Raw genomic sequence first — 99,421 nt, 5'->3', positions numbered from 1 at the left:
CGCGGTCGCCTCTCGTCGCTGGACTGCTTCTCGGCACTGTGGCACCGAGCCGGCAGTTGCACCGCCCGGGTGTGCCCGGCCCCGGCGGCCCCCGGCAACGGGCACGCGCCCGCGGCGGCGAGCCGGCAGGGTGGTTCTCGTCGCGGGGGCCCGCAGCAGTCCGGGTGGCGGCCGGGGGCAGGGTTCGGGCGGTCATGGGATGCTCAGGCCTGTTCATCCAGCACGGTGGTGATCAGGGTGCGCAGCGTGGAGGGCTCGGCGATTCCCAGGATCCGGGCCGAGACCCGCCCCAACCGGTCCAGCACGATGGTGGTGGGCACGGCCTGCGGCGGCACGTAGTCGGTCATCGCCAGCAGCACCTGCCCGCCCCGGTCCTCCACCGAGGGGTAGGTGATGCCGAAATTGCGCTCGAACGCCTCCGCGGTGGCCACCGTGTCCCGGACGTTGACGCCCAAGAACCGCACCCCCTCGGGGGCGAACTGCTCGTGCAGGGCCTGCAGGTCCGGGGCCTCCACCCGGCACGGGGCGCACGCGGCGTACCAGAAGTTCAGCACCGCCGGATCCCCGGCCAGGTCCTCGGCGCTGATCGGCTTCCCGGAGAACAGGGTGGCGCTGAACTGCACCGGTGCCCCACGCCGGTCCGGGGCGATCTCCAGGACGGACCCGTCCCCGGCGATGTAGTTCTTGCCATCGGCATTGCCGGCCTGGGCGGCCAACGGATCCTGCGCCCCGCACGCCGCCAACAGTGGCAGCGCCGCGATACCGGTCAGCCCGGCCAGAACCTGACGGCGTGCGGGGGTGGGCAACGGCGGACGGGAGGGCATATGTCGGGAACTTCTCTCAGAGCTCGGTACAGGAACCGTGACGGGGATCGGGGTATCCCGAATTCTACCGGTTGTAGAAAACCGGGCGGAACTCAGGGTTCCATCGCCAGCGAGACTGAGCGATGACAGCCCGACGCGGCCTTCCGGTCGGCGGATTGGCGGCACGGGCGCTCAGTCTCCTCAATGGTCAAAAGTCGTGCAACGCAATTTGCGGCACCGGGAAGGCGGGGCCGAGCCGCTCGGGGTGAATGCCCGGCCCCGCAGTTCAGAGCCCGAAGGCTCCGCCGCCGACCAGGATGAACACGCCCAGGCCGATCAGCACGATCGGGAACAGGATGTGCTCCCAGCGCTCCAGCACCTCGGCGACGGGCCGGCGGGTGGCGACGAACTTGGCCAGACCCACCAGCACCGCGACCAGCGCGAGGAACACGATGCAGTAGGCCACGACCGCGCCCGGGCCGACGCTGAGGAAGACCGGGACGTAGACGCCGATATTGTCCCCGCCGTTGGCAAAGGTCACCCCGGCCACCGTCCAGGCGGCAACCTTCTTGCCCTCGATCTTGGCCTCGTCATCGTCATCGTCGCCGCCCTGGCGCCAGGCCTTCCACGCGGCCCACAGTCCCAGAGCCAGCGGGATCAGCCCGAAGTACGGGATGACCTCCGGGGGCAGGAACGCCCCCGCGCCCAGCGAGACGAGCACGGCCGCGCCCAGGATGCCGATGAATCCCAGGTACTGCCCGGCCAGGATCCGGGCGGTGGTCCCGCGCTGGCCCGCACCGCGGCCGAAGAACAGGGAGAGCACGATGATGTCGTCGATGTTCGTGACCAGGAACAGGCCGATCGCCTGCAGGACTGAGGACAGGATCACGCGACCACCCCCGGGGAGCAGCAACCGGGCACCGAGCACGCCGGGTCCAGGCACGGGGCGCTCTCGTCCACCGCCAGAGTGACCTTGATCAGGGAACTCAGCGCCCGCGCCAGGTGCGCATCGGCGAGCTCATAGCGGGCCTGACGGCCCTCGGGCACGGCGACCGCGATCCCGCAGTCCCGCAGGCAGGCCAGGTGGTTGGACACGTTCGAGCGCGTCAGCTCCAGGTCTCGGGCCAGCTCGGCAGGGCAGGCCGGGCCCTGAAGCAGGGTGAGCAGAAATCGTGACCGTGTCGGGTCGGCCATCAACCGACCCAGCCGGTTCATCACGTCCAGACGAGAATCTAATGTCAGCACTCGCTGAACCATACACTGCTCAATGAACCGTCGCGGTCAAGAAGGCCGGCCGGAGACCGCGCTGCTCCAAGCTCGATGAACGTTGCGATGCCCTCTCGAAGATTGCGGCCGACAATGAACCAGCCAGCGCCTCGACTGAGGATCACCGGCCCAGTCCTGCCACTCACCACCGGCGGCCACGGCACAGGCGAACCCCCTGCGGTTGGACGCGGCCGGCCAGAAGTGCGGCCCGAGTCCGCGACGAACTGCGTCCCGAGGGCCTCGCCCGCCGTGGCCGGGTGATCATCAACCAGAACATCGTCCTGTCGCTGCTGATCATCGCCGTGCTGCTGCCCCTGGCCATCACCGGCGTCCTGGGCCTGGCCGCCCTGGTCCTGGTGCACGAGGTCGCCGAGGTCATCGTCATCGGCAACGGCCTGCGCGCCGCCACCACCCGGCGCGTTCCCCTGCAGGCCCTGGCCGGCAGGCCCAGCCCGCCCCGTGGGATGATCACTTCCCGGCACTGAGGGACCCCCAGGGCGCGGGGCCCCGGGGCGGGCGGGGCCGGCCCCGGGTGGACGGGCCGGCCCCGGGTGGACGGGCCGGCCCGGTGGTGTCACGGTGGGGGGCAAGCACCGGAAGGGAGTCGGCATGGAAGGTTTCGCCCTCGTCCTGGCCCTGGCCGCACTGCCCGCGGCCGGGAACTTCCTCGGCGGGCTCACCGCCGAGCTGCTCACGGTCTCCGCGCGGGCCCTGTCCCTGGCCCTGCACCTGGCCGCGGGCATCGTGATGGCCGTGGTCGGGCTGGAACTGATGCCCGCGGCCCTGGCCGCCTCAGCCCCTTGGGTGCCGATCCTGGCCTTCGTCGGCGGCGGGGCCCTGTTCATGGGCCTGGAACGGGCCATCGGCTCGATCCGGCAACGCCTGGGCGCCGGGGGGGAGGCCAGCGGGCCGCTGGCGATCTTCACCGGGGTGTCCCTGGACCTGTTCAGCGACGGGGTGATGATCGGCACCGCCACCGTCCTGAATCCCGCGCTGGGCCTGCTGCTGGCCCTGGGCCAGGTCCCGGCCGACCTGCCCGAGGGCTTCGCGGCGATCGCCACCCTGCGCCGGGCCGGCATCCGCCGCCGCACCCGCCTGCTCATGGCCGCCGGCTTCGCCGTCCCCATCTTCCTCGGGGCCGCCCTGGGCTACTTCGCCCTGCGCCAGGCCCCGGAGATCCTCACCCTGGCCGTGCTGGCCCTGACCGGCGGGGCGCTGACCACCGTGGTGTTCGAGGAGATGATCACCGAAGCCCACGAAGGCCCGGCCAGCGTGTGGGAACCGATCGCCCTCACCGGCGGCTTCGCCCTGTTCGCGGCGATCTCCGCCTACACCGGCCCCTAGGACCAGCACCGCGGCGCTCCGACCGGCCGCGGGCGGCGGCCCCGGCGCCCGGGCGCCCGGGCGCCCGGAGGGTCGGTGCCACCTCGGCGACCGGTGGGCACTCCTGCCGCCGCCAAAGTTCGTGTAGCTTAACTTTGCATGCGGATGCCTTCGAGGACGATGACCGGGACCGGGACGGGCGCGGACGCGGCGGCCGGGAAACGCTGGGTGCGCCGGCAGCCGGTGCCCTGGCTGCTGGGTCCGGCCTTCGTGGCGGCGGTGGCCTACGTGGACCCGGGCAACGTGGCGGCCAACCTCACCGCCGGGGCGCAGTACGGGTACCTGCTGGTGTGGGTGCTGGTGGCCGCGAACCTGATGGCCGTGCTGGTGCAGTACCTCTCGGCCAAGCTCGGGCTGGTCACCGGGTCCTCCCTGCCGGAGCTGCTGGGCAAGCGCCTGCCGCGGGGCCGGCGGCTGGCCTACTGGGTGCAGGCCGAACTGGTGGCCGCCGCCACCGACCTGGCCGAGGTCCTGGGCGGGGCGATCGCCCTGCACATCCTCTTCGGGATCCCCCTGCTGGCCGGCGGGCTGATCATCGGGTTCGTCTCGATGCTGCTGCTGGGTATCCAGTCCCGGCACGGGCAGCGGCCCTTCGAGTTCGTGGTGATCGGCCTGCTGGTGATCGTCACCGTCGGCTTCGTCACCGGACTGTTCTTCGGCCCGGTCTCCTGGGATGCGGCGGTGGCCGGGATCGTGCCGCGCTTCGAGGGCACCGCGACGGTGCTGCTGGCCGCGAGCATGCTCGGGGCCACCGTGATGCCGCACGCCATCTACGCCCATTCCTCCCTGGCCCGGGACCGCCACGGCAGCCCGCCGCCAACGGCGGCGTTGCCGCGGCTGCTCACCGCGACCCGCTGGGACGTGGTGCTGTCCCTGGTGGTGGCCGGGTCGGTGAACATCGCCATGCTGCTGCTGGCCGCCGGCAACCTGGCCGGGGTGCCCGGCACCGACAGCATCGAGGGGGCCCACGCGGCGATCACCACCGCCCTGGGCCCGGTGGTCGGCATCGCCTTCGGCCTGGGACTGCTGGCCTCCGGGCTGGCCTCGACCTCGGTGGGCTGCTACGCCGGCTCGACCATCATGGCCGGGCTGCTGCACCGGCGCATCCCGCAGGTGACCCGGCGGGCCGTGACCCTGATCCCGGCGCTGGTGATCATCGCCGCCGGGGTGGAGCCGACCTGGGCACTGGTGCTCTCCCAGGTGGTGTTGAGCCTGGGCATCCCCTTCGCCCTGATCCCCCTCGTGGCCCTGAGCGGCAACCGCACCCTGATGGGGCCCTTCGCCAACACCCGGCCGCTGAGGGTGGCGGCCTGGGTGGTGGTGGGCCTGATCGTGGCGCTGAACCTGGCCCTGATCGGGCTGATGGCCACCGGACAGGGCTGAGGATCCCCAGGCAGGGCTGAGGACCGGGGCGTTCGGTAGCGTAACCGGCATGGACCCGAGCGAGCTCACCCCGGTGGCCCAGGACTACCTCAAGGTCATCTGGTCGGCCACCGAATGGGGGGACCCTCCCATCACCACCAAGGCCCTGGCCGAGCGGATGGGCACCAGCGCCCCGAACGTCACCGACACCGTCAAGCGCCTGGCCGCCCAGGGGCTGGTGGAGCACCGCCCGTACAAACCGGTCACCCTCACCGCGGCCGGACGCGACTACGCCGTGGCCATGGTCCGCCGCCACCGCCTGCTCGAAGCCTTCCTGGTCACCACCCTGGACTACTCCTGGGAGGAGGTCCACGACGAGGCCGAACGTCTCGAGCACGCCGCCTCCGACACCATGATCGAGCGCATCGACACCGCACTCGGCCACCCCGACCACGACCCGCACGGGGACCCCATCCCCACCCGGGCCGGCCACACCCACCGGCCGGCCCACACCCTGCGCCTGGCCGAGGCCGCCCCCGGTAGCTACCGCATCGTGCGGATCTCCGACGCCGACCCGGCCCACCTGAACCGCTTCGCCGGCCACGACCTACTGCCCGGCCGACCCGTGCAGGTCACCGACCGGTCCGATGGCGGGACCAGCGTCATCATCCCGGCCACCGGTCGCGCCTCGGTGGCCCTGACCCGGAGGAGGCCAACGCCATCTGGGTCACGGCCCCGGGCCTGGATGCGTCCGGGAAGCCGTGCTCCTGAGCGGTGATCCCGGAACCCTCGTGATCGGAACCCAGTAGCCATCCCGGCGAACGGGGCGGTGACCACCCCGCGGGGCGCAACGGATGGTCAGGCGTGTTGCGTGGCGGCGGACTCCTGGCCGCGCAGGGCGGCGGTCTCCAGCTGAATGGTGGCGTGGTCCAAGGACACCGGGAAGTGCTCCTTCAGGCAGGCCTGAATTTCCTGCAGGATCCGCGGGGCATGTCCGGACTGGAAGCACTGGTCCTCAACCACGACGTGGGCGGAGAGCACCGGCAGGCCGGTGCCGATCATGGAGGCGTGCAGGTCGTGCACGCCCTGCACATGCTCCAACTCCAGAAGGTGCGCCCGGACCTCCTCCAGATCCACACCCGGAGGGGTGAACTCCATCAGCACACGCAGGGTTTGCCGCAACAACAGGACCGCGCGCGGGACGATCAACGCGGCGATGAACAGGGCAGCGATCGTATCGGCCCGCTGGAAACCGGTGGTGGTGATAACGATCGCCGCGACGATCACCCCCACTGAGCCCAGCGCGTCATTGAGCACCTCGAGGAACGCCGCGCGCATGTTGAAGTTCGCCCCCCGGCGCGAGGCCAGCACGACGATGGCCGCGACGTTGGCGACCAGCCCGATCACCCCGAAGACCAGCAGCTCACCGGCCGGCACGACCGGGGGCTCGAAGAGCCGACGCGCCCCCTCGACCGCCGCATACGTGCCGACCACCAGCAGCAGCACCGCTTGCCCCAGGGCGGCAATGACCTCGATCCGGGCAAATCCCCAGGTGCGCGTGCTGCTGGGCGGACGCAGCATCATGGTGGCCGCGACCAGGGCCACGGCCAAGCCGGAAGCATCGGCCAGCGCGTGGGCGGTATCGGTCAGCAATGCCAGGCTGCCGGTGAGCACACTGCCCACCGCCTGCGCCAGGACGATGACCGCGGTCAGACCGAAGGCGATGGCCAACCGCGTGCGCATCCCCCGATCCGGTCGCCCCGGGACGTGACCGTGACCGTGCCCCTGCCCGTGGTGGTGTCCGGCGCCCATCAGCCCTCCTCCGTGAACAGCGCATCGTGGTCATGGTGGTCCCGCAGCGACAGCGACACCCCCGAGGCACCCAACAGCTCCTGCGCGCTGTCGAGCAGGCCCGCCAACCGGGGAGGATCGGCCAGGGCAAACCACGAGGACCGCCCCTCGGCACGTACCGTGACCAGGCCACAGTCCCGCAGGCAGGCCAGATGCTTGCTCACCGTCGACTGAGCCAGATGCAGGTGATCCACCAGATCACGGACCCGGTGTTCACCGGCGGCCAGATGCTCCAGCAGGGAGAGCCGCGTCGGCTCGGCCAAGGCGTGGAACAATGCCGCGTAGACGCCGCGGTCCTCCAGCCCCGAGGACTCACCAGGTAGATTTGGAATCGTCATGCGGCGATAATAGCACTATATAACGATTATTGCGGCTTGCCCGAGGCATGCCCGAGCCGCCGGGCCGGCCTTCGCATCGCATTCCGCTCGAAGGACCCACGCCCGCGGGCCGACTGGCCGCGGACCTGCGGACCGATTTCCCTCGGCACGACTGGGCTGTCCCTGCGAACTGCAGTACCTGCGCACCATGGTGGAGGCGTGGGGGAGCGGAGCAATGCCACAGGTACGCCGCGGCCGCGGTGCAGCACGGCTGGTCGCGGAACGTGCTGGCGACCATGATCACCGGCCAAGCGATGAAACGCACCAGCCCGGCCCCGCCGAACGTCGCCGCCCTGCTGCCAACCCCGGGCTCGGAGCTGGCCCGCAGGCCGCCAAGGACCCGCGTAACATCGAGCTCCTCAGACTCACCGGGCGGGTCTCCGATCGGAGCCGCATCCACCAGGACATCCTCGAGGCGAGGAACAATGCCGGGCAAGAGTAGTCAGGAAGTCGACCAACTGGACACAGAGTCCTCTGAGTTGACGTAACGTTCGTTATCGGCGTTGATTACCTGTTGCTCAGATGTGGATTTAGGGTTGCTCTGCCATGCCACATCTGGCATTGTCAAGACATGGAATCTGCCACGCGAGACAGGGTCTTCCGCGACACCACGCGGATGAACATCCACGACCTGGTCCGGGAACTGAACGCCAATGTCGGCGCTACGGTGGTCCAGACCATGGCAGGAAGCAAAGATCGCACCTCACCGCACAAGTGGGCCAAACCGGACGGCCCGGAACCCAGGCCGGAAGTGGAAGCGAGACTGCGGCTGGGCTACCGGGTATGGAAAACCCTGGAAATGACTGAAGGCAGAAACGTGGCCCTGGCGTGGCTGCTGGGCGCCAACCCACAACTGGAGGAGAACCTCCCGGTCTTGTACATCCAGCAGCAGCGCACCCGCGAAGTCCTCGGCGCGGCCGAAGCGTTCGTGAACGACGTCCACGCCGCGTGACCGAAAGGACCTGCACCACAACCGGCCTCCACCTCGTCGCAGCCGGCGGGCAAACGGCCTACCGGGTCGCCAAGGACCGGTACGGGGCGCTATCCGCCCGGCGGAACGAGCACGTGGGACCGCCGCCGGTCGGTTCCGACCCGGGCGCCGGCGACTCCCGCGGCCGATACGACACCATCGGCTCCACCCTCTACCTGGCCGACTCCCGCCGGTGCGCATACGCAGAAGTCCTGAACGGGTTCCGGGCCGAACGCGCCCAGATCGCCCGCACCGCCCAATCCATCGGGATGGCCGTAGACGAATACATCGAGACGGTCAGCGCGGAGGCCAGGGCCAATGGCGTCGACGTGCCGTGGTCGGTCTCCGTGGATTGGCAACTGGAGCGCTCGATCTATGAGATCCGCTTGCCCCGCCAGGGCTGGTGGGTTCGGATCGACCACCCGGACACGCTCAACGCTCTGGAAAACCTGGCCTCCGCAACGGCCGGCGCCATGGGTGAGGTCACCATGCTCACCGCCACCGAGGTCACCGGCCCCAACCGCGATCTGACCACGCTACTGGCCCATGTCATCAGACAGCAGATGCTCGACGACGGTCACGAGCCGTTGGGCATCGTCTATCCATCACGGACCCTGACCGGGACCTGCTGGGCCTACTGGGACCGCCGGGCCGACGAGAACCTGCCGCCAGGGCGCAACGACCTCCTGCAAGTGACCTCTCAGAACGTCGGCCCTGACCCGGCCTTCGCCGACACAGCACAGTATTACCGACTCCCCATCCTGGGGGCGCGCTAGGCTCGCCCGACCATACCTCCGTCTGCGAAACCGTATGCCTCCACAGCCGACGACGGACACACCTCAGGGCGTGCTCATCGATCCAGTCCAGAGCGCTGCACCGTGGGGCCGCGCCCGGCTGCCTTACGCACCTTGGGTGCCGTGGTCTTTCCGGTTGCGGTGACGGCCTCGGTGGCCGGTCTGCCCTGACTGACGTCGGCGCGCAACCGGGTGGCCACCACTTCGCTGTCGATACCCCGGGCTTCGAGTTCGCGGGCGGTGCCCTCGCGCCGCTCGGAGCTGTCGTACATCGTGGCCCCGTCCGCGCTGGCCTGCACGGCGTGAGCTTCACTCTGCTCGGATACCGCGGCCGCGCGGATGCGCTCATCCGGGTCCGGCTCGTACTCGGCCGCACGGGCCTGGTCGGCGCGGCGATCCTCGTGGTCGGCCTGTGCCATCAACAGCTGTGCCTCGGTATTCTCCTGTTGCGCACGGCCCTGTTCGGTCGCGGCGTCGGCACGGTCCCGCTCGGCGCGCTCCAGCTCCACCTGCACGGCTTGGCCCACGGCTTCTGGGTCCGCTCCCGTGTTGTCCACGTCGATGCCGTAGCGGGTGCGGACCTCGTCGCGGATGCGGTGCTCGGCACGCACGGCCTCGGGGTCCTCGGCCGCCCAGGCGCAGGCGACCTGATAGCTGCGCCCGATCTGCTCGGGGGTGGCGTTGTCCCACCACTCCTTCCGGTGAACGGCACCCAGTTCGGTTCGAGCTGCCTGCCGTTCGGCCGCGAGCCGGGACGCCAGCTCGCGCGCTTCCTGCTCGCTGGTGGCCTGGGCCCGGCGCTGGGACTCTTCCAGGGCGCGGGCCATCCGTTCCCCGATCTGTCCGGCGGCGGTGATAGCCACCCGCAGCTGGCCCTCGAAGACCTCATCGATTCCGTCGTTTTCCTCGGCCATGATTGGTCCCCTCCTCTTATCGTTCCGGGCCGCGCTCTGCGCCCGGGGTCGTCGCCTGCCTGGTCTCAACTGGTTTGGGTCCGAGTGTGTTCGGCACTGGAGAGGCCGCCTCGGTGGCCGATCGCCCGTGGCCGGCATTCAGGCGGTCCAGCATCGCCTGAACCTCCGGGTCCAGCGTGGCCTCGGGCCGTTCCAGCGTGGCCGTGGCCGCACCGGGTGCTGCCACGGCCTGCCCGCCCTCGAGGGGCCGGGGCAGGCCCTCACGGACGCGCACGAGCCGGGCGCGGGTGTCCTCGGCCAGCAGCCGCGCCTGGCGTTCCTGCTGGCCGGCCGCGGCCGCCTCGTGGACGGCCTGGGTCAGCCGCAGTAGTTGGCGCACCATGGCCGCCTGCGCCACGGCTCCCTGGCCGGAGCGGGCCGCACTGGCCAGCAGCATGGCCGCCCCGGAGATGGCGACCGTGCCGGCCTGCTGGGGGCGCACCGTGCGCTGGTACGTCTGCGCGGATCGGGACAGGGCCTCGGAGGCCGCGGCCAGGTCCCCGGGGGTGTCCTCGATGGCGTTCGACCACGCCGCCAGGGCCCCGGCGGTCTGCCGTGCGACCGTCGCCCAAGTGTCCCGGTCATCGACCGGAACCGAGCGCAGCTTCTCCACCAGTTCCGCCAGCTCGGCGTTGCGCGCCTGCCACAGTTGCGGGTCCGGTTCGTGGGCTTCCCGGCCCGGGGCAACGATGCGCCGACCGCGCTTGGCGGCGGTCCATTCGGCGGCCGCCTCGGTGGCCCCGGTCGGGGTGTCGGGCCAGCCGTCGCGCAGCCGCGGCAACGTCAGATCGCGCCCCAGGTGGCCCCCGCCGTACCAGATGGGACGCTCCCCGGCCTGGGGGCGTTCGGCCACCGAGTAGCCGGTGACCACATCGGTGCGCCCGTCGGCAAAGCGTGGCCGGACCAGCAGTCCGGACCGGCGCATCCGGCGCACGAACTCGGCCTCCGATTCACTGGCCGTCGAAGCGGCCCGCACCTTCAAGGCCAGCAGATACCGCGGCTGATCGGTGCGCAGCTCGGCGGCCACCTTGCCCTGCCGGTCAGCACGGTCCAGCTGCTCCCAGGCCGGCGCTGTACCGCCTGCCGTGGACCGGTCGCGTTCGTACTTCGCCTTCGCGCGGGCGCGGGCTTGGGCCTGGCGTTCGGCCGGGTCGTAGCCACGCGTGGCCCGCTCGGCAGTGACGGACTCCAGCCGCTCCAGACCGTGCTCGACTTCCAGCGCGCGGGCGGCCGCCTGGGCACGAGGGTGGTCGTTGTAGATGGACGCCTTGGTGCCGTCCTCCCGAACCAGGTTCACCGCTAGGTGGATGTGGTCGTTGCCGTTCTTGGACAGTCCGTGACGGACCGCCACCCACCGGCACGGGGCCTTGGTTCCCTCGTGGTCATCGAAGCCCATGGCGGCCACGAAATCGTTGGCGATTCCGTTCCACTGCTCGTCCGTCAGCTGCCCCTCGTCGGCACGCAAGGACAGCGAACAATGCCAGACGTGGCCGCCCTTGACCTCGACCTCAAAGGCCGTGCGCGGCTTGTCCAAGTGACGGGCAATCGCGATCGCCGAGTCGTGCCCCAACTCGGCGTCGTCGTGCCACGCCATCAATGCCGGGTCCCCTGCGACCAGATGCGGATCCGTGTGCTCGTTCGCCCGGCCCGGACCGACCAAATAGGTCATCAGTCCGGTCATCCGATCACCGCGCACCACGTTGGGCATCATGACAAGGTCAGCCCGTCGATGGCCTCATCGATGCGCCCCGCCACCTGCCGCACCTTGGCCAGCGTCACGGACGTTTCCGCCTGCGCTTCCCCGGTGGCATTGGTGGCCCGCGCAATCTGGTTGACGTTGTTCGACACCGCCGCCAGGAGGCGGTGCAGGGCGAACAACTCCGCAATCGCTTGCTTACGTTGCGTGGGAGTCTCCGAGGACTCCGAGGCCAACGCCGACTCGACCAACAACCGCGGAATGGTGACCTGCTGCTCGGCCGCCAACCTGACCAGCACGGCCTCTTCCTCCGGTGACACCTTCACCTTGTGCTGATGCTGCCGACCGCCCTCCACATTGGCACGGCGACGACGGCCAAACAGGGGCCGTCCAGGCGTCTGCTCACTCACGGACGCTCCCCTCCCTCTCGGCCCAGCGCAGCGACCCCGCCCCGCGCGGGGACCACACGCTCAGTGTGCCCCACCCGCGACCGGAATGTCGAGGGGACGAGCCACTTAGGGGACCTAAGTGCATAGCTTGCTCCGGCGCAGCCGGTCACCGCTACCGTGCTGGAGGAGCGCGCTTCGCACGCCTGACTGGCTGAACGCGAGCGTTCCTTTCGGCCACTGAGGGTACTGGCCCGGCAGAACCCGGCAAGTCTCCGGGCCCGGCTTTCGCGGCATATCCTCACTCGCTCGTTCCTCGCTCGCTCCGGTATTCCACGACCGGCCCCTCCAACTTGCCTGAACCTGCCGACCCGAGTGTTTCGGTCTTCGCCGAAAAGAACGGCAGCGAGAGAAAGGCAAACCCCATGGAGACTCGGATGATCACCCCCCAGGACGTCGTGGCACGCTGGGGCATCAGCGCCGAGGCGCTGCACGACCTCAGGATCAGCGGCGCGGGTCCGGAGTGCTACGTCTTACCCGGCACCAGCACTCCGCGCTACCTGCTGCACGAAGTCGACGACTACTTCCTGCACCGCGACCCCGACCGCCGCTCCCAACCGCCGGCCTTTCTGGTCGATTCGTCCACGTCAGAGCTGTTAATCGTCTGAGCCGACCGATAGGTTGAGTACATGGCTACCGTGACCTCAGAACAGATCCTCGAAGAAGCACGCAAGCTCACCGAGAAGCGCATGCACTCGGTGAAGAAGATTGCCGACGCCATCAGCGCCCGCGTCGAGGCGGAAGAGACCCTCCGCAAGGCGCAGCTGGCCGAAAAGAAGGCCTTCACTGATGCCGAGAAGAACGGCTGGACGAAGGCCGAACTGAACAAGCTCCGCCCCGCGAAGCGACGCAGGAGCGCCACCACGGGAACACCCTCCGATGCCCAATCTTCCGATTCCGCGAACAGCACTACTGACCACGGTTAATTCAAAGCGAGGTGACGATATGTACGGACGTACTGAGCTGGAGTGGGAGCAACTGCGCGAGGCTGCCGAAGCCTTCCTTGTCGCCAAGGCACGTGAGCGGGGCATGACAACTTACACAGAGCTAAATCGAGAGCTGACCTCAGCGACGGGATTGCCCGGCTTCAACTACGCCCAGGAGTCGGAACGGGCGGCAGTCGGTCATTTACTCGGAGAGATCTCCCGTCGGAGTCATGCTGAGCACGGGGTCATGCTTTCTGCTCTGGTCACACACCAAGGCTCGAATAATGAGGGCGCTGGTTTCTACAAGCTCGCGGCCGCTTTGGGGGAAATGCCGGCCAAGCCCAACGCCGCGCAAAAGGACAAGGCATTCGTTCGCTTAGTCAATGCGGTCCATGACCACTACTCCCGCGTCCCTAGTAGGCGATGACGCTCCAGAGCAGTTCTCGACAAGCCCCCGCCTGCCTCACGGCTTCCGCTTTTGATTTGGGCCTTTGTAGCGACAAGCATGGTGGTCATGGACATTAATGACACGAGTCAGGTCGTAGAGCTTCTGGAAGACGCCTTGGACGGTGAGGCTTGGCGTGTGGAGACGTTCATCGTGCATCGAGAGAGTCCCACCCATGGCCATCAGGACGTCGAGGTGACCATCCTCGACCGTGGCTCACTCTTGTCACCGCGGTACCACGTCTCTGCCACCACGCCGGCAGGCCAAAGTTGCACAGGAAACTCAGGTGACGACCTTTCGGCCGTCATCCGGACGGTCCACTGGTACCAACTTGATCGGTAGTTCCTCAGGCATCCGGCAGAACTCTTGACGGTCCGGAAACCCCCGCGTTGCAGTCAGCTCCGGTCGATCCCTCCGGCTCGGTCGGCACCACGAACAGGGACCCGCGAAAGGCCCGTGGTTGCAGCCGAGACTGCCGCCCGGGCCGCCGTGGGCAGGGAAGGAAAAGCGGCGCCCCGCAGCTTCTGCAGCGCTTCTAGTTCCGGGTCCAAGGCGGGCTGCACCTCGTCATGCCCGGCCATTTGCTGGTTGATGCGCTCCACGTTCCGGCGTGCATCTGCGAGGGCTGCTTCGTGCTTGAAGGGCTGGCCCAGGGCAGCCGCCGCGTCCCGGTACTCCTGGCGGGCTTCCTCGATGCGCTGTTCGTGTTTCACCACTGCCTCGGGAAGGCGCCGGACCTGGTTCTCCAGGCGTTGGATCAGCCCAACGCTCGGGTTCCGGGCGGCCTCCCGGGCGACCTCCACATAGATCCCCGGGGCGTCGTCGATGCGGAACTCCACCGGTGAGGAGGACAGGTCCGAAGGATTCGCCTGGCCTTCCACCACCCGCACCTGGTGGCCGGCGATGATCCCCGCCACTCCTACTTCCCGGTCCCCACTGAAGGGCGGCCGGAAAGACGTGTTCTCCTGCATCCACGCGCCCAGGGCGGCAGCCGCCTCGGTGCGCTTGTCGTAGCGCTGTCCGGCGATGGTCATCGTGAAGGCTTCACCGCTAAGGTCGCCGGTGGTGCGCGCGGCCGCGGCCTGCAATCGGGGCAAACTCTCGACCAGGGCCCGACCCTTCTTCTCGGCCCGGTCCTTGCGATGCACCAGCGAAGACTGGTTGCGATGCCAGGCACGGCTGAGCCGTTCCAGCCGAGACAGCTCCTGATCCGCTTTGGACTTCTCCAGGATCAACGGGTTGCCACTGGAGATGGCCTTGACCTCAGCGAAGGACAGCGTGTTCTCCCCGACGTCCTCAATCTCCCGGACGTCGAGCTTGCCACGCATGACCTGATCGATGAACCGGGACTTGCGTTCCAGCGTCTGCCACATGAAGGTGTCGAACGACCCCTTGGTGACTACCTGCGAGATGGCCACCTCCGGGTTCTGATTCCCCTGCCGGATGATGCGCCCGTGCCGCTGGGAGACATCGGCGGGCCGCCAGGGGGCGTCCATGTCCACCAGATGCACGGCCCGAGCCTGGATGTTGGTGCCCACGCCCATCTTCTGCGTCGAACCGACCAGCACGGCGACGTCCCCGCTGCGACAGGCCGCGAACAGCCGGCCCTTCTCGGCATCGTTCTTCGCCTCGTGCATGAAGCGAACCTTCTCCCCCGGCACGCCCCGGGCGATCAGGTCGGCCTTGAGCTGGTCGTAGACGTTCCAGTTTTCCGAGGGGGTGCCCAGGTCGCAGAACACGATCTGCAGGGCTCCGGGCGTCCCGTGCGCCTCCCCGGTGGCCGGGTCGGTGTAGATCCGGTCCTTGTTCTCCTCGTACACCCCCGCGATGAGGTCCGCGGCGGCACTGACCTTGGTCTGCCCATCGAGGACCTCGAGCTCGGGGTCGACGAGCCGCATGTCCAGGGCCGCCTTGCGACCATCGGAAGAGATCTTGAGCATGTTGTCCTCGGTCGGGTCCACCAGACGCTGCTGGACCGCTTCGGCCCGTTCCCCGATGTCCCGGATGTACTCCTCCAGTTCGCCGCTGGGCTCGACGGTGACCATCCGCGGGGCCCGTTTGCCGTCCTCGCGTTCTGCCAGGGCAGGCACGGGCAGCTTCAGGTCCTCGGCGGTCTTGACGTCGGCGAAGGTGTGGAACATCTTCAGCAGCTCGGGGACGTTCTGGAACTTGGCGAAGCGTTCCTTCATCTTGAACTTGTCCCCGCCGGCCACCGACATCTCCATTTCGGAGACCACTTCCCCGAACGTGGCCGCCCAGGTGTCGAAGTCGGTGATGCCGGCTTCGGCCAGCAGGTCCGGACGCAGGTAGCGCTGCATCACGTACATCTCGGTGACGCTGTTGGCGATGGGTGTGGCCGTTGCCCCGGTGATCACCCGATCCCCGTGCTGGTGCCGTAGGTACTCGACCTTGGCGTGCAGATCCCCGGCGCGCTTGGAGCCGTCGATGGCCGCATCGGCGATGTTCGAGGGGTGTCGAGGTTCTTGAAGTCGTGCAACTCGTCCACGATCAGGTAGTCGATGCCGGTCTGCTCGAAGGTGATGCCCGGGTCCACGGGACGCTCGCGCATCTCCTTCAACTTCTCCTCGCGCGCCTGCAGGCGGGCTTCCATCTTCTTGATGGTCAGCGACGGTTGCCCCAGTTCGGCGGCCCGCGCCCCGGCCGCGGCCAACTCCTGGCGCATCCGGTCGTTCTCGCGGTCGAGGTAGGCCTGCTCGGACGCCGGGGAGAGCTTGATCCGCTCGAAGGCCGTGCGGGTCATGATCACCGCGTCCCAGTCGTTCGCGGCCGCCCGGGCCACAAACTCCCGCCTCTTGTCCCCCTGCAGATCAGCCGAGGACGCGGCCAGGATCTGCGCCTGGGGATAGAGCTGGAGCCACTCCCTCGAAAATTGGTCCAGCATGTGGTTGGGCACCACCACCGCCGGCTTGGTGGTCATGCCCAGCCGGCGCAATTCCATCGCTCCCATCACCATTTCGGCCGTCTTTCCCGCACCGACCTCGTGGAACAACCCCACGGAGGGCTCGCTCACCATGCGCGCCACCGCGGCCCGCTGGTGGGGTCGCGGGGAGAACGTCCGTACCAGCCCCGGCAGGGTCAGCCGCTCCCCTCGACGCTGTAATCGCGCAGCACCAGGGAGTTGAACCGCCTGTTGTACTCATCCGTCAGGGCCACGGTGCGCTCCGGGTCCTCCCACACCCACTCGCGGAACCGGTCCTTGATCAGGTGTGCCTTCTCCTGCGCGGCAGTGGTCTCCGTCGGGTTCAGAATGCGCCGGTTGCTCTCCGGGTGATCCGGGTCGGGATCGGTGACCTGGACCCGGCGCTGCTCCAGCAGAGCCTTGAAGATGTCCGGCGCCGGCATCCGGTCGGTGCCCCAGTCGTTGCGGGCCTGAAAGGAATGCCGACTGGCCTTAACCTCCCAATTCGCTCCCGCTGCCCGGTCGACGTGGGCGCGCGGGTCGCGGATCAGCTCGCCCAGGAACTCGGCATGGATCTCCGGAGAGATCCACACCGAGCCGATCTTCGCCTCAATCTCGTCCGCGCCCAGCGGGCGCGGCAGCACTTGCTGCAAGGCAGCGACGTTGCGCTGATAGGACGGGTCCTCCGCGGCCGCCTCGGTGGCGGCGTCGAGTTTCTGGCGGATGTTGCCGCTGAGGTACTCGGCGCGGGTCTCCAGCACCCCCGGTTCGCCCGGCACGTCGTAGACCAAATCGCCCAAAGCCGTTCGGGCCTCGTCCGGGTCGGTGCCCAGCAGCAGAGCAATCTCTTCCAGGTCGACCTCACCGGTGGTGTCCAGGGTGACGGCCAACGCTTCCGCGGGGGTGTCCACGCCGCGCACCGGCTTGCGGGGCTGGACCTGCCGCTCGGTGAGCAGGGCCGCCGGGGTGGCACTCTGCGTGCCCTCGTCGAAGTGTTCCAGGGCCGGCACCAACGGCCCGTAGGGGTCCTTGCGCAGCAAAGCCATGACCCGCGGTTGGGTGCGGGCCATGATGTCCTGGCCAGCCTCATCGGTGCGGCCGGTGCGGCGTTCGCTGAACCGGTTGATCGGCCCGTACCGCTCGACGTATCCGGCATAGTCCGCGGCCAGCTGGGCGCGGGCGGTGGCCAGTTCCTCGGTGTCCTCGACGCTGGCCGCTTCCAGGGTCAGCACGGTGCGCGCCCCGTCGCGCAGGCCCAGCAGGGCGCGTAGCTCCGCTTGCTGGGTGCGGGGAACCTCCAAGGGCTCCACGGCACCGTCGAGGTTGACCTGGGTGAAGGTTCCATCGGGGGCAGCACTGATGTGCCCAACCTGTTCGGCGGCCGGGGTCTGCGGCACCCGGGCGACCGCCTGTTCCTCCACGGTGCGCGGGTCCGCGCCCATCCCCCGGCCGGCGGCCACGGCGGTGGCAGTGATGTCCTGCAGCTGCGTGCGCAGCTGTGCGGGCACCGCCTGCAGGTCCTCGGCTCGCACCGTCACGGTCGCCTCCGAGTACATGCCGTGGCCGACCTCGATGGTTCCCAGCACCCGTTCCGGGTGCTGGGTGAAGTAGGTATTGATGCGCACCTCGTTCCCGGCAGCGGCGCCCAGGGGGCGGGATTCCAGCCAGGACCGGTCTCCCGGCTCCTCCTCGGGCAGGCGGCGGCGAAAGAGCAGCACGTCGGTCAGCGCCTCGGTGCCGGCCGTTCGCCGGTGGGCACCGTTGGGCAGGCGGACCGCGCCGAGCAGGTCGGCGGTGTCGAAGATTTCTCGGCGGGCGGCCGGGTTCTGCGCGTCCATGGTGAAGGCCGTGGAAATGACCGCCACGACTCCCCCGGGCCGGGTCAGCGCGAGAGATTTGATGATGAAGTGGTTGTGCATCGAATGCCGCCCCTGGTTATGGGTCGGGTCGTGCAAGGTGGTGCGGGCGAAGGGCACGTTGCCCACGGTGGCGTCGAACTGCCCACCGGCGAACCGGGAGTCAGCGAAGGACTCCGCGCGGATCGTGGCCTGCGGGTAGAGGGCCTGGGAGATTCCCGCGCTCACGGGGTCCAGCTCGACACCGGTCATGGTGGCCCCCTCCGGGGCCAGGCCGATGAACGTCCCAGCACCGGAACCTGGTTCCAAGACCTGCCCACCCTCGAAACCGAGCCCTTGGAGGGCCTGCCAGATTTCGGCGGCGATGGCCGGGTCGGTGTAGTGGGCGTTGATGACCGTTCGGCTGGCTGCCCGGTACTCGTCATCGCTCAGCAGCCCGCGCAACTGGTCGCGGTCCGCAGCAAATTCGGAGCGGTTCTCGTCGAAGACCTCGGCCAGCCCAGCAGCACCCCAGCCGCCCCACCGTGCCAGGGTCTCGCGCTCAGCAGTGGTGGCGGCCCGGCCGGTCTCCTGGAGCTCGCGCAGCGTGCGCAGGGCCTCCAGGTTGGCCTGGAACCGCGCCCGCGCCCCCGAGGGAGCCTGGCCCACCGGCTGCGCGTCGGCCGGCTGCGGCGGCGCCCCGGCGTCGCCTACTGGTTCAGGTCGCGCTCCATTTCCTGACGGTTCAGCTCCTCCATCGCCTCCCGGTGCAGCACCTTCAACTCCTTCATGGCCTCCAGATGGACGGACATCAGGCTCGGCTCGTCCTCGCTCTCGTCCTCGTTCTGGTCCGAGCCCGTCAGATCCTCGGCCTGCGGCGTCAGCATCTCGGCGCGGACGATTTCCTCGGCCTGCATCCGCGCCGCGTTCAACCGGCCGACCTTCTCCAGGTACGTCTCCCCGGTCGGGTCCGGTCCGGCGATCTGCACCGTCAGCTCCCCCACGCTGCTCTCCGCTTCGTCCCCAGCGTCGTGAACCACGCCTCCGGGTCCGGGATCAGGGCGTACTGGGCTGGAGCCAGGGCCTTCCACGTGTCCTGCGCGAACTTGCCGTACTTGTTCATGGCGAACCTCCTCGGGCTCGGGAAAGAGGAAATCATCGAGGGATACCTGGCCGTCGATCTGGTGTCGTTTGCGCGCTCGGACCATCAAGGGGCTCCCGGGGTGAGGAATCAGGGTTTTCCTCAGCGTATCCAGCCCCGGAGAGCCCATCCTGGCGCAGGGCCCGAATCACCGTTGAGCGGCTGACCTTGAACTTTGCAGCGATCCGGTCCAGCGACCACGCCTCCGCTTCTCGGAGTCGTCGTGCTTCACGCACATCATGAGGTTGCAGGCGAGGAGGTCGACCGCCCTTGCCGGTCGCCGCCGCAAGGCCAGCCATGGTGCGTTCACGGATGAGCTCACGCTCCATCTCAGCCACCGAGGCGACGATGTTGAACATCAGCCGGCCCTGAGGCGTCGTGGTGTCGATGCCCTCCGATAGGGATCGGAAAGCCACCCCACGGTCTTTGAGAGAGTCCAGCAACTCCACTAGACCACGGACGGTCCGCCCCAGCCGGTCGAGCTTGGTCACCACCAAGGTGTTCCCCGGCTGCAAGGCGCGCAGGCACGCCTCCAGCTGCGGACGGGCCATCGTCGCCCCGGACTTCCCCTGGTCCGCATACACGTCGTAACAGCCAGCAGCCACAAGCTGTTGCCGCTGACTCTTCAAGCTCTGCTCCGCGGTGGGGACCCTGGCATAGCCCAGCGAGACTCCCTGAGGAACCAATATCGGCTCCTCCGCATTTTGCAGCCGTTCCGGCCTGTCCATGCCCTCCCCCAGTGGGTCAAAACCCGTCGCGAGTACCTGTGGCGAGCATACATGTTTCGTACTTGGTTTATGACAAGCAGTTTGCTGCCATCCATGCGTGTCAGTGTCAGTTTCAGAACCCGACTGCACTGAATTCAGAAGTGCACTGCACTAACCCTCAGGTGTAACCCCGGCACGGTCCGCAAGGGGATCCCCTTACGACGCAGCGTCGGCGCCCCGGGGGCTGGGTTAGGCGCAGCAGGACAGCTGGGAGGGGTCGGTGGTGAAGGCCTGGCAGGCGAGCTTGATGCCCTCGGCCATGGTCAGGTAGGGCGCCCACATTCCGGCGACGTGCTGGTAGGTCTGTCCGGCGTCGAGGAGGAAGACTCCGGCGGCGGCGAGTTCGCCGGCGTCCTGGGCCAGGGCGGTGAGGCCGAGGATGCGACCGGTGTCGTCGTCGATGACGACCTTGATAAACCCGCGGGTGTCGCGGTTGACCAGGGCCCGGGGCACGTACTGAAGGGGCAGCACCCGACAGTTACAGCGGTAGCCGGCCGCCACGGCCTGGTGCTCGGTGAGCCCGGCCGCGCCGATGGCCGGGCTGGTGAACGTCACCCGGGGCAGGTGGGAGTAGTCCACGGTGCGCCCGGCGCCGGTGAAGGCGTTCTCGACGGCCATCGCCCCGTGCTGAGCGGCGACGTAGACGAACTCGGGGTGGCCGGTGACGTCCCCGGCGGCCCAGATCCGCGGGGTGGACGTGGCCAGGAAGTCATCGACCAGGATCTGCCCACCGGCCCCGGTGGCGACCTGGACCGCGTCCAGGTTCAGGGTCTCGGTGACCGGGCGCCGGCCCAGGGCCACCAGCACCCGCTGGGCGCGGTACCGGGCGGTACCGCCGGCCACGGTCGCGGCGGCGGTGACCTCACCAGTGGCCTCGTCCTGGATGAGGGCGGTGATCTGGGCGCGGCGGATCACCGTGATGCCCTCCTCGGCGAGGACCTCGCCCAGGATCTGGTCGACCTCGGGTTCCTCGGCCGAGGCCAGGCGGGAGCGGACCAGCATGGTCACCGCCGAGCCGAGCCGGGCGAAGAGCTGGGCCAGCTCCAGAGCGACGTACCCGCCGCCGAGCACCAGCAGGGACTCGGGCACCTCGGGGAGGTCCATCGCGGTGGTGGAGGTCAGGTAGTCGACCCGGTCCAGCCCCGGGAGGTCGGGGACCCAGGGTTGGGCGCCGGTGGCGATCAGGTAGTGCTCGGCTTCGATCAGCGCGGTATCCCCGTCGGGGCCGGTGACCTGCAGCACCGGGGCGTCCGGGGTGCCGGCGAAGGAGGCCTCTCCGGGCCGGATGGGCCAGTCGTAGGAGGCAGCGAGGTCGACGTACTTGTCCGACCGCAGGCCCTCCACGAGGGACTGCTTCGCCTGGATCAGTGCCGGCATGTCCACCGGGCCAGCGGTGGTGCTGATGCCGGGGAACCGGCCGGGCGCGTCGGCGGCCCCGTGCCGGGCCGCGGCCGCGGCGATCAGCGCCTTGGACGGCACACAGCCGATGTTCACGCAGGTCCCCCCGACCGTGCTCCGTTCGATCATCACCACCGACTTGCCCAGGTTCCGGGCCCGGATCGCGGCCGAGAACGCCGCCCCACCGGAACCGATCACCGCCAGGTCCACCCGCTCACCTCTCACCGCTACCTCCATCACTTGGCGAAACATCATCCTGAGCACCAGAATGGACCTTCCAGTACAGGGGAAGGTCAAGACAGGCTTGCCAGTCACCCCGGGAAGTGAGGTGGCCATGAGGATCGGGGAACTCGCCGCCGCGGCGGGCACCAGCACCAAGACGCTGCGGTTCTACGAAGACCAGGGCCTGCTCCCGGCCCCAGACCGGACGCCGGCGGGCTACCGCGACTACCGCCCCGACGTGTTGTCCCGACTGGACTTCATCCGCCGGGGACAGGCCGCCGGGCTCACTCTGGCCCAGGTCAAGCAGGTCCTGGACATCCGCGATGACGGGCAGGCGCCCTGCGCGCACGTGCGTGACCTGCTCGATGAGCGCCTAGCGGAGATCGAGTACCAACTGCGCAGCCTGACCGTCCTGCGCGACACCCTCACCGAGCTACGCGAGGCGGCCATCCCCGTCCGGCCGGACACCTGCGGCCCGGACCAGGTCTGCCGCTACGTCTGAGCCGTGCCGCGACCACCGGTGCCGAGCCAGGAGCAGGTGGCGACCAGGCACAGTCCGGCGTGGTAGCTGCCGACGGTCTTGTCCGAGGGCATCGCGATCCGGCACCACTGCTTGAGGCGGTTGAATCACCGCTCCACGACATTGCGGCCGCGACAGCGAGCCTGCTGCCGCTCGCCGAAGTCGATCGGTCGGCCCGGCTTGCTCCGGCGGTGCGCGATCTGGTCGTCGCGTTCAGGGAACGTCTAATTGGACGCTGACGATGTGGTTCGCAACTCCCACATGCGCCATGCCTCATTGAGGAGGAACCAGGCCGTCGCCATTTGTTGGACGACCATGTCTTTCGCGGTGCCGAAAAATGCCACGCGTCCCTCATCACCTCGGCTATGCCCTTGGGGGCGGTGCATGTTCATCAACAGGCGGCCATGAGCGGAGCCACTACCGAGCCTCCATTCCATCTCCGTAGCCAGCTGGAGCAGGGCAGCATCCTCGCCGCTATGGACGACTTTCGCAGCTTCTTTGATGAGGTCAGTGTCTTTCAACTTCAGGTTCGACCTGGACACGCCACGCGCTTTGAGTAGCGTCTCCACGCGCTCAATTCCTTCCTGAGGCCAATCCAAGAAGTCACTGTCCGGAGTCACGATGCCCTCCATCTCAGCCACAGCCGGGTGACCGGCCGTGGCGCCTCGAAAGTAGAGCGCCTGCAGGTATTCCTCCCGAGCAATGCGCAACCCGTAGTTGATGCGCTGCTCGCGTTTACGGGTACATAGCAGCAACGCCGCCTGCGACGATCCGATCAAGGCCCCCCGCAGCACGGTGAAGGTGGCCGCTGGCAGAATCGGTCGGTCGTGTTCCAACTGGTGATCCACCAGCGCTACGCATCCGTCTAAGTGCTCCACGCCGACGGTCAATCCCCACCAGGCGAGCTGGCTGCACGGCATTTCAGGGTGCACCTGATCATCCGCCGATAGAGACGAGCCGGGTGCGACATTGTCAGGAAACTTCACCCGTTCGCGCCAGTGTCCCAATGCCTTCCGGATCTTGGCTAGGCGTTCTTCCCACTCTTCGCTTGATGGTCTGTCGCTCACTTAAGCCAACCTAGCGGGGCGCCCACGTCCGTTTGGCGTAAGGGGATCCCCAACCGGCACAGGCTTCGGCGCGCCTGGCTGTCTCTTCGCGCGTGCGAGTCCTGACATGCGCTTGGGTGGTGCCATGACGGCCCCCGGGAACGCTGCTGCTCAAAAGAATCGGCGCGTGCGTGTCAGGATCGGTGGTTTTCCCAAACAAGATGGATGAAGGGTGGGCAGCGGGTCCGCCTGAATCGAGGGGGCACGTGGCGTTGGACATCCGGGCGTGGGGGCGGCGGCAGTGAGATCGTGTGAGGGTCAAGCCGCCCGAGCGCCATCGTCTGGATCCGACCGGGCCGCCTTTACCCGGTTCTACCGGCAGACGTATTGGCAGGCTTATGCCTTCACGCGTCGTCGTATCGACAGTGACGACGCCGCCCGGGATGTGGTGGCCGAGGCCTTCCGGATCGTGTGGCAGAAGCGGGAAGTGGCCCTGGAGCGCGGCCTGGCGTTCGTCTATGCCACCTGCCGGAACCTGCTGGGCAATGAGTATCAACGCCATGCACGGGAGGCCGCCCTGCTGGACCGGCTGGCCTTGGACTGGGCCCGGTCCGGGCACCACGAGCAGATGGACCTGATCCAGGTGCTGCGCCAACTCCCGGCGGACCATCGGGAGGTGCTGTACCTGACCTATTGGGAAGACCTGCCCGCCGGGGACATCGCCCAGGTTCTGGACTGCAGCGTCCAGGCCGTCTGGAAGCGACTTTCCCGGGCCCGGTCCCTGCTGCGCGACCTCCTCACCCGGGACGACACCATGTCCGCTGAACCCGCGCCAACGTCGACAACCCAAGGACTGTCATGAACCTGGACGACCGCCTCCGGATGCTCAACCCCGCCCCGGCGCCCCTGGCCGAGCGCCCTTTGGATGAGCGGGCCGAGGCAGACCTGGCCGCCCTGCTGGCCGATGACGACACCGTCGGGTCCGATTCCCAGCACGTGGAAGTCCGCCCCGACGGCAAACCCCGCCAGCCCCGCCGACCATCGTCTCTCCGGTCCCGGCCAGGACGGCCCCGTTGGGTGCTTCCGGCGGCCGCTGCGGTGATAGCCGTGGTGATCGGCCTCGGCGGCGGGGTCTTCGCCCACCACCAGGCCTACGAGAAGGCTGTGCTGGTCGCGACCCAGAGCGTGGCCCGTCCCTTGGAGATTGACGCCCCAGGCCGCGGCCGCGAAGCGCCGACGGGATCGGCCGATATCGCCCCGAGGTCGGACGCCCCCGAGACCAAGGCGGACGTGATTTCCCTGGCCCGAAAAGCCGGACAGTCCGCCGCGCAGCCGCGGTCGCCGCGTGATCTGGAGGTGACGCACTGGGAGCTGGGAACGATGTGGGATGCCTCCGAACGGGAGATCACCCCGGACATCACCTTGCCGAAGACCTACCGGCTCAGCGCCGAGCGCGGGGACATCGTCCGCCAAGTCATCACCGCCGGCATGCCGCTTGATGCCGACGGCCGACCCCTGAACCCTGAGACGCGAAACCTCAAGGGGGAGGATCTGAAGCCTGGCGAGACCGTGACTCACGAGTACACCGATGCGGACTTCTCCGGGATGTTCCCCGAGCCGCCGCCAGCCACCGGCGACGCCATGGAGATGTATCTTGCCAACCTGCGGGACAACAACCTGGCCGCCGTCGCCGATGGGGACCGGGGCCTGCTCCAGATCACCGGAATGATGCTCATGCACTGGAGCCTCACCCCGGAAGCCAACGACGCCCTGCTGCAAAACCTCGGTGCCGACCCCGGCATCGACTACCTCGGCCAGACCACAGACCGATACGGCAACCCTGCCTACGCGCTGGGACTTAAGACCGAGGACGACGGCACCTACCGCGCCAGCCTGCTCGTGAACGCCAACACCGGCCAGATCACCGGCTACGAAGAGGCCTACCTCGCCGGCCCTCAGACTGGCGAACCTGACTTCCCGATTCCCTCAGTGCTCCGCTATATCCAACTCCACGATCGCTGAACCTCAGCCACCTGCAAGCGTCCACTGACTCTCTCTTAGTTCGAGTCAGGATTTGTGCTTCGCTGAGGGATCCCCCTCCGGTGCAGGAGGACGGCGGCATGATGGGACGACGACCGGAATGGAGTGACCATGAATGATGCCGCCACGAGCCTGTCGGCTCTCATCACGTCCAAGCGGAGGCTCTGCGCTCCCGAACAGATCGAGGCCACGGTCCATGCCACCGACGGACGCTCCACCCGCATCTTCCACGTGGTCGCCCGTTCTCCCACCGGCGAATACCGCTGTGCCACCGACGACGAGACGGTGAGCTTCAACCCCCGCAGCGGGGAGTTGGTTCTGGAGCCGGTGAACGATCCGCCGCTGCGGACGCACCGACACGAGTTCCCGATGTCACACCCGGTGCTGACCATGTTCAGCCCCCTGGATCTCCCCATCTGGGACGCCTCCGACAACTACGAGGTCGTGGACGCCTGGCGCAACGGGGACAGCGTCCGGCTGGAGTTCGCCGGCCCAGTCCGGCGCGGCCACGCAATCGTGGACCTGGAGAACCACGTCGCTGTGGAGCTGCGGTACCTGGACTGGCTGTACACGGTGCGCGATCTGTCCACCACGCTCCACGGCGATGTTGGACGGGCAGTCTAGAGCTGACCTCACGACGTAGGACGGCGGTCGACTCTCGGGGCCGGATTCATTCCCACTGACCGATCCTTCTGCGGGCTCAGTGCGGCTCCGGGGGAGGGCTAGCGTGTAGTAGCGCTTGACGTCCCCGCGCCCCCAGAGTGACGGTAAGGACACGGCGGCTATGTACGGCCGCGAAAGTTCTGCGGCCCTGGGCGTTCTCGCCCGTCTCCTTGTCGATCGGATGCGCACGATGGACCTGCGACTGCTGGCGAACGTGTTGTGGCGCCGCCGTGCGTGGCGGCGCCGGGACCGGTGGGCCCCGGACCGGATCGCCGCCGAGCAGGCCGCCGCCCTGGACAGGCTGCGCCGGGTGGCCTATGCACGCTCGGGGTTCTACCGCGCGCACCACGCCGGGCTGCTCGGGGCCCCGCTGGCCGAGCTGCCGCCCGTGACCAAGGCCCAGCTGATGGAGCACTTCGACGACGTGGTCACCGTCCCGGGGCTGGGCCGCCACGACCTGGAGGCGCACCTGGCGGAGCTGGTCCGGTCCGGGGCGGACCCGGGCGTGCCGTGGCGGGGCCGCTGGTGGGCCGCGGCCACCGCGGGCACCACCGGCCGGCCCGGCGTCTTCGTGTGGGACCGGGCCGAGTGGGCGACCGTGCTGGCCTCCTACGCGCGGGCCAACGACTGGGCCGGGATCCCGGCCGGGCTCACCCGTCCGCTGCGGGTGGCGGTGGTCAGCTCGAAGGTGCCCACGCACCAGTCGGCCGTCGTGGGGGCCAGCCTGCAGTCCCGCGTGGTGCCCACCCTGCGCCTGGACGCCACCGACGACCTGGCCGAAGCCGTCGCCCGGCTCAACGCCTTCGGGCCCCGGCTGCTGGTGGGCTACCCCTCTGCGCTGCTGCCCCTGGCGGGAGAACAACGGGACGGCCGGCTGTCGATCGCCCCGGCCTCCGTGGTCTCGGCCTCGGAGGTGCTCACCGCCCACGCCGCGGCCCGGCTCCGCGCGGCGTGGGGCAGGGAGCCGTTCGACGTGTACGCGGCCACCGAGACGGCCGGGATCGCCTCCCCCTGCCGGTACCGGACCCGCCACGTCTACGAGGACCTCGTGATCGTGGAGCCGGTCGACGAGGCCGGTGCTCCCGTGCCGCCGGGGACCGTGGGGGCGCGGCTGTGGGTGACCGTGCTGTTCTCCCGGACCGTGCCCCTGATCCGCTACGAGATGAGCGACCGGATCGCGCTGGGACCAGGCGGCTGCCCCTGCGGCCGCTCCTTCGTCCGCCTCGCCTCGGTGGAGGGCCGGCAGGAGGACGTGCTGGAGCTGCCCGGGGCCACCGGCCGCGTCCGGGTCCACCCCAACGTCTTCCACGCGGTGCTCGACGACGCCTCGCGGGACGGGTGGCAGGTCGTCCAGCGCCCCGGGGGCCTGCTGGTGCGGTTGGTGGGCCTAGCCCCGGGCAGGACCGCCGGGCAGGTCCGCACCGCGGTCGGGGCCGCCCTCATCACCGCCGGGGCGCCGGGCGTGCCGGTGCAGGCGGAGGTGGTCGGGCGCCTGCAGCGCACCGCGCTGGGCAAGGCCCCCCTGGTGGTCTCCATCGACCGGGACCGCGCCGGGGGCCCGTGATGGAGCGATCCAGCCCGGGCCCCCAACCACCCCGTCGGGGTCACCGGGAAGGCAACCCCCCGGTGACGACACCACAGGAAGGACGATGATGGCCATGGCCGACCCTGATCCGGACATCACGGCACCTCCGCCTCTCGGGGCCGAGGACGTTAAGGCCCTGGACGCCTGGTGGCGTGCGGCGAACTACCTGTCGGTGGGACAGATCTACCTGATGGATAACCCCCTGCTGCGCGAGCCGCTGCGCCCCGAGCACGTCAAGCCGCGGCTGCTGGGGCACTGGGGGACCACGCCGGGGTTGAACTTCATCTATGCCCACCTCAACCGGGCGATCCGGACCCGGGACCTGGAGATGATGTACGTCATGGGCCCGGGCCACGGCGGCCCCGGCCCGGTGGCCGCGGCCTGGCTGGAGGGCACCTACAGCGAGGTCTACCCGGACGTGTCCCAGGACGAGACTGGCATGGGCCGGCTGTTCCGCCAGTTCTCCTTCCCCGGCGGGATCCCCAGCCACGTCGCCCCGGAGACCCCCGGGTCCATCCACGAGGGCGGGGAACTGGGGTATGTGCTGTCGCATGCCTACGGGGCAGCCTTCGACAATCCGGATCTGATCGTCGCCGCGGTCGTCGGTGACGGCGAGGCCGAGACCGGACCGCTGGCGGCCAGCTGGCACTCCACCAAGTTCCTCGACCCGGTCCGGGACGGCACCGTCCTGCCCATCCTGCACCTGAACGGCTACAAGATCGCCAGCCCCACCGTGCTGGCCCGCATTGACGACGACGAACTCGACGGGCTGCTGCGCGGCTACGGGCACACCCCCCATTACGTCAGCGGTCAGGACCCGGCCCGCATGCACCAGGACTTCGCCCGAGCCCTGGACGCGTGCCTGGACCAGATCCAGGAGATCAAGGCCCGCGCTCAGGACGGGGACACCACCCGGCCGCGCTGGCCGATGATCGTGCTGCGCTCCCCCAAGGGCTGGACGGGCCCGGAGCAGGTGGACGGCCGGCAGGTGGAGGGATCCTGGCGGTCCCACCAGGTGCCCTTCGCCGCCGCCCGGGAGGACCCCGCGCACCGGCGGGTGCTCGAGGACTGGTTGCGCAGCTACCGGCCCGAGGAACTCTTCGACGCCACCGGGGCGCCGGCACCGGCCGTCCGAGACCTGCACCCGGGCGGGGACCGGCGGATGAGCGCGTCCGCCCACGCCAACGGTGGCGTGCTGCTGCGCCCGTTGAGGATGCCCGACTTCCGGGACTATGCGGTGCCGGTGCCCACACCGGGTGCGGGCACCGCCGAGGCCACGCGCGTACTGGGAGGACTGCTGCGAGACGTGGTGGCTGCCAACCCGGAGTCGTTCCGGTTGTTCTCCCCGGACGAGAACAACTCCAACCGCCTCGGCGACGTGCTCCAGGTGACCAGCCGGGCCTGGAACGCGAAGACCCTGGACGGGGACGAGGGCCTGGGCCCGGAGGGTCGACTGATGGAGATCCTGTCCGAGCACACCTGCCAGGGCTGGCTGGAGGGCTACCTCCTCACCGGACGGCACGGGCTGTTCTCCTGCTACGAGGCGTTCGTGCACGTGGTGGACTCGATGTTCAACCAGCACGCCAAATGGCTGCACACCACCAACCGAATTCCCTGGCGCCGCCCGGTCGCCTCACTGAACTACCTGCTCACCTCGCACGTGTGGCGCCAGGACCACAACGGGTTCTCCCATCAGGACCCCGGATTCATCGACCACGTGCTGACCAAGAAACCCGAGGTCGTCCGGGTGTACCTGCCCCCGGACGCCAACACCCTGCTCTCGGTGGCCGACCACTGCCTGCGCAGCCGCCAGTACGTCAACGTGATCGTCGCCGGCAAGCAACCGGCGCTGCAGTACCTGGACATGGACGCCGCCATCGCCCACTGCACCAAGGGCATCGGCATCTGGGACTGGGCCAGCACCGACGCCGGCACCACCCCCGACGTGGTGATGGCCTGCGCCGGGGACATCCCCACCATGGAGACCCTGGCCGCGGTGGAGATCCTGCGCACCCACTTCCCCGACCTGGCCATCCGGGTGGTCAACGTCGTGGACCTGCTACGCCTGCAGGATGCCGCGGAGAGCCCGCACGGGCTGCCCGATCGGGACTTCGACGCCCTGTTCACCACCGACAAGCCGGTGATCTTCGCCTACCACGGCTACCCATGGCTGATCCACCGGCTGACCTACCGGCGCACCAACCACGCCAACCTGCACGTGCGCGGCTACAAGGAGGAAGGCACCACCACCACCCCCTTCGACATGTGCGTGCTCAACCAGATCGACCGGTACAACCTGGCCATCGACGTCATCGACCGGGTGCCCCGACTCAAGGACCGCTCCGCCCACCTGCGCGAACACCTGCGCAACCGGCTCATCACCCACCGCCAGTACATCCGCACCCACGGCGAAGACCTGCCCGAGATCCGCCACTGGCAATGGACCCCGCCCTCCTCCCCGCAGACTGTGCCGGCGACCGGGCCGGCCACCGGACCGGAAGGCCCGGGTTAGGCCATGCCCTCGTCCTCACCCCCCAGCCACGCGGCCAGCCACCCCGGGCCCCACGTGAGCCTCCCGCCCCGTGGCCGGGGCCCCGGGGTGAGGCCGGGCGCGGAGAAGGCACCAGGCCGGTCGTGGTGCGGTGGGGCCCGGGAAGCCCCCACGGACGGGTGGCAGCTGGTCTACGACCACTTCGACCCGGCCCAGGAGGGCACCCGGGAGGCCCTGTGCACGCTGGGCAACGGCTACTGGGCCACCCGCGGGGCCTTGCCCGGTACCACCGCCGACGGGATCCACTACCCCGGCACCTACCTGGCCGGGATCTACAACCGGCTCACCGGAGAACGCGAGGGCCGGCAGGTCGAGACCGAGCATCTGGTCAATGCCCCGGACTGGACTTGGCTGACGCTCCAGCCCGTGGGCGGGCCGGTCCTGGTGCCCGGCACCGCGCAAATGCTCGAACACCACCAGGTCCTGGACCTGCGCCGCGGGGTGCTCACCCGCACCAATCGCTACCGCGATGCCACCGGGCGCACCACGCGCGTGAGCTGCCGGCAACTGCAGTTACTGGCCGAACCGCACCTGGCCGCCCTGGAGGTCACGGTCGTGGCCGAGGACTGGTCCGGGGAACTGGTGATCGAGTCCGCGGTGCACGGCACGGTGGCCAACCGCAACGTCGCCGCCGATCGCTCCCTGCCCGGCGAGCACCTGGTCCCGGTGGCCGCCGCCGAGCTGGATGCGCAGAGCGTCCTCTACGAGGCCGTCACCAGCCAGTCCCAGGTCCACCTGGCCACCGCTGCCCGCACCCGGGTCCACCCCGACCCCCGGGTGCGGCACCGCCGGCCGAGTCACCACGACGGCGGCCCTGGGCACCGGATCACCGTCCTGCTCGAACCGGGACAGCCGGTGGTGATCGAGAAGGTCGCCGCCGTGGCCACCTCCCGGGACCGTGCCGTGTCCACCGCGGCCCTCGAGGCCACCCAGCGGATCCACGCCGCCCCGGACTTCCCCGCCCTGCTGGCCGGCCACGAGCAAGCATGGGATGAACTGTGGGCACGGTTCGGCATCACCCTGGGCGCCGGGCCCAGCCAGCGCCAGGCCCTGAACCTGCACCTGTTCCACGTGCTCCAGACCGTCGCCGGCGCCACTCCGGACCTGGATGCCGGGGTGCCGGCCCGGGGACTGCACGGCGAGGGGTACCGTGGCCACGTCTTCTGGGACGAACTGTTCGTCTACCCGATCCTGACCCTGCACCGCCCCGAACTGACCCGCGCCTACCTGCTCTACCGGCACCGGCGCCTGCCCGCCGCCCGCCGGGCCGCCCGGGACGCCGGGCTGGCCGGGGCGATGTTCCCCTGGCAGTCCGGCAGCGACGGGCGGGAGGAGACCCCCGACCACCTGTTCAACCTGCGCAGCGGGCAGTGGATGCCCGACAACTCCCACCGGCAACGCCATGTCGGGCTGGCCATCGCCTACAGCGTCTGGCAGTACTACCAGGCCACCGGCGACCTGGGCTTCCTCGCCGACCACGGTGCCGAACTGATCATCGAGGTGGCCCGCTTCTTCAGCGCCCTGGCCCAGTACGACCCGGCCGAGGACCGCTTCGACATCACCGGGGTGATGGGCCCGGACGAGTACCACGACGGCTACCCCGACGCCCCCGGGCAGGGACTGCGCAACAACGCCTACACCAACGTGCTCACCGCCTGGGTACTGGCCCGGGCCCTGGACACCGTCCAGCTGCTGGCCGGCCATGACTGCGACCCGCTGTGGCGCCAGCTGGACCTGGACCGGGCCGAACTCACCCGCTGGGACCACCAGAGCCGACGACTGCGCGTCCCCTTCCACGCCGACGGGATCATCAGCCAGTTCGAGGGCTACGAGGCCCTGCAGGAGTTCGACTGGGAAAGCTACCACCAGCGCTACGGCAACATCGGACGCCTGGACCTGATCCTGCAGGCCGAAGGCGACAGCACCAACCGCTACAGACTCTCCAAACAAGCCGACGTGCTGATGCTGTTCTACCTGTTCTCCGCCGAGGAGCTGCGCGAAGTCTTCACCCACCTGGGTTACGAACTGCCCGCCGAAATCATCCCGCGCACCGTCCACTACTACCTGGCCCGCACCAGCCACGGCTCCACCCTGAGCCGCCTGGTCCACGCCTGGGTCCTGGCCCGCACCAACCGCTCGGCGTCCTGGTCCCTGTTCGAACAGGCCCTGGAGGCAGACCTGGCCGACACCCAGGGCGGCACCACCCGCGAGGGCGTCCACCTCGGGGCCATGGCCGGCACCGCCGACATGGTGATCCGCTGCTACGCCGGCGTCGAGACCCGCCACGAGGCGCTCTGGCTACACCCGGCCCTGCCCGCGGAACTGGCGGCGGCCTCCTTCCAGCTGCGCTACCGCGGCCAACCCCTCACCATCGAGCTCACCGGAGACCACCTGCGCATCCGGCTGCACCGCTGCTCGGCAGCACCCGTACGCATCCACGCCGAAGGCCAGTACAGGACGCTCGCCCCCGGCCAGAGATGGGACCTGGAGCTCGCCCGCCCCGACCCGGGCGGACCGGCCACCGGGACAGTGCCCAGTCGGCCCTAGGCCTAGAACTGACAGAGGTGATTGACACTCGGGTCGCCCGGTTCTCGGAAAATCACCAAGATTCGACGGGACCTCGAACGACAACGCCAGGCCGGGCACCGGCTGGTCGTGATCCACCATGCCCAGGAACCAGCAGCAACGTCTCGGCCACATGCCGCTACTGCGGCATCAGCAGGAACTGCTACCACGAGTGGCTGCGCGGCTGTGACGAGGAAGGACGGAACGGGCTCCAGGACCGCTCCGGGTAGGTGCTCCGTAACTGTTGGTGCACGGGCTCGACACCCGGAGTCACAAGGTCTCCGGCCGGATCGAAGGCGCTGAGGTGGGCCGCTTCCATCAGGCCAGGGCCTGCGCCGGTGATTACCGCGAAACCGGGGAGAGGTGAGCTCAGGGTCTGTGCTAGCGGGGAATTGTCCGAGCCTGGGCGTCCCGACCCGCAAACGGTCGCTGCTTTGCCGAGCCGGCCCGAGAGCCCAGGAAATCGACACGGGGCCCGGCGGTCATCAGTTGCCTCCGGGGCGGATCTTCGACCGGGTCACCACATACCCCTCTAATGGGTAGTGGCGAGCCTGAGGCTGGCTGCCAGACTTGGTTCCCTCGGACCGGGCGTGACTCCCTGCATACTCGACCTGCTCGGGCAGTGTCCTGTAGACGACATGTCCACCCGGCCCGTGGGGCCGGTCTGGTCCGCACCGGTGGCCTGATAGAAGGTTGTCCGTCCCGCAGTCATTTGCAGGATGTGACTCGTTAGAGATGTGCCTCGGCGTGATCCCCTCCCTGGCTGGCCATTCGGCGTCCTGGCCTGGGAAGGAACCCATCATGAGCACCGTCCGCGATGAGTACACGAACGTCGTCGGGGTGGATACCCACGCCCGCACCAACACCTACGCCGTCCTGGCGGCCGCGACTGGGCTCGTCATGGATACGGCCACGTTCCCCACGAGCCCGCCGGGATTGACCCGCGCCATTGCCTGGATCGACCGACGCAGCGAGCCGGGACGGACTCTGGTGGCTATCGAGGGCACCAATTCCTACGGCTCCACGCTGACCCGGGCGCTGCGCACCACCGCACTGGAGGTCTGCGAGGTACGTCCACCGCGCCGGACCTCGCGTGCCGGCCGGGGGAAGTCCGATGACATCGACGCGGTGGCGGCCGACCGCACGGTGCTCGCCGAGGAGGTCTCGGCCCTGTTGGAACCCCGAGCGGAAGGTCACCGTGACGCCCTGAGGGTCCTGCTCAACGCCCGTGATGCGATGGAACACCAGGGCACGGCCAACCGGCTCATGCTCACCGCGCTATTGCGCACCCTCGATCTGGGCGTCGATGCCCGCAAGGCCCTCACCGATTCCCAGATCACGCAGATCAGTCGGTGGAGGGTCCGCTCCGGCGATGATCTGCCTGCCCGAATCGCTCGTGGTGAGGCCAAGAGGCTGGCCAGCGCCATCCACGACTTCCAGGCCCTCCTGACACAGAACAGGGAACAGCTCGCGGAGGTCGTGGACACGATGGCCCCGGGCCTCATGGACCTGCCAGGGCTCGGACCGGTGACCGCCGCGCAGGTGATCGTGTCCTACTCACACCATGGGCGCATCCGCTCGGAGGCTGCCTTCGCCGCGCTGGCCGGGGTGAATCCGATCCCGGCTTCCTCCGGCAACAACGTCCGGCACCGGCTCAACCGACACGGCGATCGGCAACTGAACCGGGCGCTGCACACGATCGCCAGGACGCGGATGATGTTCGACCCGCAGACCCAGGATTACGTTCAGCGGCGCACCGCCGAGGGCAAGACTCGCAGGGAAGTCCGCCGCTGCCTCAAACGATTCATCGCCCGTCAACTGTTCAGGAAGCTGCAGACCCTCTTGACCTGAACAATAGAAGGGTCGTCTAGACGTCCACCCTCCGGCAAGAAGGCGAAGGTAGCTCCGGCTTCCGAATTCCTCGCCTGACGGGAAGGTCAGTGTCCAGGGCCGGTGTGGTCATCGGTATGGTCCACGGTGGGCGCGGGACCAGGGTCGACCTCTGCTCCGGAGCCACTGATGGCCGGCCCAATGACGAACGCGGACAGGGAGAACATCACGGCGAAGACCAACAGTCCAAGGGCCGGCGCCACCCAGCTGCCGAACCGTCGGTAGAGCCGGACCAGCATCGGGATGGAGGCCAAGAGTCCCAGCGCACCGAACAATGCGGTGCCACCCGACCCAGCGACCAGCGCGGTCCCAGCGAGCAACCCAATGTGGTGCAGGACGTGCGGCAGGAGCCCCATGATCAGACCGACCGCCCCGGCCAGCGCATGCCACAACGCTTGGAGTCTGCCCCGGAGGCCGTGTCCTGAAGAGCCCAGCCGGTCACCGGGAGCCTGACTATGGTGGGAAGAGTGGTCAGCCGTCACGGACTCTGCTTCCGGGTAGTTTGCGTGTGGGAGAACTGACGAGACGGCTCATTCCCTCGTGCCGCGCCGTGTTTGGACGACCAAGACCGCGCAGGGAGAACGATGAACCCACGGTGTGGACACCGATTCGAGCAACAACCCGGTGAATCCGCCCAGGCCGCCCGAGCCAACAAGGAGCAGGTCAGTCTCCGCTCCCGCCCGAGGAACACGGCGGCCGCGCCGTCCTGGGCAAGTTCGCTGGTTACGGCTACCTGAACACATCGTTCCCGCTCATGGACACCGCCCTGGCGGCTCTCCCACCGCCGCTGCCCCTAGTGTTTCCCCGCCTGTGTTTCTTCGCAAGGGCCAGAACTTCCCTGCCCGGACCAACATCCAGGGCTTGCGGTGGGAACGGAGCTCGCCCCAACTCGTTGGAACGCCAAGTCCTGGCGCCAGGGTGGTGGCTTACCGCACCCGTGGACAGGAGCGGAGGGCCCCCATCGGATGGGCCCTCCGCCCTCGGCCGGGGAGTCCAGGTCAGGAGGCGGGCAGGTCCTGGAGCATCGTGCCCATCTCCTCGATCTCTGCCTTCTGGGCGTCGACGACCTGCTGGGCCAGCTGCTTGGCCTGCGGGTTCTGGCCGGCGTCGAGCTGCTCCTGGGCCATCTCGACGGCGCCCTCGTGGTGGGCTGTCATCTGCTCCAGGTAGAGGCGGGCGGCCTCGGTGCCCTTGGCCTTATCCAGGGCCATCATGTCCTCCTCGGACATCATCCCGCTCATGCCCTGTCCGGAACCGTCGTCCATGCTGCCCATGTCCTCCATGCCCACGGCTTCTTCGCCCCAGGCGGCGAGCATCGCGTCCATGCGCTCGATCTCCGGACCCTGGGCGTCGATGACCTCCTGCGCGAAGTCCGCCACGTCGGCCGGGATGTCCTCCTTGGCCAGCAGCATCTCGCTCATCTGAACGGCCTGCTGGTGGTGGGGGATCATCATCTGGGCGAACATGATGTCCTTGTCGTTGTGCTCGGCGGAGATCTCCTCAGTGGTGCCGATGGCGGTGTCCGTGGCGGTGGGTGAGGCCTCCGCCGTCGTGGCGGCCGGGGTCGAGGTGGTGGCGGCCGGCGCGGGCGGGGTCTCGGTGCCGCCGTCACCGCCGCCCTCGGTGTTGCCACAGGCGGTCAGGGCCAGTGCTGCGGCCAGGGCCAGGGCGCTCAGGGTGGTGGTGTGCTTCATGCAGTTGCCTTTCCTTGGGGTGTCGGTTTTCGGTTCAGTGGGTGGCCACCGGCGCGGCGCGTCTCGCCGGGCGCCGGTCCTCGGGGGTGGTGGGCGCCAGATGGGCCGGATCCAGGTCGGTCCGGCGCAGTAGCTGGGCGTTGAGGGCGACCACGATGGTGGAGGCGGACATGAGGATCGCCCCGACCGCCGGGGAGAGCACGAACCCGATGGGGGCGAGCACCCCGGCGGCCAGCGGGACGGAGAGGATGTTGTAACCGGCGGCCCAGACCAGGTTCTGGATCATCTTGCGGTAGCTGGCGTGGGAGAGCTCGATCATGGACAGGACGGCCCGCGGGTCATTGCCGGCCAGCACCACGCCGGCGGACTCCATGGCCACGTCGGTGCCGGCGCCGATGGCGATGCCGACCTCGGCGCGGGCCAGGGCGGGCGCGTCGTTGACGCCGTCGCCGACCATGGCCACGCTCAGCCCGCGGGACTGCAGGTCATTGACCTTGGTGTCCTTGTCCTGCGGGAGCACCTCGGCGAAGACCTCGTCGATGCCCAGGTCCGCGCCCACGGCCTCGGCGACCTGGCGGGCGTCCCCGGTGATCATCGCGACCTTCACCCCGCGGGCGTGCAGGGCGGCCACGGCGGCCCGGGACTCCGGGCGGACCTTGTCCTCCACGGCCACCGCGCCGATGACGGAGCCGTCCCGGACCACGTGCAGCACCCCGGCCCCGCGGTCGACCCAGGCCCGGGTGGTCCCGATGATCTGCTCCGGGGTGTCCAGGGCGAGCTCGCGCAGCATGTTCGGCCCGCCAACGAGGACCTCGGCCCCGTCCACGGTGGCGCGCACCCCCCGGCCCATGGCGGCGCTGAAGTCCGTCCCGTGCTTGGGCATCCGGGCGGCCTCCGGGTGCTCGGCGGCGGCGGTGACGATGGCTCGGGCCACGGGGTGCTCGCTGTCGGCCTCGGCCGCAGCCGCGTAGGCCAGCAGCTCGGCCTCGGAGACGTCGGGCATGGTCGTGACCGCGGTGACGGCGTGGGCGCCCTCGGTCAGGGTGCCGGTCTTGTCGAAGAGCACGACGTCGATGGTGCGCATCCGCTCCAGGGCCAACCGGTCCTTGATCAGCACCCCGGCCTTCGCCGCGCGCTCGGTGGACAGGGCGATGACCAGCGGGATCGCCAGGCCCAGCGCGTGGGGGCAGGCGATGACCAGCACGGTCACCGTCCGGGTCACCGCATCGTCCGGGCTGCCCAGCCACGTCCAGGCGATCGCGGTGAGGATGCCGGCGACCAGGGCGAACCAGAACAGCAGGGCCGCGGCCCGGTCCGCCAGCGCCTGGGCCCGGGAGGAGGACTCCTGGGCGTCGGCCACCATCCGCTGGATGCCGGCCAGGGTCGTGTCGGCGCCGATGGCGGCCACTTCCACCCGCACGGTGTTGTCGGTGGCGACCGTGCCGGCCACCACCGTGTCCCCGGCCTGGCGCAGCACCGGCTGGGACTCCCCGGTGATCATCGCCTCGTCGAACTCCGCGGTCCCGGCCAGGATGGTCCCGTCGGCCGGGACCCGCGCCCCGGCCCGCACCAGCACCACATCGCCCACGGCCAACTCGGCGATCGGCACGGTGACGGTATCCCCGTCCACGACCTTCTCGGCCTCGTCCGGCAGCAGCGCGGCCAAGGCGTCCAAAGCCGAGGACGCCGCCCCCAGGGCGCGCATCTCCAGCCAGTGCCCCAGCAGCATGATGGTCACCAGCAGGGCCAGTTCCCACCAGAAGTCCAGGTTGAACCCGCCCAGACCTAAGGTGGTGACCCAGGACGCGACGAAGGCCACGGTGATGGCCAGGGCGATCAGCAGCATCATCCCCGGCTGGCGGGAGCGCAGCTCGGTCAAGCCGCCCTTCAGGAACGGGGCCCCGCCGTAGACGAAGATCACCGTGCCCAGCACCGGGGCGATCCACGCCGACCCGGGGAACTCGGGCAGGTGGTAGCCCAACAGGTGGGCGGCCATCGGGCTGAAGACCACCACCGGGACTGACAGCACCAGCGAGGCCCAGAAGCGGTGCTTGAACATGGCCGTGCTGTGCCCGGCGTGCTGGCCATGGCTGTGGACCTGGTGGTCCTCATCCACGGCCGAATGCACGTGGCCCGTCGGCATGGCCTGGCCATGGGTATCGGCGTCCGGATGAGCGGGCTCGGCGGAATGGCCGACCGGATGATCGTGGTGGTGCGAGGCGTTCATGGCATTCCTTCTCCTTGGCGGCACGGCGCCGACGTCGATGGGACTGGTCAGGACGGCAGGACGCGGTACCCGGCCGCCTCGATGGCCGCCTGCACGGCAGCCGCCGGGGCCGGACCGGTGACGGCCACCATGGAGGCGCCGCCGGCGACGAGGTCAACCCGGACGTCCTCGACTCCGTCCACGCCGCTCACCGCATCGGCGACCGTGCCCACGCAGTGCCCGCAGGTCATGCCCTCGACCTGATACGTCGTGGCGCCCTGGGGCGACCGGGCCATACCAGTGGTCTCCTGCCCGAGAGGAGCCGCGGCCTCGCCGGCCGGGGAGCAGCACGAGCAACCACTGGTGGCCATCGGCAGGGGGGCGCGGGTGGGTTCGATCATGGCGGTCTCCTTGAGCTGAAACAGGCGATGCAGGACAACATCTCCACCCCCGGTATATACCCCCCCGGGGTACCTTGCAAGTATTCGGGCGCAGGCGTTCGCTACCGATGAACCGGCATCGCCCCCTCGGCGCGCTGCCCGATCCGGGACTCCACGCGCCGCCCCCGGCGGCGGGGTGCTCCACGGGGCGTTGCGCGAGGGCCTTGACGAACCACAGGGGCCAGCCCGGTGACGGGCAGCTGGGGCACTCCATGCCTGCAGTCTCGCCCCCTTCGGGCCCACGGCCGCCATCCCCGGCCGCGTGGGAGGGAAGCTTCATCGAATCTTCAAAGCACACCGCGAGGAGTCCGTGGCCGGGGGGCCGATAATGGCAGGTGGCCCTGAGGCGTTCGCCGGGGCGGAAAGGATCCATGATCTCGTTGAACCGCAGAGCCGTGCTGACTGGCGCACTGACGCTCCTGGGCGCTGGCGCCCTGAGCTCCTGCGCCTCCCCGAGCTCCACCACCGCCTCCCCGGCGGCCGGCACTGGCTCCCCCAGCGCCGGGACGGCCATTACCCATGTCCACGCCATCACCCGGGACTCCCGGTCAGGACACGTGCTGCTGGCCACCCACCAGGGACTGTTCCGCCTCCAGGATCAGCAGCTGACCCAGGTCGGCCCGGTCGTGGACCTCATGGGCTTCTCCCAGACCCCCGAGGGCCGCTACCTCGCCTCCGGGCACCCAGCGCCCGGCACGGACCTGCCCGAACCGCTCGGCCTGGCCGAGTCCACCGACGGCGGGCAGAACTGGACGGTCCTGTCCCGAGGAGGATCATCGGACTTCCACGCGCTGGCCGCCGGCCCCCACGGCATCCTGGGCTTCGACGGCCAACTGCGCTTCAGCGCGGACGGCCGCACCTGGCAGGACCGGGCGATCCCCGCCGCCCCGGCAGCCCTGGCGATCTCCCCGCAGACCGGGACCGTGCTGGCCACCACGGAAGCCGGAATGCTGCGCTCCACCGACCACGGCGCCACCTGGACCACCCTGGAGACCCCTCACCTAGTGCAACTGGTCGCCTGGGCCGACGACACCACTGTCGTGGGCGCCAGCACCAACGGGTACCTGCTGACCAGCCCCGACGCGGGGGACACGTGGACGTCCAGCGAACAGCCCGTCGGCACGGTGTCCGCACTGGGAGCAGGGCCCGCCGACGGCAGCCAGGTTGAAGCGCTGATGGTCATCGGCTCGGGCGTGCTCCGTACCACCGACGGCGGGAAGACCACTGAACCGCTCCTATGAGGCGCAGGCAACCCTCTCGCCAGCCATGCCGTGGCGCGCTCTGAACCGCACGACTCAGTGGATGGTCAGATCCACCTAACGGCTGTACTCCAATAGGAGGAACCCCCACCGAACACCCCCGTCTTTGGCCTGGGTACGCTCAAGCACGCCTCGGGCATGATCCCGTAGGACCCGTCCGGTGGCCCGTCCCGCGACGGTGCGCCATACGGAACACCCTTGGGCAGGCTTCCCGGCGTCAAAGTCCGCGGGCGACTCCTGACTTCCGTGCCGCCGACTTTTGATCGGCAGCGACCGTCCCAGTTCATTGGAACTGGAACGCTCCCCAAGGCAGGGACCTAGGACGACGACACGCCATGGAATTTCGTTCCAGAACTAAACCCGAAACGTCATCCCACCAGACTCGTACAGAGCCGACTTTCGATACGTTGTGCCCTTGGGGCGGTAAGCGCGGGTGTCGAGTACAAAACAAGATTTGGATCGGCAGATCGATGCTCTGCGCAAGGAAGGGATCGTGGCCGGTCGGATCTACATCGACAAGAATCCTGGGCCAATACCCACCACCCCGGATTGCACGCCGCCCTAGACCAGGCCCGGGAGGGGGTGTCATCGTCGTGCACACCCTGAGCCGGCTGGGGCGCACCGTGAGGGATACCCTGAACCTCATCCATGACCGGGACGAGCGCGGGCTCGGCGTATGGCACCTCGCGTGCTCTTCGGATAAATGGGAGGCCTCCGTAGTGGAGGCCTCCCATGGGGTATTAGAGGAAAAGCGTCTGGATCAGCCTAAAGAGAGCTACCAAGAACTCCATGTAGACGGTCGCGAGGCGAAGGGCCTCGATGAACGAGCCTTCAGGCGGAGGGAAAAAGGACTCCGGACTTTTCATATGACAATCCTTTCAATACCATCTTGCGCAGGTTTATCCCGCGCAACGATGGACTGAAATATCGGATTGTTTTCATATGTCCGGTTCTGCTCCTATGTCAGGATCCGCGCAGAGCCTCTGCGCGGATCTCAAAGTACCTCCGGAGTGGGGCGGCTGGGAAGAGAGGGCGTGCCGGGTCTATCCATGCTCCCTGAATGCTCAGCGGACAGGTCTGTGGTTATGTGCCCGATGCCCGAGACAAGCCTGACCGGACAAGCAAAGCTGACCTGGCCCTCTAAGCTGACTTGGAACCTTATGGCAGAGCACGGGGGCATCACAGGGCATGGATCAACTGGCAATTTCTAATTTGGCGCAGGCTTACTCCGCGGACGTCCAAAGTGCCACCAGCTACAGCATTGCGGCCGAACCCGAGGCCCAGCTCACGATCCCTCTGGCCACCTTCTTCAAGGCCTTCGCCGCAGAGAATGGGCTGGGCACCCTGAGTCTGATCCGTGAGGCCCAACTGGACGGCGTGAGACCGGATTTCGCGGCCACCATCGACGGAAAGCCCTGCGGATGGATAGAGCTGAAAGCTCCCGGGCACACTCTTATCGGGGAGAAGTGGCGAGGACGAGAAAAAGGCCAGTGGGAGTTGCTCGCCCAGCTCGACTCCCTGATTGTCACCAATGGTGAGCGCGCCATCCTGTACATTGCCGGCGCGCCGACTGCTGAATGTGAGCTGCCATTCGAATCTCCTGAATCATGGGATCACCAGCAGCTACTCGATCTCCTGCAGAAATTTGTCCTGGCTAAGGTGAGCCCGATCAGGCGGGTCAGCCAGTTGGCCGACCGCCTGGCGCCTTTGGCCCGGTTCATCCGCATCCGGCTGGACGAGGGCCTGGAGCACAAGGTGCAGGCCGTCTTGGACGCCAAGGCCGCCTGGGACGGCACGGTCCACCAGACCACGTCGTCAACGCAGTTCTCCAGTGACGTCGCGCAAGTCATTGCATACGCGATGGCCATCGCGGGCCTGTCGGGTCAGGCGGACCGCAACAGCGACGGGACGGTGACCTTGGAAGAGGCCAAGGACGCCCTGGCTACCGCCCATCGCAATGTGCTGGCCGCGGCGCTGGGGCCGATCATCGGCATCCCGAAGCTCACCGAGTACATCGGCCCGGAACTGGGGGCGATCGTTCGGCTGATTTCCAGCCTCGATGTGCCAGCCATCCAGTCCTCCAAGGACTCCCGCGGTGAACCATGGCTGTGGTTCTACGAGGACTTCCTGGCCAAGTACGATCCCGAAGCGCGCAAGCAGGCTGGTGTTTACTACACCCCGATGAGCGTGGTGCAGTGCCAGGTGAGGATCGTCGACCACCTGTTGCGCAATCGGTTCGGCCAGACGCTGGGTTTCGGCTCAAAGTCCGTGGTGACCCTCGACCCGGCTACTGGTTCGGGGACGTACCCGCTGGCAGTGATCGACCAGGCTGTGGAAACCGCGTTCGAGGAACGCGGCCCGGCTGGCGCCCGCCAGGTCGCCAAGAACCTGACCAAGAATGTCCTCGCCTTCGAGCTTCTGCCCGGCCCGTACTCCGTCGCTCACCTGCGCGTTGGGCAGAGGCTGGCCGAGGCCCAGGGACAGGCGTTCCAGGCAGATGAGATCGGTGTGTATCTCACCGACACCCTGGAAGACCCACACACGCCGGCCAGCCCTGGCCTGTTCGGTGATGCCAAGGTCCTCGCCGAGGCGGCCGAACAAGCCAGGAAAATCAAGGCCGAGCAGCAGATCACTGTGGCCATTGGCAATCCCCCCTATGACCGGGTCACTTCGGAGAGCGGGGGGTGGGTCGTCCACCGCGAGGACGGCAAAGCCCCGTTGTTCGACGACGTGATCAAGCCGGCACAGGATGCTGGCGTCATCTTCTCCGCCCAAGCGTCGCTGTACAACATGTACGTCTACTTCTGGCGCTGGGCCATCTGGAAGGCTTTCCAGCAGGACCCGCAGGAGAAGGCCGTCGTCTCTTTCATCACCGCTTCCTCCTGGCTGGACGGGCCAGCATTCCTAGGTCTGCGCAAACTGGCCGTTGAGACCGCCAGTGAAATCTGGGTGATGGACCTCGGTGGCGAAGGACGCGGCGCCCGCAAGGAAGACAACGTGTTCGACATCCAGTCCCCGGTGGCTATCGTTACCCTCGTCAAGTCCGGCAAAGCCAGCCGAACCGCAAAGATCTTCTACCGTCGATTCCGGGGGTCACGCCAGGAAAAGTTCGACCAACTCGATAAGATCGACCGCCTCGATCCCACAGACGGTTGGACCGAGTTCGACGCACCCAACGGTGAGCGGTTCATCCCTGTGGCCACAGACAATCAGTGGTCAGCCATGCCATCGCTGGTCGATCTGTTCCCCTGGCAGCAGCCCGGAATCAAGTACAACCGCACCTGGCCCGTCGCACCTTCCCGCGACGTCTTGAAGCGGCGGTGGACAGAGCTTCTTGTCGATGAAAGTGCTGATACGCGGGCCGAAAAATTTGTAGACGGACACTCCGGAAGAGATATCCATACGAAGGTCGGCTCCCTGCCACCATTGGCCGAGTTACCCGCGGGGGCGACGGCCCAGACAATCGTGCGGATGGGGTGGCGGTCTTTCGACCAGCAGTGGACCTTCGATGATCCGCGCCTAGCCAACCTTGAACGACCGGCACTGTGGCAGGGGCTGTCGGACCAGCAGATCTTCCTGGTGTCGCCTTGGACGGCTCGTATCAGCAACGGCCCAGCAGCAACGGTTTCGGTCGGCATCCCCGACCTGCACTATTTCCGAGGCTCTTTCGGAGGCAAGGACGTTATCCCTCTCTACCGGGACGCGGAGTGCAGCCAAGCGAACATCACCGCCGGGCTGCTGGCCAAACTTGCAGAGGCACTCGGCGACCCCATAAGTCCAGAAGACCTACTGGCCTACTGCTACGCCGTCTTAGCCCATCCGGGGTACACCGAGACGTTCCACGACCAGCTCGAGAACGACCCCGTTCACGTCCCGATCACCAACGATCCACAGTTATTCTCCCGAGCCGTCGACCTAGGCCGAGAGCTTCTCTGGCTCCAGACTTTCGGGACGCGCTTTACCACCGAGGACCGCCCACACGGGCGCGTGCCGCGCCGTGATGGTCTGGTCTGGCTCGAACCAGTCACGGCCATCCCCGAAGACATGAAAGCCGTGCAATACGACGCGAACGCACACCAGCTTCATGTCGGGGACGGAGTCGTGGGAGGCGTGATTCCCGCAGTCCGCCACTTCGAGGTGTCAGGGATGAATGTCCTCGACAAGTGGTTGGGCGCCCGAACTCGCAAGGGGATCGGGAAGGCCGCCGGCAAGGCTGCCAAGCCCCTCGACAGGATCCGTCCTACCGAATGGGAAGACGAATGGAACGACGAGTTGCTCGACCTCCTACGGGTCTTGACCGCGACTGTCGACAAATACGCTGACCAGGCAGACCTGCTGGTACAGGTCCTCTCCGGGCCGCTCATTGCTGCATCCGATCTCCCGGCCCCATCCGCAGCAGAACGAAAGGTCCCGAAGACGATCAAGAGAGATTCCAGCCCTGTTGATCTGACAGAGCACCCCCGGTTAATCGACTAAGCCACTATCGCAGTGCAGCGGGCTTGGCTGCTGCGCTTATTGAGGCAAGCCCGTGTCGCCAGCCGGAATCCTTCATGCGGGGGCAGGCTCTGAGGCAATCACCCAACTGGTCACTGATCTAGCGAGGACTTTTGCGTATCCAATCTGTCGGCATTGAAAATTTTCGGTGCCTCAATAGCGTGGAGATTGATTTCGACGCCATCACCACATTCATCGGTCCCAATGGCGCCGGCAAAAGCTCAGTGCTTCGAGCTCTGAATTGGTTCTTCAATGGCGGCTCGCTTGATGAACGGGATGTATGGTCTGGCAGTGCTGAGTTAAAGGTCCGGGTACGAGTGACGTTTGACGGTCTGACCGCCACGGACCGGGAGGCTCTCGGTGAGAAGTATGCACCGGCGTCCGCCGAGACCTTCACCGCCTGGCGCACCTGGACGCCAGGGGAAGACAAGATGACGGGGAATGCTTTTGTGTTCCTGCCTTTCGAGGAGGTTCGAAGCGCCTCCTCGGCATCGGACATGAAGACCGCATGGGCAAAGGTCCTGGAATCTCACCCAGGCCTCAACCTCCCCAAATGGTCCTCCGCCCCGAAGACCGAGGCGGCCATGGAAGAGTGGGAAAGAGAGCACTCCGACCAGCTCCAGGAATCGGAGTCGGGCGGGAACCATCTTTTCGGTTTCAACGGACGGAACGTCCTCTCCGGCATCTTCGACTTCGTTCTGGTCACGGCTGATTTGCGCGCTCACGAAGAGAGCGTGGACAGCAAGGGCACGATCATTAGCCGCATCCTGGAAAAGACGGTCGACCGAACCAACGCCGACGCGGCTTTCTTGTCGCTTGCGGAAGAAGTGGCAACGAAACGCACCGAAATCGCCGCTAAACACCTCACCTCGCAGCTAACTGACCTGGCAACAGATCTCAGTGAGGAGATTGCGGCGTTCACCACCGGTCGTAAGATCCGGTTGCTGCCGGAACAACCTGAGCTGAAACCCCAGGCATCGAAGATTCGCGTCAGCGTCGTTGATCAACTGACAGAGACAGATGTGGACCGACAAGGTCACGGCTTCCAACGAGCCCTCCTGATTTCAAGCCTGAAAATGCTCGCCAACCGGGGCACAAAAGAATCCCCCGAAAGCGTCATTTGTCTGGCCATTGAGGAACCGGAGCTCTTTCAGCATCCGACTCAGGCACGAGCATTCTCTAGCGTCCTACGATCGCTCGCCGCGGCTTCTTCTAATGGGCTGCAGATCTCCTACGCCACCCATTCTCCCTACTTCATTGACGCACGATACTTTGACCAAATCCGGCGGGTCCGTAGAACCTCCTCAGATCCCGACAGCCACGCCGAGGTCACAATCACACGGGCCACTGTCGAGGCCGTGGCCAAGAAGCTGGACGGCTACGTCGATGCGAAGGTGATCACCGCAAGATGGGATCTCGTCTGCACCCAACACCTGTCCGAGGCCCTATTCGCGGACGCCGTGTTGCTCGTAGAGGGAGACGGGGATAAAGCGGTATTCGAGGGCATCGCATCGCGAGATCGGCACCTAGCCATTGACGGCATCTCCGTGGCAGCCGCTCAAGGAAAGGACCACCTCTATATCCCACACGCCATTTTGAGCGAATTGGGAATTCCAACGTTAACCGTCTTTGACAACGACTCCGGCTGTGCCAGCCGCATGGAGAAGAAAAATAAATCTACAAGAGATATCCGTAATGCAGTTCAACAACATAAGAACGACAACCGGGCGATTTTGAGGTACTTCGACGTGGAGGAGGAGGACTATCCCGAGGGACTGGTTTCGCCGGAGCTGCTGGCAATATCCGACACGTTGGAAAGCGTCATCGACGACGACTGGCCTGAGTGGAACACGGAGCTGGAGAGCACAATCACCAGCGGTCGGGGTGTGGGGAACAAGAACGCCGCGACCTACGCCCTAGTCTCAGAAAACTGCTCCGTCGACCCTTCGGGCCGGTTGCTGGCACCGGTTGCAGGCGTTCGGTCACTTATTAATGCCGCCAACTAACCTCAAATAGCGCAACCCCGAGGGAAGGTGAGGAAAGCTTGACGGCCCCAATCCTCGACCTAATTGGCCCGCGGGCTGGCCGGACTCGACCAGGTGGGCGCCGCTGCGGATCTGGGAGTCGGTGAAGGTCTGCCGGCGGCCGCCCAGGTCCTGGCCCGCCGCCCGGCGCTTAGCGACGGAGTCGGTGATGCGTTCGCGCTGATCTCCACTCCATCTGCGCCAGAGCCGCCATCACCGTGAAGACCATCGAGCCCATCGGGATGTGCGTGGCCACCTCTCCCCCGCCCAGGTTCAACACCCGCAGCCCCGCTCCCCGGTTCCGGAGCATCTCGGCGAAGGCCAGCATGTTCGGCGTGGATCGCCCCAACCGGTCCAGGGTGGTGATCACCAGGGTGTCCCCGTCCTGGAGGGCGGTCACCGCCTGGTCGAACTTCGGCCAGGAGGCCCGGGCACCGGACATCCCATGGTCCACGTACACGTCATCACCCCGCACGCCGGCCGCCAGCAGGTCCTCGACCTGCCGGTCGGCGTCCTGCCGGCGAGTGGAGACCCGCGCATACCCGATCAACTTCCCCATGACCACCCCGAGTGTCCCGCAACCAACGCTGGCCGCGCAGCGGGAGGCCTTCCACGGCGTTCCGGTCGCACTCGGGAGCGGCTGTTGCGGAAACGATCGTTCGCGAGACACTCCCTACGTTCACTGGGAAGCCGCGTGATCCAGCGGCGCATCCTGTAACGCTTGCCGTGTACGCGGCAATGTAACGCCCACCCTGGTGGTGATACGTTTTGGGGATGCGAATCGGATACGGGCGTGTCTCCACCCGCGACCAGCACCCCGAGGCCCAGCACGACGCGTTGGTCGCGGCCGGCTGCGAGCAGGTGTTCCTCGATACCGCCTCGGGCAAGCTCGCCCGCCGGCCCGAACTCGACAAAGCATTGCTCTCGGCCAATCGGCCCGGGGACCAGCTCGTGGTCACCAAGCTGGACCGGCTCGGACGTTCGCTGGAGAACCTCATCGAGTTGTCCAAGACGCTGCAGGAACGCGGCGTGGACCTAGTGGTCCTGGACCAGGGCATCGACACCTCCACCGCCCTGGGGCGGATGTTCTTCCAGATCATCGGTTCGATCGCCGAGTTCGAACACGCCTTGATGTCCGAACGGACCCGCGACGGGCTGGCCGCTGCCCGGGCCCGTGGGCGCACCGGCGGGCAGAAACCCAAGCTCGGCCCGCGCCAGGTCCAACTGGCCCGCGAAATGTACGAGGAAACCGACGCGGAGGGCAAACGCGCCCACACCGTCGAGCAGATCGCCCGGGAATTCGGTGTCACCCGCCCCACCATCTACCGGCACCTGACCAAGCCCTGAACAAGGAGCCTCGCACCTCGCAACCTCTAGACACCGATAGGAGCATCCACTATGCGGGACTCAACTGCGAACTGCACTGCTATCCGTCCCTGAGACCAGGCAATCTAGTTCCCCGGACGTACCCGCGGCGAACGTTGCTGGATCGAACGGGATTCTTGATTCAACGGTCGTAGCCGTGGCCGTTCTGGCAGCACGATCCTCTATTAGCGGTCGTCTGTGTCCTCAAGGCGCTGCGGCCGACCTCGCTTCACCAGGTCCCCGCCGGTGGCGAACGGTTCGCCGTCGTTGTAGGCGGCCTCCAACCGGGCACACTCCTTCATCACGGCGCTGGCGATGAAGTCGGACAGCGACCTGTAGCCAGTCCGGGCGATGGTGTTCACATGGGCCGCGCGGATGCGGTACGCGTCCTCCGAGTCCTGGTAGTAGCTGATCTTCTCGCGTTTGGGCTTGGCCGGTTTGCTCTGCTTCGCGGCAGGGTTGACCTGGGGAGTCGGTTCGGGGACCACCTGGCGGACGGGCTCGGGGTCCGGTCCGCGCCGTATTGGCTGCGCGCCCGGTTCAGTCTGGGGCTTCTCTTGCCTAAATTCTTCTGGCTCGGCGGCCGGAGCGGGTGCCGGGGGGAGACCGCCCAGCTCGCTGACCACGGATGTTTTGGGAGCCTTCTTTAGTCCACGGAGCAAGGCGCCGCCCTCGACTCCGCTCCCCCGCCGGGAATTCTCGGTGCTCACAGTTCAGCCCCCTGCCACACCTTGTTCGCGATCCGCTCCAGCGGATCGAGGCTGCCCTGTACTGAGGGACCGAAGGACACCAGCGGCCGGGATTCGGCGTGGGCCTTGGCGAAGGCCTCCCGATCCGGAAGAGCCGGCTCGATCAGGAGGTCTCCGTACTCATCCACCATGCGACGCATCCAGGATTCTTGGTCCACACGGCCTTTGCGGGTCTTGTTCACAACAATCCCGGCGATGCCGAGGTTCTCGTTGAATGCCTCCCCCACCTCGACCATGGTGCGGGCGATCTCCAGGAGCCCTTCAAAGGAGGACACCCTGGGCTCGGTGACGAGCACAGCGTAATTGGCGGCGGTGAGTGCGTTGACGGTGAGCATGCCCAGTGATGGAGGGCAGTCGATCAGGATGACGTCGTATTCCTCGGCCACACCGCGTAGGGCAGTTCGGAGACGGGCCTCGCGGGCGATCATTGAGTCCCGCTCTCGTATAGCCAAGTTGCGCTCCGCGGCTATGACGTCAAGCGTACCGATCCCGGCCTGCCAGGCAATGCCGGCCGGCACGATGGCGTCCGCGGCCGAGCCAGGATGAATGCGTTGGTTATTGTCCGGGTCACCGTAGAGCACGTCATTCAGGGTGAACTCGGGATCCGTGACGCCCAACGCGGAAGTGGTGTTGCGCTGGGGATCAGCGTCGACGACCAGGACTTTTCGTCCTTGGTGTAGGGCGTAGATTTCTGCCAGTCCCACCGTCACGGTGGTCTTTCCGACCCCGCCCTTCTGGTTGGCCACAGCCAACACCTTCGGCGGCATCTCGGCCTTAACTTCAGTCATGGATCTCCGGGGTATGACAAATCGCGAATGGTTTGCTGCCCGGGGCTGAGCGGGAGCCTGGCAGGGCTCATCTCCACTCCCCCACGGGGGTTCTGATGCTGACAACACTATGCCGCGCTTCCCTTACCCACGCCCTGACACGCCGAGCTTGTAACAGGCAGGCAATGGAGGTATTACCGGCATTATAGATATTGCCGGTAATACCTCCATTGGGGATGGGGGCGACAATGCCGGTGATACGGATGAAAGTTAATACCTCTATAAGGTCCCCGAGTACGAGTGCCTCTATTGCGTCTAACCGCTCAGGGATCAGCTATAAATACCTCCATTAGGCATATTAGAGGCATAAAAGCCGTCTTACTTGCCCTAATGCCGGCAAGCATGCGGGGTTCCCTACAGGACGGTGTCCTTTCGTTTAATTGCCTCTACTATCCTCGGGGCTTGCCTCGCCACTGACTCCGTGGCTGCTAGCAATCGGAGCTATTCACGGCGCAAAATATTGCCTCTATTGCTGGCTTTGCAAGAACACCGCGGGAGACCAGAACTGATACTGGAGACAATAGTGACACTGCTGGCATTTCTTCCGAGCTGTCTGCGGTCGCTTCAATGCCTCTGTTGTCTATAGCCGATATGGTCCAAAATGGAGGCCTTTACCTCCGGGGTGGTCATTCCTTGCCCGCAGCCCGTCAATAGAGGCATTACCTCCCGTTGATGCAGTGCTAAATGCCTCTGTTGTCTCCAGAAGAGCGATGGGCGATAACACCAGTTTTGAGGCCGCTGCCAGCAATGACCGCCCAGAATGCCTCTAATATCGCCCCTGGAGACAAGGCCTGCATTATCGGCAATAGAGTCTTTTTGTTTTCGTCGTCACCCGGTACTAGGTGTAGGAACGCGACACTCTAGTGGGGGAGTGGCGAGCGGCGACCAGGGATCAGCGTATTAGTACGACGGTCTCATCCGGCGGCTCGGCTAACTCCCAGAGCAACGACCCAAACTGTAAATCATCAAGGTACCCGGCCGACTGCGCCACCGCTCGAGCCTGCAACCACGCGTGCCATTCGGCGCGCTCCGCGCGGTAACGGGATACTTGGGCGGCAACCTCCTCGGCCATCCCAAGGTGCTCGGCCAGTTCGTCTAAATCTGCGTTAGCCACCACACTCCAGACACCATGGATACCGGTAACCAAACGCCAGGACGCCAGTACGGCCAGCGCATCATTGACCGCGGAACGGGAAAGCCCGGTCTGCAGGACCAGAGTCTTCACCGGCATTGGGTTTCCAGCGCGCTCTAGCTCCTCAAACACGAGCGCTTCAGGCACTCCCAATGCACGGAAGACAGGCCGTAAAGCGTGGATTTTGCCTGGCCTCCAAGAGCGGCTCTCGGCAGCATGTTGCAGGTGGTCCGGAATGACCAGCTCGTAGGCGTCTGCCTCCGTCCCTCGGCCACGCCGGACGAGGCGGAGCAGGGGAGCGGCCATGGCTGTGAGCTCTTTCAAGTGTCTGGACACTGTGCCCGCATCAGTCCCCACGGCAACGGCCAAGGAGCGGACTCCGAAGGAGACGAGGCGGCTGCCTGACTTCATGCACGCCTCGGCTACGGCCCGCAATACGAGACGCTTGGTCAACCCTCGCCGGTCGTTGCCGTAGCGAAGCTCAGAAGCGGAGAACGCGTTCAGCCAGGTGCGCACGAATTGAAAGTCTGGTTGGCCCCCCCGCTGTGTAGAAAGCTGGCTTGTGTTGGTTTTGCGGACGGTATGCGACGACTTGCTGGTGGCGTACCTTCGGGCCTCTACCCAGTCGCGCTTCAGGGCTGACTGGCGGTGTGGGGGGAGTAGCGGGAGTAGAACTGGGCCAGTCCAGGCCACATGCCACTGTGGATTCGTCGCTGGATATCAACCAGTTGCAGTCCGGCGCCCGCGGCGCTGACCAGAACGGCCTGCCGGGCCTCGGAAGGAGAGCAGTACCGGTTGCGGTTCCAGGTGCCGTCGGTCGCGGTCCGGAGCATGTCCGCGGACATGCTGGACACTCTGGCCGGCTCCAGTGGACGCTCATCGTCCTGATGGGAGAGGGTAGTGGCTTCGGTCCAGGTGCCCTCCTCCACTTCGCGTGCGGCACGGACGAGACGGCGTTGCTCGATCAGGGCATCCCAGAGTCGGCCCATCGCATCGGAGCCGTTGGGGTGGGAGGCCACGGCGAGGGCGTGGTCCAGGGGCATCTCGAGCTCCTGGTGTCCGCCAGAGCGGTGGACGGCGCCGGGCATGCGGATACATCCGTGACGGATGCCGCGGTGCGGGGATGGGTCCAGGGTGGGCGCAATGAGCGCGATCGCTTCGACGAGCTCGCGTGCACGGTGGAAGGCCAGTGGCTCTGCCAGAGGCACGTAGAGGTGGCGGCCTCCGCTGGGGGAACGATCGCGAATCCAAGCGGCTCCTGACTCGTGCAGTAGTCCGCAGACGGTATGCACGTCGGCTAGTACCGAGCGCTCAGCGTTGGGGCCCTTAGCGTCGAAGTCCAGGCAGAGCGTGCGGCAGGTGCCGTCGGAGGCATATATCAGGGGAGCAGCCGGCTGCGTCGGCAGGGTGAGTGTGAGGTCCCGCTCGTTGCGGAGCGGATAGTTCCGACCGCCGTCACGAGAAAGTCGAACTCGTGGGCGGCCAGCAAGCAAGGGTGCCAGCGCTGCCCATGCCTCTGCGGGGCCGGGGTTGGGCACGGCTCGCCGAAGGATGGGTTTTTCTGGCAGCGCTGAGTAAGGGTGCGCTACGATGGCGGTGTTCCTTTCCGGGGACACAACAACGGACACCTACCGCCGATGGTTTGGCGACTGTGAGCGGTGGTGCTTCCTGCAAATGGTTATCTGTTCTGTACCGCACCTCCTGGGCTGGTGGCCCTGCAAGGCCACTTGTTGTTGGGGGATGTGACAGCCGTGATGGTTCTGGCAGGAACCACCCGGATCCAATGGGCCCGCTACGGCGGGCCCATTCGTTTATTCGGAGGACATCACGCGGCCTTCTTCAGGTCTTCAGCGATGAGCCGGTCCAAGTACTCCGAGACGCTCAGGCCAGCCTGTCGTGCTCGTTCCACAAGCTTGGGTTTGTCGGCCGCAGGGATGCGTGTGGCGACGAACTCGCGCTCACCCTTGGGGGCGTTGCTGCGTGTTTTCACATCAGGCATGTCCGTTGTCTTTCTCGCTGGCTGGTCGATCTGCAGGGCCTGTAACAACCCGCCAGGAGCCAAACTACCACCGTGGGATTCAGCCATGGATCCCAGTAATGGCGGGGAAGTTGCCCATGTCCAAATGCCTCTATTGAGACGCCTGTGGAACCTGCGGCTATTAGCCCCAATGCCACTTCTAGCGACAACACCGACAATGTAGTCGCTGGTTCCAATAGAGGCTTTCATAAGATTCGGAAACCGGCATATTCGACGCTTTTCCGGCCCGGATGACCCTCGGGCTCTGCCTCCGCTATCCCCAATGTCGCTAACAGAGGCATTATCGCCAACGCCTCTGTTTTCCATGGTGCCTATGACATGGGACTGCTGCAAAAACCCCGAGAAAATTTTGGCCTCTTCGGCGTGTCTCTTGGCGTCCGGCTGCAACGTACGTGTGTGACCGGTCGGGGCCCGGCAGTCGAGGAACGTCGCTGTGCCAACCGTGAGCAGGGGGAGGTGGATGTCCACGGGTGCCTCAGAACCCCTGGGCCACGGCCGCGGCGGCGCCCAGCCAGGCCCGCTGGGTGCCCGGGCGCAGGTCGTCGTAGCGGATGGTCCCGCGCACCAGGGCCGGGTCGTAGGGCACCCGGACCACGGCGCGCACCAGCGGGGTGAACCCCTCGGCGATGCGGGCGGCCTCGGCGCGGGCGCGCTTCAGGGCGTCCCCGCCCAGTCCGCGGGCGGCGTCGGTGGATTCGGAGACGATGACCACGGCGCCTCGGGCCAGGTCGGCGTCGTGGCCGCCGCGGGACTCGAGGGTCTGCAGGGTGAGCAGGGCGGCCTCGGCCCGGTCCTCCATCGCGGTGACCGGGACGACGAGCTGGTCGGTGTGGTCGATCATCCGCCGCCAGTTCGCCGAGCGGGCGGTGTTGCCCGAGTCCATGATGATCATCCGGTAGAACCGGGACGCGACCTGGTGGGCGATGTCGACTTCCTCGGCGGTGACCTCGTGGTCGCCCTCGTCGTTGCCGTCCGAGTGCAGCACGTCGTACTTGTCGGCCGGCTGGTGGTGGACGAAGTGGGCCAGGTCGGCGGTGGAGGTCTCGGGGGAGAGCAACCGGGTGGAAGAGTCCACCAGGTCCAGCACGGACGCGGTGTGCGGGCCTTGTTCGGTGCGCCAGCCCAGGGTGCCCTGGGACTCGTTGTTGTCCCAGGCCAGCACGGGCCCGCCCCCGTAGCGGGCGAGCACGGCCGCCAGCAGGGCGACGGTGGGGGTCTTGTTCGCCCCGCCCTTGCGGTTGACGACGGCCACGGTCCGGGGGCCGGGCCAGTGCTGGGAGACGGTGCGCACGTCCTCGCGTTCGGCCAGTTCCGCAGCGGAGGGTGGGACGGCCAGGCCGAGCCGGTTCAGGGCGGCCCGCCAGCCCTTCCCGGCCGGCTCGGTGGTCTGGTCCGGGACCAGGAAGGTGGTCTCGCGCAGGCTGGCCCGGGCCGGGAGGCTGGGCAGTTCCTCGGAGGATGTCTGGGGAGGTTCGGGCGCGCTGTTCCGGAGGTTGGGGATCGGGGTGCTCTCCTGGCGAGGCGGTGTGGGGGTCGTCTTCGCTGGGGTGGGCGGTGTGGTGATGATGGGTCGCGCGTTGTCTGTGGGCATTTCCTCCACGCTTCCGTTGACGTCGATGACGAGGGAGTATTCGCGGTCGCCCTCGGCGGCCCGGAGGGCTACCGGTCGGCCGTGTTGGATGGCCAGCTGGTGGGCCTGGTTGATGATGTGGCGTCGGGTTTGGGTGGAGTCGGTGCCGTCCACGGGGCGGGAGGTGCCGTTGATGGTGAGTTCACCGGTGCCGTCCTCCCGGATGATGGCCCGGAGCTTCGGCCATGCTGCTGGTTCGCTGGTCATGGGTCCCTCCTGGTGGTGTCAGCGTTGTGTGGGCAGGGTGACCCCGGCCTGGGTGAGGTAGGCCGCGGAGTCGAGGTTGCTGCCGCCGGCGGAGATCTCGAAGTGGGTGTGGCATCCGGTGGAGTTGCCTTCGTTGCCGACCAGGCCGATGACGTCGCCGCCTTTGACCTTCTGGCCGACGCGCACGCTGATGTCGGCCGGGCGCATGTGCCCGGCCCGGCTGATGAGGTTCCCGCCGTGGTCGATGGCGACCACGCCGCCGGTCATGTAGAAGGCCGGTCCGCCGGCGTGGATGACGACGCCGTCGTTGATGGCGTAGATCGGGGTGCCGCAGGCTGCGGCGAAGTCCGACCCGGGGTGGAACTTCTGCTCCTGGGTGAATGGGTCGGTTCGCCATCCGAAGGGACTGGAGATGTACCCGGTGGTCACCGGTGGGACCCAGCCGGCGGCGTTGACCGCGGCGGGGACCCCGGGCAGGGAGGTGCAGCTGCCGACGGTGTCCGAGACCAGTTCGATGCCGGCCTTGGCTCCGGAGAGGGCCTGGACGACCTGCACGGCGGCGGGCCAGTGGGCTTCGTAGTGGAAGGGGTCCTGGTTGGCCTGGACGCGGTGGGCGGCGAGGGTCGGGGCGAGGGTGTCCCGCTCGGGCACCTGGGCGAGGGCGCGGTAGAAGTTCGTGGCCGAGGCGGTGGGGTCCATGCGGTCGGCCAGGGTGCCCCAGGCCCCGTTGTCGCGTTGCTGGAACAGTCCGCGGGAGTCCGGTCCGGCGCCGTCACCGTGGTCCAGGACCCGGAGCCCGGATTCGCCCATGGCCGTCATCACGGCGATGGTCTGGTCCCGCACCCCCATGCCCAGGGCCGAGCCGGCTTGGACGATGGCGGCCGCGTTGGCCAGTTGCTCGGCGTCGTAGCCGGCGACCGGGGCGATGGCCCGGACCTCGGCTGAGGCCTGGACCGGCGCGGCGTCAGGGCCGGCCGGGTTGCAGGATGCCTGGCCGTCGTCGCTGATGAGCGTGAAGCCCAGCAGCCCCGTCAGTAGCACCACCGGCAGGCCGAGGGCCACGGCCAGTGTCGCGGTGTTTCCCCTCCGCTGGACACCGCTCAGTCCGCCCCGGGTGGGGTGAAGCGCTCCACCTGCCACGGCTGGTCGGCGGCTTCCCGGGAGAGCAGTACCGTCCAGGTTCCGTCGTTGGCCTGGAGGGACACCGTGGCCAGGTATGACGACGCCGTGCCGTCTACGTCCGGGGTGCCGGTTACTGTGGTGGCCGTGACGTTCGCCGGGTCTACGCCCTGGTAGGCGGTGCGGGCTTCGGGGGATAGGCGCGGGGAGAGTTCCTTCCACCACGTCTTCTTCTCCGTCTCCGGCCGTGCGAAGAGCGTCAGGGCCTGGCGGGCAGCCTCGGCCGCGTCCTTGCGGCTGGTGTCGTCCCAGCTGGGCTCGGTCACGGGGGATCGTGACTGGCTCGGGTTGTCCAGATCTGGGTAGGCCGTGGTCGGTGCGTGGGACAGCGTGTCCGGATCGGGCCGGGCAGCTGAGGCAGGACCCTGCGTCGAGGCAACGGCGGAGGCAGTGGTGGGGGATGAGGATGGGACTTCAGAGTCAGCGCCGGCGCGCTCTGCGTCACCGGAACTGCAGGCGGACGCCGTCAGGGCGGTGGCCGCGCACAGGGCTGCGCTCAGCGTCAGTCGGCGTCGTCCCCACTGACCTCGGGGCGCTGGTTGGAACCCTCCCACAGTTTCTCCTTGAGCTCGTCCCGGGGGATCAACCATGTCCCGCCCACTTTGTAGGCCGGGATGGTCGTGTCCCTGATCCACTTCGTCACCGTGCTGCGGGGCAGGCTCAGCAGGGCGCTGACTTGCTCCGTGTTCATCACCGCGGGTTGGTCGGCAAAGAGCCGGTCGAGACCTTCCCGACTCATCGCCGTGCCCACAGCCAGATGCATGACAGCACCCTAGCACCATACGAGCGATTTACAACTGATCTAGCGGATCTAGCCATTAGGAATACTTTCGCGTAGGTTGAGCATCGACGGGGGATCGAGTCTTCCCGAGGTTACCGACTGAGGGGGGCGTAACCATGCACCAGGTTCCGGAGACCACGTCCGAGAATCCCTGGCTCACGGCCTCGGCACCGGTTGAGGCCGAAGACGGCGACGTCGCGCCCGGCCAGGCGCCTCCGGAGGAGCCCATCGGCCCGAGGACGCCTCAAGGAGGTGTCATCGCTCCAGACCGGGTGGACCGCCTGCCCAGCCGCCCGACAGCCCCCGGCTCGAGGCTGGTGGTGGTCGGCGCCCACGGGGGAGCGGGGGAGTCCACCCTGGCCGGGCTGGACCCGCAGTGGAGGGCCGGCGGCCATGCCTGGCCCGAAGCCGCCGGGGCCGGCGCCGTGCCGGTCATCGTCGCCTGCCGGACCCACGCCCGAGGCCTGACCGCCGCCCGGCTGGCCGCCCAGCAGTGGGCCTCCGGTGCTGTGCCCTCCGTGCACCTGCTGGGCCTGGTCGCCATTGATGACGCCCCCGGCCGGCTGCCCAAGCCGCTGCGGGACCTGCTGAAGGTGGCCGCCGGCGGCTATCCGCGGCTGTGGCGGATCCCGTGGTCCGAAGCATGGCGGACCGGGACGGACGACCCCCTGGCCAGCGGGCCCCGCGAGGCCCGCCAGCTGCTGGGCACCCTCAACAACCTGACCACCCCCTAAGCCCCGTTCACGACCCCTACCCGGAGGACACCATGACCACCCTGCTTGCCACCATCACCTCGAACCTGCCCAACCCCCAGCCGATCCAGCCTCCCGGAACCGGAGACATCTCCACGGTCATGGGCTGGGTCATGTGGCTGGGCCTGGCCCTGTGCATCCTGGGCCTGGTCGTCGCCGGCGCCCTGATGGCCATCAACACCCAACGCGGGGACGGGGGCCAGCATGCCGGCCGCATCGGCATGGCCCTGGGCGGCGTGATCGTCATCGGCGCCGCCGGAGCCCTCATCGGCTTCCTGGCCAGCTAAGCCACAACCCACCAGACCAGCACTCCGAGCCAGGAAGGCCCTGCCATGACGGACAACCCCCCAGAGCGAAACCCCTTCACCCGGCCCGGATTCGTGGTCGCGGCAGCATTCATCGCCCTCATCGTCGTCGGCGCCATCGTCCTACTGGCCTCCGGCGCCCTGAACCGGCCCGCCAGCAGCCAGACACCAACCCCGCCTACAGCCACCCCCGCGGCCAGCCCGGAGGCTGAGCTGTCCGGCGGCGACAGCGTCTGCGGGCTCGACGGCGTGGCCACCACCGGAACCGCCGAGACCCCACCCCAGGTGGAGTGGACCACAGTGGGCAACTTCCCAGTGCCCGGAAGCGACAAGGTAGGACCAGGAGAGACCACCGAGGACGGCCTGCGCACGTGCTACCAGCGCACCCCCGAGGGCGCCCTCGTCGCCGCAGTCAATTATCTGGGAGCTGGAACCGACGCCCGGCTGGTTGGTCCTGTGAGCGAATACGCTCCGGCCGAGGGGCCAGGACGTAAAGCTGCTATCGAATCCGCTCGCGAACACTCCGGTGCGGGTTCAGTGCGTGCTCAAGTCGTCGGTTACCAGGTTCTCAATTACGACGGCACGGCGGCGAAGATTGATCTGGCGCTGCAAGCAGAAACTGGCAAGTACTCGAGCTTCGTCTACGACCTCATCTGGGAGGACGGTGACTGGAGAATTGTCCTCACCGATGAGGGGACGGCACCTACACAGCCTTCTCAGATCGTTGGTCTGGACCGCTACGTTCAGTGGGGCGCAGGATCGTGATTCCCTCCTCCGTGCACATCACGACCGCGCGCACGGACGCGGATGGGGACGGCACACCGGACTGTGAATGGCTGGACGTTGGCTGCGGTTTCGGGAACGCAGCCACGGAGGCTACGAACAACGCGGTGGATGGCCTGGCCGCCTCGGTGCTGGAAGGCCTGGTCGACACCGTCACGGACCTGGGGACCATGTGGGTCAGGGTTCCTACCGTCAATGTCACCGATGAACTGCCGGAGGGGGCCGATCCATCGCTGATGGCCGAGTCCCCCGATCTGGCCTCAGACGTCCCCGTCGCGGTTCCGGTCGAGGTGGCCGGAGAGGTCCAGATCGACGCCGTCCTGGGCTATGTCCAGTGGGGCGGCTTCGCCGTGGCCATCCTGGGCCTGCTGTTCTTGGGCGCCACCATGGCGCTCGAGGGCCGGCGCGGACAGGGAGGGATCGCTTCACTGGGCCGCATGGGCCTCGTCCTGGGTGGGACGATTCTCATCGCCGCCGCCGCGGCGATGACCGCGGCACTCATGGGCGACGGACCTGAAGGCGACGGATCACGTGCCGTGAACTTCCTGCATGCGCACCTGTGGTGGTACATCGCGGCCCTGGTAGGGGCATCCATCATCATCGGTGCCGTCAAGATGATCTGGGAGCAACGCGCCCAGCCCGGCCAGGACCTCGTGAAGTCACTGTTGAAGTTCATCGTCGTTTCCGGCTCTGGAATCACGGTGGCCGGCCTGCTGATCACGGCCTCCGATGAATTCTCCGTCTGGATCCTGAGCCGCTCCCTGGACTGTTCGGTGGCGACCAACGCGGCCTGTTTTGAGGACGGCGTCAAGTTGATCCTCGGGCTGACCGGGCAGAGCTACTGGAGTGGCCTCGGAGCGTTGCTGATCATCGTGATCGGCGTGGTCGCGGTCCTCATCGGGCTGTTCCAGATCATGCTCATGGTCGCCCGCTCCGCCCTGCTGGTCCTCGGCGTGGGGCTGCTGCCGGTCATGGCAGCAGCCACGAACACCCAGATGGGCCAGGCCTGGTTCAGCAAGGGCCTCAGTTGGCTAATCGCCTTCATCCTCTACAAGCCCACCGCGGCCATCATCTACGCCGTGGGCTTCCAGCTGGTGGGGTCCATGCTCGATGCCCAGAACAACAGGATCGACCTGTTCTCGGTCATTACCGGGGTCATGCTCCTGCTGTTGTCCATCGTCGCGTTGCCGCTGTTGATGCGGTTCACCGCGCCCATGGTCTCCGCGGCCAGTAGTGGCGGGGGCGGCGGCAGCGGCGCAGCCATGGCGGCCGCGGCCGCCCTCCCGACCGGGGCGGCCATGCTCGGCCGGGGCATGGGCGGCCGCGGTTCCGGAAGCGCGGGCTCGATGGCCCCGTCCGGGGCCGGCACCACCGGCAGCCGATCCTCCGGGGCCGGAGGGTCCTCCGGCGTCTCCCCGGCCTCGCCCGGTGGCGGACCGCGGGGCGGGGGATCCTCCGGCCCCCGCCCGGCACCCGTGCCGGCCGGGGTGGGTGCCGGAGCCACCGGCACCGCCCACCAGAGCGGTGCAGCGGGCCCGGCCGCCACCGCGGGTGCGCCCGGCACTGCGGCCAGCGCCGCACCGGCCGGCGGCGCGGCCTCCAACGGGGCAGCCAGTGGTGGCGCGGCGGCCTCTAGCGGGGCCGCCGGCGGCCCGGCGGGCATGGCCATTGCTGGGGCCGTGGCCCAGGGAGCACAAAAAGCCAAAGAAGCGGTCGAAACGGTCGCCAATGACGCGGTAGGGGAGGGCCCCAGTGGCAGCAGCAAGTGAAGCACCCAGGACCTACGGAAACTGGCGCCGACCGACCTCCGCCGGGTTGGCCGGGCTGGGGTCGATCGGCACCGCGATCCTGCTGGGCGGCTTGGTGATCGTGATCCTGATCCTGGCCATGGGCAACACCCTGCGGGCTGTGCTTGCCGCCGGCATCCTCGGCGTCGTGCTGCTGCTGCTAGTGGTCCGGGACGGACACGGCCGCTCCGCCCTAGACCGGATCACCAGCCGCCTGGCCTGGTGGCGGCACCGCTCCAGCGGCTCCCACCTGTACCGATCCGGCCCGCTGGGCCGCACCGCCTGGGGCACCCACCAGCTGCCCGGACTGGCCGCCCCGTCCACCCTGACCGAACACCTGGACAGCTACGCCCGCCCCTTCGCCCTGATCGAGGTGCCCCGGACCGGGCACTTCACCGTGGTGCTGGCCGCCGAACCCGAGGGCGCTGCCCTAGTCGACACCCACCAGGTCGACACCTGGGTGGCCGACTGGGGCCACTGGCTGGCCAGCATCGGGGACGAACCCAGCATCGAGGCGGTGTCGGTGACCATTGAGACCGCCCCTGACTCCGGGGCCCGCCTGCGGCGGGAGGTCGAGACGAACCTGACCGACGACGCCCCCGAGTTCGCCCGGCAGATGCTCCGGGAGGCCGAGGCCACCTATCCGGCCGGGTCCTCCTCCACGAAGGCCTACATCGCCCTGACCTTCAAGGCCGCCCCCCGGCGCGGTGCGGCCAAGCGCAGCGCGGCCGACATGGGCGTGGAGCTGGCCGCCCGCCTGCCGGCGATCACCCACGCCCTGGCGGCGACCGGGGCCGGCACGACCCGGCTGCTGTCCGCCCAACAGCTGTGCGAGGTGCTCCGCGTGGCCTACGACCCGGCCGCAGCCACGCTGATCGACGATGCCCACGCCGAGGGCGTGGTCCCGGAGATGGACTGGTCCGAGGTCGGGCCCTCCGGGACCGAGGCGGCCTGGGACTGGTACCGGCACGATTCGGCCCTGTCCATGACGTGGGCCATGACCGTCGCCCCCCGCGGGTCGGTCCAGTCCGGGGTGCTGGGCCGGTTGCTGGCCCCCACGGAGGTCATCGACCGCAAGCGGGTCACCCTGCTGTACCGGCCGATTGACCGGGCGACCTCGGCTCGGCTCGTGGAGACGGACCTGAAGAACGCCGAGTTCCGCCAGACGGCCTCGAAGAAACCCTCCGCCCGGGACAGCATCGCCGTCCGCCAGGCCGCGGCCACCGCCCAGGAGGAGGCCGCGGGCGCTTCCCTGCTGAACTTCGGGCTGCTGGTGACCGCCACCGTCACCGACCCGTCCCGACGCCGGGATGTCATCGCCGCCGTCGACGGGCTCGGCGCCAGCGCCCGGCTGAGCCTGCGCCTGGTGCACGGGGCCCAAGACTCCGCCTTCGCCGCGGCCCTGCCCCTGGGCCTGGTCCTGGGCAAGCACCTGGCCGTCCCGACCGAACTGAGGGAGAAGCTCTGATGGCCCGCCCCAGAAGCAAGGCAACAAAGACAACAAAGACAAGCGTTGAGCCCGTCCAGAACGCCGCTGACCGCGTCCGCCGTCCGGGTCCGCGCGGCTGGTTTGGTCGCGGCGGCGGGGCGATGAACGTGCTCGAGCCGGCGGTGGAGTTCCGCGGCACCTCCACCCAGGTCTGCGGGCTGTGGCCGTTCTCCACCGGGTCCGGCACCCCGATGACCGGGGTCCCGCTGGGCCGGCACCTGCAGACCGCGGCCACCGTGTGCTGTGACCCGGTGTCCTGGTTCCAGCGCGCCAAGCTCATCCCCAACCCCTCGGCCCTGGTATTGGGCCGGCCCGGGCTGGGCAAGTCCACCGTGGCCCGGCGCTGGGCCGTGGGGCTGGCCGGCTACGGGGTGCTGCCCATGGTCCTCGGAGACGTCAAGGGCGAGCACATCGACATGATCCGGGCCCTGGGCGGGCAGGTCAACGAGATCGGCCGGGACCGCGGGGCCATCAACGTCATGGACCCCGGGGAGGCCACGACCGCCGCCGGCCGGCTCACCGGTCCCGCCCGGGAGCGGTTGCTGTCCGCGGCACGGGCCCGCCGGCTCACCGTGCTGGACGGGCTGCTGACCATCGTGCGCAAGTCCCCGCCCACCGACCGCGAACAGGCCATCCTGGACCGCTGCCTGCGGGTCCTGGATGAGCGCCACGAGGGCGTGCCCGTGCTGGCGGATCTGCTCGCCGTCATCCAGAACCCCCCGGAGGACGTCCGCAACGTCGCCCTGGACCGCGGGGACATGACCCGCTACCAGCAGATCACCGACCAGCTCGAGGCCTCCCTGATCGGTCTGGTCTCCGGCGGCCGGTTCGGGCAGACCTTCGGCCGACCCACCACCGAACCCATCGCCCGGGACCGGCCCTTCCTCTACGACATCTCCTCGATCGACGAGGGCGACCGGGACATGCAGGCCGCCGCCCTGCTGGCCTGCTGGTCCGCGGGCTTCGGGTCCATCGAGGTCGCCCGGGCCCTGTCCGATGCCGGCCTGGAACCCCAGCGGAACTACTTCATCGTCCTGGACGAGCTCTGGCTGGCCCTGCGCTCCGGGCGCGGCATGGTGGACCGGGTGGACGCCCTGACCCGCCTGAACCGGCAGAAGGGCGTGGGCATGGTCATGCTCTCCCACACCGTCTCCGACCTGCTCTCCCTCTCCCACGCCGAGGACGTGGAGAAGGCCCGCGGCTTCGTCGAGCGCGCCGGCATGGTCGTCTGCGGCGGCTTGCCCGAACACGAGACCCAGCGCCTCTCCGGCCAGCTGCGCTTCTCCACCCTCGAGCGCGAGCTCGTCGCCGGCTGGCAGAGCCCGCCCAGCTGGGACCCGGCCACCGACCGCGAGGCCCAGCCCCCGGGCGTGGGCCGGTTCCTCATCAAGGCCGGGGGACGCCCGGGCATCCCGGTGGACGTCCAGCTCACCGCCACCGAACGGCACATCCACGACACCAACAAGGCCTGGCACGCCCACACCCGCCTAGACCGACAGCCCGCGCCCCTCACCGAGGAGACCCCGGCATGAGCACCCCGAACAACCGGCGCCGCGATCCCGGCGGTCTCGGCGCGGAGACCATCCTGATCTGGATTGGAGTCGTGTCCATCACCGCCGTCGTCGGGTCCATCTACGCCGCGATGGTCCTAGGCCACGCGTTCGCCGGCACGGGCGTGGCCCTGCCGCGCGATCCCTTCACGATGGTGTTCGGCCTGCTGGGCGGGGATCTGCCCTGGCCGGGGGCCGCCGGCTGGTGGGTCCTGGCGGCGGTGGCCTTCCTCGTGGTGGTCCTGGCCGCGGTGGTCTGCTGGGTGGTCCTGCGGTGGGGGGCCTCCCGCAGCCGGGTCGACCGGGCCGCGGCCTACATGGGCACCGGCCGTGACGTTCAGGCCCTGACCCGCAAGAGTGCCCAGGCCTCCGCCCGGCGCCTCGGCGTCGATGCCTGCCCCGGAGTGCCCATCGGCCGGGCCGTGAGCAGCGGCCAGGTGCTCTACGGGTCCTGGGAGGACATGCACATCGACATCTGGGGCCCCCGCACCGGCAAGACGACCTCCCGCGCCGTTCCGGCCATCCTCGAGGCCCCCGGCTCGGTACTGGTGACCTCCAACAAGCGCGACGTCGTGGACGCCACCCGCGACGTGCGAGCCACGAGCGGGCCCGTCTGGGTCTTCGACCCGCAGTCCATCGCCCTGGAGGAGCCCACCTGGTGGTGGAACCCCCTGTCCTACGTGACCGATGAGGTCAAGGCCGCGAAGCTGGCCGAGCACTTCGCCGCCGGCTCCCGCGACCCGGGCGCCCGCACCGACGCCTACTTCGACCCCGCCGGCCAAGACCTACTGGCCGGGCTGCTGCTCGCCGCGGCCCTGGACCACCGGGCCATCACCGACGTCTACATCTGGCTGACCCGCCCCACCGACGACACCGCCGTGGAAATTCTGCGCGAGGCCGGCTTCACGCTTACCGCCGACCAGCTCGCCGGGGTCATCGACGCCCCCGAGAAGCAACGCGGCGGCGTCTACGGCACCGCCCAGCAGATGGCCTCCTGCTTGACCAACCGGCAGGTCGCCGCCTGGGTAACCCCCCGCGGGGCCGCAGACTCCCGCCCGCACTTCGACCCGGTGAACTTCGTCCGCCATGGCGGCACTCTCTATTCGCTGTCCAAGGAGGGCCGCGGTACCGCCGGTCCCCTGGTAACCGCGTTGACCGTGGCCGTCGTCGAGGCCGCCGAGGACCTGGCCGCCCGCTCGCCCAAGGGACGCCTGGCCACGCCCATGGTCTGCGTGCTCGACGAGGCGGCCAACGTGTGCCGGTGGCGGGAGCTGCCCAACCTCTACAGCCATTACGGCTCCCGCGGGATCATCATCATGACGATCCTGCAGTCCTGGTCCCAAGGGGTGGAGGTCTGGGGCGAGTCCGGGATGAAGAAGCTCTGGTCCGCGGCGAACGTGAAGGTCTACGGCGGCGGCGTCTCCGAAGCCTCCTTCCTCGAGGACCTCTCCCGCACCATCGGCGACTACGACCGACTCTCCTCCTCCACGTCTCATGGGCGCGGACAGCGCACCGTCTCCCAGCAACTCCAGCGCGAACGCATCCTCGATGTGGCCGACCTCGCCGCCCTGCCCAAGAGCCGGGCCGTGGTGCTCGCCTCCGGCAACCGCCCCACCCTGATCCGCACCCAGCCCTGGTACACCGGCCCGCACGCCGACGCCGTGAAGGCGTCCATCGCTGCGCACGACCCGCAGGCTGATCAGACGATCGGCGAGGCCGAGGATGAACAGCAAACCGTGGAGGTTAGCAACCGGACCAGGGGGGCCTCGTGAGCGACTGGGGCGAAGAAGACTTCGACGGCATCCCAGCCCAGCCCAGCGACCCGGAGCCGACTGAGCCTCCGGCCGAAGAACCGACGCTGTACTACGGGTCGGTGGATGAGTTCGTGCGCGAGTACCTGCGCCACGTCTACCGACGGGCGGTTAACGGGCGCAGCCGCGTCTGGGCGGCCCGCTGGTGGGAGTATGACGAAGCGGTGATCCGCCTCGAGGGGCTCTGGCGCGCCTGGGAACACCTGCGCCTGGACCCGGCCACCGGGATGAGCGTGTGGTTCCGCGACCACGCCGACCCGCACATGGCCGTGCTCATGGACCCCGACGGACCCTTTGCGGCCGCCGACCCCAACACCGAGACCAACCACGCCCGCAAGGGCGAACCACTGCCCTACCAAGCCGCGCCCGAGGGCCTGTTCCCCGACGTCCGCGAGAGCAGCAGTGCATCAGCGTCAGCCCTCTGACACCACCGCTCGATGCGCGACGATGGCTAGCTCTCTATCCCTCGTATGGTGTGCTCTACGGGCGCCAAACCCATATTTGAAGACCGTGGAGTGTGATGATGAACGATCCCAAGGCCGTTGACACCTTGCTCGAAGGCCAGCCTGAGCTGCTGACCACCGACGAGATCTGCACACTCATGCGGGTGAGTCAGGGGACCGTGCTGCGGTGGATGAAGGACCAGGGGCTGCCCGTGATTACAGTCGGGCCGAGGGTGCGCCGCGTCCAGCTCTCTCACTTCCGTGAGTGGTTGCTCCAAGCCGACGAGATCAACGATTAAGTGTTGAGCACCTGCGAAGGAGTCACCCCACGGTCTCGGTGAGGAACTGAACCGGTCGGGACACCGGTCGTGGACGCGGGTGGGAGCGATGAGGCCCCGTGTCCACCCCTGTCTAAGATTTGCCTTCACAACAGTGTCCAAGTGCCGGTTTGGGACCCACTTTGACGGCGTACTTTCGCTGGCTCTACAGGTGTAAGAGAAGGCATAGCCGGTTGGACACTTCCGTGGGCGATCGGAGTAGATCGGTCGACGGCCCGCAGTGGCAGTTGGGCCGACGGTGAGGGTCCGCGGTCGCTTCAGCCCTTCAGCATGTCGGCATCGTCGTGGATTAACCGGCGAGCCTGTTCGGTCTATGGCAGCGGAGCTGCATGCTGCTGGAGCGGAGTATGGCGATTTTGATATAGCGGTATCCCGGCAGCGATGCTGCCGGGATACCGCTAGTCGCAACCTGCGCCGCCCTCAAGGAAAAGGCGGTTACCGGGTCTCACCTTCCTTGGCGAGGACGTAGTCGTAGACGACCTCTTCGCCCTCGCCACCGTCGGTGCGAGGCTTGGGATCGAGCATCAACTCTGGCTTGACCGCCGAGGCGATGTCGTCCTCGTTGTGCGGGTCCCCGGGGAAGTACAGCTGCTGGGTGACCAACTGGTAGCCCGGGGCGGAGACCTTGATGTGGATGTGCGCCGGACGCCAGGCATGCCACCCGGCGGCGGCGATCAACTGCCCACAGGCCCCGTCGGTGGGGATCTGGTACGGGGCCGGGCGCTTGGTGTGGATTTCGAAGTAGCCGTTCTCGTCGGCCTTCACGGTGCCCCGGAACAGCCATTCCGGCAGCTCCGGGGCGTACTGGGAGTAGAACCCGTGGGCGTCGGCGTGCCAGATCTCCACCTGGGCGTCGCGGATGGGGTTGCCGTCCGTGTCGGTGAACCGACCCCTGAAGAGCAGCGGGGTGCCCGGTTCGTCCTCCCGCATTTCCAGGGTCGCCGGGGTGTTCAGCTCCGGGGCGTTGGGCACGTAGTACGGTCCTTCGATGGTGCCGACGGTTCCGGGGCGCTGCTGGGAGTTGACGTCCTCGATGGTGTGTTCCAGCCATACGTCCAGGAACAGTGGCCATTCCCCGTCCTCGCCGACCTTGATCAGCCAGGCCTTGAGGGCGTTGTACTCCTCGTAGGTGACCTGGTGTCTGCGGGCGATCTCGTTGATGGCCCCGATGGCCTCGCCGGCGAGCAGGCTCACTCGCTCCTTGGGCACGTCCAGCGTCGCCAGCTTGCCCGAGGCGGTGAACCGTTCGGTGGCCTTGGTGCCGGCCTCGGCCGCGGTGCCTTCGTTCTCCTTGCGCGTTGCCGCGTGGATCTGGGTCATGGTGTTCTCCACATTCCTCGTTGAACAGTAGATCTCGGGTGCAGTTGCTCCGGGGCGTCAGTGCCGTGGGGTGAGCGTCCATCGCCCGGCGCCCCTGTGGGGGCTGGTATACCTCCGGTCAGGGGGCGCTGCAAGACCCGAGAAGCCCTGAGAGCACCCCCTGACGATGGGGCAGCCGTCTATTACTGGAGTCGTTTCCGCGGTCGGCTTGGCGGCCCCGGAGGACTTGGTCGACGATGGGGCTGGCGCGGTCGCGTCAGCGGCGGAGGTAGGCATTGACGTCGTCGGAGTTGAACAGGTCCGGGACGGTCCAGCCGTCGAGGTCGTACTCGCCCATGCACTGCTCGACCATGCCGTTCATGGACTCGGTGGTGCCGTTGTGCATGGCGTTCATGAGCATCTCGACCCGCACGTTCTCGTGGTTGCCGGAGTAGTTGCGCTCGTACAGCTCGTGGCGGCCACCGAACTCGGTGCCGATCGCGTCCCACAGCAGCTTCATGAGCTTGACCCGGTCCACCGCCTCGATGCCGTTGGAGCCGCGCACGTACTTGTCCAGGTAGGGACGGATCTGGGCGTTCTTGAAGTCCTGGGCGCCGGAGGGCAGGTAGATCAGCCCGGAGGCCACGTCTTGTTCGATGATCTCCTTGATCCGCGGGTAGCCCTGGGCCATGAACATTCGGTACGCCAGCCCGTAGTCCATCTTCGGCAGCACGGAGCCGTTGGGTCCGGCGTCTGGGTTGAGCATCATCGCATCGGCCAGGGCCCAGAACAGGTTGCGCCAGCCGATGACCTCCCCGGCCCGGGCCTGCACGCCGCGGAAGTCCTGGGTGCCGGCGATCTCCAGGGCCTTGAGCAGCAGTCCGGCGATGAAGTCCAGCTTCACCGCCAGGCGGATGCAGCCCTGGAAAGTAAAGCGCTGGATGAACCCAGTCTGGGGCATGAACCCGTTGATCTGCTCCGGGTCCCCGTAGGCGAAGATGTTCTCCCACGGGACCTCGACCTTGTCGAAGATGAACACCGCGTCGTTCTCGTCCATCCGCGAGGACAGCGGGTAGTCATAGGGCGTGCCCGTCACGGCGGCGTTCTGGGAGTACGAGGCCCGGGAGATGAGCTTGATGCCTGGAGCATCCATCGGCACGGTGCAGATCAGTGCGTACTCGGGCTTCTTGATCGGCAGCCCGTAGTGAGAGATGAAGTTGAAGTTGGTGATCGCCGACCCGGTGGCCACCACCTTGGCCCCGGAGACGACCACGCCGTTGTCGGTCTCCTTCTCCACCTTCATGAACACGTCCTTGACCTCATCCGGCGGCAAATGACGGTCCACCGGCGGGTTGATGATCGCGTGGTTCCAGTACAGCACCTTCTCCTGAGACTCCCGGTACCAGCGCAGGGCGTTCTCCTGGTAGGGGGAGTAGAACTCCGGCATGGAGCCCAGGGTGCCCAAGAATGCGGCCTTGTAGTCGGGGGAGCGGCCCAGCCAGCCGTAGGTCATCCGGGCCCAGGTCTCGATCGCGGTGCGGGACTCGCGCAGGTCGTCCACGGACTTCGGGACCTTGAAGAAGGGGTGGGTCTTGCCGCCGGACCCGGTGTCGGTGTCGGTGAGCAGCTGGTCGGCGGTGTCGGGGTTGTGGAAGCCGTCGTAGAGGCGGGCGACCATCCGGATGGAGTTGCGGAACGCCGGGTGGGTGGTGACGTCCTCGACGCGTTCGCCGTGCAGGTAGACCTCGCGGCCGTCCTTGAGGGAGGCGATGTACTCGTCCCCGGTCATGGGCAGCTTCGGATTCGCCGGCTCGGTCCGCTCGGACATGGACTGCGGGTGGGCTTCGGTGGTGGTCATGGCGACCGTCCTTTCAGGTGTTGATCGGAATCAGCGGGTAAAGGCGATGTTGCAAGGGGTAAGGGACCAGGCAAGGGCGCCGGGCATGAACGGCAGAGTGGCTCGGATCAGAACGACGCAAACGAGGTGGAACCTTCGAACCAGCCGTGGGCGATGGAGTCCCCGGAGGCCTCCCAGGGGGCGCCCCCGTGGAGAGTGCCGGCGTGGTGGAACTTGCCGGAGATGAACAGCAGCGGGTCGACGTCGTTGACCTCCAGGGCGATGACTTCACCGATGACGATCAGGTGGTCCCCGCCGTCGTAGACGCGCCACGGCTTGCATTCGATGGTTGCGGCGTTGCCCTCCAGCACGGGGATCTCACCCTCGCAGCGCCACTTCACCGGCTCTTTCGACGGCTTGCCGGCGAAGTTCAGGCAGGTGGCCAGTTGGTCCTCGGCCATGATGTTGATCGCGAATGGGGCGTCCTGCAGGTACTGGGAGGCCTTGTTGCCGCGAATCAGCGTCACCTGGGCCAGCGGCGGATCCAGCGAGACCGCCGTGAACGCGTTGACCGTGGCCCCGTGCGGTTTGCCGTCGGGGGCCTGGCAGGTCACCACCGTCACCCCGGTGGCGAACTTGCCGAATGCCTTACGCAGACTGCGAGATTCGATCGGTGAGGGGGCCTGCTGCGGAGTTACTGCCTCAGCCATGACGTCGTTCTCCTCATGCATTTCTCGTGGACACAGAGATGGGGAATGTTGGGTCCGCTGCCGGGCCGTCGGTGTACGCAGTTGGCTGCGTAGCGTCGGCTCGGACATCCAGTGAGCGTTGCCGGCCCGCCCGTCCTCGCCCACGCAAGATGGGGTCAGATAGATCAGTTGGCGCGCCCGCGGGGAAGGCCGTGGCCGTCGTGGCGGACGCAGTATGCTGCTCGCTTAAGCGGGGTAGGCCTGAGTCCGTATCGCGCCGGCACTGTGGTACTGCCATACCCGAAAGTGTTGTAAATCACATTCGGCGCGCCTAGGCCGTGTCCCACAGAGGCAAAACCGCGTCCTTCACAGGCCAACTTGATATTCGCCCGGATCAGATTGAGAGCCTGGACCACTCAATATCGGCCTGCATACTCGCAGCCCGCTGCAACTCCGAGGGCGTGACACCAGTGCGCTCCTTGAAGCGTCGAGTGAAATGAGATGGTGAGGTAAACCCGCATCGCCGGGCGATCTCGGCAATGGACGCATCGGGGTCCGAAGCCAACCAGGCCTCTGCCGCCTGCAGCCGACGCGCCAGTAGATGCTCGGCAAAGCTTTGTCCTCGCGCGGCGAACAAGCGGGCCAGTTGCCGCTCACTCACTCCGGCTGCAGCAGCCACCTGCTCGCGATCCAGGGAGGCTTCGGCGAAACGATGCTCGATTTCTTTCACCGCACGCCGGTACGCAGACTCGCGGTCGGTGCCGACGGCCCGGGTCACGAGTTGCTCTATCAGGGCGAAGGCGTCCTGCTCCACTGAGCACAGGTCTTGCTCTGGTCGGCGCAGGGCCGAGTCGATGAACGCGGCCAAGCTGGTTGCGGCCGGGTCCGGCCCCGGCGTCCCGGGGCCGGGGGCGAACTCAAACACCACCGGCTCTTTCAGGGGCCTGCCGTGAGACAAGCGGAAGTACTCCTGATGGGGAATCGTTAGGACAAGCTCGCGCACACCGTAGGAGAACCCCCGCACGAACGGCAGATCAGCGTCGTAGAGCACTGCTTGACCAGCCTTGAGCGTGATCATGCCTGTGGAGTGATAAAAGAACGCCTCCCCGCCCAGCGCGAAGAAAATCGCCACATCTCCCGTGGGGTGAGCGGCAATAAGCCGCTCGGAACGCTCGACGATCTGTGATGAGCCCTTCACGGTGGCGAACCGCAAAGCCGGGAAGTACAGGTTGATCTCCTGAGCGACCAAGGGGCGATCCTCCAGCGTGCGGATATCCAGGCCGATGAGCGCCTTGGCATTGTGCGCCTCCCAGTGCTCGATGCGGTGACTGGCGGGAATCCGAGCCGTCGAAAAGCTCAGAAGGCCCGTCCGGGGCCCACCACCCTGAGACTGGTCCACCGCATCACTCCTCAAGCTTCAACGTGACGTGCATCACGTGAATATATCGCAGGTCGGAATGGGGCCACCTGATAGCCGGAGCTACTCAAACTCCCGGATGCGCTGACGCAGGTGGTGGCAGCTGGGGATTGCGAGGCCGACCTCCGATCGCTCGAACCCATACTTTTCGCGGTGAGGTTGCTCCATGAGGAGGATTCTGAGGCGGGCCATAGGCCATGGACCGGGGCGCGAAGAGTGAGGGTGTCTTCTTCCCGCCATGGGGTTGAACACTTCTGAGGGACTGGGTGTCCAGCCCTGACACTCGGGGGCGCGGGACGGCAAGCCAGCAGATCGGCCTTCGATCACCACGGGGGTGCAGATGCTGGATCGCTAGACTGAGACACCATGCCTTACGAGCATCTGGGTCAGGCGACCGCGCGGGTTCTGCGCTTCAGTACCCGTGGCATCTCCCCGGCCAGCCGGGTGCGGCTGTGGGAGGATCACAATGCCCGCGCCTTGATCTCCCTGGACATCCGGACCATTGAGGACTCTCCATTGCACGCGGGGGAGACTAATCTGCACTTGCCGTCGCTGAAGATGGCCAGCGTGGCCGGAACGCCGCAGATCGTGGAGCGGTCGGAGTCCTTCATCCGGGAGAACCCTACTGACGTTGTCGCCGTCTTCTTTGCACTCGAGGGCGAGGCCTTCTTCTTCCACCACGGTGGGCACATCGTGCTGCGGCCGGGCCAGGCGATTGTGTACGACGCCGACCGGCCCTTCGTCCGAGGGTTCTCCCACGGGTTCCGGGAAATGGTGCTGACCATTCCACGCCCCCTGTATGCCGAGCTGATGGGAGCCTCCGGGCCGGCGCTGCCCACGGTCTTCGACTTCGAGGTCGGCGCAGGGCCCAGTGAACGGGCCCTGGCCCGGTTGTTACAGTCCACCCTCGCCACCATTGCCGCACCCACACCCGACCCCTCCTCGCGTGCCGAGGCGGCCTCGTCCGGCGCCGGACCATCCCTCACCGATCCGCGTCCTGATCTGGCCGGGGCTGAGGACGATGCCATGGGCCTGTTGCGGGTGATCCTGGCCGCCCCGGGGGGAAGCGCAACGGGGTACGTGGCCGCTGCCAAGGACCACATCGAACGAAACCTGCGCGATTCGGGACTGACGACAGCGCAGGTGGCTGCCGCGATCGGGATCAGCGAACGCCAGCTCGGAAGGATGTTCGCCGAGGCCGACACCACGGTCGGCCGGTACATTCTGGGGCGCCGACTGGACCGAGCCCGGGATGCCCTCTCGGCGCCGGAGTGCGGTCGACTGAGCGTGGCCGAGATCGCTGCGCAGTTCGGCTTCGCCTCGCAGAGTCACTTCGGTCGGGTCTTCCGCCAGCGCTTCGGCCTCACCCCCTTGCAGTGGCGCAAGGAAGCCCGGCGCGGCCACCTATTGAGCTGACCACCCGGGATGAGGTATCCATCGTGTTTTCGTCCGGCGACGACGCATTTTCAACTACGTCCGCCAGTCCTGTGATTCGAGGCACAGCCTGGATGTGATGTGGGGAACATGGAGGGAACGGGGCCGCCGGAACGGGAACCGGCCTTGGCCCCTCATCCACCCCCCCCCGGCGGCGGCACTGCAGGCCGCTCATGATCACCAGGAGTTCGACATGCCTGTCTTCAACGATGGACTTTCGGCCACGGAGGCGCCCCAGGGCACCGACGTAGTCACCACCGATGTCCTGATCGTCGGTTCCGGCCCTGCCGGGAGTTCGGCGGCGTTGTTCCTCTCCACCCATGGGGTGGACAACATCATGATCACCAAGTACCGGTGGACCGCCAATACCCCGCGGGCCCACATCACCAACCAGCGAACCATGGAGATCCTGCGCGATGCGGGCATCGAGGACCAGGTCCTGGCCGAAGCCACCCCGCATGCGCTGATGGGGGACACCGTGTACTGCGAGTCCGTGGCCGGCGAGGAGATCGGCCGCCGCCCCACCTGGGGATTCCGCCCGGACCGGCGGGCCGACTACGAGCTGGCCTCCCCGGCGATGCCCTGCGACATCCCGCAGACCCTCCTGGAGCCGATCCTGGTCAAGAACGCCACGAAGCGCGGGACTCAGACGCAGTTCTCCACCGAGTACCTCTCCCACACCCAGGACGCCGACGGGGTGAGCGTGCGGGTGCGCAACCGGCTCTCCGGCCACGAGTACACCATCCGGGCCAAATACCTGATCGGGGCCGATGGTGCCCGCTCCAAGATCGCCGAGGACATCGACACCCCCTTCGAGGGAAGCATGGACATCGGCGGGTCGATGAACATCACCTTCACCGCCGACCTGTCCCACCTGGCCGAGCACCGGCCCTCCATCCTCTACTGGGTGTTCCACCCCGGGTCCAACATCGGCGGCATCGGGGCCGGCCTAGTGCGCTGCGTCCGACCCTGGAAGGAATGGCTGGTGGTGTGGGGCTATGACATCAACGGCCCGGCACCGGAACTGGACCAGGAGGAGGCCAAGCGCATCGTGCGGAACCTGGTGGGCATCCCGGACCTGGAGATGGAGATCACCGGCTACTCGCTGTGGGGTAACAACGAGCAGTGGGCGACCCACCTGCAGAAGGACCGGGTGTTCATCGCCGGTGACGCCGCCCACCGCCACCCGCCGAGCCACGGCCTGGGCTCCAACACCTCGATCCAGGACGCGTACAACCTGTCCTGGAAACTGGCCGCCGTCCTCAAGGGCCAGGCCGACCCGAGCCTGTTGGAGACCTATTCCACGGAACGCGCGCCGGTCGCCAAGCAGATCGTGGCCCGCGCCAACGGCTCCAGCCGGGAGTACAAGCCGATCTTCGAGGCCCTGGGGGTGGCGGAGGCGACCACCGAGGAGGAGTTCGTCGAGAAGCTCCAGTTGCGCAAGGAGCCCACGGCCGAGGGCGCGGCGCGCCGTAAGGCCCTGCGTGCGGCCCTGGACAACAAGGACTACGAGTTCAATGCCCAGGGCACCGAGATCGGCCAGTTTTACGAGTCCTCGGCCGTGGTGTCTGACGGCGGCGCACGGCCCCCGCTGACTGAGGACCCCCTGCTGCATCACCAGAAGTCCACCTTCCCGGGACTGCGACTGCCGCATGCCTGGATCGGGGACCCGTTCAACAAGTACTCCACCCATGACATCGCCGCCGGGACGGGCTTCACCGTCTTCACCGGGATCACCGGGCGTGCCTGGGCCGAAGCGGCCGAACGCCTAGCCGCCGAGCTGGGCGTCCCGCTCAAGGCCGTGGTCATCGGCGAGGGCCTGGAGGTGCAAGACCTGTACGGTGACTGGCTGCGCCAGCGCGAGGTGGACGAGGACGGCGTGATCCTGGTCCGCCCGGACAAGCACATCGCCTGGCGCTCTCACCAAATGGTCCAGGACCCGGAAGCGGCCCTGCGCGCCGTGCTCTGCTCGATCCTCGGGCGCGGGGTGGCAGAGGAGGGGAACCTGACGGAGCAGGACCTGGCCTCGTTGGCAGCATCCACCGTGACCGGCTGAGTTTCATCCAAGCGAAGACAAGCGGCGGCCCGAACTCCACAGGTTCGGGCCGCCGCCCACGTTGCCACCCATCCGTCTCGACCTCCGCTGGCACCACCTGAAAGGCCTCCCATTCCAATGTCCATGACCTTTGAGCACACCACCTTGGGCCAGCGCGTGCTGTTCGGCACCGGACAGGCCGCCGAGCACCTGACCGCCGAACTGGACCGGCTTGGCGCCACCCGCCCGATGGTCATCGCCGGCGAACGAGTCCAGGCCGAGGCCTGGAGCGCGACGGCCGGCATCACTGCCGCCCTGTGGTGGGACGAGGTCGTCATGCACGTCCCGGTCGAGGTCGCCGAAAAGGCCCGGACCGCGGCCACCGAGGCGTCCGTGGACGTCGTCGTGTCTATCGGCGGGGGCTCCACCACCGGCCTGGCCAAGGCGATCGCGCTGACCACCGGGATCCCCGTGGTCGCCGTGCCCACCACTTACGCCGGCTCCGAGGCCACCAACGTGTGGGGGCTGACCGAGGACCGCACCAAGACCACCGGCGTAGACGACAAGGTGCTGCCGGTCACCGTGGTCTACGACGCCGAACTGTCCAAGACCCTGCCCCTGGGGATGTCGGTGACCTCCGGGCTGAACGGGATGGCGCACTGCGTGGACTCCCTCTGGGCCCCGCGCACCGACCCGATCAACCAGGCCCTGGCCCTGGAGGGCGCCCGCGCGCTGGCGCTGTCCCTGCGCGGGATCGTGGCCGACCCCGATGACATGGACGCCCGCGAACAGGCCCTCTACGGCTGCTACCTGGCCGCGGTGTCCTTCGCCGGGGCCGGCTCCGGGCTGCACCACAAGATCTGCCACGTGCTCGGCGGGACCTTCGACCTGCCGCACGCCCAGACCCACGCCACCGTGCTGCCCTACGTGCTGGAGTTCAACGCCCCGGCCGTGCCCGAACTGGCCGGCCGGCTGGCCACCGCCCTCGGCGGCGAAACCTCCGCGGGCGACCCGGCCGGCGCGGCGGTGACCGCCTTGCGCGAGCTCTACACGGCGGTCCAGGCCCCCTGTCGGCTGGCCGACTACGGGTTCACCGCCGACGGCATTCCCGAGGCCGTGGAGCGCATCGTGGCCGCGGCCCCGGCCTCCCACCCGGTGCCCGTCACCGAGCAGAACATCACCGACCTGCTCACCGCGGCCCTGACCGGGGACCGGGCCACCGTCGCCGCCTGAACGGACCACACACCAAAGACCACGCGAACACGAGAGGACGAGCAGATCATGACCGACACCATCAACGACCAGAACCAGGCACCGGACCACGCGCTGACCCCGGACCAAGCGGCCGAACAGGCCCGCCGGGAGGAGGAACTGATCCAGCGGGTACTGGACTCCTTCGAGTCCACCCCCGATGCCCGGCTGAAGGAACTGATGCAGTCCCTGGTCAAGCACCTGCACGCCTTCATCCGGGAGGTGCGCCTCACCGAGGCCGAGTGGGACCAGGCCATCGAGTTCCTCACCGCGGTCGGGCACATCACCGATGACCGGCGCCAGGAGTTCGTGCTGCTCTCGGACGTGCTGGGCGCCTCGATGCAGACCATCGCGGTGAACAACCTCGCCGCCGGGAATGCCACCGAGGCCACCGTGTTCGGCCCGTTCTTCGTGGACGACGCCCCCGAGATCCAGCATGGTGAAGACATCTCCGGTGGGGCCCACGGCCAGCCCAGCTGGATCGAGGGCACCGTGACCAACATCCACGGCGAGCCGATCGACGGCGCCCGGATCGAGGTCTGGGAGGCCGACGAGGACGGCTTCTACGACGTGCAGTACGACGACCAGCGGGTCGCCGGCCGGGCGTTCCTGCGCTCCGGGGCCGACGGCGAGTACGCGTTCTGGGGGCTGACCCCCACCCCGTACCCGATCCCGCACGACGGGCCGGTGGGGAAGATGCTCGAGGCCACGAACCGCTCCCCGGTCCGGGCCGCGCACCTGCACTTCATGGTCACCGCCCCCGGCTACCGCACCCTGGTCACCCACATCTTCGTCGAGGGTGACCCCCAACTGCAGATCGGCGACTCGGTGTTCGGCGTCAAGGACTCCCTCATCAAGCGCTTCGAAGAACAGCCCACCGGCACCCCCACCCCCAACGGCCGCGACCTGGACAACCAGACCTGGACCAAGGCCCGCTTCGACATCGTCCTCGCCGAGGACACCCACCCACAGGCCTGATCGGCATCGTCCCCTCATGAGCGTGATAGGCCACACGAGATTCCGCGCGAACCTTCTCCTCCGGGAACCACTGGAGCAAGGCCCCCGATTCACTGTCCATGCAGGTGGCAGGAGTAGACAAATCTGTCAACCGCACACCATGCCAATGGACGCATCTGTGGGGTGGGTATACCCGGCTGGACACCCGGACCCAGCCGGACAATGCGCTCTCGGTTCGGAACGAGTGATTAATGTCCTTGTGCAGCCACGTGACCGCCAGGACTTCATCGGCAGCGCCTGTAGGTTTTGCCCCCTGCTGTGTTCACTGCCTGGCCACGGCCGAGGCCGCGGGGTTCGCGATGATTTTGGGGATCAGGCACACGAAGACCACCATGACTACCAGCTCGACCAAGGTCTGCGTGACGACCACCAAGGGCGCCAAATCGAACGCGGCCGGTAGGGCGAGGACTAACGGCAGGATCACCAGGGAGTTGCGGGTCGCACCGCTGAACACGACCGCCCGTCGTCCTGCCGGGTCTAGTCCGCCGATGCGGCCAGCGACGGCGCCGATGGGCACCATGACGGCCGCGAAGAGGATGTAGAGGGGAACCACGAGCAGCAACGGGCCCAGCTGAGCCCGGACGCCGTCGATCTGGGAGGTGACCACAACCGCGAGGGTGGCCACCATCAACGGCACCATCGCACCCGTGGCGATCTGCTCCCAGGTCCGTCCGGCCTCAGTGCGGGCGGCGGCAAGTTGGGTCAGTCCCGCGGCCACCAGTGGTAGCGCGATGATGAGCACGAACGCCTCGATGAACGGTGCGAACTCAACCGTAGTGATGAACTCGGCTCCGACGAATAGCCAGAGGTAGAGCGGCAGTAGGAGCATCTGGGCGAGCATCAGCAAGGGCGCTGCGGCAAGCAGGCGTTCCTCGTCGCCTCCGGCTAAGCCGGCGAACACGATGACGTAGTCGATGCACGGGGTCAGCAGCACGAACAGCACCCCGACAAACAGGACCTGGTCATGGGCTACGATCCGGGATAGCAGCCAGACCACGATCGGCACCACAACGAAGTTGACCGCCAGGATCGTGCCCAGGAACCGCCAGTCACCGAAGGCGCCCCCGATCCGGCCAAAGGGGATACCGAGGAACGTGGCGTAGAGCAACAGCGCCAACACCGGGTGAATCGCCATCTCCGCCGGATGCGCCACGGCTGGGGCGAGGATCCCCACGAAAGCCCCGAGGGTCAGTCCTGCCAGATAGAGCGGTACCTGGTGCCGTGTCATCCATTCCACGCTCACGCGTATACCTTTCCTCATATCCGTTCTGGTCCAGCACTTGCGCCCGGCTAGCGTCGCATCGGACCGAAGGAGCGCGTCTGCGTGGCAGCTCGGTGGTCCCGTCGGTGAGCCTAGCGCCGACGGTGTGGCCCCCGAGGATTACCGGCGCCGGGATCATCCGAACGACCCCGAGGAGGGTGCTCGCATGCTTGCTTGCTAGCACTCGGGTTTGCGGGCGGTCCCTGAGGGGTGGTCAGTCTGGGGTGCGGAAGCGGCCGCCGGCGACAGTGTGCTGGTAGTGGGTGCCGGCGCCGGCCTGTCCTTGGCAGGCGGCGGTGAAGTGCACGGAGTCTGCGCCGAAGGTGGCCAGGGCGTCCTGGTAGTACATGCTCAGCACCGGCTCGCGGCCCGCGCGGACGCCCTGGGCCAGGAGGTCGAGCAGGATCTTGTGGTTGCGCACCTCGGAGTACTGACTGACCCGGTAGGCCGGGGCCACGCCGGGTGCGGCGGGGGAGGGCTCGGGGGAGTCGGCCGGGCCCGGAACGGGCGGCGCCGGTCGGCGGGGCGTAGGGGCCCCGGTCGTGGGGAGGGCCTGCCGTCCGTAGGGTCCTGTGCCCGTGCCGCCGCCGCGTTTCACCCATGCCATGCCCCTCAGGCTATGACGGGGCCCGGACACGCTGACGTTGCCGGGGTGATGGCCGTGCGATGGAACGCCCGTCGCGGTGCCGGGCGGCCTCGGGTGCTGCCCGCCCGGCGCCGCGGCGTGGGGGCCTCAGTGGTGGTGGGTGAGGGTGGTGGTGAGGCGGTGGATCTGGTCGGGCTGGAATCCGGACCAGTGGTCCTGGTCGGTGACCACGACGACGGGGGCCTGGGTGTAGCCCAGTTCGGCCTGGATGTACTCCAGGGCCTCGGGGGTGTGGCGGACGTCGACCTCCTCGAACTCGAGTCCGGCGGTGGTCAGGGCGGTGGTGGTGAGCCGGCACTGCATGCAGGCCGGTCCGGTGGTGTAGACGGTGAGGGTGGTCATCGGTGTTCTCTCCTTCGCTCCGTCGTCCCCTCTGAGATAGCAGCTCAGGCGGACACGGTCAGTCGGGTCGGGTGGTCAGCGGATTAGGGCGGGGTCGATGCCGTCGCCGAACTCGGCGCCCGGGGCGCAGCGGGGGTGGGTGCCGCTGATGATCTGCTCGCGCAGCCGGACGTCCAGGTCCGGGAGGGCGTCCTGGACGAGGTGGCCGGCGATCAGGGCGTCGGCGGCGGTCTGGGGGATGGTGATCCACCCTTTCTGGCCGCAGAACGGGCAGGCGGGGGTGAGGATGTCGGCGCAGTGGTCCTGCATGCTGTCGTAGATCGCGTGCCGGCTCATGGCGTGGGACTCCTTCGGGACGTAGTCAGGTAAAGGCTGTGTCGGGGTGCTGGTTCTGGCGGGGGTGGCCGCCCTCCCGGTGGATGGGGCGGCCACCGGCCCGAGGCGCTGCGCCCGGTGGTGGGAGTTGCCCGAGGGGTCAGGGTGTGGGTTGGGGGTTGTTGGCGTAGACGTCGCCTTCGCAGTAGGTGAGGGTGTCCCCGGTGTCGGGGTGGGTGATCTGCCAGTGGTAGTCGGCGGTGATCCAGTCGAAGTCCCACCCGGCGGGCAGCAGGGGCCCGTAGAGGGTGTGGCCGGCGTTGGCGGGGCTGAAGAACCCGTCACCGGCGGTTCCGGTCGGGCCCATGGGGTCGTGGGTGTGCAGGATGGCGATCACCTCGGCTGCGGTGCGGGGCCGGGTGCGGGTGAGCGCTACCATCTCGGCGTCGCAGGCGGCCCAGTAGTCGTTCAGGGTGCTCATGGTGGGTTGTTCCTCTCCCTCGTGTTTTTTGCCTGCTGGCGAGCTCGCTCGCTGGTCCCGGACGCAGCCCGGAGCAACCCGTCAGGGCGGGACCGGGGAGAACTTTGGCGAGGAAATAAGGGAGCTTGCGACCGCCGAGCCGGAGTTGTCCCCGGGCCCGGCCCCGGAGCGATGAGCGCAGGGGCTTGTCCGGGCGGAGCCGGGACGTATCATCCGCCAGGACAGCAGCAAAAAACGGGTGGGCCCGGCCCGTCAGGGCCGGGCCCGGGGACGGCGCCGTTCCGCCGCCCCCGGGCGGACAGCCGGCCGGACACGGCCGTCCGCGGGTGGGGGTCCGAGCGGGCGAGGACCCCCACGCGGGTTCTCCACAGCCGGCCCCGTCGTGGACCGCGCGGGGTCCCGTGGCCGGTAGCCTCGCGGACGTGGGGAGATCACCGAGGGCGCATCCGGAGTGGGTGCTGATGGCCGATGCCGGGGTGCCGTTCGAGGTCATCGCCCGGCTCAACAACGCGGACCCCAAGTACGTGCGCGACTACGTGCGACTCCGCGGCGAGGCCCTGCGCGGAGGCCCGGCCCCGGCCCGGCTGCTGGTGCACGACAGGCCCCGGCCCCGGCCGTCCCGGTACGCGGACCGGGACCGGCGCTGGCGGGCCCGACTGGCCCAACTCGAGGCATTCCTGACCACACACCACCGCCGTCCCCACGCCCCGGAGAGCCAGACCCACCGGGGCCCGGGCTCGGAGTGGGCGCTGGCCCACTGGCTCACCACCCAGCGCTCGAAGGACCGGGCCGGACAACTGCTGGCGCACCGGGCGAACGCCCTGGACCGGGTACTGCCCTCCTGGCGGGTGGACGACCGGGCCATCGAGAACGAGGCCCACTGGCGGCTGACCCTGGTCGAGGTACTGCGCTTCCACCAGGAGCACGGCCGGCTCCCCGTACGGAGCAGGGGAGCGGGGTCCCGGGAGCAGGCCCTGGCCGGGTGGTTGGTCAACCAGCGCCTCGATCACCGGGCCGGGCAGTTGAGTCCCGAGCGGGCCCACTGGCTGGAACGGCAGCTGCCCGGATTCCTAGGCTTGTCCAGCGCTGAGCAGGGCGATCCTGATACCTGACTTCCGGCCCCGCACCGGGCCGGGAGGGCAGGATCCATGGGTGCACAGGGAGGCCGGTGGGGGGTGCGATTGCGTCGGTGAGCGCGGGCCGGTGGGGGTGGCTGGGCTGGAGTCTGGTCCGTGAACTCGACGCTCGTGGCCCCGTTGCCCGATGCCTACGCCCAGATGCTGGAATCGCTCAAGGACCCGGTGCGGCAGGCCGAGGCGACGGCCCGCCGCACGTCAGTGGGCATGGGTTCTTTCCGACCCAGGGCGTCGCGGGACCCACCTTGCGTTCTTGTCCGCGCCGCGGAGTGGACCCGGCCCGAACGTTGAAGATTCCGCGAAGATTGCTCCTCCCCGGGGTTCCGGCCCGGTCGGCGGGGACACACTGAAGGCATGGAACCTGGGAATAGTCCTGTCCATGGGGCCGGGGAGATGTTGGTGGTGGACGTGCACATCGGGCATCTGCGCCGCAAGCTCGCTGAGGACCCGGGGCACTATCTCGACACCGTCCACGGGGTCCGCTGGCGGATGACGGTCCGGTGAACCGGGGGCACGGGTCCGGTCTGGCCCGGCGCTTTCTGGCCGCCGAGTTGCTGGTGGTCGCTGTCAGCCTCCTGGCCGCTGTGGCGGTCGCGGTGGTGGCCGGCCCACCGATCTTCCAGGCCCACTTATTGATGGCCGGGAGCAGTGAGGGTTCAGCGGAATTGATCCACGCCATGCGGGCCTACCGCGAGGCTAACCTCATCGTGTGGGCGGTAGCCCTGGGCACAGCCCTGGTGTGCGCGAGCCTGGTCAGCGCCTGGTGTTCCCGGCGTATCCGCCGGTCCCTGGACCGGTTGGGTGCCGCGGCGCTGGACATGGCCGCCGGGCACTACGACACTCGAGTCCCGCCTCTGGGCGCCGGGGCCGAGGTGGACGCGGTGGCCGGAGCATTCAACACTATGGCCACCCGGCTGGAACACACCGAGGACACCCGCCGGCAGATGCTTTCGGATTTGGCCCATGAACTGCGCACTCCGGTCTCGGTGCTCACCGTCTACGTCGATGCCCTGACGGACGGGGTCATCTCCTGGGACGACGAGGCCGGAGAGTTGATGTCCGGACAGCTGCGGCGTTTGGGCCGGCTGATCGAGGACATTAGTGACGTCTCCCGCGCCCAGGAAGGCCACCTCGTCCTGGATCGCACCGAGCTGGCCGTGAATGAACTGCTCGCCGAGGCCGCCGAAACCCACCACGAAGCCTATACGGCCAAGGGCGTCACCCTACAGGTCGACCCCGGTAACACGGGAACCGTGACGGTGGACCGGCATCGCCTCGGTCAGGTGCTGGGCCACCTGCTGACCAACGCGCTGCGCCACACTCCACCTGGCGGCACCGTCACCCTGCGGGCTACCGCTCCCCGGCCCGGACGTCTGGCGGTGACGGTCGTCGACACCGGTGAGGGCATCGCACCCGAACACCTGCCGCAGATTTTTGAACGGTTCTACCGCGGCGACACCGCCCGGGACCGCGATCAAGGCGGCGCCGGCATCGGCTTGGCCATCGCCCGAGCCCTGGTCGAGGCCCACGGCGGCACCATGGTCGCTGCCTCCACCGGACCCGGCCACGGCGCCGCCTTCACCGTCGACCTCCCACGCCAGCCTCGACCCGTGGAGGACACCGCCGGCAGAATCGCCACCCGGCACCCGGATACCCTCCGTGGGCATGCACCCTAGAGGGTTATCCTGAACTGGCCATCCCGCCGAGACCGGCCCCGACGCCCGCTCCGGTTGCTTTGTCAGGCACGGACGGGCCGGTCCCGTTCAGTCGCCCTGCTCGATCCAACAGGAGTCGACACCGCCACTGACGCCGAGCGCGTCCGTGCGCAGGTCCACGTCGTAGTACCGGGACTTGTCCGAGGGAAGGTCCCCGGGCTCGGTGGGACCGATCGTGACGGTGTGCCAGCCCACGATGGCGTAGTTTTCGGAAAGCACTTGGATGGCGCACTCGACGGTGTCCTGGTAATCCTTGGTGACCTCGAACGTCACCGAGGCCCGCGTTGGGGAGTCGATGGTGTAGCCCACATCCTTCCAGGACAAGGAGTCCTTGGAGGGATCGAGGGCGAACCAGCCCGCAACGGCTACCGCGGCCACCACGGCAGCCCCGGCGATCCACTTGCCCCAGCGGGATCCGAATGATCGCCGATCGCTTTGGCCCGGTCCATAACGGTTCGCTAGGCTGTCACCCGGCGCCTTGTCGGCCGATGTCTGGGGTGGGGAATCCATATCACTCCATGATATCCGCAGGCTCCCACCGCCCCGCCCCTCCCCAACCGGGCCTTCCGGGCCCTGAACCCACCGCCTTCCGCGCCCCCTCCAGCGCCTGGGGCATGAAAGCGGCTAAGCCACCGTGAACACCATTGCCCCCGACTGCTCCGGTGGGATCCCCCGCACGGAGCTTCACGATCCCGTGGGCCGATTCGGTCACGGCACCGCGAACGCCGAGGCCTTCCACCCTCCCGCCACGGCCTGGGTTCTTGGACTCGCCATTGCCCGGCTCGCCGCTGCGGAATCACCATCACTCCACGTCGATCCCACCGCCCGGCTCCACGCCAGACCTACCTCCGGCCGATCCGAGTACTCCCGCAAGGGGTGCCGGCCCTCCGCCGCGTGGCGGCTGGAGTGGAACAACTCGCGCCTCCACACCCCCGAGCGGCGCAAGACCGGGCTGGCCCACCTCGGGCATCGTGCTCGGCTCACCGACTGCCAGCCGCCCCGCGGACTGCTGAAGGACGTACCGCCCCGTGACTGAGACCCTGATGGACCGGCCGGCCAAGCGCGGCCGCCTCGACTACCGCTTCCTCATTTCGCTCCAGTGGCTCGGCGGCCTGGTGTTCTGCGCCATCATCGCCGTCGCCTGCGCCCTGCTCGGCCAGTGGCAGATGGACCGGCGGATGGAGCTCGTGGCGGAGATCAACAAGGTGCTCTCCAACTACGACGAGCCGGCCGTGCCGCTGGCCGGCAACGCCGGGCTGTTCACGGACGTGCGGCCGGAGCAGGAGTGGACGCCGGTCGAGATGCGCGGGGAGTACCTCCAGGAGGACACCCGGATCGTCCGGAACCGGCCCCTGGCCGGCAAGCCCGGCTACGAGGTGCTCGTCCCGTTCCGGGCCGACACCGGGGACGTCATCGTGGTCAACCGCGGCTGGCTGCCCATCGGCAACAACACCCCCGGCCGGCCCGACGTCGTCCCGGCGCCCCCGCAGGGCGAGGTCACGGTGGTCGCGCGGGTCAAGCCTGGCGAGCCCGACCTGGGCCGCGGCGCCCCCGAGGGGCAATTGGCCTCCATCGACCTCGCGGCCTTCGAGGACAGCGTCGGCTACGACGTGGCGGACACCGCGTACGGCCAGCTCGCCTCGGAGTCCCCCGCCCCGGCGGTGGGACTCCAGCAGCCGCCGAAGCCGCCGCTGGACGAGGGCCCGCACCTGTCCTACTCCCTGCAGTGGTTCATGTTCGGGCTGATGAGCTTCATCGTGTGGGGCTACACCGCCCAGCGCAAGGCCACCAACGATCGCGAGGACCGGGAGCTCGGCCTGACCGAGGACGAGGGGTACCTCTCGGCCCACCGCGCGCCGCGGGTACGTCCCAGGAAGCGCCGGGGCGGCCGGCCGACGGACGAGGAGGTCGAGGACGCGATGCTCGATGCTGCCCACCGGCGGCACTAACCGGTGCCCGCCCATCTTCGTGACTATCGCTGTGCGGGATGGTCCACGGCAAGTACCCTGCCCGCCGCGGGGTGGTGCGGCGCTGGACCGTGGCATTCAAGGACGCGCCGCTCTCGGCCGCGGTCGATTCCCTCTCAGGCCTCCGCAGCCTTCCAACGACGTGCAGCGATGAAAGAGCGCACCCGAGCACGACGTAGACGAGGAGCAGAGCGAAGGTGATCGTGCTGGTGAACACGGCCGTAGGACGCTCCGCGTCCCCGGCGATCAGCGCGCCGATCTGCATGACGTTCATCGAGGTGCCGAGGATGCCGAGCACGGCCACGGCCAGGGCAAGGTGGACGCCGACTTTCTCGTTCCTGATGCCGATGAGGCCCCCAACCAGGATCACGACTCCCAGGATGGCCGGGATCAGCGCCGTCCAGCTGGCGAACGCCGTGGCGATGTAGGCGATGGCACCGAGGGCGATGAGAAGGACGCCGAGTCCAATGGTGATGCGAGGCATGCCGCTCCTTAAGTAGATAGAAACCCAGCAGTGTCTACGCGCTGTAGACCACCGGTTTTCTACGCAGTGTAGTAGAGATGATGGCCCGGACCGCTGCCCCGGGACGGGCACTGCTGCCGGGCGGTGCTGGCGCGGACGGCCTTCCCCCCTAGCCCGGGCTGGCCCCGGCAGGACTCCTGGCCGGGTTGCACGCGTAGCCGCAGCACCATGGGTTGAACCACCGGGCAGTCCAGGGTGTGATCGGCGTCGCGCGCCCCACCCTGCGGTCTCGCGGGGCGGGCAGTCGAGAGACAATGGAGAGGTGTACGCACCGATCGACCTCCAGACTCCCCTCGTCACCCAATGGGTCGGCACGCTGCTGGCCATCGCGGGGCTGGCGGTCCTCGCCCATGGCTGGTGGCGGCGCAAGCGCTATCAGGCCCACTGGGACGACGAGGACGCCCGCTACGCCGGACCGGGACGGATGAAGGACGCCGTGCGCGAGGTGATCGCGGGGGCAGGCGTCCTGGTCATCGGCCTGGGGGCCATCGGCTACTCGATCTACGGAGACATCACTTCGCAGAACAACATCCAGGAGAACGTCGCCACGAAATACGGTGCCGAGTCCGTGGAAGACAAGGGATGGCGAGGCAATGCCCTCCGGGCCGACGTCACCATGCCTGACGGCACGGTGCACCAAGACGTCCTCATCATCTTCGAGGACTCCGGTGAACCGCAGATCAAGCGCGACCTGACCGGCTCCGCCACCGGATAGGTCACAGCCGCAGGAGATCAACGCTTGCCATTGGGCCGGCGTCGGCGAAGAAGGCACCTGCCGATGGCCGCGCCGGGTAGAGTCGGGCCCGCATCATCATGTCGAGGCCATCACATCTGTGGCCCAGTTCCTCGGCCGTCGCGGCTGGCGCCGATGTGTGCCCCGCTCTGGGCCAGGGCGAAGGCCTGCTGTCTGACGCCACGACGGTCATCCACGTCGGAACGGGCACTGCTGGTTGCCCGGCTCGCCCGGCGGGCCGCCCGCAGACTGTTCAGGGCGTCCTCCTCTCGCCGCAGGCCGGGCCTGCCCCTCGACCCGGTGCCCGGACGGAGTGTGGGTGGGTGCCTACTCGTCGAAGTCGTCCGGTCCAACCCGCCGAGGTGCATCCCCAGGCGCGTAGGGGTGCAGAGGGGAACCGGTACCGCCGAGCCGGCCCGAAGGACCGCCCTGAGGATCAGCGTGTTCCTGTCCGGGCCTGCGCACCGGCCGGATCCAGGCGGGTTGTGGACGCAGGCGACTATTGATCCGGGTCCGGATGCCGCGGCTTCGTCCCGGTGCTGGCGCGGCAGCGGCCTACCGGTGACGGCCCCGGTCAGGACTGTCGGGTGGACCCGATGGGGCCAGCTGTGGCCTGGACAGGATCAGTGCGGTGAGCAGGAGGGCCATCGGGGCGAAGCCGGCCACCAGTACCGAGATCCCGGCCAGCTGCTGGTCCATGGTGACGGGGGGTCCCCACGTGCGGGCCATGTCGATGAACCAGTCCGGCTCCAGCACCGGCAGGACTCCGGCGGCCAGCACCACGGCCCAGACCAGCAGTGCCGCGGCCAGGACCGCTGCGGTGCGGATCCGGGCGCCTCGCGGGATCGGTCGCCCGGCGCCGGGCCCGAGCACCGCGGTCATGAAGCAGAACCCCACGGCCAGGAAGTAGAGGTTCGCCGCCTGGTGGACGAGCCAGTATTCCAGTACCAGCCGGAACAGCGGGGTGTAGTAGACCAACCCCAGGGAGACGGCCAGGATCGCGGCAGTGCGGGCCGGGGCCGACAGCGCCGGCCGGGCCGCGTCGAGCCATTCCCGGGGCCCGCGGCTGCCGTCGGTGCGGCGGGGCACGGTCAGGCAGAGTAGCTGTAGGGGCGCGCCGAGGACCAGCAGCAGCGGGACGAGCACGGCCAGGGCCAGCAGCATCAGGGTGTGGGCGCTCAAGAGCACCGGGCCGTAGACCGTCGGCACCGAGCAGGTGACGTAGATCAGCACGCCCAGCCCGGTCAGCCAGCTGAGGGTCCGCGGCCAGCGCCAGGCGCGCGCCCGGCGGACACCGAGGAGGTAGACGGTGGCGGCGGTGAGAGCGAAGGCGACCCAGGCCCAGTCCCACCGCCACTCGGTGAGCCACCGGTCCCCGGCCAGTTCGGGGGCAACAGGTAACCGGTGAGGATCTCCGCCGGGGTGAGCGCCGGCTTCAGTTCCTGAGGCACCGGCGGGGCGGTGCGGCCCAGGGCGGCGGTCACCCCGATGACACCGGCCATGACGGCCAGCTCGGCCACCACCAGCCGCCAGGCGGTCCGGCGGGCCGGGACGGCCCCGAGCCGGGCGATGGCCCATCGGCGGTGCGCCAGGCCGATGGCACCCAACACCATGGTCGCGGCGGCCTTGATCAGGATCAGCTGGCCGTACCGGGTGAACAACCCGTCCCAGGAGCCCAGGCGCAGGACTGAGTTGATCACCCCGGAGGCCAGGACCAGGAAGAAGGCCACACCGGCCAGCGCCGAGAACCGTTCCAGCACCGCCCGGGACAACCCGTCGTCGGCCGCACTGCCCCGAGACCGGGAGGGCGCGAGAGTGGAAGCGATGACCGTCAGGGCGGCCACCCCGCCCACCCAGACCAGCACGCCCAGCCAGTGCACAACCAGGGCCCCCACGCCGGCGTAGTGGTCATCGCTGCCGGCGGCGTGGCCCACCAGGGAGATCGGGAGGGCTGCCGCGGCGGCCAGTAGGGCCGTGGCGCCGAGTCCGGCCGGGGACCGGACGAGGAAGGCCAGGGTGGACACGACAAAGGCGATCACCACCACGACGGCCCACGCCTGGCCCACGACCAGGTCGGTGACGAAGTAGGCCAGCTCCCGGGCGAACGCTGGACTGCCGGACACCGGCAGCCCAGACAGACTGGCATAGGTGAACACCAGCACGGTCACCGCCGACAGCGCCCAGAGCACGGACACGGCGGCCGCGGCGGTCACCACCCGGGTGAATGCCGGGTGGGCCCGGCGGTCACCCGGGACCCCACCGGCGCGCCAGCGCGGCAGCACGGTGGCCGCGAACAGCAGGCAACCGACCACCACGGCCAGCGCCAGGTGGTGCACGGCCACCGCGGTCGGCAGCATCCACCGCACCAGGGCCCCGGGGTCCACGGTGTCGCGTTCGGCGACCGCCCCGGAATACGCCGCACTGGCCGCGACACTGAGCCCGGCCAGCACGAACGCCACCACCAGCCAGGTGATCCAGGCCCAGGGCCTCACCGACGCGGCCGGGGCACCCGGTCCTGAGGCAGTACCGGACCGCGCCCTCGCCGAGGTGGGGATGGTGCTCATCGGCGGTCCGTGGCGTCCGCTCGGCGCCGGGCCAGCACGGCCACCACGACGATCACCAGAGCCAGCACCAGGATCGCCACCAGCACGACGATGAAGCCGGCCGGGAAGCCCTGATCTGGCTGCTCGGCGCTGGCCTGGGAAGTGGACGCGGCCTGCGTCGGGGCAGGGGTGGCGGGGGCGGACGAGGCCGGCGTGGAGAGCGCAGAGCCGGTCGGTGAAGCGCCGGCCCCGGCCACGGTGAATCCGAACGAGCCTTCGATCGGGTGGGAGTCCGAGGACACCACCCGCCAGGTCACCGTGTACTGCCCGGCCGGAGCATCGGGACGCAGTGGCTGCACGGCGTTGTTCTGGTCGATCTGCACCTCCCCGGTGGTCCAGTCCACGCCCTGCGCGTCCTCGACCAGGATCTCCGCGCCCAGCGCGAGCGGCGCATCGCTGAAGGAGACCTCAACGGCTGTCGGGGCCGAGCCGAAGCTCTGTCCATCGGCGGGATCGGTGCGCGTCACGACGTCATGGGCCGCCGCCGGGGAGGCCGCAGCCAGCACGGCCAGCACCAGGACGGCCAGCACGGTCAGGACCGAGCGGACGGCTCGGGCCACGTTGTGAAGCATCAACTTCTACCTCCTGTAGAAAACGGGTCCTACCCTACCAAGGACGCCAGCGTGTGCCGTCGGGCATGATCAGCGGCAGATCACGCAGGGGGCCGGCCCTTCACCGCGCGGGCCGGGAGGGGGATTGGGCGGCGAGACGCTCGAGGTGGGCGTTGTAGGCGTCCAGCTCCGGGGTGCCGTTCGCGTCGGCCTCGGCGTCGGCCCGTCGAGCTTGGCGGGTATCGGCGCGGAACCACTGGTGGGCGATGAACACCAGGATCAGGACCGTGGGCAGCTCCCCGTAGGCCCAGGCCAGTCCGCCGGCGGTCTTCTGGTCGGCCATTGGGTCCAGGTCCCAACTGGCCGGAGGCGTGGCGAAGAACTCCACGATCGGGGTGGTGGCCATCATCAACACCACGCCGAAGAAGGCGTGCAACGGCATTTCGAGGGCGACGTCCAGTAGCCGTGCCCCGTAGCCCTGCTTGGCCGGCAGCGGGTCATTGGACAGCAGGGGGATGGTGAACAGCACCCCGGAGGCCAGGAACACCAGTTCCAGGCCCATGTGGCCGTACCAGGTGGGCAGCAGCCGGTCGTCCAGGTCGCTGAGGTAGATCCCGTAGTAGGTGATCAGGAACAGCGGGATGGTGAAGCCCGGGTGCAGTGCGATCCGGGCCAGTGGTGAGCGCAGTCCGGTGTGCGCCAGGCGCAGCACCACCGTGCCGAGCCCGCGGTGCGGGGTGGCTCGCAGCAACAAGGTGCCCGGGCTGCCCAGCACCAGCAGCGGAGGGATGGCCATCATCAGGGTCAGTTGCTGGAAGATGAACACGGAGAACATCTTCAGGCCGTAGCCCTCGACGCCCGCGCCCATGGTCACGGCCGCGGCGGCGCAGCCCAGCAGGAAGCACAGTGCCCTCCACACCGGCCACCGCCGCCGCTGCCCCCACAGCCGGAGCGCCCCGGCCAGGTACAACACACCCAGCACCACGGCGATGGCGGGAATCAGCGGGATCGGCTGCAGCGTCGGGGCGAGGAAGGTCTCCAGGCTGGGAGGCTCGGTAGGGATCCACACCGGCCCGTCCATGCTCGTCTCACTCATGGCCGCGGACCGATGCGAGTGTCATCCTGGCTTTGGTCCACGCCGCCCACCGATAGGCCCGGGCTGACTGGGTGGCCCTCATGCGCCGGTGAAGGCCGGTAGGAACTGGATGAAGACGGTGCCGGCGACGGCGACGTAGGTGACGGCGATGAGCGTCCCGGCCCAGCCGGTGGCGAACCGGACCACCCCCGGCGGGGCGGGGAGCACGCCGTGGGCCAGGTTGCGGGCGGTGAGCAGGATGAACAGCGGGATCATGGCCGCCCAGACGATCATGCAGTACAGGCACAGGATGTAGATCTCGTACAGGGCCTGGAACCACAGCCAGGCCACGAACCCCATCCCCAGGGTGACCCCGGCCTGCAGCCCGAGCCAGTACCCGCGGCCGGGGTGGGCCCCGGAGAGCACCACCATCGCGGTTGCCAGCACCACGGCGAAGGCGACGACGCCGATCAGCGGGTTCGGGAAGCCGAACAGTTCGGACTGCCAGGTGCCCATGACCCGGCCGCAGGACACCCACGGGTTGATGTCGCAACTGGTGAGGTAGCCGGGGTTCTCATAGAGGGCCAGGCGCTCCAGGACCAGGATCGCCGAGGCGATCCAGCCGGCCGCGCCGGTGACCAGTAGCACCAGGCCGAAGGCCCGGCGCCCGGCGAACCCCACCGGCGCCGCTACCGGAGACGGGACCGGCTCGGTGCGAGGGGCGGGGTCGGTTCGAAGGGTGGGGTCGGTGGGAGGGGCGGCTTCGGTCAGCCGGTCGGTCATCGCAGTCCTCGGTTTCGGCATCAATCGCGGCTCGGGCGTCCCGCGGCGGGTGCGGTCCGTCAGTCCTGGGCGGCGGCCTCGACGGCGGCGGTGAACTCTTCCACGCTGGACACGGTGAGCGGCTCACCGTCGAGGTAGAAGGTCGGGGTCCCGGACACGCCCAGGGCGGTGCCGTCGGCCACGTCCAGCTCGACCCGGTCCCGGGTGGCCGGGTCGGCGACGGCGGCGTCGTAGGCGGCCAGGTCCAGGCCGAGGTCCTCGGCGTAGCCACGGAACACCGCGCTCTTGTCCTCGGCGGCCTCCCCCACTGGGCCTGGGTTTCGAACATCTTCTGGTACATCGGCTCATAGGCCCCCTGCTGGGCGGCGGCCTCGACCGCGATGGCGGCGGGCATCGCGTTGCGGTGACCCGGCAGGGGGAAGTAGCGGTTCACGAAGGTCACCGTGTCCCCGTACTGGGCGCGCAGGTCCTCCACGAACGGGTAGGCCGCACCGCAGGCCTCGCACTCGAAGTCCAGGAACTCCACCAGCACGGCCTTCTCGTTCGGGGCCTGGGAGAGTACCCGGCTGTTCTGGCGCACCACCTGCCCGGAGCCCTGGGTCTGCTGCCCGGTGGACTGCGACTGCTGGGCGGTGGAGGGCCCGGCGTCCTGGGGCGGCTGGGCGGTGGCGGTGCCGCGGACCACCAGGTAGCCGATGATGAGGCCGGCCACGACCAGGCCCAGCAGCACCCAGACCACGATCTTGGCCCGGCGCTGCCGGTTCGGGGTGGCGGCGGTCTTGTCCGGTGTGGAGTCGGTCTTGTCCGGGGCGGGGTCGGTGGAAGTCATGATCGGTCCAATCCGGAGAGGTCGGGGGTCGGGAGGAATCTTAGACGAGGGTGCTGAAGGTGCCGGCCAGGTTCTGCAGCTGGTAGATCCACAGGGTCCAGATCCCGGTGACCATCAGGGCCCCGACCAGCACCAGCAGGGCCCCGCCGATGATGTTGAAGGCCCGGATGTGGCGGCGGACGAAGCCCAGGGTGCGGGTGACCCAGTCCAGGCCCAGGGCCACCAGCACGAACGGGATGCCCAGACCCAGGCAGTAGAGGAAGCCCAGCAGGGCCCCGCGCCAGGGGTCCCCGGTGGTGGTGCTCAGCGCCAGCACGGCGCTGAGGGTCGGGCCCATGCACGGGGTCCAGCCCAGGCCGAAGACCACCCCGAGCAGCGGGGCCCCGGCCAGGCCGGTCGTGGGCTGGAAGGAGACCCGCCGGGTGTTCTGCAACCACGGCAGCCAGCCGACCAGGACCAGGCCCATCAGGACCACGAACACCCCCAGGGCCCGGATCAGCGCGTCCTGCCACTGCAGCAGCCAGCCGCCGATCACCCCGAAGGCGGCTCCGTAGGCGGTGAAGACCGCGGCGAAGCCCAGGATGAACAGTCCCACCCCGGTCATCACCCGGCGCCGGTTGTCCGCCCGGCGCGGATCGGCCAGCCCGGAGACGTACCCCAGGTAGCCGGGCACCAGCGGCAGGATGCACGGGGACAGGAAGGACACCAGCCCGGCGATCGCAGCCAGCGGCATCGCCACCAGCAGCGCCCCGGACTGCACCATCTCGGCGAAGAACCCGCCCAGGCTCATGCCCGTCCTCCCTGGCCCCGGCAGGGGAGAGGCGGGCAGGTGCGGCGACAACGGGCAGTCACTAAGGGTCCTCACTGGGTCAACGGGTCGGGGCGCCTAAGTCCGGGCGACGCCCCCACAAGACGCTACAGCACGGGCTGTATAGTTCACCGTATGCTGACGATTGCGACACGCCTGGACGTGATGAACCGGCTGGGCCGGGCGATGGCCGACCCGACCCGGTCCCGGATCCTGCTGACCCTGCTGGAGAGTCCCGGGTACCCGGCCGAGCTGGCCCAGGCGTTGGGGCTGAGCCGGTCGAACGTGTCCAACCACCTGGCCTGCCTGCGGGACTGCGGGATCGTGGCCGTCGAACACCAGGGCCGCCGCACCCGGTACGCGATCGCCGATGCGCACCTGGCCCGGGCGCTGAGCGCCCTGCTGGAGGTGACCCTCGCCGTGGACGCCTCCGCGCCCTGCCTGGACCCGGGCTGCCCGGTGCCCGGGTGCTGCGACACGGCGGAGGTCGCCTCGTGAGCGCCGCCTGCTGTGGCGCCCCGGAGGCGCCGACCGGACCCGAGCAGCACGAGGAGCACGAGGAGCACCGGCCGTGGTGGCGAGATGCGGCGATCCTGCTCCCGGTGCTCTCCGGCATCGCCTTCCTGACCGGGCTGGTCCTGGAATGGTCGGGGGCCGGAGGCGCGGCCACGGTGGTGTTCTGGGTCGGGCTGGTGCTGGGCGCCTGGACCTTCGTGCCCGGTGCGCTGCGCGGGCTGTTCACCCGGGGTCGGCTCGGGATCGGGCTGCTGATGACGATCAGCGCCATCGGCGCGGTGATCCTGGGCTACCTCGAGGAGGCCGCCGCCCTGGCGTTCTTGTACTCCATCGCCGAGGCCCTGGAAGACAAGGCCATGGACCGGGCCCGGGCCGGGCTGCGGGCCCTGCTCAAGCTCGTGCCCGAGACCGCCACCATCCGCCAGGGTGCGGCCACGGTTCAGGTCGAGGCCAAGGACCTGCACCCCGGGCAGGTGCTCGTGGTCCGGCCCGGGGAACGGGTCGCCACCGACGGGATCGTGCGCGCCGGGCGCAGTTCCTTGGACACCTCGGCGATCACTGGCGAATCCATCCCGGTCGCGGTCGGCCCGGGAGACACCGTCTCGGCCGGGTCGATCAACACCTCCGGGGCCCTGGAGATTCAGGCCACCGCCGCCGGCACCGACAACTCCCTGACCACCATCGTGCACCTGGTCGAACAGGCCCAGGCCGAGAAGGGCGGCCGGGCCCGGCTGGCCGACCGGATCGCGAAGCCCCTGGTGCCCGGGGTGCTCATCCTCGCCGTGGCCGTCGCGGTCCTCGGGTCCCTGTTCGGGGACCCGGAACTGTGGATCACCCGCGCCCTGGTGGTGCTGGTGGCCGCCTCCCCCTGCGCCCTGGCCATCGCCGTCCCGGTCACCGTGGTCTCCGCGATCGGCGCGGCCAGCCGGTTCGGGGTCGTCATCAAGTCCGGGGCCGCCTTCGAATGCCTCGGCGGGATCCGCCACCTGGCCGTGGACAAGACCGGCACCCTGACCCGCAACCAGCCCACCGTCACCGCCGTGCTCACCGCCCCCGGTGCCGCCGAGCAAGACGTGCTGGGCTGGGCCGCGGCGCTGGAACAGCACAGCACCCACCCGCTGGCCGCGGCCATCACCGCCGCCACCCCAAACACGCCCGCGGCCGCCGGCGTCACCGAGACCGCCGGTCACGGGATCACCGGCCGCATTGACGGGGCCCCGGTCACCGTCGGCAGCCCCCGCTGGCTGGACCCCGGGCCCTTGGGAGCCCAGGTCCAGGAACTGGAGGACCAGGGCATGACCGTGGTCATCGTCCACCACGACGGGGCGGCCGCCGGCGCGATCGGGGTCCGCGACGAACTGCGCCCCGAGGTCCCCGCCGTCGTGACCACCCTGACCGGCCAGGGCATCGGGGTCACGATGCTCACCGGCGACAACGCCCGCACCGCCCGGGCCATCGCCGCCCAGGCTGGCATTCAGGACGTCCGTGCCGAACTGCGCCCCGAGGACAAGGCCACCGCCGTCCACCAGCTGAGCGGCACCAAACCCACCGCGATGATCGGGGACGGCATCAACGACGCCCCCGCCCTGGCCGGGGCGACCGTGGGCATCGCCATGGGCGCCACCGGCTCGGACGCGGCCATCGAGTCCGCTGACGTCGCCTTCACCGGCCACGACCTGCGCCTGATCCCCCAGGCCCTGGCCCACGCCCGCCGCGGCCGGGTGATCATGAACCAGAACATCGTCCTGTCGCTGCTGATCATCGCCGTGCTGCTGCCGCTGGCCATCACCGGCGTCCTGGGCTTGGCCGCCGTGGTCCTGGTGCACGAGGTCGCCGAGGTCGTCGTCATCGGCAACGGCCTGCGCGCCGCCACCACCCGGCGCGTTCCCCTGCAGGCCCTGGCCGGCCGGCAGGCCCAGCCCGCCGCCGTGGGATGAGCTCCCGCGGGGCCTGCGGGACAGAGCCTCTCAGGCACGGTGAGACCCGACCCGCCGCCCCCATCCGGCAGCCTCCAGTGACTGCGCAGGTCGGGCGGTCAGCAGATCCACTGATGCTCCACTGATGCTCCTGGCAACGGGCGCATCGCGAAAGGACACGAATGAACCACCGGCGCAGGTATCCCCTGGTACTCCTGACCATTGCGATTGGGGCCGGCGTAGTGGTCCTGGACCAGGGGACCAAGTGGTGGGCGGAGAGCACCCTGTCCACGGGGGAGCGCGTCCCGCTCCTGGGGGACCTGCTCGGGCTCCAGCTGGCCTACAACCCCGGAGCGGCCTTCTCGTTCGGGGCCAACTCGACCTGGATCTTCACCGTCCTCTCGGCGGTGGCGGTCGCCGCGGCAATCTGGTTCACCCTCCGGGTCCGTACCCTCTCCTGGGCGATCGTGATCGGGTGCCTCGGCGGCGCGGTGACCTCCCATCTGGGCGACCGGCTCCTGCGCCCCCCGTCGTTTGGGCAAGGCCACGTCGTGGACTTCCTCGCCTACGGGAACTGGTTCATCGGCAACGTCGCGGACATCTTCATCGTCGGCGGGGCACTGGCCGCGGTCCTGCTGACCGCCACAGTGCGCGACCGGGACACAGTGGACGCCGCGCGGTAACCACTACAGGGCACCCCTCCGCGGCCCGTCCACAGCCATGCCCAGACGATGACGGAGGTCATCACCGAGGAGGTCGCCGCACTGCTCGGGCACGTGGACTTCATCGGCACCCTGGACTGGGAGGCCTTCGCGGTGATGTGGGAACGCCTGGTCCGGCGCAACGTGCTCGGTGCCAGCGCCCGCGATGACGACCAGATCACTGACGGCCTGCGCCGGTTGCCTCAGCGCGGCAACCTGTTGTCCCTCATGCCGCAGAACCGCCGCCTGCGTGAGCGCTTCCTGTGCCGACTGCAGCACTACATCGAGTGCTCAAGACAGGCGGCATGCTGGTCGGCTATGACCTGACGACCTCCCCGCCACCACATTGCGTCACTTCGTCGATCGATCGCCCCCCCCCCCCCCCAGCTCGTGGCCCCAGCCGACCTTGCTGCCACCGCGCGACAGATAGGCCTCGACGTCTCCATCCGGACCGGTTGGGCCGGCCACGTCATGCGGTTCCTCGCACGCATGCACTAACCCCTACCGAGACTCGACAAGGCGAGCGGCGCCGGTTGGTGCCGACGTACCGGGAACACCCCTGGGGCCCCGGGTTGACGAGCCTGCACTTCCTCGCACCGGGCCTCTGCGTCATGACTGCGGCGCTCGGTCCGCGCCCGAGCATTCAGCGTTCCGGCCGGGCCGGATGCGCTCCGTGGTCGGCGCGCTGCTGACCGGGGCTGTGGTGCTGGCCTCCAGGGCCCCGGCGGTGCCGGCACCGGACTGGTCCGGCACCAGGGACCGCACCGGGGGGGCCGCCGGTCGTGGCTGATCAGCAACGAGCCGCCATTTCGGTGCTGCTAGCCGGGTTCGCCCCGGCCACCTGCTCACCGCGCTGATCCTGTCCCAGCCACCGCGCCAGCGGACCGGCCCCGGACCGGCTCCGCCTCCCGGCAGGACCGCGCCGCGCCGGTATGGTTCACCACTGCCCTACGAGGGCAGGCCGGCGTAGGAGTGCAGCCCCGGGAAGTAGGTGTTGACGATGGTGAAGTTGAACACGATGCAGCAGTAGCCGATGATCGAGAGCCAGGCGGCGCGTTCCCCGGTCCAGCCGCGGGTGGCGCGGGCGTGCAGGTAGCCGGCGTAGACCACCCAGATCACGAAGGTCCAGACCTCCTTGGTGTCCCAGCCCCAGTACCGGCCCCAGGAGGCCTCGGCCCAGATGGCGCCGGCGATCAGGGTGAAGGTCCACATCACGAAGCCTACGGCGTTGATCCGGTAGGACCAGTTCTCCAGGCTCACTGCCGAGGGCACCAGGCGCATGAAGACCAGCCCCGGGGTGGTGCCGGCGCGGGCCGTGGCCTCGCGGCGGTGCTGGATGAGCTGCAGGACGCTCATGGCGAAGGTCAGGGTGAACAGCGCCGAGGCCAGCACGGCGATGGAGACGTGGATGATGATCCACGGGGACTGCAGGGCCGGCTGCAGGTGCGCGATGGGCGTGGGGAAGCCGATGGTGGCCGCGGCCATCATGATCACTACCAGGCCGGCGACGAAGGTCCCCAGGAAGCGGATGTCCTTGCGGATCAGGAACAGCAGATACACCACCGAGACCAGCATCGCGCCGGTGGTGCAGAACTCGTACATGTTGCCCCACGGCACCCGGGAGGCGGCCACGGCGCGGGCGATCACGGCGAAGGCATGCACCGCGGCGGCGATGACCATCAGCGCCACCGCGACGTTGGCCACTGGGCGGGCGGTGGTGCCCAGGTAATCCATGTCCTCATCCACCAGCTCGCTCCCGCCGGCCCCACCGGCACCGGTGTCGGCGCCGGTGAGGTGGGGGCGGGCACCGGGGACCGTCGTCGAGCCCGTCCCGGCCCCCCGGGCCGGGCCCCCGACCCCGGCGCCCACCAGGTGGTCCCGACGCGCCGGGGATGCGGTGGTGTCGGTGGTGTCGACGTCGCGTTCTCGGGCCAGTTCGGCCTCCAGGGCACGGATGGTCTTGGAGGAGGTGGCCAGGTCCAGGGCGAAGAGGATGAAGGCGACGGCGTAGACCAGGGCGGCGATGAGCATGAACAGGTCGCTGTAGCTGGCCAGCTGCAGGTTGATGGGTTGCATGGGTTACTCCGGTCGGTTCTGGACGGGGCGGTCCGGGGTGGTGCCGGGACGCCCGGCGGCTGAGGCGGTGGTGGGCGTCGAGGCGGTGGAGGATGAGGACAGCCCGGGTTCCGGTGGCGCGGTGACCGGCCAGAGCTGCTCGAACTTCCGGCGCAGGGCGAGGTTCTCCTCGCGTAGGCTGAAGTCCTCGCCGCGGGCCAGCAGGCCGTACTCCACCAGGGTGGACCCGTCGGGGCCGGTGGCGCCCCGGACCCACACGCGGCGTCGGCGCACGAACAGGCTCACCACCAGGGCGATCAGGGCCAGCACGGCAAACACGCCCACGCCCCACTTGCCCGGGTCGTAGAGGATGTCCAGGCCGACATAGGGCTTGACTCCGTCGAAGGAGATGGAGCCCTTGCCCTCGGGCAACTCATAGGATTCCCCCAGGCTCAGGGTGATGCCCCCGGCCTCGAGGTCGCGGTTGTTCAGCTCGGTGAGGTTCTCGGTGTCCAGCACGTAGACGTTCTGCGGCTGCCCCTCGTCCAGGCCGAGGTTCCCGTAGTAGGAGTTCAGGTTCAGCTCCGGGTTGAACAGCTCGGGGTCGATCGAGACGGCCACCCCGTCCTCGCCGGTGTAGGCGGTGGGCAGGAAGAACCCGACGAAGCCGAGCTGATCCGGCCGGGCGTCGGGAGCCTTGATGGTCAGCAGCGAGGTGTACACCTCGTCCTGGACCTGGCCGACCACCGGGCCCTGGAACGCGATGTCCCCGTTGCCGTCGCGGACGGTGACCTCCGGGGCGTAGCCGTTGCCCACCAGGTAGACCCGGGTGTCGCCGAACGCCAGCGGGTGGTTGACCTTCAGGATCCGTTCCTCCGGCTCGCCACCGGTGCCGTCCTGGACCTCCATCACCGCGGTGAAGTCCAACGGCTGGCCGTAGTGCGTCGTCGACTCCCGGTCGAAGACCTTTTCGAAGCTCTTCAGCGACATCGAGAACGGCACCAGGCTGTCCTCGGAGAAGGCGCCGCCGGGAGTGAAGGCATCGTAGGAGACGAGGGTGTTGGCGAACCCCTCCTCCCCCTCCACGAGGATCTTCTGCCCGGAGTAGCTCAGCAAGCCGCCCACGGCCATGAACACCAGCACCCCGATGAGCGAGAGGTGGAACACGATATTGCCGACCTCACGGACGTAGCCGCGCTCGGCCCCCACCGAGGCGCCGCCGTCGGGCTCCTGGCGCACCTCGATCCGGTAGCCGCGCTTGCGCAGCACCTGCGCGGCCTGCTCCACCGCCGTGGCCGGGGCGGGACCGGTCGGCTCGAGCACGACCCGGCCGTACTCCGGCAGCCGGGACAGCCGGCGCGGCGTGCGCGGCGGGGCCGAGCGCAGCACCTTGGCGTGCTTCACGGCGCGCGGGACCACGCAGCCGATCAGGGAGATGAACAGCAGCAGGTAGATCGCGGAGAACCACACCGAGGAGTACACGTCGAACATCTGGAAGCGGTCCAGCCAGGGCCCCAGGACCGGGTTGTCCTCGAGGTACTGGTTGACGATCTCCGGGCCGGCCGGGCGCTGGGGGAACAGGGAGCCGGGCACGGCGGCCACGGCCAGCAGCAGCAGGAGCATGAGCGCGGTGCGCATGGACGTCAGCTGGGTCCAGGCGAACCGCAGCGTGCCGGTGACACCCAGGGCGGGCAGCTCCACCTCGGGCTGCTGGGGCTGGTCGTTCCGGGACGGCTCGGTGCGGGCGTCCTCGTCCCGGGCCACCCGCACGTTGTCCTGCTGGCTCAC

Annotated in this window: 89 protein-coding genes and 4 pseudogenes; 44 read left to right on the top strand and 49 right to left on the bottom strand. The window is 68.4% G+C overall.

Features of this window, described 5'->3' with window-relative positions; genetic code table 11:
* Nucleotides 1-203 precede the first annotated feature (203 nt).
* The 3 genes from E7744_RS15670 to E7744_RS15660 form a co-directional block, all read right to left on the bottom strand.
* Entirely contained in the window at nucleotides 204-824 is a 621-nt protein-coding gene (locus E7744_RS15670) for a TlpA disulfide reductase family protein (protein WP_137775271.1), read from the bottom strand.
* A gap of 265 nt (nucleotides 825-1,089) precedes the next feature.
* Complete coding sequence (locus E7744_RS15665) at nucleotides 1,090-1,692, bottom strand: cadmium resistance transporter (RefSeq protein ID WP_137775270.1); 603 nt, start codon at nucleotides 1,690-1,692, stop codon at nucleotides 1,090-1,092.
* Nucleotides 1,689-2,048: a helix-turn-helix transcriptional regulator gene (locus E7744_RS15660; protein ID WP_137775269.1), complete on the bottom strand. Its 360-nt coding sequence runs from the start codon at nucleotides 2,046-2,048 to the stop codon at nucleotides 1,689-1,691. The genes E7744_RS15665 and E7744_RS15660 overlap by 4 nt, the downstream gene beginning before the upstream one ends.
* 239 nt (nucleotides 2,049-2,287) lie before the next feature.
* On the opposite strand from E7744_RS15660, the pseudogene E7744_RS15655 reads away from it, so the two are divergent.
* The 4 genes and pseudogenes from E7744_RS15655 to E7744_RS15640 all read left to right on the top strand — a co-directional run.
* Nucleotides 2,288-2,554 (top strand): annotated as a pseudogene (locus E7744_RS15655) (hypothetical protein); the annotation flags it as partial.
* Nucleotides 2,555-2,678: 124 nt separating this feature from the next.
* Entirely contained in the window at nucleotides 2,679-3,413 is a 735-nt protein-coding gene (locus E7744_RS15650; RefSeq protein ID WP_137775268.1) for a ZIP family metal transporter, read from the top strand.
* A gap of 159 nt (nucleotides 3,414-3,572) precedes the next feature.
* Nucleotides 3,573-4,835: an Nramp family divalent metal transporter gene (locus E7744_RS15645; RefSeq protein ID WP_137775267.1), complete on the top strand. Its 1,263-nt coding sequence runs from the start codon at nucleotides 3,573-3,575 to the stop codon at nucleotides 4,833-4,835.
* A gap of 49 nt (nucleotides 4,836-4,884) precedes the next feature.
* A complete protein-coding gene (locus tag E7744_RS15640) occupies nucleotides 4,885-5,592 on the top strand; it encodes a metal-dependent transcriptional regulator (RefSeq protein WP_137775266.1) in 708 nt (235 codons plus the stop codon).
* Nucleotides 5,593-5,672: 80 nt separating this feature from the next.
* Here the strand turns inward: E7744_RS15640 and E7744_RS15635 are convergent, their stop codons facing one another.
* Entirely contained in the window at nucleotides 5,673-6,626 is a 954-nt protein-coding gene (locus E7744_RS15635; RefSeq protein ID WP_137775265.1) for a cation diffusion facilitator family transporter, read from the bottom strand.
* Complete coding sequence (locus tag E7744_RS15630) at nucleotides 6,626-7,003, bottom strand: helix-turn-helix transcriptional regulator (protein WP_137775264.1); 378 nt, start codon at nucleotides 7,001-7,003, stop codon at nucleotides 6,626-6,628. Before E7744_RS15630 ends, E7744_RS15635 begins: the two co-directional genes overlap by 1 nt.
* 610 nt (nucleotides 7,004-7,613) lie before the next feature.
* Between E7744_RS15630 and E7744_RS15625 the strand changes: the two genes are divergently transcribed.
* Nucleotides 7,614-7,994, top strand: a complete 381-nt coding sequence (locus tag E7744_RS15625) for a hypothetical protein (protein WP_137775263.1) — start codon at nucleotides 7,614-7,616, stop codon at nucleotides 7,992-7,994.
* A complete protein-coding gene (locus E7744_RS15620) occupies nucleotides 7,991-8,788 on the top strand; it encodes an RES domain-containing protein (protein ID WP_168199885.1) in 798 nt (265 codons plus the stop codon). Before E7744_RS15625 ends, E7744_RS15620 begins: the two co-directional genes overlap by 4 nt.
* A 74-nt stretch (nucleotides 8,789-8,862) precedes the next feature.
* On the opposite strand, the gene E7744_RS15615 is transcribed toward E7744_RS15620, so the two are convergent.
* From E7744_RS15615 to mobC, 3 genes are read right to left on the bottom strand one after another with little or no spacing between them, the layout of a single operon-like run.
* The gene (locus tag E7744_RS15615; protein ID WP_137775261.1) at nucleotides 8,863-9,720 is read right to left on the bottom strand and encodes a hypothetical protein; all 858 of its coding nucleotides are present in this window, start codon (nucleotides 9,718-9,720) and stop codon (nucleotides 8,863-8,865) included.
* 16 nt (nucleotides 9,721-9,736) lie between these two features.
* Entirely contained in the window at nucleotides 9,737-11,470 is a 1,734-nt protein-coding gene (locus tag E7744_RS15610; RefSeq protein ID WP_137775260.1) for a relaxase/mobilization nuclease domain-containing protein, read from the bottom strand.
* The gene (mobC, locus tag E7744_RS15605) at nucleotides 11,467-11,865 is read right to left on the bottom strand and encodes a plasmid mobilization relaxosome protein MobC (RefSeq protein WP_246858720.1); all 399 of its coding nucleotides are present in this window, start codon (nucleotides 11,863-11,865) and stop codon (nucleotides 11,467-11,469) included. The genes E7744_RS15610 and mobC overlap by 4 nt, the downstream gene beginning before the upstream one ends.
* 413 nt (nucleotides 11,866-12,278) lie before the next feature.
* Here mobC and E7744_RS15600 point away from each other — a divergent pair, with 413 nt between their 5' ends.
* Genes E7744_RS15600 through E7744_RS15590 form a run of 3 tightly spaced genes read left to right on the top strand, consistent with a single transcriptional unit; the run spans nucleotide 12,279 to nucleotide 13,254 of the window.
* Nucleotides 12,279-12,509 (top strand): hypothetical protein, encoded by a 231-nt coding sequence (locus E7744_RS15600; protein ID WP_137775259.1) that lies wholly within the window; start codon nucleotides 12,279-12,281, stop codon nucleotides 12,507-12,509.
* Between the two features lie 21 nt (nucleotides 12,510-12,530).
* Entirely contained in the window at nucleotides 12,531-12,827 is a 297-nt protein-coding gene (locus tag E7744_RS15595; RefSeq protein WP_137775258.1) for a hypothetical protein, read from the top strand.
* A gap of 19 nt (nucleotides 12,828-12,846) precedes the next feature.
* A complete protein-coding gene (locus tag E7744_RS15590) occupies nucleotides 12,847-13,254 on the top strand; it encodes a hypothetical protein (RefSeq protein WP_137775257.1) in 408 nt (135 codons plus the stop codon).
* A 413-nt stretch (nucleotides 13,255-13,667) separates the two neighbouring features.
* Here E7744_RS15590 and E7744_RS16370 read toward each other — a convergent pair whose 3' ends face one another.
* The 7 genes from E7744_RS16370 to merA form a co-directional block, all read right to left on the bottom strand.
* Nucleotides 13,668-15,647, bottom strand: a complete 1,980-nt coding sequence (locus E7744_RS16370; protein ID WP_246858719.1) for a helicase-related protein — start codon at nucleotides 15,645-15,647, stop codon at nucleotides 13,668-13,670.
* Nucleotides 15,644-16,306: a hypothetical protein gene (locus E7744_RS16365; protein WP_246858718.1), complete on the bottom strand. Its 663-nt coding sequence runs from the start codon at nucleotides 16,304-16,306 to the stop codon at nucleotides 15,644-15,646. Before E7744_RS16365 ends, E7744_RS16370 begins: the two co-directional genes overlap by 4 nt.
* Before the next feature lie 62 nt (nucleotides 16,307-16,368).
* A complete protein-coding gene (locus E7744_RS16360; RefSeq protein ID WP_246858717.1) occupies nucleotides 16,369-18,696 on the bottom strand; it encodes a hypothetical protein in 2,328 nt (775 codons plus the stop codon).
* 41 nt (nucleotides 18,697-18,737) lie between these two features.
* Nucleotides 18,738-19,031 (bottom strand): hypothetical protein, encoded by a 294-nt coding sequence (locus E7744_RS15580; protein ID WP_246858716.1) that lies wholly within the window; start codon nucleotides 19,029-19,031, stop codon nucleotides 18,738-18,740.
* Nucleotides 19,019-19,150 (bottom strand): hypothetical protein, encoded by a 132-nt coding sequence (locus E7744_RS16430; RefSeq protein WP_256376046.1) that lies wholly within the window; start codon nucleotides 19,148-19,150, stop codon nucleotides 19,019-19,021. Before E7744_RS16430 ends, E7744_RS15580 begins: the two co-directional genes overlap by 13 nt.
* Before the next feature lie 32 nt (nucleotides 19,151-19,182).
* Nucleotides 19,183-19,896: a recombinase family protein gene (locus E7744_RS15575; RefSeq protein ID WP_137775256.1), complete on the bottom strand. Its 714-nt coding sequence runs from the start codon at nucleotides 19,894-19,896 to the stop codon at nucleotides 19,183-19,185.
* A gap of 228 nt (nucleotides 19,897-20,124) precedes the next feature.
* The gene (gene merA / locus E7744_RS15570) at nucleotides 20,125-21,570 is read right to left on the bottom strand and encodes a mercury(II) reductase (protein WP_115930599.1); all 1,446 of its coding nucleotides are present in this window, start codon (nucleotides 21,568-21,570) and stop codon (nucleotides 20,125-20,127) included.
* Between the two features lie 97 nt (nucleotides 21,571-21,667).
* Here merA and E7744_RS15565 point away from each other — a divergent pair, with 97 nt between their 5' ends.
* Nucleotides 21,668-22,057 (top strand): heavy metal-responsive transcriptional regulator, encoded by a 390-nt coding sequence (locus E7744_RS15565; protein WP_115930598.1) that lies wholly within the window; start codon nucleotides 21,668-21,670, stop codon nucleotides 22,055-22,057.
* Between the two features lie 242 nt (nucleotides 22,058-22,299).
* Here the strand turns inward: E7744_RS15565 and E7744_RS15560 are convergent, their stop codons facing one another.
* Nucleotides 22,300-23,142, bottom strand: coding sequence for a hypothetical protein (locus tag E7744_RS15560; protein WP_137775255.1), 843 nt, complete (start codon nucleotides 23,140-23,142; stop codon nucleotides 22,300-22,302).
* A 265-nt stretch (nucleotides 23,143-23,407) separates the two neighbouring features.
* Between E7744_RS15560 and E7744_RS15555 the strand changes: the two genes are divergently transcribed.
* From E7744_RS15555 to E7744_RS15525, 7 genes are all read left to right on the top strand, one after another.
* Nucleotides 23,408-23,983 carry a sigma-70 family RNA polymerase sigma factor gene (locus tag E7744_RS15555; protein WP_168199884.1) on the top strand — a complete coding sequence of 192 codons (576 nt, stop codon included), beginning with the start codon at nucleotides 23,408-23,410 and terminating at the stop codon, nucleotides 23,981-23,983.
* On the top strand, nucleotides 23,980-25,143 hold the full coding sequence (locus E7744_RS15550) for a hypothetical protein (protein WP_137775253.1): 1,164 nt from the start codon (nucleotides 23,980-23,982) through the stop codon (nucleotides 25,141-25,143). The genes E7744_RS15555 and E7744_RS15550 overlap by 4 nt, the downstream gene beginning before the upstream one ends.
* Before the next feature lie 129 nt (nucleotides 25,144-25,272).
* Nucleotides 25,273-25,785, top strand: a complete 513-nt coding sequence (locus E7744_RS15545; protein WP_137775252.1) for a hypothetical protein — start codon at nucleotides 25,273-25,275, stop codon at nucleotides 25,783-25,785.
* Nucleotides 25,786-26,014: 229 nt separating this feature from the next.
* The gene (locus E7744_RS15540; protein ID WP_137775251.1) at nucleotides 26,015-27,388 is read left to right on the top strand and encodes a phenylacetate--CoA ligase family protein; all 1,374 of its coding nucleotides are present in this window, start codon (nucleotides 26,015-26,017) and stop codon (nucleotides 27,386-27,388) included.
* 94 nt (nucleotides 27,389-27,482) lie between these two features.
* Nucleotides 27,483-29,921, top strand: a complete 2,439-nt coding sequence (locus E7744_RS15535) for a phosphoketolase (RefSeq protein ID WP_137775250.1) — start codon at nucleotides 27,483-27,485, stop codon at nucleotides 29,919-29,921.
* Between the two features lie 54 nt (nucleotides 29,922-29,975).
* On the top strand, nucleotides 29,976-32,507 hold the full coding sequence (locus E7744_RS15530; protein ID WP_246858715.1) for a glycoside hydrolase family 65 protein: 2,532 nt from the start codon (nucleotides 29,976-29,978) through the stop codon (nucleotides 32,505-32,507).
* A gap of 819 nt (nucleotides 32,508-33,326) precedes the next feature.
* Nucleotides 33,327-34,376 carry an IS110 family transposase gene (locus tag E7744_RS15525; protein ID WP_137775248.1) on the top strand — a complete coding sequence of 350 codons (1,050 nt, stop codon included), beginning with the start codon at nucleotides 33,327-33,329 and terminating at the stop codon, nucleotides 34,374-34,376.
* Between the two features lie 569 nt (nucleotides 34,377-34,945).
* Here the strand turns inward: E7744_RS15525 and E7744_RS15515 are convergent.
* The 4 genes from E7744_RS15515 to E7744_RS15500 form a co-directional block, all read right to left on the bottom strand.
* Nucleotides 34,946-35,158 carry a universal stress protein gene (locus E7744_RS15515; protein ID WP_137775246.1) on the bottom strand — a complete coding sequence of 71 codons (213 nt, stop codon included), beginning with the start codon at nucleotides 35,156-35,158 and terminating at the stop codon, nucleotides 34,946-34,948.
* Between the two features lie 255 nt (nucleotides 35,159-35,413).
* A complete protein-coding gene (locus E7744_RS15510; RefSeq protein WP_137775245.1) occupies nucleotides 35,414-36,109 on the bottom strand; it encodes a DUF305 domain-containing protein in 696 nt (231 codons plus the stop codon).
* A gap of 34 nt (nucleotides 36,110-36,143) precedes the next feature.
* On the bottom strand, nucleotides 36,144-38,336 hold the full coding sequence (locus E7744_RS15505) for a copper-translocating P-type ATPase (protein ID WP_137775244.1): 2,193 nt from the start codon (nucleotides 38,334-38,336) through the stop codon (nucleotides 36,144-36,146).
* Between the two features lie 47 nt (nucleotides 38,337-38,383).
* A complete protein-coding gene (locus tag E7744_RS15500; protein WP_137775243.1) occupies nucleotides 38,384-38,716 on the bottom strand; it encodes a heavy-metal-associated domain-containing protein in 333 nt (110 codons plus the stop codon).
* 410 nt (nucleotides 38,717-39,126) lie between these two features.
* On the opposite strand from E7744_RS15500, the gene E7744_RS15495 reads away from it, so the two are divergent.
* From E7744_RS15495 to E7744_RS15475, 4 genes and pseudogenes are all read left to right on the top strand, one after another.
* Nucleotides 39,127-39,996 (top strand): F510_1955 family glycosylhydrolase, encoded by an 870-nt coding sequence (locus E7744_RS15495; RefSeq protein WP_137775242.1) that lies wholly within the window; start codon nucleotides 39,127-39,129, stop codon nucleotides 39,994-39,996.
* A gap of 451 nt (nucleotides 39,997-40,447) precedes the next feature.
* Nucleotides 40,448-40,703: pseudogene (locus E7744_RS16350) on the top strand (recombinase family protein); the annotation flags it as partial.
* Nucleotides 40,704-41,202: 499 nt separating this feature from the next.
* Nucleotides 41,203-44,490, top strand: a complete 3,288-nt coding sequence (locus E7744_RS16010) for a type ISP restriction/modification enzyme (RefSeq protein ID WP_210417241.1) — start codon at nucleotides 41,203-41,205, stop codon at nucleotides 44,488-44,490.
* A 131-nt stretch (nucleotides 44,491-44,621) separates the two neighbouring features.
* Nucleotides 44,622-46,514, top strand: a complete 1,893-nt coding sequence (locus E7744_RS15475; protein ID WP_137775241.1) for an ATP-dependent endonuclease — start codon at nucleotides 44,622-44,624, stop codon at nucleotides 46,512-46,514.
* Here the strand turns inward: E7744_RS15475 and E7744_RS15470 are convergent.
* A pseudogene (locus E7744_RS15470) lies at nucleotides 46,491-47,091 on the bottom strand (recombinase family protein). The gene E7744_RS15475 and the pseudogene E7744_RS15470 overlap by 24 nt on opposite strands.
* A 215-nt stretch (nucleotides 47,092-47,306) precedes the next feature.
* On the opposite strand from E7744_RS15470, the gene E7744_RS15465 reads away from it, so the two are divergent.
* On the top strand, nucleotides 47,307-47,879 hold the full coding sequence (locus E7744_RS15465; protein WP_137775240.1) for a recombinase family protein: 573 nt from the start codon (nucleotides 47,307-47,309) through the stop codon (nucleotides 47,877-47,879).
* 203 nt (nucleotides 47,880-48,082) lie between these two features.
* Here the strand turns inward: E7744_RS15465 and E7744_RS15460 are convergent, their stop codons facing one another.
* From E7744_RS15460 to E7744_RS15420, 9 genes are all read right to left on the bottom strand, one after another.
* A complete protein-coding gene (locus tag E7744_RS15460; RefSeq protein ID WP_137775239.1) occupies nucleotides 48,083-48,523 on the bottom strand; it encodes a hypothetical protein in 441 nt (146 codons plus the stop codon).
* 80 nt (nucleotides 48,524-48,603) lie between these two features.
* Complete coding sequence (locus E7744_RS15455; protein WP_246858712.1) at nucleotides 48,604-49,434, bottom strand: ParA family protein; 831 nt, start codon at nucleotides 49,432-49,434, stop codon at nucleotides 48,604-48,606.
* Nucleotides 49,435-50,365: 931 nt separating this feature from the next.
* Nucleotides 50,366-51,121 carry a MarR family transcriptional regulator gene (locus E7744_RS15450; protein WP_138424650.1) on the bottom strand — a complete coding sequence of 252 codons (756 nt, stop codon included), beginning with the start codon at nucleotides 51,119-51,121 and terminating at the stop codon, nucleotides 50,366-50,368.
* 116 nt (nucleotides 51,122-51,237) lie between these two features.
* Nucleotides 51,238-51,648, bottom strand: coding sequence for a hypothetical protein (locus E7744_RS15445; protein ID WP_138424649.1), 411 nt, complete (start codon nucleotides 51,646-51,648; stop codon nucleotides 51,238-51,240).
* Nucleotides 51,649-52,430: 782 nt separating this feature from the next.
* Nucleotides 52,431-52,691, bottom strand: a complete 261-nt coding sequence (locus tag E7744_RS15440; RefSeq protein ID WP_137775237.1) for a hypothetical protein — start codon at nucleotides 52,689-52,691, stop codon at nucleotides 52,431-52,433.
* Nucleotides 52,692-53,118: 427 nt separating this feature from the next.
* Complete coding sequence (locus E7744_RS15435; RefSeq protein WP_137775236.1) at nucleotides 53,119-54,480, bottom strand: chromosome partitioning protein ParA; 1,362 nt, start codon at nucleotides 54,478-54,480, stop codon at nucleotides 53,119-53,121.
* A gap of 18 nt (nucleotides 54,481-54,498) precedes the next feature.
* The gene (locus tag E7744_RS15430; RefSeq protein WP_246858725.1) at nucleotides 54,499-55,542 is read right to left on the bottom strand and encodes a M23 family metallopeptidase; all 1,044 of its coding nucleotides are present in this window, start codon (nucleotides 55,540-55,542) and stop codon (nucleotides 54,499-54,501) included.
* Nucleotides 55,543-55,580: 38 nt separating this feature from the next.
* On the bottom strand, nucleotides 55,581-55,925 hold the full coding sequence (locus E7744_RS15425) for a hypothetical protein (protein WP_137775235.1): 345 nt from the start codon (nucleotides 55,923-55,925) through the stop codon (nucleotides 55,581-55,583).
* 236 nt (nucleotides 55,926-56,161) lie between these two features.
* Entirely contained in the window at nucleotides 56,162-56,422 is a 261-nt protein-coding gene (locus E7744_RS15420; RefSeq protein ID WP_137775234.1) for a helix-turn-helix domain-containing protein, read from the bottom strand.
* Between the two features lie 290 nt (nucleotides 56,423-56,712).
* On the opposite strand from E7744_RS15420, the gene E7744_RS15415 reads away from it, so the two are divergent.
* The 9 genes from E7744_RS15415 to E7744_RS15375 all read left to right on the top strand — a co-directional run bounded on the left by E7744_RS15415 (nucleotide 56,713) and on the right by E7744_RS15375 (nucleotide 65,659).
* Nucleotides 56,713-57,174, top strand: a complete 462-nt coding sequence (locus E7744_RS15415) for a DUF6668 family protein (protein ID WP_137775233.1) — start codon at nucleotides 56,713-56,715, stop codon at nucleotides 57,172-57,174.
* Between the two features lie 32 nt (nucleotides 57,175-57,206).
* A complete protein-coding gene (locus E7744_RS15410) occupies nucleotides 57,207-57,479 on the top strand; it encodes a hypothetical protein (RefSeq protein WP_137775232.1) in 273 nt (90 codons plus the stop codon).
* A gap of 45 nt (nucleotides 57,480-57,524) precedes the next feature.
* On the top strand, nucleotides 57,525-58,262 hold the full coding sequence (locus E7744_RS15405) for a hypothetical protein (RefSeq protein WP_137775231.1): 738 nt from the start codon (nucleotides 57,525-57,527) through the stop codon (nucleotides 58,260-58,262).
* A gap of 11 nt (nucleotides 58,263-58,273) precedes the next feature.
* Entirely contained in the window at nucleotides 58,274-60,049 is a 1,776-nt protein-coding gene (locus tag E7744_RS15400) for a hypothetical protein (protein ID WP_138424648.1), read from the top strand.
* Entirely contained in the window at nucleotides 60,033-61,535 is a 1,503-nt protein-coding gene (locus tag E7744_RS15395) for an SCO6880 family protein (RefSeq protein ID WP_210417244.1), read from the top strand. Before E7744_RS15400 ends, E7744_RS15395 begins: the two co-directional genes overlap by 17 nt.
* 122 nt (nucleotides 61,536-61,657) lie before the next feature.
* Nucleotides 61,658-63,088, top strand: coding sequence for an ATP/GTP-binding protein (locus tag E7744_RS15390; protein WP_371415414.1), 1,431 nt, complete (start codon nucleotides 61,658-61,660; stop codon nucleotides 63,086-63,088).
* The gene (locus E7744_RS15385; RefSeq protein ID WP_137775227.1) at nucleotides 63,085-64,878 is read left to right on the top strand and encodes a type IV secretory system conjugative DNA transfer family protein; all 1,794 of its coding nucleotides are present in this window, start codon (nucleotides 63,085-63,087) and stop codon (nucleotides 64,876-64,878) included. The genes E7744_RS15390 and E7744_RS15385 overlap by 4 nt, the downstream gene beginning before the upstream one ends.
* Complete coding sequence (locus E7744_RS15380; RefSeq protein ID WP_137775226.1) at nucleotides 64,875-65,342, top strand: DUF4913 domain-containing protein; 468 nt, start codon at nucleotides 64,875-64,877, stop codon at nucleotides 65,340-65,342. The genes E7744_RS15385 and E7744_RS15380 overlap by 4 nt, the downstream gene beginning before the upstream one ends.
* A 98-nt stretch (nucleotides 65,343-65,440) precedes the next feature.
* The gene (locus E7744_RS15375) at nucleotides 65,441-65,659 is read left to right on the top strand and encodes a helix-turn-helix domain-containing protein (RefSeq protein ID WP_210417243.1); all 219 of its coding nucleotides are present in this window, start codon (nucleotides 65,441-65,443) and stop codon (nucleotides 65,657-65,659) included.
* Nucleotides 65,660-66,133: 474 nt separating this feature from the next.
* On the opposite strand, the gene catA is transcribed toward E7744_RS15375, so the two are convergent.
* The 4 genes from catA to E7744_RS15355 form a co-directional block, all read right to left on the bottom strand.
* The gene (gene catA / locus E7744_RS15370) at nucleotides 66,134-67,018 is read right to left on the bottom strand and encodes a catechol 1,2-dioxygenase (protein ID WP_137775224.1); all 885 of its coding nucleotides are present in this window, start codon (nucleotides 67,016-67,018) and stop codon (nucleotides 66,134-66,136) included.
* 256 nt (nucleotides 67,019-67,274) lie between these two features.
* The gene (locus E7744_RS15365; protein WP_137775223.1) at nucleotides 67,275-68,855 is read right to left on the bottom strand and encodes a 4-hydroxyphenylacetate 3-hydroxylase N-terminal domain-containing protein; all 1,581 of its coding nucleotides are present in this window, start codon (nucleotides 68,853-68,855) and stop codon (nucleotides 67,275-67,277) included.
* 107 nt (nucleotides 68,856-68,962) lie between these two features.
* Nucleotides 68,963-69,544 carry a flavin reductase family protein gene (locus E7744_RS15360; protein WP_137775222.1) on the bottom strand — a complete coding sequence of 194 codons (582 nt, stop codon included), beginning with the start codon at nucleotides 69,542-69,544 and terminating at the stop codon, nucleotides 68,963-68,965.
* A gap of 373 nt (nucleotides 69,545-69,917) precedes the next feature.
* Nucleotides 69,918-70,922, bottom strand: a complete 1,005-nt coding sequence (locus E7744_RS15355; RefSeq protein ID WP_168199883.1) for an AraC family transcriptional regulator — start codon at nucleotides 70,920-70,922, stop codon at nucleotides 69,918-69,920.
* Between the two features lie 384 nt (nucleotides 70,923-71,306).
* On the opposite strand from E7744_RS15355, the gene E7744_RS15350 reads away from it, so the two are divergent.
* The 4 genes from E7744_RS15350 to E7744_RS15335 all read left to right on the top strand — a co-directional run bounded on the left by E7744_RS15350 (nucleotide 71,307) and on the right by E7744_RS15335 (nucleotide 76,638).
* Nucleotides 71,307-72,356, top strand: coding sequence for a helix-turn-helix domain-containing protein (locus E7744_RS15350; RefSeq protein WP_137775220.1), 1,050 nt, complete (start codon nucleotides 71,307-71,309; stop codon nucleotides 72,354-72,356).
* 211 nt (nucleotides 72,357-72,567) lie between these two features.
* Nucleotides 72,568-74,430: an FAD-dependent monooxygenase gene (locus E7744_RS15345; RefSeq protein WP_137775219.1), complete on the top strand. Its 1,863-nt coding sequence runs from the start codon at nucleotides 72,568-72,570 to the stop codon at nucleotides 74,428-74,430.
* Nucleotides 74,431-74,547: 117 nt separating this feature from the next.
* Nucleotides 74,548-75,642: a maleylacetate reductase gene (locus tag E7744_RS15340; protein ID WP_137775218.1), complete on the top strand. Its 1,095-nt coding sequence runs from the start codon at nucleotides 74,548-74,550 to the stop codon at nucleotides 75,640-75,642.
* A gap of 48 nt (nucleotides 75,643-75,690) precedes the next feature.
* The gene (locus E7744_RS15335) at nucleotides 75,691-76,638 is read left to right on the top strand and encodes a dioxygenase (RefSeq protein ID WP_137775217.1); all 948 of its coding nucleotides are present in this window, start codon (nucleotides 75,691-75,693) and stop codon (nucleotides 76,636-76,638) included.
* A gap of 301 nt (nucleotides 76,639-76,939) precedes the next feature.
* Here the strand turns inward: E7744_RS15335 and E7744_RS15330 are convergent, their stop codons facing one another.
* The 5 genes from E7744_RS15330 to E7744_RS15310 all read right to left on the bottom strand — a co-directional run bounded on the left by E7744_RS15330 (nucleotide 76,940) and on the right by E7744_RS15310 (nucleotide 79,722).
* Complete coding sequence (locus E7744_RS15330; RefSeq protein WP_137775275.1) at nucleotides 76,940-77,926, bottom strand: arsenic resistance protein; 987 nt, start codon at nucleotides 77,924-77,926, stop codon at nucleotides 76,940-76,942.
* A 226-nt stretch (nucleotides 77,927-78,152) separates the two neighbouring features.
* A complete protein-coding gene (locus E7744_RS15325; RefSeq protein ID WP_137775216.1) occupies nucleotides 78,153-78,545 on the bottom strand; it encodes a hypothetical protein in 393 nt (130 codons plus the stop codon).
* 126 nt (nucleotides 78,546-78,671) lie between these two features.
* Nucleotides 78,672-78,926, bottom strand: a complete 255-nt coding sequence (locus tag E7744_RS15320; RefSeq protein ID WP_137775215.1) for a glutaredoxin domain-containing protein — start codon at nucleotides 78,924-78,926, stop codon at nucleotides 78,672-78,674.
* A gap of 75 nt (nucleotides 78,927-79,001) precedes the next feature.
* A complete protein-coding gene (locus tag E7744_RS15315) occupies nucleotides 79,002-79,262 on the bottom strand; it encodes a hypothetical protein (protein ID WP_137775214.1) in 261 nt (86 codons plus the stop codon).
* A gap of 139 nt (nucleotides 79,263-79,401) precedes the next feature.
* The gene (locus E7744_RS15310) at nucleotides 79,402-79,722 is read right to left on the bottom strand and encodes a hypothetical protein (RefSeq protein ID WP_137775213.1); all 321 of its coding nucleotides are present in this window, start codon (nucleotides 79,720-79,722) and stop codon (nucleotides 79,402-79,404) included.
* A 422-nt stretch (nucleotides 79,723-80,144) separates the two neighbouring features.
* On the opposite strand from E7744_RS15310, the gene E7744_RS15305 reads away from it, so the two are divergent.
* The 3 genes from E7744_RS15305 to E7744_RS15295 all read left to right on the top strand — a co-directional run bounded on the left by E7744_RS15305 (nucleotide 80,145) and on the right by E7744_RS15295 (nucleotide 82,534).
* Nucleotides 80,145-80,834, top strand: a complete 690-nt coding sequence (locus tag E7744_RS15305; protein ID WP_137775212.1) for a helicase associated domain-containing protein — start codon at nucleotides 80,145-80,147, stop codon at nucleotides 80,832-80,834.
* 378 nt (nucleotides 80,835-81,212) lie between these two features.
* Nucleotides 81,213-81,362: a winged helix-turn-helix domain-containing protein gene (locus tag E7744_RS15300; RefSeq protein WP_137775211.1), complete on the top strand. Its 150-nt coding sequence runs from the start codon at nucleotides 81,213-81,215 to the stop codon at nucleotides 81,360-81,362.
* Nucleotides 81,359-82,534 carry an ATP-binding protein gene (locus E7744_RS15295; RefSeq protein ID WP_246858724.1) on the top strand — a complete coding sequence of 392 codons (1,176 nt, stop codon included), beginning with the start codon at nucleotides 81,359-81,361 and terminating at the stop codon, nucleotides 82,532-82,534. The genes E7744_RS15300 and E7744_RS15295 overlap by 4 nt, the downstream gene beginning before the upstream one ends.
* An 87-nt stretch (nucleotides 82,535-82,621) precedes the next feature.
* Here E7744_RS15295 and E7744_RS15290 read toward each other — a convergent pair whose 3' ends face one another.
* Nucleotides 82,622-83,083, bottom strand: coding sequence for a DUF4307 domain-containing protein (locus E7744_RS15290; RefSeq protein WP_137775210.1), 462 nt, complete (start codon nucleotides 83,081-83,083; stop codon nucleotides 82,622-82,624).
* A 533-nt stretch (nucleotides 83,084-83,616) separates the two neighbouring features.
* On the opposite strand from E7744_RS15290, the gene E7744_RS15280 reads away from it, so the two are divergent.
* Nucleotides 83,617-84,522 carry an SURF1 family protein gene (locus E7744_RS15280; RefSeq protein WP_137775273.1) on the top strand — a complete coding sequence of 302 codons (906 nt, stop codon included), beginning with the start codon at nucleotides 83,617-83,619 and terminating at the stop codon, nucleotides 84,520-84,522.
* Nucleotides 84,523-85,325: 803 nt separating this feature from the next.
* Nucleotides 85,326-85,778, top strand: a complete 453-nt coding sequence (locus tag E7744_RS15270) for a hypothetical protein (RefSeq protein WP_137775208.1) — start codon at nucleotides 85,326-85,328, stop codon at nucleotides 85,776-85,778.
* Nucleotides 85,779-86,351: 573 nt separating this feature from the next.
* Here E7744_RS15270 and E7744_RS16340 read toward each other — a convergent pair.
* The 7 genes and pseudogenes from E7744_RS16340 to E7744_RS15240 all read right to left on the bottom strand — a co-directional run bounded on the left by E7744_RS16340 (nucleotide 86,352) and on the right by E7744_RS15240 (nucleotide 92,427).
* On the bottom strand, nucleotides 86,352-87,044 hold the full coding sequence (locus E7744_RS16340; RefSeq protein WP_246858726.1) for a cytochrome c oxidase assembly protein: 693 nt from the start codon (nucleotides 87,042-87,044) through the stop codon (nucleotides 86,352-86,354).
* Nucleotides 87,041-88,360 carry a copper resistance D family protein gene (locus E7744_RS16335; protein ID WP_246858723.1) on the bottom strand — a complete coding sequence of 440 codons (1,320 nt, stop codon included), beginning with the start codon at nucleotides 88,358-88,360 and terminating at the stop codon, nucleotides 87,041-87,043. The genes E7744_RS16340 and E7744_RS16335 overlap by 4 nt, the downstream gene beginning before the upstream one ends.
* A complete protein-coding gene (locus tag E7744_RS15260) occupies nucleotides 88,357-88,971 on the bottom strand; it encodes a copper resistance CopC family protein (RefSeq protein ID WP_246858722.1) in 615 nt (204 codons plus the stop codon). The genes E7744_RS16335 and E7744_RS15260 overlap by 4 nt, the downstream gene beginning before the upstream one ends.
* 100 nt (nucleotides 88,972-89,071) lie before the next feature.
* Nucleotides 89,072-90,046, bottom strand: a complete 975-nt coding sequence (locus E7744_RS15255) for a cytochrome c oxidase assembly protein (protein WP_137775207.1) — start codon at nucleotides 90,044-90,046, stop codon at nucleotides 89,072-89,074.
* 78 nt (nucleotides 90,047-90,124) lie between these two features.
* Complete coding sequence (locus tag E7744_RS15250) at nucleotides 90,125-90,808, bottom strand: vitamin K epoxide reductase family protein (protein WP_371415413.1); 684 nt, start codon at nucleotides 90,806-90,808, stop codon at nucleotides 90,125-90,127.
* Between the two features lie 59 nt (nucleotides 90,809-90,867).
* A pseudogene (locus E7744_RS15245) lies at nucleotides 90,868-91,637 on the bottom strand (DsbA family protein).
* A 40-nt stretch (nucleotides 91,638-91,677) separates the two neighbouring features.
* Entirely contained in the window at nucleotides 91,678-92,427 is a 750-nt protein-coding gene (locus E7744_RS15240; RefSeq protein ID WP_137775205.1) for a cytochrome c biogenesis CcdA family protein, read from the bottom strand.
* Between the two features lie 153 nt (nucleotides 92,428-92,580).
* Between E7744_RS15240 and E7744_RS15235 the strand changes: the two genes are divergently transcribed.
* From E7744_RS15235 to E7744_RS15220, 4 genes are all read left to right on the top strand, one after another.
* Nucleotides 92,581-92,943 (top strand): helix-turn-helix transcriptional regulator, encoded by a 363-nt coding sequence (locus tag E7744_RS15235; RefSeq protein ID WP_137775204.1) that lies wholly within the window; start codon nucleotides 92,581-92,583, stop codon nucleotides 92,941-92,943.
* Nucleotides 92,940-94,898 (top strand): cation-translocating P-type ATPase, encoded by a 1,959-nt coding sequence (locus E7744_RS15230; RefSeq protein ID WP_246858721.1) that lies wholly within the window; start codon nucleotides 92,940-92,942, stop codon nucleotides 94,896-94,898. Before E7744_RS15235 ends, E7744_RS15230 begins: the two co-directional genes overlap by 4 nt.
* A gap of 221 nt (nucleotides 94,899-95,119) precedes the next feature.
* A complete protein-coding gene (locus E7744_RS15225; RefSeq protein WP_371415412.1) occupies nucleotides 95,120-95,560 on the top strand; it encodes a signal peptidase II in 441 nt (146 codons plus the stop codon).
* A 48-nt stretch (nucleotides 95,561-95,608) separates the two neighbouring features.
* Nucleotides 95,609-95,905 carry a hypothetical protein gene (locus tag E7744_RS15220; protein WP_210417242.1) on the top strand — a complete coding sequence of 99 codons (297 nt, stop codon included), beginning with the start codon at nucleotides 95,609-95,611 and terminating at the stop codon, nucleotides 95,903-95,905.
* 621 nt (nucleotides 95,906-96,526) lie between these two features.
* Here E7744_RS15220 and ccsB read toward each other — a convergent pair.
* Both ccsB and E7744_RS15210 read right to left on the bottom strand, forming a co-directional pair.
* On the bottom strand, nucleotides 96,527-97,654 hold the full coding sequence (gene ccsB / locus E7744_RS15215; RefSeq protein ID WP_137775201.1) for a c-type cytochrome biogenesis protein CcsB: 1,128 nt from the start codon (nucleotides 97,652-97,654) through the stop codon (nucleotides 96,527-96,529).
* Between the two features lie 3 nt (nucleotides 97,655-97,657).
* Nucleotides 97,658-99,397 (bottom strand): cytochrome c biogenesis protein ResB, encoded by a 1,740-nt coding sequence (locus E7744_RS15210; RefSeq protein WP_371415415.1) that lies wholly within the window; start codon nucleotides 99,395-99,397, stop codon nucleotides 97,658-97,660.
* Between the last annotated feature and the right edge of the window lie 24 nt (nucleotides 99,398-99,421).

The sequence above is a fragment of the Citricoccus sp. SGAir0253 genome, assembly GCF_005877055.1.
Lineage (GTDB): Bacteria > Actinomycetota > Actinomycetes > Actinomycetales > Micrococcaceae > Citricoccus.
This window is presented reverse-complemented; position numbering and strand designations above follow the sequence as displayed.

What these genes read in the sequence shown, in the direction of transcription:
- E7744_RS15670 (WP_137775271.1), bottom strand. Translation starts at nt 824, where the DNA reads ATGCCCTCCCGTCCGCCGTTGCCCACCCCCGCACGCCGTCAGGTTCTG.
- E7744_RS15650 (WP_137775268.1), top strand. Translation starts at nt 2,679, where the DNA reads ATGGAAGGTTTCGCCCTCGTCCTGGCCCTGGCCGCACTGCCCGCGGCC.
- E7744_RS15645 (WP_137775267.1), top strand. Translation starts at nt 3,573, where the DNA reads ATGACCGGGACCGGGACGGGCGCGGACGCGGCGGCCGGGAAACGCTGG.
- E7744_RS15640 (WP_137775266.1), top strand. Translation starts at nt 4,885, where the DNA reads ATGGACCCGAGCGAGCTCACCCCGGTGGCCCAGGACTACCTCAAGGTC.
- E7744_RS15635 (WP_137775265.1), bottom strand. Translation starts at nt 6,626, where the DNA reads ATGGGCGCCGGACACCACCACGGGCAGGGGCACGGTCACGGTCACGTC.
- E7744_RS15630 (WP_137775264.1), bottom strand. Translation starts at nt 7,003, where the DNA reads ATGACGATTCCAAATCTACCTGGTGAGTCCTCGGGGCTGGAGGACCGC.
- E7744_RS15625 (WP_137775263.1), top strand. Translation starts at nt 7,614, where the DNA reads ATGGAATCTGCCACGCGAGACAGGGTCTTCCGCGACACCACGCGGATG.
- E7744_RS15615 (WP_137775261.1), bottom strand. Translation starts at nt 9,720, where the DNA reads ATGGCCGAGGAAAACGACGGAATCGATGAGGTCTTCGAGGGCCAGCTG.
- E7744_RS15610 (WP_137775260.1), bottom strand. Translation starts at nt 11,470, where the DNA reads ATGATGCCCAACGTGGTGCGCGGTGATCGGATGACCGGACTGATGACC.
- E7744_RS15600 (WP_137775259.1), top strand. Translation starts at nt 12,279, where the DNA reads ATGATCACCCCCCAGGACGTCGTGGCACGCTGGGGCATCAGCGCCGAG.
- E7744_RS15595 (WP_137775258.1), top strand. Translation starts at nt 12,531, where the DNA reads ATGGCTACCGTGACCTCAGAACAGATCCTCGAAGAAGCACGCAAGCTC.
- E7744_RS15590 (WP_137775257.1), top strand. Translation starts at nt 12,847, where the DNA reads ATGTACGGACGTACTGAGCTGGAGTGGGAGCAACTGCGCGAGGCTGCC.
- E7744_RS16365 (WP_246858718.1), bottom strand. Translation starts at nt 16,306, where the DNA reads ATGGTGAGCGAGCCCTCCGTGGGGTTGTTCCACGAGGTCGGTGCGGGA.
- E7744_RS16430 (WP_256376046.1), bottom strand. Translation starts at nt 19,150, where the DNA reads ATGAACAAGTACGGCAAGTTCGCGCAGGACACGTGGAAGGCCCTGGCT.
- E7744_RS15575 (WP_137775256.1), bottom strand. Translation starts at nt 19,896, where the DNA reads ATGGACAGGCCGGAACGGCTGCAAAATGCGGAGGAGCCGATATTGGTT.
- merA (WP_115930599.1), bottom strand. Translation starts at nt 21,570, where the DNA reads ATGGAGGTAGCGGTGAGAGGTGAGCGGGTGGACCTGGCGGTGATCGGT.
- E7744_RS15565 (WP_115930598.1), top strand. Translation starts at nt 21,668, where the DNA reads ATGAGGATCGGGGAACTCGCCGCCGCGGCGGGCACCAGCACCAAGACG.
- E7744_RS15550 (WP_137775253.1), top strand. Translation starts at nt 23,980, where the DNA reads ATGAACCTGGACGACCGCCTCCGGATGCTCAACCCCGCCCCGGCGCCC.
- E7744_RS15545 (WP_137775252.1), top strand. Translation starts at nt 25,273, where the DNA reads ATGAATGATGCCGCCACGAGCCTGTCGGCTCTCATCACGTCCAAGCGG.
- E7744_RS15540 (WP_137775251.1), top strand. Translation starts at nt 26,015, where the DNA reads ATGGACCTGCGACTGCTGGCGAACGTGTTGTGGCGCCGCCGTGCGTGG.
- E7744_RS15535 (WP_137775250.1), top strand. Translation starts at nt 27,483, where the DNA reads ATGGCCGACCCTGATCCGGACATCACGGCACCTCCGCCTCTCGGGGCC.
- E7744_RS15525 (WP_137775248.1), top strand. Translation starts at nt 33,327, where the DNA reads ATGAGCACCGTCCGCGATGAGTACACGAACGTCGTCGGGGTGGATACC.
- E7744_RS15515 (WP_137775246.1), bottom strand. Translation starts at nt 35,158, where the DNA reads ATGTGTTCAGGTAGCCGTAACCAGCGAACTTGCCCAGGACGGCGCGGC.
- E7744_RS15510 (WP_137775245.1), bottom strand. Translation starts at nt 36,109, where the DNA reads ATGAAGCACACCACCACCCTGAGCGCCCTGGCCCTGGCCGCAGCACTG.
- E7744_RS15505 (WP_137775244.1), bottom strand. Translation starts at nt 38,336, where the DNA reads ATGAACGCCTCGCACCACCACGATCATCCGGTCGGCCATTCCGCCGAG.
- E7744_RS15500 (WP_137775243.1), bottom strand. Translation starts at nt 38,716, where the DNA reads ATGATCGAACCCACCCGCGCCCCCCTGCCGATGGCCACCAGTGGTTGC.
- E7744_RS15495 (WP_137775242.1), top strand. Translation starts at nt 39,127, where the DNA reads ATGATCTCGTTGAACCGCAGAGCCGTGCTGACTGGCGCACTGACGCTC.
- E7744_RS16010 (WP_210417241.1), top strand. Translation starts at nt 41,203, where the DNA reads ATGGATCAACTGGCAATTTCTAATTTGGCGCAGGCTTACTCCGCGGAC.
- E7744_RS15465 (WP_137775240.1), top strand. Translation starts at nt 47,307, where the DNA reads ATGCGAATCGGATACGGGCGTGTCTCCACCCGCGACCAGCACCCCGAG.
- E7744_RS15455 (WP_246858712.1), bottom strand. Translation starts at nt 49,434, where the DNA reads ATGACTGAAGTTAAGGCCGAGATGCCGCCGAAGGTGTTGGCTGTGGCC.
- E7744_RS15445 (WP_138424649.1), bottom strand. Translation starts at nt 51,648, where the DNA reads ATGCCCCTGGACCACGCCCTCGCCGTGGCCTCCCACCCCAACGGCTCC.
- E7744_RS15440 (WP_137775237.1), bottom strand. Translation starts at nt 52,691, where the DNA reads ATGGCTGAATCCCACGGTGGTAGTTTGGCTCCTGGCGGGTTGTTACAG.
- E7744_RS15435 (WP_137775236.1), bottom strand. Translation starts at nt 54,480, where the DNA reads ATGACCAGCGAACCAGCAGCATGGCCGAAGCTCCGGGCCATCATCCGG.
- E7744_RS15420 (WP_137775234.1), bottom strand. Translation starts at nt 56,422, where the DNA reads ATGCATCTGGCTGTGGGCACGGCGATGAGTCGGGAAGGTCTCGACCGG.
- E7744_RS15410 (WP_137775232.1), top strand. Translation starts at nt 57,207, where the DNA reads ATGACCACCCTGCTTGCCACCATCACCTCGAACCTGCCCAACCCCCAG.
- E7744_RS15405 (WP_137775231.1), top strand. Translation starts at nt 57,525, where the DNA reads ATGACGGACAACCCCCCAGAGCGAAACCCCTTCACCCGGCCCGGATTC.
- E7744_RS15390 (WP_371415414.1), top strand. Translation starts at nt 61,658, where the DNA reads ATGAACGTGCTCGAGCCGGCGGTGGAGTTCCGCGGCACCTCCACCCAG.
- E7744_RS15385 (WP_137775227.1), top strand. Translation starts at nt 63,085, where the DNA reads ATGAGCACCCCGAACAACCGGCGCCGCGATCCCGGCGGTCTCGGCGCG.
- E7744_RS15375 (WP_210417243.1), top strand. Translation starts at nt 65,441, where the DNA reads ATGAACGATCCCAAGGCCGTTGACACCTTGCTCGAAGGCCAGCCTGAG.
- catA (WP_137775224.1), bottom strand. Translation starts at nt 67,018, where the DNA reads ATGACCCAGATCCACGCGGCAACGCGCAAGGAGAACGAAGGCACCGCG.
- E7744_RS15365 (WP_137775223.1), bottom strand. Translation starts at nt 68,855, where the DNA reads ATGACCACCACCGAAGCCCACCCGCAGTCCATGTCCGAGCGGACCGAG.
- E7744_RS15360 (WP_137775222.1), bottom strand. Translation starts at nt 69,544, where the DNA reads ATGGCTGAGGCAGTAACTCCGCAGCAGGCCCCCTCACCGATCGAATCT.
- E7744_RS15350 (WP_137775220.1), top strand. Translation starts at nt 71,307, where the DNA reads ATGCCTTACGAGCATCTGGGTCAGGCGACCGCGCGGGTTCTGCGCTTC.
- E7744_RS15345 (WP_137775219.1), top strand. Translation starts at nt 72,568, where the DNA reads ATGCCTGTCTTCAACGATGGACTTTCGGCCACGGAGGCGCCCCAGGGC.
- E7744_RS15340 (WP_137775218.1), top strand. Translation starts at nt 74,548, where the DNA reads ATGTCCATGACCTTTGAGCACACCACCTTGGGCCAGCGCGTGCTGTTC.
- E7744_RS15335 (WP_137775217.1), top strand. Translation starts at nt 75,691, where the DNA reads ATGACCGACACCATCAACGACCAGAACCAGGCACCGGACCACGCGCTG.
- E7744_RS15325 (WP_137775216.1), bottom strand. Translation starts at nt 78,545, where the DNA reads ATGGCATGGGTGAAACGCGGCGGCGGCACGGGCACAGGACCCTACGGA.
- E7744_RS15320 (WP_137775215.1), bottom strand. Translation starts at nt 78,926, where the DNA reads ATGACCACCCTCACCGTCTACACCACCGGACCGGCCTGCATGCAGTGC.
- E7744_RS15315 (WP_137775214.1), bottom strand. Translation starts at nt 79,262, where the DNA reads ATGAGCCGGCACGCGATCTACGACAGCATGCAGGACCACTGCGCCGAC.
- E7744_RS15310 (WP_137775213.1), bottom strand. Translation starts at nt 79,722, where the DNA reads ATGAGCACCCTGAACGACTACTGGGCCGCCTGCGACGCCGAGATGGTA.
- E7744_RS15300 (WP_137775211.1), top strand. Translation starts at nt 81,213, where the DNA reads ATGGAACCTGGGAATAGTCCTGTCCATGGGGCCGGGGAGATGTTGGTG.
- E7744_RS15290 (WP_137775210.1), bottom strand. Translation starts at nt 83,083, where the DNA reads ATGGATTCCCCACCCCAGACATCGGCCGACAAGGCGCCGGGTGACAGC.
- E7744_RS15280 (WP_137775273.1), top strand. Translation starts at nt 83,617, where the DNA reads ATGGACCGGCCGGCCAAGCGCGGCCGCCTCGACTACCGCTTCCTCATT.
- E7744_RS16335 (WP_246858723.1), bottom strand. Translation starts at nt 88,360, where the DNA reads ATGAGCACCATCCCCACCTCGGCGAGGGCGCGGTCCGGTACTGCCTCA.
- E7744_RS15260 (WP_246858722.1), bottom strand. Translation starts at nt 88,971, where the DNA reads ATGCTTCACAACGTGGCCCGAGCCGTCCGCTCGGTCCTGACCGTGCTG.
- E7744_RS15255 (WP_137775207.1), bottom strand. Translation starts at nt 90,046, where the DNA reads ATGAGTGAGACGAGCATGGACGGGCCGGTGTGGATCCCTACCGAGCCT.
- E7744_RS15250 (WP_371415413.1), bottom strand. Translation starts at nt 90,808, where the DNA reads ATGACCGACCGGCTGACCGAAGCCGCCCCTCCCACCGACCCCACCCTT.
- E7744_RS15240 (WP_137775205.1), bottom strand. Translation starts at nt 92,427, where the DNA reads ATGAGCCTGGGCGGGTTCTTCGCCGAGATGGTGCAGTCCGGGGCGCTG.
- E7744_RS15235 (WP_137775204.1), top strand. Translation starts at nt 92,581, where the DNA reads ATGCTGACGATTGCGACACGCCTGGACGTGATGAACCGGCTGGGCCGG.
- E7744_RS15220 (WP_210417242.1), top strand. Translation starts at nt 95,609, where the DNA reads ATGACGGAGGTCATCACCGAGGAGGTCGCCGCACTGCTCGGGCACGTG.
- ccsB (WP_137775201.1), bottom strand. Translation starts at nt 97,654, where the DNA reads ATGCAACCCATCAACCTGCAGCTGGCCAGCTACAGCGACCTGTTCATG.